The sequence below is a fragment of the Cognatishimia sp. 1_MG-2023 genome (assembly GCF_030548175.1).
GTDB lineage: Bacteria > Pseudomonadota > Alphaproteobacteria > Rhodobacterales > Rhodobacteraceae > Cognatishimia.
Map to the genome: position 1 here is coordinate 1 of NZ_JAUORX010000010.1, position 82,539 is coordinate 82,539.

General features: G+C 52.3%; 68 protein-coding genes, 1 tRNA gene and 1 pseudogene. 38 read left to right on the forward strand and 32 right to left on the reverse strand.

Going from position 1 to position 82,539, the window contains the following annotated elements:
- The 6 genes from Q4544_RS13990 to Q4544_RS14015 all read right to left on the reverse strand — a co-directional run.
- On the reverse strand, window positions 1-231 hold a 231-nt coding region (locus Q4544_RS13990), incomplete at its 3' end, for a hypothetical protein (RefSeq protein WP_303507285.1).
- Window positions 232-234: 3 nt separating this feature from the next.
- Complete coding sequence (locus Q4544_RS13995) at window positions 235-1,239, reverse strand: hypothetical protein (RefSeq protein WP_303507286.1); 1,005 nt, start codon at window positions 1,237-1,239, stop codon at window positions 235-237.
- Window positions 1,240-1,505: 266 nt separating this feature from the next.
- Window positions 1,506-2,927 carry a hypothetical protein gene (locus tag Q4544_RS14000; RefSeq protein ID WP_303507287.1) on the reverse strand — a complete coding sequence of 474 codons (1,422 nt, stop codon included), beginning with the start codon at window positions 2,925-2,927 and terminating at the stop codon, window positions 1,506-1,508.
- 36 nt (window positions 2,928-2,963) lie between these two features.
- Window positions 2,964-4,334, reverse strand: a complete 1,371-nt coding sequence (locus Q4544_RS14005; RefSeq protein ID WP_303507289.1) for an efflux transporter outer membrane subunit — start codon at window positions 4,332-4,334, stop codon at window positions 2,964-2,966.
- 157 nt (window positions 4,335-4,491) lie between these two features.
- Window positions 4,492-5,013 carry a hypothetical protein gene (locus tag Q4544_RS14010; RefSeq protein ID WP_303507290.1) on the reverse strand — a complete coding sequence of 174 codons (522 nt, stop codon included), beginning with the start codon at window positions 5,011-5,013 and terminating at the stop codon, window positions 4,492-4,494.
- A gap of 10 nt (window positions 5,014-5,023) precedes the next feature.
- Window positions 5,024-5,770 carry a response regulator transcription factor gene (locus tag Q4544_RS14015; RefSeq protein ID WP_303507292.1) on the reverse strand — a complete coding sequence of 249 codons (747 nt, stop codon included), beginning with the start codon at window positions 5,768-5,770 and terminating at the stop codon, window positions 5,024-5,026.
- A gap of 724 nt (window positions 5,771-6,494) precedes the next feature.
- Here Q4544_RS14015 and Q4544_RS14020 point away from each other — a divergent pair.
- The 11 genes from Q4544_RS14020 to Q4544_RS14070 all read left to right on the forward strand — a co-directional run bounded on the left by Q4544_RS14020 (window position 6,495) and on the right by Q4544_RS14070 (window position 22,033).
- Window positions 6,495-8,408 carry a hypothetical protein gene (locus Q4544_RS14020; RefSeq protein WP_303507294.1) on the forward strand — a complete coding sequence of 638 codons (1,914 nt, stop codon included), beginning with the start codon at window positions 6,495-6,497 and terminating at the stop codon, window positions 8,406-8,408.
- A gap of 109 nt (window positions 8,409-8,517) precedes the next feature.
- Window positions 8,518-10,482 (forward strand): hypothetical protein, encoded by a 1,965-nt coding sequence (locus Q4544_RS14025; RefSeq protein WP_303507297.1) that lies wholly within the window; start codon window positions 8,518-8,520, stop codon window positions 10,480-10,482.
- Between the two features lie 24 nt (window positions 10,483-10,506).
- Window positions 10,507-12,543: a type I secretion system permease/ATPase gene (locus tag Q4544_RS14030; RefSeq protein WP_303507299.1), complete on the forward strand. Its 2,037-nt coding sequence runs from the start codon at window positions 10,507-10,509 to the stop codon at window positions 12,541-12,543.
- Between the two features lie 12 nt (window positions 12,544-12,555).
- Window positions 12,556-13,902 (forward strand): HlyD family type I secretion periplasmic adaptor subunit, encoded by a 1,347-nt coding sequence (locus tag Q4544_RS14035; protein ID WP_303507301.1) that lies wholly within the window; start codon window positions 12,556-12,558, stop codon window positions 13,900-13,902.
- A 67-nt stretch (window positions 13,903-13,969) separates the two neighbouring features.
- The gene (locus Q4544_RS14040; protein ID WP_303507303.1) at window positions 13,970-15,700 is read left to right on the forward strand and encodes an ATP-binding protein; all 1,731 of its coding nucleotides are present in this window, start codon (window positions 13,970-13,972) and stop codon (window positions 15,698-15,700) included.
- Window positions 15,697-17,037 (forward strand): sigma-54 dependent transcriptional regulator, encoded by a 1,341-nt coding sequence (locus Q4544_RS14045; protein WP_303507305.1) that lies wholly within the window; start codon window positions 15,697-15,699, stop codon window positions 17,035-17,037. The genes Q4544_RS14040 and Q4544_RS14045 overlap by 4 nt, the downstream gene beginning before the upstream one ends.
- A 117-nt stretch (window positions 17,038-17,154) precedes the next feature.
- Complete coding sequence (locus Q4544_RS14050; RefSeq protein WP_303507307.1) at window positions 17,155-18,165, forward strand: C4-dicarboxylate TRAP transporter substrate-binding protein; 1,011 nt, start codon at window positions 17,155-17,157, stop codon at window positions 18,163-18,165.
- Between the two features lie 64 nt (window positions 18,166-18,229).
- Window positions 18,230-18,874, forward strand: coding sequence for a TRAP transporter small permease subunit (locus Q4544_RS14055; protein WP_303507309.1), 645 nt, complete (start codon window positions 18,230-18,232; stop codon window positions 18,872-18,874).
- A 9-nt stretch (window positions 18,875-18,883) separates the two neighbouring features.
- Entirely contained in the window at window positions 18,884-20,284 is a 1,401-nt protein-coding gene (locus tag Q4544_RS14060) for a TRAP transporter large permease (RefSeq protein ID WP_303507310.1), read from the forward strand.
- Window positions 20,285-20,508: 224 nt separating this feature from the next.
- Window positions 20,509-20,733, forward strand: coding sequence for a helix-turn-helix transcriptional regulator (locus Q4544_RS14065; protein WP_303507312.1), 225 nt, complete (start codon window positions 20,509-20,511; stop codon window positions 20,731-20,733).
- Between the two features lies 1 nt (window position 20,734).
- Complete coding sequence (locus Q4544_RS14070) at window positions 20,735-22,033, forward strand: type II toxin-antitoxin system HipA family toxin (protein ID WP_303507314.1); 1,299 nt, start codon at window positions 20,735-20,737, stop codon at window positions 22,031-22,033.
- Here the strand turns inward: Q4544_RS14070 and Q4544_RS14075 are convergent.
- Genes Q4544_RS14075 through Q4544_RS14090 form a run of 4 tightly spaced genes read right to left on the reverse strand, consistent with a single transcriptional unit; the run spans window position 22,030 to window position 25,996 of the window.
- The gene (locus Q4544_RS14075; RefSeq protein ID WP_303507315.1) at window positions 22,030-22,770 is read right to left on the reverse strand and encodes a proteasome-type protease; all 741 of its coding nucleotides are present in this window, start codon (window positions 22,768-22,770) and stop codon (window positions 22,030-22,032) included. The two genes, Q4544_RS14070 and Q4544_RS14075, sit on opposite strands and share 4 nt — an antisense overlap.
- Before the next feature lie 36 nt (window positions 22,771-22,806).
- Entirely contained in the window at window positions 22,807-23,625 is an 819-nt protein-coding gene (locus Q4544_RS14080) for a transglutaminase family protein (protein WP_303507317.1), read from the reverse strand.
- Window positions 23,618-24,559 (reverse strand): alpha-E domain-containing protein, encoded by a 942-nt coding sequence (locus Q4544_RS14085; RefSeq protein ID WP_303507320.1) that lies wholly within the window; start codon window positions 24,557-24,559, stop codon window positions 23,618-23,620. The genes Q4544_RS14080 and Q4544_RS14085 overlap by 8 nt, the downstream gene beginning before the upstream one ends.
- A 6-nt stretch (window positions 24,560-24,565) precedes the next feature.
- Entirely contained in the window at window positions 24,566-25,996 is a 1,431-nt protein-coding gene (locus Q4544_RS14090) for a circularly permuted type 2 ATP-grasp protein (protein WP_303507322.1), read from the reverse strand.
- A gap of 292 nt (window positions 25,997-26,288) precedes the next feature.
- Between Q4544_RS14090 and Q4544_RS14095 the strand changes: the two genes are divergently transcribed.
- On the forward strand, window positions 26,289-26,720 hold the full coding sequence (locus Q4544_RS14095; RefSeq protein ID WP_303507324.1) for an Lrp/AsnC family transcriptional regulator: 432 nt from the start codon (window positions 26,289-26,291) through the stop codon (window positions 26,718-26,720).
- 115 nt (window positions 26,721-26,835) lie between these two features.
- A complete protein-coding gene (locus Q4544_RS14100) occupies window positions 26,836-27,942 on the forward strand; it encodes a saccharopine dehydrogenase family protein (protein ID WP_303507326.1) in 1,107 nt (368 codons plus the stop codon).
- A 320-nt stretch (window positions 27,943-28,262) separates the two neighbouring features.
- Here Q4544_RS14100 and glpD read toward each other — a convergent pair whose 3' ends face one another.
- Together glpD and Q4544_RS14110 are read right to left on the reverse strand one after the other, a co-directional pair.
- A complete protein-coding gene (glpD, locus tag Q4544_RS14105) occupies window positions 28,263-29,840 on the reverse strand; it encodes a glycerol-3-phosphate dehydrogenase (protein ID WP_303507328.1) in 1,578 nt (525 codons plus the stop codon).
- Window positions 29,833-30,606 carry a DeoR/GlpR family DNA-binding transcription regulator gene (locus Q4544_RS14110; protein WP_303507331.1) on the reverse strand — a complete coding sequence of 258 codons (774 nt, stop codon included), beginning with the start codon at window positions 30,604-30,606 and terminating at the stop codon, window positions 29,833-29,835. The genes glpD and Q4544_RS14110 overlap by 8 nt, the downstream gene beginning before the upstream one ends.
- A gap of 264 nt (window positions 30,607-30,870) precedes the next feature.
- Between Q4544_RS14110 and Q4544_RS14115 the strand changes: the two genes are divergently transcribed.
- The 15 genes from Q4544_RS14115 (at window position 30,871) to Q4544_RS14185 (ending at window position 45,961) form a co-directional block, all read left to right on the forward strand.
- Window positions 30,871-31,575: an ABC transporter permease gene (locus tag Q4544_RS14115; protein ID WP_303507333.1), complete on the forward strand. Its 705-nt coding sequence runs from the start codon at window positions 30,871-30,873 to the stop codon at window positions 31,573-31,575.
- A complete protein-coding gene (locus tag Q4544_RS14120; protein ID WP_303507335.1) occupies window positions 31,569-32,285 on the forward strand; it encodes an ATP-binding cassette domain-containing protein in 717 nt (238 codons plus the stop codon). Before Q4544_RS14115 ends, Q4544_RS14120 begins: the two co-directional genes overlap by 7 nt.
- Entirely contained in the window at window positions 32,282-33,085 is an 804-nt protein-coding gene (locus Q4544_RS14125; RefSeq protein WP_303507338.1) for a substrate-binding domain-containing protein, read from the forward strand. The genes Q4544_RS14120 and Q4544_RS14125 overlap by 4 nt, the downstream gene beginning before the upstream one ends.
- A 64-nt stretch (window positions 33,086-33,149) precedes the next feature.
- The gene (locus Q4544_RS14130) at window positions 33,150-33,581 is read left to right on the forward strand and encodes an NUDIX hydrolase (protein ID WP_303507340.1); all 432 of its coding nucleotides are present in this window, start codon (window positions 33,150-33,152) and stop codon (window positions 33,579-33,581) included.
- Entirely contained in the window at window positions 33,578-34,684 is a 1,107-nt protein-coding gene (locus Q4544_RS14135; RefSeq protein ID WP_303507343.1) for a CaiB/BaiF CoA-transferase family protein, read from the forward strand. The genes Q4544_RS14130 and Q4544_RS14135 overlap by 4 nt, the downstream gene beginning before the upstream one ends.
- A 130-nt stretch (window positions 34,685-34,814) precedes the next feature.
- The gene (locus tag Q4544_RS14140) at window positions 34,815-36,065 is read left to right on the forward strand and encodes a glycerate kinase (RefSeq protein WP_303507346.1); all 1,251 of its coding nucleotides are present in this window, start codon (window positions 34,815-34,817) and stop codon (window positions 36,063-36,065) included.
- Between the two features lie 339 nt (window positions 36,066-36,404).
- Window positions 36,405-37,595, forward strand: a complete 1,191-nt coding sequence (gene repA / locus Q4544_RS14145; protein WP_303507349.1) for a plasmid partitioning protein RepA — start codon at window positions 36,405-36,407, stop codon at window positions 37,593-37,595.
- On the forward strand, window positions 37,585-38,550 hold the full coding sequence (repB, locus tag Q4544_RS14150; protein ID WP_303507351.1) for a plasmid partitioning protein RepB: 966 nt from the start codon (window positions 37,585-37,587) through the stop codon (window positions 38,548-38,550). The genes repA and repB overlap by 11 nt, the downstream gene beginning before the upstream one ends.
- Window positions 38,551-38,769: 219 nt before the next feature.
- The gene (gene repC, locus Q4544_RS14155; RefSeq protein WP_303507354.1) at window positions 38,770-39,957 is read left to right on the forward strand and encodes a plasmid replication protein RepC; all 1,188 of its coding nucleotides are present in this window, start codon (window positions 38,770-38,772) and stop codon (window positions 39,955-39,957) included.
- A gap of 137 nt (window positions 39,958-40,094) precedes the next feature.
- A tRNA-Thr gene (locus Q4544_RS14160) sits at window positions 40,095-40,170 on the forward strand.
- Between the two features lie 393 nt (window positions 40,171-40,563).
- Complete coding sequence (otnK, locus tag Q4544_RS14165) at window positions 40,564-41,826, forward strand: 3-oxo-tetronate kinase (protein ID WP_303507357.1); 1,263 nt, start codon at window positions 40,564-40,566, stop codon at window positions 41,824-41,826.
- A complete protein-coding gene (locus Q4544_RS14170; RefSeq protein WP_303507359.1) occupies window positions 41,823-42,473 on the forward strand; it encodes an aldolase in 651 nt (216 codons plus the stop codon). Before otnK ends, Q4544_RS14170 begins: the two co-directional genes overlap by 4 nt.
- Window positions 42,470-43,225: a hydroxypyruvate isomerase family protein gene (locus Q4544_RS14175; RefSeq protein WP_303507410.1), complete on the forward strand. Its 756-nt coding sequence runs from the start codon at window positions 42,470-42,472 to the stop codon at window positions 43,223-43,225. The genes Q4544_RS14170 and Q4544_RS14175 overlap by 4 nt, the downstream gene beginning before the upstream one ends.
- 38 nt (window positions 43,226-43,263) lie before the next feature.
- Window positions 43,264-44,271, forward strand: coding sequence for a class 1 fructose-bisphosphatase (locus Q4544_RS14180; protein ID WP_303507361.1), 1,008 nt, complete (start codon window positions 43,264-43,266; stop codon window positions 44,269-44,271).
- Window positions 44,272-44,332: 61 nt separating this feature from the next.
- The gene (locus Q4544_RS14185; RefSeq protein WP_303507364.1) at window positions 44,333-45,961 is read left to right on the forward strand and encodes an alpha-D-glucose phosphate-specific phosphoglucomutase; all 1,629 of its coding nucleotides are present in this window, start codon (window positions 44,333-44,335) and stop codon (window positions 45,959-45,961) included.
- Window positions 45,962-46,016: 55 nt separating this feature from the next.
- Here Q4544_RS14185 and acnA read toward each other — a convergent pair.
- A pseudogene (gene acnA / locus Q4544_RS14190) lies at window positions 46,017-48,599 on the reverse strand (aconitate hydratase AcnA); the annotation flags it as partial.
- 86 nt (window positions 48,600-48,685) lie between these two features.
- Here acnA and Q4544_RS14195 point away from each other — a divergent pair.
- Both Q4544_RS14195 and Q4544_RS14200 read left to right on the forward strand, forming a co-directional pair.
- The gene (locus Q4544_RS14195; protein ID WP_303507367.1) at window positions 48,686-49,351 is read left to right on the forward strand and encodes an IclR family transcriptional regulator; all 666 of its coding nucleotides are present in this window, start codon (window positions 48,686-48,688) and stop codon (window positions 49,349-49,351) included.
- A 94-nt stretch (window positions 49,352-49,445) separates the two neighbouring features.
- Window positions 49,446-50,321, forward strand: coding sequence for an oxaloacetate decarboxylase (locus tag Q4544_RS14200; RefSeq protein WP_303507369.1), 876 nt, complete (start codon window positions 49,446-49,448; stop codon window positions 50,319-50,321).
- A gap of 230 nt (window positions 50,322-50,551) precedes the next feature.
- On the opposite strand, the gene Q4544_RS14205 is transcribed toward Q4544_RS14200, so the two are convergent.
- The gene (locus Q4544_RS14205) at window positions 50,552-51,373 is read right to left on the reverse strand and encodes an ABC transporter permease (RefSeq protein WP_303507370.1); all 822 of its coding nucleotides are present in this window, start codon (window positions 51,371-51,373) and stop codon (window positions 50,552-50,554) included.
- A gap of 61 nt (window positions 51,374-51,434) precedes the next feature.
- Between Q4544_RS14205 and Q4544_RS14210 the strand changes: the two genes are divergently transcribed.
- Together Q4544_RS14210 and Q4544_RS14215 are read left to right on the forward strand one after the other, a co-directional pair.
- Window positions 51,435-52,616: a sugar transporter gene (locus Q4544_RS14210; protein WP_303507372.1), complete on the forward strand. Its 1,182-nt coding sequence runs from the start codon at window positions 51,435-51,437 to the stop codon at window positions 52,614-52,616.
- Window positions 52,613-53,275: an ABC transporter ATP-binding protein gene (locus Q4544_RS14215; RefSeq protein ID WP_303507374.1), complete on the forward strand. Its 663-nt coding sequence runs from the start codon at window positions 52,613-52,615 to the stop codon at window positions 53,273-53,275. Before Q4544_RS14210 ends, Q4544_RS14215 begins: the two co-directional genes overlap by 4 nt.
- A gap of 6 nt (window positions 53,276-53,281) precedes the next feature.
- On the opposite strand, the gene Q4544_RS14220 is transcribed toward Q4544_RS14215, so the two are convergent.
- From Q4544_RS14220 to Q4544_RS14235, 4 genes are all read right to left on the reverse strand, one after another.
- A complete protein-coding gene (locus Q4544_RS14220) occupies window positions 53,282-55,561 on the reverse strand; it encodes a M10 family metallopeptidase C-terminal domain-containing protein (RefSeq protein ID WP_303507376.1) in 2,280 nt (759 codons plus the stop codon).
- A gap of 133 nt (window positions 55,562-55,694) precedes the next feature.
- Window positions 55,695-56,642, reverse strand: a complete 948-nt coding sequence (locus Q4544_RS14225) for a glycosyltransferase (protein ID WP_303507378.1) — start codon at window positions 56,640-56,642, stop codon at window positions 55,695-55,697.
- Between the two features lie 149 nt (window positions 56,643-56,791).
- Window positions 56,792-58,048, reverse strand: a complete 1,257-nt coding sequence (locus Q4544_RS14230; RefSeq protein ID WP_303507379.1) for a glycosyltransferase — start codon at window positions 58,046-58,048, stop codon at window positions 56,792-56,794.
- Window positions 58,045-59,358 (reverse strand): hypothetical protein, encoded by a 1,314-nt coding sequence (locus Q4544_RS14235; protein ID WP_303507381.1) that lies wholly within the window; start codon window positions 59,356-59,358, stop codon window positions 58,045-58,047. The genes Q4544_RS14230 and Q4544_RS14235 overlap by 4 nt, the downstream gene beginning before the upstream one ends.
- A 594-nt stretch (window positions 59,359-59,952) precedes the next feature.
- Between Q4544_RS14235 and Q4544_RS14240 the strand changes: the two genes are divergently transcribed.
- Window positions 59,953-62,292: a calcium-binding protein gene (locus tag Q4544_RS14240; protein WP_303507383.1), complete on the forward strand. Its 2,340-nt coding sequence runs from the start codon at window positions 59,953-59,955 to the stop codon at window positions 62,290-62,292.
- A gap of 2 nt (window positions 62,293-62,294) precedes the next feature.
- Here the strand turns inward: Q4544_RS14240 and Q4544_RS14245 are convergent, their stop codons facing one another.
- Complete coding sequence (locus Q4544_RS14245) at window positions 62,295-63,146, reverse strand: FkbM family methyltransferase (RefSeq protein WP_303507385.1); 852 nt, start codon at window positions 63,144-63,146, stop codon at window positions 62,295-62,297.
- A 79-nt stretch (window positions 63,147-63,225) separates the two neighbouring features.
- Here Q4544_RS14245 and Q4544_RS14250 point away from each other — a divergent pair, with 79 nt between their 5' ends.
- Window positions 63,226-64,089 (forward strand): sulfotransferase domain-containing protein, encoded by an 864-nt coding sequence (locus Q4544_RS14250; protein WP_303507387.1) that lies wholly within the window; start codon window positions 63,226-63,228, stop codon window positions 64,087-64,089.
- Between the two features lie 126 nt (window positions 64,090-64,215).
- On the opposite strand, the gene Q4544_RS14255 is transcribed toward Q4544_RS14250, so the two are convergent.
- From Q4544_RS14255 to Q4544_RS14310, 12 genes are all read right to left on the reverse strand, one after another.
- Entirely contained in the window at window positions 64,216-65,274 is a 1,059-nt protein-coding gene (locus Q4544_RS14255) for a DUF2793 domain-containing protein (RefSeq protein ID WP_303507389.1), read from the reverse strand.
- A 107-nt stretch (window positions 65,275-65,381) separates the two neighbouring features.
- Window positions 65,382-66,227: a 3-deoxy-8-phosphooctulonate synthase gene (kdsA, locus tag Q4544_RS14260; RefSeq protein WP_303507390.1), complete on the reverse strand. Its 846-nt coding sequence runs from the start codon at window positions 66,225-66,227 to the stop codon at window positions 65,382-65,384.
- The gene (locus Q4544_RS14265) at window positions 66,227-67,018 is read right to left on the reverse strand and encodes a 3-deoxy-manno-octulosonate cytidylyltransferase (RefSeq protein WP_303507392.1); all 792 of its coding nucleotides are present in this window, start codon (window positions 67,016-67,018) and stop codon (window positions 66,227-66,229) included. Before Q4544_RS14265 ends, kdsA begins: the two co-directional genes overlap by 1 nt.
- Complete coding sequence (locus tag Q4544_RS14270) at window positions 67,015-68,004, reverse strand: SIS domain-containing protein (RefSeq protein WP_303507394.1); 990 nt, start codon at window positions 68,002-68,004, stop codon at window positions 67,015-67,017. Before Q4544_RS14270 ends, Q4544_RS14265 begins: the two co-directional genes overlap by 4 nt.
- A gap of 126 nt (window positions 68,005-68,130) precedes the next feature.
- Window positions 68,131-69,045: a LysR family transcriptional regulator gene (locus Q4544_RS14275; protein ID WP_303507395.1), complete on the reverse strand. Its 915-nt coding sequence runs from the start codon at window positions 69,043-69,045 to the stop codon at window positions 68,131-68,133.
- A gap of 22 nt (window positions 69,046-69,067) precedes the next feature.
- Entirely contained in the window at window positions 69,068-70,105 is a 1,038-nt protein-coding gene (locus Q4544_RS14280; protein ID WP_407063050.1) for an ABC transporter ATP-binding protein, read from the reverse strand.
- On the reverse strand, window positions 70,102-71,097 hold the full coding sequence (locus Q4544_RS14285) for an ABC transporter ATP-binding protein (protein WP_303507396.1): 996 nt from the start codon (window positions 71,095-71,097) through the stop codon (window positions 70,102-70,104). The genes Q4544_RS14280 and Q4544_RS14285 overlap by 4 nt, the downstream gene beginning before the upstream one ends.
- Window positions 71,098-71,101: 4 nt before the next feature.
- A complete protein-coding gene (locus Q4544_RS14290) occupies window positions 71,102-72,037 on the reverse strand; it encodes an ABC transporter permease (protein WP_407063051.1) in 936 nt (311 codons plus the stop codon).
- 23 nt (window positions 72,038-72,060) lie between these two features.
- Window positions 72,061-73,041, reverse strand: a complete 981-nt coding sequence (locus Q4544_RS14295; RefSeq protein ID WP_303507398.1) for an ABC transporter permease — start codon at window positions 73,039-73,041, stop codon at window positions 72,061-72,063.
- 128 nt (window positions 73,042-73,169) lie between these two features.
- Window positions 73,170-74,729: an ABC transporter substrate-binding protein gene (locus tag Q4544_RS14300; RefSeq protein WP_303507399.1), complete on the reverse strand. Its 1,560-nt coding sequence runs from the start codon at window positions 74,727-74,729 to the stop codon at window positions 73,170-73,172.
- Window positions 74,730-74,891: 162 nt separating this feature from the next.
- Entirely contained in the window at window positions 74,892-75,533 is a 642-nt protein-coding gene (locus Q4544_RS14305; RefSeq protein ID WP_303507400.1) for a class I SAM-dependent methyltransferase, read from the reverse strand.
- 29 nt (window positions 75,534-75,562) lie between these two features.
- Window positions 75,563-76,972 carry a hypothetical protein gene (locus tag Q4544_RS14310; RefSeq protein ID WP_303507401.1) on the reverse strand — a complete coding sequence of 470 codons (1,410 nt, stop codon included), beginning with the start codon at window positions 76,970-76,972 and terminating at the stop codon, window positions 75,563-75,565.
- 33 nt (window positions 76,973-77,005) lie between these two features.
- Here Q4544_RS14310 and Q4544_RS14315 point away from each other — a divergent pair, with 33 nt between their 5' ends.
- The 4 genes from Q4544_RS14315 to Q4544_RS14330 all read left to right on the forward strand — a co-directional run bounded on the left by Q4544_RS14315 (window position 77,006) and on the right by Q4544_RS14330 (window position 82,145).
- Complete coding sequence (locus Q4544_RS14315) at window positions 77,006-79,339, forward strand: glycosyltransferase (protein ID WP_303507402.1); 2,334 nt, start codon at window positions 77,006-77,008, stop codon at window positions 79,337-79,339.
- Window positions 79,339-81,096, forward strand: a complete 1,758-nt coding sequence (locus tag Q4544_RS14320; RefSeq protein ID WP_303507404.1) for a hypothetical protein — start codon at window positions 79,339-79,341, stop codon at window positions 81,094-81,096. Before Q4544_RS14315 ends, Q4544_RS14320 begins: the two co-directional genes overlap by 1 nt.
- Window position 81,097: 1 nt before the next feature.
- Entirely contained in the window at window positions 81,098-81,703 is a 606-nt protein-coding gene (locus Q4544_RS14325) for a hypothetical protein (RefSeq protein WP_303507406.1), read from the forward strand.
- A 145-nt stretch (window positions 81,704-81,848) separates the two neighbouring features.
- Window positions 81,849-82,145, forward strand: coding sequence for a hypothetical protein (locus Q4544_RS14330; RefSeq protein WP_303507407.1), 297 nt, complete (start codon window positions 81,849-81,851; stop codon window positions 82,143-82,145).
- 59 nt (window positions 82,146-82,204) lie between these two features.
- Here the strand turns inward: Q4544_RS14330 and Q4544_RS14335 are convergent.
- A partial coding sequence (locus Q4544_RS14335) for a hypothetical protein (RefSeq protein WP_303507409.1) occupies window positions 82,205-82,539 on the reverse strand: 335 nt, incomplete at its 5' end.

Genomic DNA, 82,539 nt, shown 5'->3' on the forward strand with positions numbered 1-82,539 from the left:
TTGCTCTAAATCCGTCAGATTTAGAATATCAATCAACTCATCACGTAGTGGCAATTGTCCCTGCCCGCTGTCCAATTCGTTTTTTAGCTTTTCCCAATTGGCTGTGAATGCATCTATGCCGTCTGGTGCGGGTGGCGCCATAACAGCAGTTGCCCGTGTGACTGCGATAGACCCAATTATCAGCCCTTTGAAGAATGTGGACACCAGCTTGAGGTTTGATTTGATTTTCATGGCTCAACCCTCCTGAGTGGCTAAGATGATACCGGCCACCGAAAAGTCGTTGCTGGCATCAAATGGTGCAAAGAAGTTAAGGCCATCAATCCCGGTTGCATTTAGCAATTCCGCGCCAACCTCCCCGTTGGACATTTGGATTGATGTTCGTTTGCGTTCGGCGACCAATCGAAGATTGTTTAACTCGGCTTCGTTCGCGGCAATGCGCTCGATCAGATCAAAGTTGTTTGTACCGACAGCAAATAGATTGGTACCGTGAAATTCTGTCAAAATGCCCGCTAGGTCGATTTCGAAGGTTTCGGTGCCTTCGAAAATCGCGCGCTTGTCTTTGTCAATTGTCCCAACCGGATTCTGAAGCAATAGATCTTCGCGATCAGAGGTTCCGCTAGGTGCTAGGACTGTGACAATTTCATTCTGAATAATCACCCGGCGCCGTAGATCACCATTTTCTTGGAAGCGGACCGATACCTCTTGGTTAAAGGAGGCCCATGGCAGGCGATCTGTTGCTGAAAACGTCTCTGTGCCAAATTCTTGACCCGCTGCTACCAAGGTCATGCCAGCAATTTCGGCATCTTCTGGTTCGTTCTGAACACGATCTGTCGCGAAGGAACCGTAGCGGCGATCTTCTGTATGGAAGAGATCGCTGTACCAAACTTTGGCAACTGTTTGAGGTTGGGCGAAACGAATTTCTAACCGTTCGTCGAAATCAATTTCATCATTTTGCGCACCGTCTTGTACGCCAATGCCGTCGATAGGATCCCAATAGAGCGTTGCCTGCCCCCAAGTTTCGTTGTCATCCCTTAAGCGCATGGCGCGTAATGAAATATCCCCGACTGTGCATTCATGTTGCCCCAAACAGCTTCGGAACAGTAATGAACGAAAATCCAGATGCGAGCGAAGTTCGCTGTCAATCTGGGATAGGTTTTGTGTGTGCCCTACCGATGCTGTCACAACAAGAACTGGCGCTGCTAATGCAAAGACAAAGGTCTTACTCCTTAAATTTAGCATAGTTTCCTCCCCGCGCTCGCCAAAAGAGCTGCAAAAATGTGTCGCAGAGCCGTTGGTGAGAGTCTATTTTCTCTTTTAAAAATAACGGATTATAGGCAATTTGGGTGAAGTAATTGGATTATTAATCGTTTGGATGATGGGTTCATCCGCTGGTTGCTTTTCCAAATATGGCGGAAATGTGGCGTGGGCCACTAGATATAGTGGCAAAACCCCACTCGTGCCAAAATGACACGATTTCAAATATCTTTCTGAGCTAGGAATATCTTCTAGTTCTTACTCGCTTCGAGCATGCGAATCCGCTTCTCTTCACCGATGGCCTTGGAAATTAGGAGCGAACTTTCATAAGTCACTGGTCCATGTTTGCAGGTATCAAAGATGTTTTGGGCCTTACAATAAGCAAAGATCGCATTGATGGTAGAGCGTGTCATCTTACCTGAAATACTGCCGGAATAAGCGCCTAGATCGCGCATTTCACTTTGCAGCAAATAGACGTACGACGTCTTTTCGATGCCACGCAAACGCAATGCAGCTTTTGTATAGGCTTCACCCGAACTCGACTTCAGTATTTCAGTCATTTTTCGTGCCGACCGTGCATGATTCGCAAAGTCGTATTCTGCGCTAATGCGCTCGGCCATGCGTTGTGTTTTTGGTAGGTTGAAAAGATGTTCTTCAACCAACGTGGCGTGTTTTGCCCGTGCGTTTCTAATGAACGGGCGGAGTTTTAGATAGGCGCGTGCAAGCACTGATGTCGCCTTGCGATCACCTGACTGCATTTTCCCTTCAAGCGCCTGAACGATTTGCGAAACATTCGCGTCATTCATACGTGTAGAGCGGCGTTCGTGGTTGCGTAGCACGACGGATGCGGCCGATGTATCCCCGGAGTGTGCGAGTGCAATAACACCACTTCGACCTAGAGCTTTATCTGACCATGTCCCCAATTTTCCTTGAAAATGTGCCATAGCACGTTCGGCCTCGGCGTTTTTTACACCTTTGTCGACGGCTTGATCCAAGCTTTGCTTTGCACCTTCGAAGTCGCCCAATGTGATCTGCGCACGACTTAGTCCAATAAGTGCATAGTCAAAACCACCTTCGGCAGCGGCTTGAAATGCATTTGCTGATGCCATCGGATTGGCGTCAACGATTTTGCCATCCAGCAAGTATTGCCCAGTTCTCCACAAGGCGCGGGCGCTGCCATTTTTGCCCAAAGTTTTATATAATTCAAACGCTTGTTCCGGCGTGCCGCCATTTCCAGAGGCGTATAAATCAGCTAAAGCCATTTGCGCGCGGTCGGGCGTTTCACTTTGGGCCATGTCTTGCAACATACCTAGCCCAAGATCCCGATTAGAAAACGTATCGAATGCGCCAGTTGCATGGTTTTTTGCCAGTAGAAACCGAGCGAAACCACTCCCCGAATTGGCGGCGATTTCAAAAGCCGTTGCGGCTTTAGAATACTCACCTAACTCCAATTGAACTTGGGCGATACGTAACAGAGATTTCTTCTCTCCCTGTTCAAACAATTTCTGATGGATTTCCAATGAACGCCTTAGTTCGGCGTCACTTGATGCGGATTTTCGCAGCGTTTCTGCCGTCTGATAGGTTTCTTGAGTGGATTGGGTTCCTTGTGCCAAGGCTGACAGTGCAGCAACAGACACACCCAGTCCCAACGCAAAACAAAGTATAATACGCATTACAGATCCTCCCCTAGTGGCCAAAGTGGGCCAAGATCAATTGGTTGGCACAGCCGCAGGAGGTTGCGAGCTCCCCGCTCCGACGGCGATTTGTAGCGCTATGTAATTCAATGCGCGTTGGCGCCGGTTTTGTGCCAAGTTGGCTTCGGCTTGCAGCTTGTTGCGTTGCAAGCGCACGAAATCTAAAACGGAAATTTCTTGGGCATTGAGAAGTTGCCGCGAGAGGTTTACCGCTTCGGTGTTCAGTTTCACTGATTGACTTGAGGCTGCGACAGCGCTGCCAAGTTTTCGTTGGGCAATCAGCAACGTTTCGACCTCTTCGATGCCGACGAGAACACGCGATTTCCATTCCAAGAATGCTGACTTTGCACGGGCATCTCTAGCAGAGACTCGTGCTTTACCAGCGCCCTGATTGAAAATCGGTAGCGTTAAGCCCAAAATACCAATGCCTCCGCGCTGCGGACTTAGATCGGTCCGCGCTGTGATTAGGCCTGTTAACGTTAATTGCGGATACAGTTCTGCCTGCGCTACATTCATTTCCGCAATCGCCATTCGATAGGCGCTTTCAGCGGAACGTATGTCGGGCCGGTTGGTGAATAAATCAGTTGGGACGCCGGATGCTACGCGGAATCTTGGATATGGCTGACCGCGGTACTTCAAATTAATCGGATTTGTGCCAGCAGCTTTCCCAAGAAGCGTTGCGATACGATTTTTCTGCCGTTCAATATCAATGCTAAGAATCGCGATTTCTGATTGTGTCTCCGCGATTTCAGCGTTTGGCTGTAAAACATCAAGCCGCGTTGTTGCACCCTGTTGTTGAAGCAAGGCTAAGTCCTTGGCGGTTTGGTTCCAAGAATTGAGTTCCGAATATTTCAACGCGCGGCGCTTTTGTACGAACCGTAGGTCAACATAAGCAGAAGCCAAATTCGATAAGACGAGTAATCGTGCGGAATCCAATTCTGCCAACGAAATAAGAGCGCGCGCGCGCGCAGCCTCTTCTCTAAATCTCTGTGAACCAAACAAGGTCGCGGTGCCATTTAAACTACCGAGATTTCTATCACCTCCCAAATTGGTAGAGGCGACCTGGGCCTCAACGCGTCCTCCGATGTCAATCACAGGGCCGGCTGTTAGGACCAACGCATCGGATTCTTTGACACGTAACCGAGCCTGCGCAAGTTGGATGTTTTCCTTTAGCGCCATCGCCACCAATTGATCCAAAACTGGATCTTTAAAGCCCTTCCACCAAGCGGTGGTGACTGATGCTTTTTGTGCATTGGACGTTGATGCCGAAAACTTAGCTGGAACGGCTGTCTCAGGCTTTTTGTATTCCACCCCTACCGCACATCCGGCCAAGAGCGAAGATAACAGGATGGGCTTTAAAATTCCGATCGTTGCAGTGGTCCCCATTGCACGTCTCCCGTTGTTTCATCGTTAAAACAGGGGCTTACCGGTGTCGTTTCGGTAGCGCCTTGAATGCAGTCATGGCACGGGCAATACGCGCCCGAGTGACATTTCGACTGGAGGACCGCCTTCCCTCGTCTCCAGAAAATAATCTTTTTACTATTCAGAGCGGGAACGCGTATTTTCGCGCAAGTTCCCAAATTTCTATGTTCAACTTTTCCAACCGCATGATGCAGGCATTGATATTTTCTGCCTTTTCCGAGGTGACGGTTTCCGTTTTCCCAACTCGAATATCTTTGCGGCGGTCTTGAATGCGCATCATTATTGTCTGGATTTGCCCACCTTCTGGGTCAAATGAATAGATGCAATGGTTGTACTTGTTCCGCAGAGCGGCCTCGCGGGTTAGTCGTGACGTCAAAGCCAAAATATCGTCGCGCATTTGGCTTTTGACATGGGCCATTTTGGCCAACCTATCGACCATATCGACCCGCGCTCTTGTTGTATTAAGCGTCAGGAAAATGACGACAGCGATGTCTTTTTCTACTTTTGCCAGTCCAGCGATCAGATGGATCAGCAGGCTTTCTGTATTCGTCCAGGCATAATTCAGACGACCGACGCGACCTAGAATGTCGTCTAGCTCGACATCGCGCGCCTGAATATCCTGTGGGTTTAAGGCGCTATTCATCACAAACCTTTCAGGTGTGCATCACTTCCATGAACTTCATCGCCGCAGCGGTTCGGTTGCTTACCTTGAGTTTAGTAATGATGTGATGGATATGCAGTTTGATCGTATGCTCAGATACATCTAACTCCGCTGCAATTTGTTTATTCTGCAGGCCATTGGCTACATGCTCCATCACCGCCACTTCACGGCGCGTTAGTAGGTCCTGAACAACTTCATTCGTCGGAGCTTTCACCGTTTCAGGTGCTGCGGAAGACTCGTCATGTTCAACCTCCATGACCTCCGGTGGAAAATAGGATCCACCACTCAGCAACAAACGGAATACCGCTAGCCAAATATCAATGCTTTGATTCATTGGTAAGAAGCCCTGAAGTCCGCCTGATCCCCCAAGCGAGTCCAAAACAGCACGCGCGCAATTATCATGCCAGTAGGCCACGACCACGCCAGGAGGCTCGACCGCCTGAGATTGGTCGTTTTGAGCTTGAGTCATTTCTTGTAAGTCCGCGAGTGCAGTATCGTAAATAGCTGCATCGACAACGATGATACGCGCAGGAGTTTCCCCCGACCCTACGCTATCGCGATAGTCTGAAACGGTTTCAAAGCGTACGGGTTGTACGTCTTCAACTTCCTCTTCAACATTTCGCATGACAGTTTTTGTGAAACTTTTTTGCGGTCCAATAAAGACAGCAAATTCACAATTAAGGTTCAACATTTGGTGGGCTCCCAATGCCATAGGAGCCACAGTTTGAAAACTAGGCATTTATCCCTCCCACACAATCACTAACCAGGCCTATAAAAACCTGCGCTACACAGTCTGTGATGCGACAACCGTCCTGCAACGGTAGCTTCATCTATCCCCAACTGCTCGATTGAGTGTGAACGTCGTCTAGTTCACAAAATTCTTTGTTTAGAAATTCATTCCCGTGAATTCGGACCATCAGGTATAAGTTACACCTATAACGGTCGTCAATTAATCGAACGGTTAGTCGATTATCCACAGGTTATCCACACTTCACCAAAGTATTATGTCAATTTTATTGAGTCGTTTCAATTTGGAATCGGCAAAAAATGCAAGTTCAGCAGTATTCTTGCCACAGACATGATGACTTCACGAAATCGCGATCAGGTAAGTTGCTGAAACAACAAATAAAATCTCAAATCGATACTTTTTCATTGGGTGTAGTCCTAATCGCTAGCTTACGTGCACAGCAAATTTTGCAGACCCTGTAGGGCATCGCGGCATGTTTCGTCGCGACATTTTATTTTTGTCTGCATGCCCCCGGACTTCGGAAATTTTATCGACCGGGCAGACCTTCAACAGAGAGGGGGATCACGCCGAGCACAACTCAGAGACGCTGCAAGACCTTGTATTTAGTCAGGATATGCAGCGAGCGGACTACAACTTTCATCAATTAGAAAATCGTTCGACAATGGTCACGTTAGATAGACTGGTGACCGCTCGAACCCTTTAAGGGAGAAGACACATGCCAGGTAATCGGCACAATCATTTGTTCGGCCTTCAGGGCCAATTGCAGGGTCAAGGCCAACTTCAAGGTCAGGGCCAAGGTCAACACCAAGGTCAAGGACAGGGCCAGAACCAAGGTCAGGGTCAGCACCAAAGCAGCGACAACTTGAACCTTAATGGGAATGGTAACCTGAATGGTAACGGAAACCTAAATGGTAACGGCAACGGCAACCATAACGGCAACCACAACAGCAATACCAACAATACGAGCTCTGACTCATCCGGTACGGGCGCGGGCCTGGGTGCTGGTGCCGGTCTAGGTGTTGGCGCTGGGATTGCCGGAGCGGGTTCGCACTCAGACTCTGGTTCACATTCACATTCTGACGCTGGATCACATGCCGCCGCGAAAGCTGCGAACTACTCAAAAACTCACGTAACCAATAACTCGACGACTGATGTTGATGTCGACGTTAAAATCGACCTTGAAGGTTGGGAACCAACTGACGACGATTTTGCGGACTTCGATTTGGGCCAAGATGCCGAAATCGGTGACATCACAATGGCGAATGGCGATATGAACACCGATGTTGGTGGCGATACGCACATGGCCAAAGTTTTGCAAAATGCTCTTACTGGTGCAGGGAATGATGTTGGCACAGTCAACAACATGAACAACTCGTTGCAAGACAATGACATCATCGAAGAAGCCGAAGTTGAAAACGATGGTCATTACTTCTCTGGTCAAAAAGCCGAAGGCGGTCATGCCAAGGCTGAAGACGGCCTAACCAACGAAGCCGACGGCGGCGACGCTGGGTATGCAAAAACCAATGGTGGCGACGGTAAAGCCGGCGGCGCAGATGGTGGACATGCACTGTCTGTAGGTGGCAAACACTACGGTAACTCCGGTGGTAAATCCGAAGGCGACGACGGTGGCGACAGCGGGAACGCAGGCGCAATCGCAGTAGGCCTTGGTGGTCTAGGTGTTGGTGTAGGTGGTTCATCTAACGGTGGTACAACTGGCGCAGGTGGTGCTGGTGGTAACGGCGGTGCAGGTGGCAATGGCGGTAACGGCGGTAACGCTGGTAACGCAGGTGGTATCGGTGCTGGCGTAGGCGGAGACTCTGGTGCTCTTGCTGGTGGTGTTGGCGGTTCTTCCGGTGCGCTTGCTGGTGGTGTCGGTGGTGACTCTGGTGCGATTGGTGCAGGTGCTGGCGGCGACGCTGGTGCTGGTGCAGCCGGACTTGGCGGCGGCCTAGGCTTCATTCCTGTAAGCACAGGTATTGGTGCTGCAAATGCAGAAGGTGGCAATGGCGGTGGCCTAGCCGGATCTTCTGGTGGTGACGGTGCTGGCCTTGCTGGTTCAAGTGCAGGTCACGGTGCTGGTCTCGCAGGTTCTTCTGGCGGCGACGCTGGTGGTATCGGTCTAGGGTCTTCGCACAGTGGCGGCAACGACGCTGATGGTGGTGCCGGTGCAGCAGGTGCTGCAGGTGGAAACTCAGGCGCAGCTAACGGCGGAATGGCCGGCGGCATGGGCATGGGTATGGGCCAAGGTGGCGGTATCGCCGGTGCATCAACTGGTGACGGTGGTGCTGGTGGTTCTGGCGGCGACGCAAGCGCAGCCGGTGGCCAAGCTGGTGACGCATGGTCCGGTGGTGGTCATGCAGTTGTTTGGGGCGGTAACGGTGGTGCATCTGGCCACGCGTCTGCAGACGGCGGCATGGGTGGTCACACTGGTGGTGCATGGGGCTCCAACAACGGTGACGATGGTTTCGTAACCGGTTCCTCAGCAGCATCTGCGGATGCAGCATTGGACAACGCAGCGTTCAACCAAAACATCGTTCAAGGTGCAAACGTGCTGGGCAACACTGTTGATATGACAGTCGTTGGCGGCGGGTTTAACTCCACCTACATCGGTGACGATGACATGGCATAAGCCATTCAATTTAACACTGATCTGCGCGGCCTATGCCGCGCAGATCCACATATAAAAAACGATCGAGCAGCATTGGTGATTTAGAGCCCTAGTGGCACGGAACAAAACCATGCTTGACGACAAAACAGAGATTATTGCCCATTTTATCGGTTTGTTTGAACTAAACTCTGAGGCTGCGCGCCTAAAGATTGAATACCAAGAATTTCTCGCTCAGCTCGCGCAAAACCCTGATCTGCAACCGCTCCTGAATGTCACGGTAAACGTTACGAGTGGGTATGGATTAGGTGATTTCATTCCAAATTTATCATGGCCACTTAGCTTCGTCACAGTTCCTAATGCAAATTTCTCATTGGTTCTCCCGTTTGCAGCGGGCTATCTGCCATTCTTTGGACAGTCCTTTTTCCCGGCCGATATTTTTAATCCGGAAACTTGGGGCAACCCAGCCGCTTATGCAGAACCAAATTTTGTAATTCCCCCACCCTCTTCGATGGCGAACATCACGGTTCAGGCCAACTATCTGGAAGACCATGATAGATTTGGCAGCGATGAAGAGATTGATTTCGTTGATCCAACAGCTTTCGACGAAGGTCTGCAAGAACTGGTCGATGTTGCCAACACATTGCAAGTTATTCGCTCGCCTAATTTACCTCAAAATGAAGACGCGATTGAAGAAAGCGGTATAAACATCGTTTCGACCATCAATGATCTACAAGAAACGGGTGTAGCGCCGGGAACAGATGGCGCCGAAGTGCATGCCGCTTTTGATGGCGATGTCGTGGGTGTCACCGCTAACGGTGAAACCCATGAAGACATGCCTAAGATTTCAGATCACAGCCACCGTTTTGCAGAAAAAGAAGAAGAGGCTGAAGAGGATCCCGTTCAAGTTCTGACCGAAGATGACGAACCGCTGGATCATGAAGTGACAACCGGCGAAAATGTATTGCTGAACGAGGCTTCAATCACCACAAATTGGCTCGATGCGCCAATCATCAGCGTTATGGGCGAGGCAGTGTTTGCCAAAGCAATCAGTCAGGTCAACGTCTGGAACGATACTGATCTGATTAACGGCGAAGTCTTTGGATCAAACGGGTCCAGCACCTCTACCTTTAATGCGGCTAAGTTTAATTCAGAATCTAATCCGGGCGCGACCTATGCCGAAGGCGAAGACGTACCAGACGGCCCAAAACACGTGGCGGTTACAACAATTGACGGCAATCTGATCAATTATAATCACGTCTGCCAATACAATTTCGCGAATGACAACGATATTGCCAGCGTCGAATTTTCGGCAAGTGATAGCTACATTCAGATGGGTGGGAACACTCTGTTCAACACCAGCTCCGTGTTCGGGCTCGGCTTTCACTACGACATGATTATCGTAGGTGGCGACATGTTCGACATCACCTACCTCGCGCAAACCAACATTATGTTGGATGCGGATATGGTTCATCACCAAGAAGGCTTTGGCGGCGCGCTAGAGACTTCTAATAACGTCCTGTTCAATTGGGCTTCTATCTATGACTTCGGTGTCGATGCGACTGAAGACATGAACGAGGACGTCGCAAACGCATCTAACTCTGTTGCCAACGGCGGTAAGTCCATTGGTAGCGGCATCATGGGGGACGAGGTCTTTGCAGGCCATGACGTGTTTAGCGTTCTCTATATTACCGGCAGTTGGTTAGACGTTCAGATTGTTGAGCAAATCAACATTCTGGGTGACTCTGACCAAGTGGCTTTCGCATCCGCTACGATGCAAAGCGCGGAAGGTGCAAATGTTTCCGTAACCACCGGTAAAAACGAGTTGATCAATGTGGCGGCCGTGACGGACGCTGGCCTTGATTCAACAATCTACACGGCCGAAGGCGCATATTCTGATGCCTTCCTATATCAAGCGGATTTCGTTTCTGAGGACGATCCGTTGATGTTGCTGGACACCGATCCACTGGCCGGAGAAGCAGTCTTATTCCTAGCTGATGGCATGCTTGAACCTGATCAAGGTTCCGAGGATCCAGGGATTGCCGCTCCTCTTCCAACGGAGACATCCATCGACGTCATGCAATCAGTTCTAGCCTAATAAAATAGGCAGATTTCGGGGAGAATGACATTGAAAGACTATACGTCAAAAGATGTGCAAAAAGACGAACCGGCACCTTCGAAAAATGGGTTAGCGGCGAAGGACCCTCGCCTACAAACGACCCTAGAGTCGTCACCTAAGAAAACCGCAAAACCCGCGGCACGCGGGTTTGAGTTCCAGTCTCATCGTAAGGCCACAGCCAACGGCACAGGCAGCACAAACATTCAAAAACGTGACGAGGCACAGCCCCCCTCTCCTATCGGAGGGAAAGGTGGCGGCGGTGGCAATGGCGTCATGCACAAGCGGCTTGGACCAAATGACTTTGCCGGCGGTTTGCGCCGCGGGCTCTCGGCGATCCGTAAGAACTTGATGCTGGTGATCACATTCACCTGCGCGACCAACCTGCTGATCCTTGCGATCCCGATCTATCTCTTTCAGATTTCAGACCGCGTTTTAACGAGCCGATCCATGGACACTTTGGTCATGCTAACCGCCGTCATTATTGGCGCCGTCTTACTGCAGGCTATTCTAGATGCGATCCGCCGGTTTGTGTTGATGCGAACGGCCGTCGAAGTGGCTGCACAGCTGGGGTCCCCGATCCTGAGTGCTGCCGCGCGCGCCTCCCTCAACAGTAATGGACGCGAATATCAGACACTTGGCGATCTACAGCAGCTACGCTCCTTCTTAGTATCGGGCACATTGTTGTCCTTCTTGGATGTGCCGTTTGCACCGTTCTTTATCTTGGCAATCTATTTGGTTCACCCTCATTTGGGGACCATTGTTGTCTGTACCGCTTTGGTTCTGCTTGTGATCGCTTATGTGAACCAACGGATCACATCGCGCGGCTTTGCCGAAGCGAACATGCACCAATCCAAAGCCAATCTTCATTTGGACTCCATGGCACGAAACAGCCAGATCATTAACGCACTCGCGATGATCCCAGAAGCTGTTTCGATTTGGGGTCAAGACACAGCGAAATCCCTGCGGGCCCAAGTCAAAGCACAGGACCGCAATATCATCACTGCAGCTCTTTCGCGTGCCACTCGTTTGCTGACTCAGATCGGCATTTTGGGTTGGGGCGCGTATTTGGCCATCGACGGTCAAATCACAGGCGGCATGGTGATTGCAGCGTCGATCATCGCCGGACGCGCCCTGGCACCGGTCGAGGGTGCAATTGAGGGCTGGAATCATTTTCTCCTGTCCAAAGCCGCCTATGGGCGGATCGCATCTCTGCTGCGCAGCTCGCCTTTGAACAAAGACCGTTTGATATTGCCCAACCCCGAAGGGCGATTAGATGTTGAACGTTTGCTCTTTGTGCCCCAGGGAACCAAGCGCGTGGTTTTGAATGGGCTCAGCTTCATTCTCAATCCAGGTGACTCGCTTGCAATAATTGGCAACTCGGGTGCTGGGAAAACCACATTGGGGAAAATGTTGGTTGGTTCGATCTTGCCAACATCGGGCGCCGTTCGCCTCGATTTGATGGATTTGCGAAACTGGGATCAGCGACAGCTAGGCCAGAACATCGGCTACTTGCCACAGGATGTGCAGCTCTTTCCGGGAACAATCAAACAGAACATCGCGCGCATGCGCGAAGATGCGACGGATGATGACATCCACAAAGCCGCCATTTTGGCGGATGTGCATGAAATGATTGCGAGTTTCCCAGAAGGGTATGAAACCGTTGTCGCCTCGGATGGCACGCCTTTGTCAGGCGGGCAAAAACAACGGATCGCGCTTGCCCGGGCTTTCTTTGGAGATCCACGTCTTGTGGTTCTGGATGAACCAAACTCCAATCTCGACACTGGCGGTGACCAAGCTTTGGCGCGTGCCATGGTGCATGCAAAGGCACAGGGCATGACAGTGATTGTGATTACGCAAAAACCATCTTTGCTAAGCTCAGTCGATAAAATCATGCTGATGGCCGACGGCAATATCAACATGTTTGGCCAACGCCAGCAGGTGCTTGAAGCCCTAGAACAACGCCGCAACCGCGCGGCCGGCATGAACCAAGTTCCCCCCAAACCATCTACGCCGAACCTCGGCCAACCAAAAAACGCGTGAGGAGGAGCAGTCATGACTTTAGTTAATCTTCCAGAAGAACATACTCACGAATGGTACTCTGAATTACCGCGTCAAATCTGGCGCATCGGCGTGTTTGGTTTGATCCTTATGATCGGCGCATTGGGGGGCTTTGGATATTGGGCCTTTAGCGCACCACTCGCCGCCGCCGTTGTTTCACAAGGCAGCTTCGTGGCGACTGGTCGAAACAAAATTGTTCAGCACTTCGAAGGCGGGATCATTCGCGCCATTCCGGTCAGCGAAGGCGATTACGTTCAGGCGGGCGATACGTTGATTGCTTTGGATACAACGTCGTCCGAAACCAAGCTAAAGGAGCTTTCCCTGCGCCGTTCACGCCTAGAGGCCATGGTGACCAGATTGCAGGCCCAATACGAGGACCGCAAAGCGCTTTCGTTTTCATCCGAGCTCTATCGGCAAGCCCAACAAGATTTCGACCTGAGCGAAATCTTGAAAAGCCAACGGATGAGCTTCGAGTTAACCCGCGATAAGATGTATAATGACCTTGAATTGCTAAAGACGAATATCTCAGCTCAAGAGCTGCGTATTTGGGGATACGAAGAACAGCAACAAGCGCTGCAACGCAAAGTCTCGTTGTTAGAAGAGGATTTTGAATCAAAGCAAACGCTTTTTGAAAGCGGGCTAACGCGCAAAACCGAACTGAATGCTCTGCGCCGTTCGTTGGTTGATGCCGAGGGTCAGATGGCGCGCTTGACTGCTGAAATCGGCGAAAGCAATTCGATGATTGCAAAGTATCATCAACAAGCCACGCAAACGCGCCATGCCTATAGCCAAGCGGCCTTAGATGAGTTGCAAGCTGCTCAAGCCGAGCTCGACAGTGTAAAGGAACAAATGCTGCAAGCTGGCGACGTTCTAAAGCGTACCGATATAGTTGCACCTGTGTCTGGTACCGTCATTCGGATGCATTACCACACGGCTGGCGGGGTTATTAAAGGCGGGCAAGAGGTTGCAGAAATCCTACCGTTAGACGCCCCGCTGATTATCGAAACACTGATCCCACGGACAGAGATCGATAGCGTTCAGCTTGGACAACATGCGTTTATTCGCCTAATTGCGTTGAACCAACGCACCACCCCGGTTTTAGATGGCGAAGTGTTCTACGTTTCTGCGGATTCAATCCACAACGCGGCAGATAAAAACAACCCAGAGGTCTATATCGCAAGAATCAATCTGTCGCCGCAAAGCGTCACGCAGGTGCCGGGTTTTGTACCAACACCCGGGATGCCCGCGGAAATTTTGATCACCACCCAAGAACGCACATTCTTTCAATATCTAACCAAACCGATCGTAGATTCTATGTCGCGCGCTTTCCGCGAAGATTAAACTCTACCGTCTTTTACAAATCCGCGTATAGTCAGGCGTCCTATGCCCCTGAACGCGGATTTGCTCTATGCGAAAGCGACATCTCCTATTGGCTTTTGTCTCTGTCTTGGCCACTGCCGTAGGCATTTTTTGGCTGTCGTTGCAGTATTTTCAGTCGCAGGAACAATCCAAAGCCAGTGCCCGCTTATCCCTATATCGCAGTACGGTTGTTGCTGAACTAGAGCGGTTCTCGCACCTCACCTATGTGTTGGCGCGTGATCAAAAAGTTATTTCAACAGCCGAAGGCGGATCGACCAAAGCGTTAGATAGCCGTCTGTTTGCCTTTGCGGATCAGGCAGGCTTGGACGCCATCTATTTGATGCAACCCAACGGCCAAACGATTTCTGCATCAAACGCCAATAGCCCAGAAAGTTTTGTTGGACAGAATTACTCCTTTCGTCCCTATTTCCGGTTGGCGGCTCAAGGTGAACAAGGACGGTTTTACGGCATTGGCGCGACCACCGGTCTACCCGGTTATTTCATTGCTGACGCAGTGCAAAGTTCAAGCGGGGATCTGATTGGTGTTATCGCGATTAAGCTTGGATTATCCAAGCTAGAGGCAAGTTGGAGAGACGCGGGTGAGCAAGTTTTACTGACTAACGATGATGGCGTAGTGCTTTTGGCATCTGATCCAAATTGGCGCTACAGAGTCTTAGCCCCGCTCAGCGTCGAGCAACGCGCGCGGATCGAAGAGTCGCGACAGTTTACGGGACAAGCACTTAGCGAATTGGACTGGACCCTGTTCCAAAACAACGCCGCACAGCTGCAAGGCGAGCATCGCATTTATCTGAATTCAACGGCCCTGCCCCACGATTGGCAATTGCACTATTTCGCCGATGACTCGCAGGCGCGCACACGGAGCTGGTTGGTGACGGGTCTGTTAACGATTTTGGCGTCAACAGCACTCATCCTGACCCAATTCCGCCATTCCCGTAGAATTGGCGCCGCTCTGCGCAGGTCAGAAGCTGAAGAGGTTCAATTGCGCCAAGCCAATGAACGGCTCGCTGTCGAAATCGAAGAACGCAAAACCGCAGAGCGGCGACTACAGCGCACCAAAGACGAGCTAGAACGCGCAAGCCGGTTAGCGGCTTTGGGTCAATTGTCCGCCTCCGTTACTCATGAATTGGGCCAACCGATTGCCGCAATGCGCAATCATCTGGCTGCTGCGGAATTCAATCCCCGTGAACCAGAACGGATCTTTCCAAAGCTCGGAGGGTTAGTCGACCGGATGGAAGGCATCACGCGGCAACTAAAGTTCTTTGCGCGTACGGAAGGTGAGGCGTTTAAGCAGGTCGATCTGGCGCAGGCCATGCGTGCGGCTTTGACTTTAGTTGACGCAAACCTGCAAGCCTCTGACATCGACCTAACGTTTGAATGCCCTCAACCCGTTTTCGTTTGGGGTAATCAATTGCGATTAGAGCAAGTTATGACAAACCTGCTGCGCAATGCCGTGGATTCTATGGAAGACAGCGATGATCGCCAACTTACAATTTCACTTGGCCAAACTGCGGACCGAGGTTGGTTTTCAGTCTCTGACACAGGCCATGGGTTGGGTGATGCGACTTTGGCCGACCTACAAGAACCGTTCATGACCACGCGCGAAAGTGGGCGCGGAATGGGGCTTGGTCTTGCGATTTCATCCAATATTGTCACCGAACACAACGGCCAAATAGCCGCTGAAAATACCTCTCAAGGCGGGGCAATCTTCCGCGTTGATTTACCACTTTATCACGCCGACCAAGGAGAGACCGCCGCATGAGCGAGCTAAAGACATATAGCATTCTGCTGGTGGAAGATGATCGCGCGATGCGGGCATCTTTGGTCGATTTACTCGAAGCCGCTGGATGGCGGGTTGAAGCGTTGTCGCGTGCTGAGAAAGCAGAAGCCCGGTTGGCTGAATTTCAGCCGGATGTCATCTTATCAGATGTGCGCATGCCGGGCATGTCGGGGTTAGAACTGCTGGCGTCGCTTCAAGGAAACATGGTCCCGCCACTGGTACTGATATCAGCCCATGGCGATATTCCAATGGCAGTGCAGGCGATCCGCGATGGGGCCTATAGTTTTGTTGAAAAGCCCTATGAACCCAGACGCTTACTAAACATTCTAACGCATGCTGCTGAACAGCATCGCATGGCTCGCACGACAGAACGATTGAAAGACAGGCTACTTCGCCTCTCAGGCCTAGATCGCGTGTTGTTAGGAGAAAGCGATCTCATCAAAGAGCTTCGCGAAGATATATTGGACTTAGCTGAAATCGACGCGCCTGTTTTGTTGCAGGGTGAAACTGGCACAGGCAAAGAATTGGTCGCGCGAGCGCTGCATGATCTGGGGCCAAAGCCAGATGGTGTCTTCCTTGCGCTAAACTGTGCGGCGCTGTCACCTGACAGTTTTGAGGCCGAGATGTTCGGAACGCAGGGCGGTCAAACTGGACGTTTGCTGGCAGTGGACGGCGGTACCTTGTTTCTGGATGAGATCAGCGCATGCCCCTTGCCGGTTCAGGCGCAATTGCTGCGTGTGATCGAGGAAAAACAGATACTCCCACTTGGCGCAACAGCTCCAGTGCCAGTCGAATTCCGATTGATATCCGCCACAAATGAAGACCCACAAACAGCTGTAAAAAATGGTCATCTTCGGTCTGATCTATTGTTCCGATTGAATACCATCACCCGCACCCTGCCGACTTTGCGCGAGCGGCGTGATGATTTGATGTTACTGGCGATGCATTTTCTCGCCGAGTTTTCAAACCTCTATGAGATATCGCCACCAAATATGGGCGCCGAAGATATCGCGGGATTATTGGCTCACGAATGGCCGGGAAATGTACGTGAATTGCGTAATGTCGCGGAACGCCGGGTGTTAGCCGCCCGGCGCGGTGGGGGTTCAATGGTGCAGGCTTTGCAAACTGATCAATTACGGGACGACGTGCCCGTCACCCTTCGCGAAGCCGTGGCCGCCTTTGAACGTGAATTGATTGCAAAAGCCATTCGCGCGCACGAAGGGCGGATGGATGCCGTGGCCGAAGCACTTGGCATTGGACGTCGGACTTTGAACGAAAAAATCGTTAAACTTGATCTGGATAAAGACGCCCTTTTGTAGCCTTGCGGAATTCCGCAAGGCTTCTGCAGGGACCACGCGCAGTTTTCCTCATAGGCAGTTAACCCAAAATCGATCATGCTATTGCAATCTTTAGGCATGACTACTGGGAGGTGTCACATGCGCAAGCTACTTGGAAAAACAGCTGTTGCGGCTCTGGCGATTTCATTCGCCGGCGAAGCTATGGCGACAGAATGGAACGTTTCTTTGTGGGGCAAACGCCGCGCCTTTACAGAACACGTTGAAAAACTAGCTGAACTGGTTAGCGAAAAAACCAACGGCGACTTTACACTGAACATCAGCTACGGCGGCCTGTCCAAAAACCGTGAGAACCTTGATGGTATCTCTATCGGCGCATTTGAGATGGCTCAGTTCTGTGCAGGTTACCACCGCGATAAAAACCCATCGATCACCGTTATGGAACTGCCATTCCTAGGTGTGTCTTCGCTGGATCAAGAACGCGAAATCTCAATGGAAGTGTATAAGCACCCAGCCGTTCAAGCGGACCTAGGTCGTTGGAATGCAACACTTTTGATGCCATCTCCACTGCCACAATACAACTTGGTTGGTGTGGGCGATGCGCCAGCAACTTTGGCTGATTTTGCAGGTCTGAGCGTTCGCGCAACTGGTGGTATCGGTGCAGCAATGGAAACCGTTGGCGCAGTTCCAACATCCATGTCCGCTACCGAAGTCCGTCAGGCAATGGACAGCGGTGTTGTCAAAGCGGTTAGCTTTGCACCACACGCACACATGTCATTTGGCACGATCGAAAACGGCAAATGGTGGACCACGAACCTGAACCCAGGCACAGTAAACTGCCCAGTTGTCGCAAACACAGACGCGTTAGCGGATTTGTCTGACGAGCACCGTGAGGCGCTGTTGGGTTCCATCGACGAAGCGCTGGATCACTACATCGACACATATAACAACAAGACGATGGCAGCTTGGGGCCCAGCTTTGCAAGAGCGTGGCATCACCGAAGTGACTTTTGCTGACAGCGAAATCGCAGCCTTCAAAGAGGCAGCAGCAGCACCTGCGGCGGCAGCTTGGATCGAAGAAAACAATGCGCGTGGTCTACCAGCACAAGAGCTGTATGACCTTGTGACAGGTTTGGTTGCAAAAGGCATGTAATCTGAAATTGGCCTCTGGCGGCATGCTGCCAGAGGTCTCCCCTTTCCATTGAAAGGAGCACAGCATGGCTGGCGCATCTTTGGTTCTGACGGACGGAAGCACTCTGTCTCGTATCGATCAATCCCTTAATAAACTTGAAAAATTCCTAGCGCTGCTCAGCGGCTTGGCTGTGTTTTCACTGATGGTTCTTGCGGTGTTTTCCGTGAGTGGTCGGAATGCATTCAATCAGCCCCTACCCGGCTATGTCGATTGGATCGAACAAGCGATGCCTTTGATTGCCTTTATGGGCATCTCTTTCACACAGCGTGAAGGTGGGCATATTCGCATGGATATGTTGGTTGGCGCTTTGCGAGGGCGCATGCTGTATGTGGCTGAGTTTGTGACAACATTCGCTGTGCTCGTACTGATGGTTCTGCTTGTCTGGGGCACTTGGGCGCATTTCCAGCGAAGCTTTGATTTCGCCTCTCCGATGTGGAGCCGTGATAGCTCGATGGACATCGCTTTGCCAATTTGGCCTGCTAAACTATTGGCACCAGTTGCCTTTTTCGTTTTGTGTGTTCGTCTTGTTCTGCAGCTTTGGGGATATGTCCGGGCCTTTGTCGAAAATACGAACACGCCAATTGCGGTACCTTTGATTGCTGATGCTGCAACACAAGCCGCGCTTGAGGCCGAGCATGTCTCGGGCCTTGATGAAAATAAGAACGCATAGGGACAGAACATGGAACCGATTGAAATTGGTCTGATCGTCTCGGGCGGTCTGTTGGTGATGGTTGTGCTGGGGATGCGCGTTGCATTCGCGGCGGGTTTGGCCGGTATGGTTGGCCTTATTTGGATTTTCTGGTCGAAAAAAGGCTATGATCCAGAAGACTTTAGCTGGGCTTTGACTGTTGCGGTAAAAACCGCTGGTCAAGTTCCGCACTCAAAAATTTCTTCTCAGGCATTAAGCCTGATCCCTACTTTTATTCTGATTGGCTACTTGGCGTACTACGCGGGCCTAACCAAAGCGCTGTTTGAAGCAGCTAAGCGTTGGTTGGCTTGGGTACCCGGTGGTCTTGCTGTATCGACAGTCTTTGCAACAGCAGGTTTTGCTGCAGTTTCAGGGGCTTCGGTGGCGACGTCCGCGGTATTTGCGCGGATTGCGATCCCTGAAATGTTAAAGATTGGTTATGATAAGCGGTTTGCCGCAGGGGTCGTTGCTGCGGGGGGGACATTAGCATCCCTGATTCCCCCCTCAGCAATCTTGGTAATTTACGCCATTATTGTTGAGCAGGACGTCGGCAAGTTGTTGTTGGCCGGGTTTATTCCTGGTGCGTTTTCAGCGGTGGTTTATGGTCTTTTGATCATCGGTCTGGCGCTGTCGATCAAAGGGTTTGGCCCGCCTGTTTCTGGCTTTACCTGGCGCGAGCGCTTTGCGTCACTGCCACCGGCATTGCCGATCCTATTTGTTGTCGCGACGATTATTCTGTTTGTTTACAATCCCTTCGGCGGTGACGCTTGGGGGACTCCGACAGAGGGTGGCGCGATTGGGGCCTTTGTTGTCTTTGTGATGGCTGTCTATCAGGGTATGCGCTGGACGCAGTTGAAAGACGCGTTGCTGGAGACGGCGAAATTGGCTGTGATGATCTTTACAATCATCTGGGGCGTGTTGATTTATGTGCGGTTCTTGGGCTTTGCTCAGCTGCCAGCGGCGTTCTCGGATTGGATCACAAGCCTAACGATGTCCCCGATGCTGATCCTTGTCTGTATCCTTTTGGCCTATGCGGTTTTGGGTATGTTCATGGATGCTATTGGTATGCTTTTACTAACGTTACCAGTGGTTTACCCAGCCGTTATGGCGTTGAACGGTGGTGAATCTGTGGCGGCTATCGACAGTACATTCGGCATGAGTGGCCCGATGTGCGCGATCTGGTTTGGTATCCTTGTGGTGAAAATGGCCGAGTTCTGTTTGATCACGCCGCCTATTGGTTTGAACTGCTTTGTTGTGGCTGGTGTGCGCGACGATCTAAGCGTTCAGGACGTGTTTAAAGGCGTGACTCCGTTCTTTATCGCGGATGCGATCACCATCGCGTTGCTTGTTGCATTTCCGCAGATCGTGCTTTGGTTGCCATCGCTGGCTTAACGATCTGTAAATGTGGAAATTCGTACGTTTCACGGTCTGAAACGTACGATTCGAAAGGGCCCTCGATTTTGGGGCCCTTTTTTTTGGCCAATTATCAAAATATGAATGATCGTTTATATTTTTGAAAGACGCCTGCAAATCAGTGCAAATCTGAACGATCGTTGACAAAATTGGAGATTTACGACACATTATAGAAAATCTAAACGATCATTGAGAATGCAACCATGTCCGATCAAATCACCCAACTGGTCTCGACCGCCGCGGAATTAGGTCACGCGATCCGCAGCCGCCGCAAGGCGTTGAAGATGACGCAGGAAGAATTGGCGATGGCGACCGGCGTTTCGGCGGCGACAGTGATTGCGATTGAGAAGGGTAAAGAAACCGCGCAGGTGTCTTTGGTTTTGCAATTGTGCCGCGACCTTGGTTTGCGCCTGACGGTTGGGACATGACATGATCCAGTTGGATGTCTTTTTGGAAGGGTCGGACGCGCCGATTGGGCGCTTGTCTAAATTGGACTCTGGCGCGAGTGAGTTTCGTTACCTGACCGACGAGGTGGCGCATCCGATTTCATTGTCTCTGCCTGTACAAGAGGCGGGGTTTGATGATGTGGCGACGCGGGCTTTTTTTGACAACTTGTTGTTTGAGAACATGCAGCGTGATCAGGTCATGCAGCGGCACGGTTTGGACTTTAACGATACCGTTGGCTTGTTGGCGCATTTGGGACGGGACTGTCCGGGCGCGATTTCGGTGGTGCCGCAAGGCGACGGGCCTGCGAAGATGCCGGGTGATTTGACGACGGATTACGATCCAATTGATCCCAAAGAGCTGATCCGCATCATGACCTCCTTGCGGGATACGCGGCGGATGCCAAATGACGCGAGTGATCCTTCGCCTTTGGCAGGGGTACAAGGGAAATTGGCAGTGACGCGGTTGCCAGACGGACGGTTGGCCTTGCCCAAGCCGGGGCTGAATGTTCCGACGACGCATATCCTGAAAGTGCCGCGCCAAAGCGAAATGCGGTTGGTGGATCATGAACATCTGATGATGCAAATCGCGGCGACCGTCCAAGCGCACCCGGTGGCGACAACCGAGATTATCGGCGACGGAGATGTGCGTGGGTTGTTGATTACACGATTTGATCGTGTGGTAGACGGCACCACTGTGCGGCGGGTGCATCAGGAAGATTTTTGTCAGGCTTTGGGGTTGGGGCCGATGCTAAAGTATCAACGCAATGGCGATCCTGCGCGCCAGTTTTCGGCAGCGGCCATGGGGCGGTTGATGGATCAGACGGATCACCCGGCAAAGGCGCGGCAAGCTTTGTTGGAGGGGAGCTTGGTTAATCTGTTGTTGGGCAATACCGATAACCACGCCAAGAACCACGGATTGATTTACCATGGCGCGCGGCCAGAGTTTGCGCCGTTTTACGACATCGTTCCGGTGGTTCTAGACGAAGGCGTGACGCATCAATTGTCGTTTGATATTGGGGCGGCGCAGATGAGTGACGATATTGGCCCCGAAGATTTGGAGCAGTTTGTGCGGGATCTGGGATACCGGCGGGTGACCCCTGCCCTGCGGAAACGGTTGCAGACAATTGCACAGGATGTCGTCGCGCAAATTGATGATATGCGCGGGCCGATAAAGAAACGTGTGGGCGACGTGATCGCACATCAAGCGGCGGGATTGGAAACGGCTCTGGGTCTTGATCTGAACATCCCGGAGCGGGATTTGGTTGTGAGCGTGCGGCCTTAGGATTTTGGCAGTTTGAAATCCGGGAGCTGGCCGAATGCATCACGCAGCGCGACACCCCAGCCTTCGGAAATTTCCTGATAGTAGGGGTCGTCTTGGTTGACGCGGAAGCTGTTGGCCGGTTTTAGGCTATCAGTTTCATAGACACGGACATCTATCGGTAGATCAACGCCAAGGTTGGCTTTGATGGTGGAGTCAAACGAGACGAGCAGCAGTTTGATCGCTTCTTCGAATGTCATGTCCGCATCATAAGCGCGGACCAGAATGGGGCGGCCGTATTTGGTTTCGCCGATTTGCATGAAGGGCGTGTCTTCGCTGGCTTCGATAAAGTTGCCTTCGGGGTAGATCAGAAACAGGCGTGGCTCGCCGTCTGCGATTTGGCCGCCAACAAGGATTGTCGCGTTAAAGGCGCTGTCTGCGCGCTGGCCTTCTTCGGCGTGGGTGGAGATGACTTCTTTTAGCGTGTCGCCAACAAGGTTGGCCACTTGGAACATCGTTTCGGCCTGAAGGATGCTTGGATCGCGATCGCCGGTGGCTTTACTGCGTTCTTCGAGCAGGCTGATCACGGATTGCGTGGTCGCGAGGTTGCCGGCCGTCATGATTGTGATCGAGCGATCACCGGGCACGTCCCACGCAAACATTTTGCGAAACGTAGAGATGTTATCGACGCCCGCGTTTGTGCGGGTGTCTGACATGAACACCATGCCACGTTTCAGCATCATTCCAACGCAATAGGTCATGAATACCCCAAAATTAACTTCGCGCTTTCAAGCAGCCTATTGCTGAACTTGCAAGGCGACTTGCAAGTTTTCTGAGCCTTCGCCCTGACGAATGCCCAAAATTGGTGCAGAATCGCGATAGTCTCGACCAACTGCGACCCGGACATAACGCGCGTCCGGTGAAATGCCGTTAGAGACGTCAAAGCCGACCCAACCGAGGCCTTTCGTATAGACCTCGCACCACGCGTGGGTGGCCTCTTGGTCGATGCGATCATCCATAAAGAGATAGCCCGAGACATAACGTGCCGGGAAACCCAAAAGGCGGGCGGCGCTAATCATGATATGGGCGTGGTCTTGGCAGACCCCCTGCCCTGCGGTCAGTGATTGTTCTGCGGTTGTTGTGCTGTCGGTTTGACCGATTTCATAGGCAACAGCTTTGGAAACTTCGGCGGAGAGCGCGTGCAGGAGCGCGATGTCGTCCACGTCTTTTTGGTATTCGCCGACGGCCTTGGCGAGGGCTTTGATTTTTGGACCCGGCGCGGTTTGATCTGTTTGCTGTTCGAACAACCACAGTGGCGCGTAGCCGCGGTGTTGGCCGATTACGCCGGCGTTGTCTTCGACCTCGACCGTGCCTTCGGAAATGATCCGTACCTCTGTTGCGCCGGGGGCGACTTTGACCAGTTCGGTGTGGTTCAGGAATTGGTCGTCAAACGTGACCTGACTTTCACCGCCTTCGATGGTCAGGGACCAATCCAGAACGGATTGCCCTTGGCCATTGCGTGGCGTTAGGCGGAGTTGTTGCAGGGCGTAATGGACCGGCACGTCGTAGTTATAGGTTGTGACATGCCGGATATTCAGGCGCTTTGAATCAGCCATAGAAGCGATAATCCTCCTCGACGTGCTGAGCCAGTTTAGCATTATCTGCGACGAGGCTGCTTAGGAATTCATGCAGGCCTTCTTCGAAGATTGAATCAATCGAATGCGCGTTGATCTTGTGGCAGAAGGCTTCGGCTTGGATGCAGCTTTCGTGGCGGGTGCCATATTGCTTTTCGAGGTTGCCAAGGTGTTCGCCGATCTGTTTGACGCAGAAGGCCAAAGAGCGCGGCATACTGGCGTCGAGGATCAGGAATTCGGCGATGCCCATGGCGGTGCTTTCGCCGCCATTGATCCAGCGATAGCTGCGTTCGGCGCTGACGGATCGTAGAATGACCTCCCATTGCGCGTTGTCGATGGCTTTGCCGATATAGGCCGTGGATGGCAAAAGCACGTAGTATTTCACATCCAAGATGCGCGCGGTGTTGTCGGCGCGTTCGATGAACGTTCCAAGGCGCGAGAAGGAAAAGATGTCATTGCGCAGCATTGTGCCATGCAATGCGCCGCGCACAACCGAGGTGCGGAAGCGGATTTGCATCAACGTGTCGTGCAACGCGCGTTCGGTGACGGGTTTGGCGAGCAGGTCTTTGAGGACCATCCAACATTCGTTTGTCGCCTCCCACACTTCGGAGCTTAGGGCGGTGCGCACGAGGCGGGCGTTGTTGCGCGCGCTGGTGATGACTGACATGACAGAAGACGGGTTGTCCTTGTCACACAGCATGAAGTTAATCACGTAATTAGCATCAAATGAATCGTGTTTCGCAAGATAGGCTTTGTCCATGCCGGCCGTCGTCAGGATGGATTGCCATTCGTTTGATGAGCCACCCGAGCGGGTGAGCGCGATGTGCCAGCCGGCTTCGAGCAGGCGAGCGGTGTTTTCGGCGCGTTCAAGGTAGCGGAACATCCAGAACAGGCCGCCAGCGGTTTTTCCCAGCATCATGTTTTAGTCTCCCAATACCCAAGTGTCTTTTGTGCCGCCGCCCTGCGATGAGTTCACCACAAGCGAGCCTTTTTTCAGCGCGACGCGCGTGAGGCCACCGGGGGTGAGGTCAATGCGGTTGGGCGACATCAGCGCGAAGGGGCGCAGATCGACGTGGCGCGGGGCAAGGCCCGCCTTGGTCAGAATTGGCACTGTGGACAGGGCCAAAGTTGGCTGGGCAATGTAGTTGGAAGGATTGGCGCGCAGTTTCTTTTCGAACGCCGCGATTTCCTTTTTGCTGGCCGCGGGACCAACCAGCATGCCGTAACCGCCGGAGCCGTGGACTTCTTTGACGACCAGTTCTGGCAGGTGTTCGAGCACATATTGCAAGCTGTCGGATTCCGAGCAGCGGTAGGTTGGCACATTCTTTAGGATGGCCTGTTCACCGGTGTAGAATTCAACGATGTCGGGCATGTAGGAATAAAGTGCTTTGTCATCCGCGATGCCGGTGCCGGGGGCATTGGCGATGGTGATATTGCCGGCGCGGTAGACATCCATGATGCCAGGGACACCCAACATGGATTGCGGGTTGAACGTGAGCGGATCGAGGTATTCGTCGTCAACCCGACGATAGAGCACATCGATTGGCTGATACCCCTGTGTTGTGCGCATGGAGACATAGCCGTCTTCGACGCGAAGGTCGTGAGCCTCTACCAGTTCCACCCCCATTTGATCGGCGAGGAAGGCGTGTTCGAAATAGGCGGAGTTGTGGATTCCCGGCGTAAGGACGGCAACGATGGGTTTGTTGTTTGGCGAGTTCTGCGGCGCGCAGTCAGCGAGGGACCGGCGCAGAAGTTGCGGGTAGGCAGACACGGGGCGCACATTCAGCTTGGTGAACAGCTCGGGGAACATGTGCAGCATCGTCTCGCGATTTTCGAGCATGTAGCTGACGCCCGATGGTGTGCGCGCATTGTCTTCGAGGACGTAGAATTCATCCTGACCGGTGCGCACCAGATCGGTGCCAACAATATGGGTGTAAACACCCCCGGGAGGTTTGACGCCGACCATTTCTGGTAGGAAGGCTTCGTTGCCAGCGATGATCTCTTTTGGGATGCGGCCGGCGCGCAGAATTTCCTGGCGGTGGTAAATATCATGAAGGAATGCGTTGATGGCGCGAACACGTTGTTCGATGCCGCGTTCCAAGGTGCGCCATTCTTTTGCGGCGATAATCCGGGGAACGATGTCAAATGGGATCAAGCGCTCGTCAGCTTCGTCTTGACCGTACACATTAAAGGTAATGCCTATTCGCCTAAAAAATGTTTCGGCTTCGCTGGATTTACGCCTGAGCGCTTTTATATCCTCGCGATTGAACCAATCATAATAAGCCTCGTACGGTTGCCGAGGGCCATCTGCACTCGCCAACATCTCATCAAATAATTTTTTCTCTTCCGACATGACATAACGCTGTCACAGAGAAATCCGAGTGCAACCAATTGGCAGGTTTTTTGTTAAAAAACTCGCGAAATTATTGAAATGAAAAAAGATCAACAGTGAAAGAAAATTAAATCTGCTTAAACTTTAGGCAAAACAACTTGTATGCATTTGTATGCTAAAATGTTTCGGAAGTGTCAGTGTTACAAGGGGTTGCGGCGATTCTGGATTCATCGTTCAAATTTTTGTTCCGAAATACCTTTGCCTTGGTTGCCGATCCGATAGACAAAGAAGACAGACCATAGAGTGAGCCATTGTGACCGACGCTTTAGATCGAAAAATCATCACTGCATTGCAGGCGAATGCACGGCAATCAACGGCGGCGATTGCGGCCAGCTTGGGCGTGGCGCGGACCACGGTGCATGAACGGATTTCCCGGATGGAAGAGCGTGGTCTGATCAAAGGGTATTCTGTCGTTTTGGGTCAGATGGATGACGCGCCTATGGTACAGGTGATTGTCATGCTGTCTGTGCAGCAACCGGAAACGGCGCGGATCATCAAACGGCTTGAGGCCTACCCAGAGGTTAAGCTGTGTTTGTCCGTAAATGGTGAGTTCGATTTGATGCTATCTGCAGAAGCGCCTCGGATTGAAGATCTGGACATATTGACCGACGAATTCGCGGAAATTCCCGGTGTGATCCGAACTAAGACGCATGTTGTCTTTGGCCGTCGGATTGATCGTAGCTGACACATTGACGGAAATTTCGACGTACTGATGGAAATAGCTGTCGTTTCGTCACTATGTCCCCTGCCCTCTGAACAGTGACCGCGGCATCCTTATCTAAAAGATAAGGGAGGCTAAGATGCGCTGGACTATATGTGTCGTTGGGGCGGGCAAGATCGGGCAGATGATTGCGACGCTTTTGAAAGGATCACCGCATTACTCGGTGACTGTGGCTGATCGGGATTTGGCCGCTTTGGCCAGCGTTCGGGCGATGGATGTTGCGACACAGCAGATTGATGCAAGTGATCCGGATGGGCTGGCCGCTGCGTTAACCGGTTTTGATGCGGTGATTTCGGCGGCTCCGTTTTTCCTGACGCCCAAGATTGCGGCGGCGGCAAAAGCAGCCGGCGCGCATTACTTTGATTTGACCGAAGATGTGGCGGCGACGGAGGCTGTGCGCGCATTGGCAGATGGCAGTGCGACAGCGTTCATGCCGCAATGTGGTTTGGCACCGGGGTTTGTGGGCATTGCGGGTGCTGCGTTGGCGCAAGAGTTTGACGCGCTGGACAGTTTGCACATGCGGGTTGGGGCTTTGCCGTTGTTTCCAACGAATGCGCTAAAATATAACCTGACATGGTCAACGGATGGCTTGATCAATGAATACTGCAATCCCTGCGATGCGATTGTGGATGGGGAATTGATAAAGACGCGGCCTTTGGAGGACTACGAAGTCTTGGGTCATGACGGTGTGGAGTACGAATGCTTCAACACGTCAGGCGGTTTGGGGACGTTGCCTGAAACACTGGCTGGCAAGGCCCGTGCGGTCTCGTATCGTTCTATCCGTTATCCCGGGCATTGCGATATTCTGAAACTGTTGCTGCATGATCTGGGGCTGGAGCGCCGCCGGGATTTGTTAAAGGACATCTTTGAAACCGCCCTGCCCCGTACGGATCAGGATGTGGTTTTGGTTTTCTGCACGGCGACGGGTTCAAAGAACGGGTCGCTGCGCGAAAAGAGCTACATTAATAAGTCGTTCTCTCGGGTGATCGGTGGGAATGTTTGGAGCGCCATTCAGATCACCACTGCTGCGGGCGTTCTGGGCGTGGTGGATTTGATGCGGCAGGATAAATTGCCAAGCCACGGGTTTGTGCGCCAAGAAGACGTTCGACTAAGTGATTTCTTGGCGACAGAATTCGGACGTCTTTATCAAGCCGGGGATGTTAGCGCAGCTCATCAAGCGGCTTAGAGAATGTGAATGTGCGCCCAAGTTAGCGAGGCAATTGACTTTTTTCCTGCAAATCGCGACGCTGGTTTCAACTTGAGAGATCAAAGAGATTCCGGCGCATCAGGGATTTGGAGGATGACGTCGGGATATGGATGGCCGCGCAGCAATGCGCGGCCTCTTTTGATTTCGAAATGCCTTTAAATTCAGCAGTTTGAATATTGCTAAATCTTTGGGCGTCCGCTTTGGCGGTGCAGCGCGGATGTGCCGAAACTGCGTGAAACCACCAATTCGAATCAAAATCGCGCGAAAGTGATTCGCGCGATTGATTCGAATTCGCGCTATTAAGCGGCTTCGTTTACTTTCATCAGGTGGTCCTGAATGCGGGCACGCTCTGCCTCGGTCAGGCGCAGACCCAGTTTTGTGCGGCGCCATAGGTAATCTTCGGCGGTGCGGACCCATTCTTTTTTCTGTGCCCAATCGAGTTCTGCGGCTGTGATGCCCGCGCCGAAGTCCTCGCCCAAATCAGCGGCGCTGGTGGCATCGCCCAGAACTTCGAAGGTGTCGGTGCCGTAGGTGCGGACCAAACGTTTGGCTTGGCCGGCCTCAAGGAAGCTGTAGCGCGATTGCACTTTGGCGATCAGGTCGTCCACGCCGTCTGTTGGGAAATCCCCACCCGGCATTGAAACGCCTGCGGTCCATTTGGCTGGCAGGTCTGGGAAGAACTTTGCGACCTCTTCCATCGCGCTTTCGGCGAGACGGCGGTAGGTTGTGATCTTGCCACCAAAGACGTTGAGGATTGGCGCGCCGCCGTCGGTGTTTACGCGCAGCACGTAGTCGCGGGTTGCAGCGGTCGCAGAGGAAGCACCGTCATTATAAAGGGGCCGTACGCCGGAATATGTCCAGACGACGTCATCCTTGGTGAGGTCTTGTTTGAAATACCCGTTGGCGAAGTTGATCAGGTAATCGCGTTCTTCTGGGGTGCAGGTCGGTTTTTCGCTGGCGTCAGAATGGTCAGCGTCTGTGGTTCCGATCAGGGTGTAGTCATTTTCGTATGGGATTGAGAAAATGATGCGACCATCTTCGCCTTGGAAGAAATAGCATTTGTCGTGGTCATAAAGGCGTTTGGTGACGATGTGGCTGCCGCGCACAAGGCGGACGCCCTCGGTGGAGTTGATGCCAGCCACGCCATTGATAACATCCATGACCCACGGGCCGCCGGCATTGATCAGCATGCGGGATTTGAATTCACGGGTTTCGCCGGTTTCGGTGTCTTGGGTGGTGATGACCCAAATGTCGCCTTCGCGGCGGGCATTGGTGACCTTGGTGCGGGTCATGATGTTTGCACCGCGCGCTTCGGCATCGCGAGCGTTGAGGACAACCAGACGGCTGTCTTGAATCCAGCAATCGGAATATTCGTAGGCTTTCTGGAACCGGTCGTCGATTGGCAGGCCTTCGGGGGCCATGGTTAGATCAACGGTTTTTGTGCCGGGCAAGATTTTGCGGCCACCGAGGTTGTCGTACATGAACAGACCGAGGCGGATCAGCCAGGCTGGGCGACGGCCCTTCATCCACGGCATAAAGGTGGTTAGCAGTTTGGAGGTAGGCGTTTCGGAATCAAAACGCATGTCTTTGTGATAGGGCAGCACAAACCGCATGGGCCAAGAAATATGTGGCATGGCGCGTAGAAGCGTTTCGCGTTCTATCAGAGCTTCTTTGACCAGACGGAATTCGAAGAACTCGAGGTAGCGCAGACCGCCATGGAAGAGCTTGGTTGATGCCGAAGAGGTCGCCCAAGCGAGGTCGTTCATTTCGGCCAATGTGACGGTCAGGCCGCGGCCGACTGCGTCGCGTGCAATGCCGCAGCCGTTGATGCCGCCGCCGATGACGAAGAGGTCTTGGATGTCGTTTGTGTCAGACATGGGTGTCTTCCAGATTGATGAGTTTCGTTCCCCCGGCCTCTGCTGCCTTGATGAAAGACAGGGGTGGGCGTTTGTCTGTGATCACGTAGTCCAAATCGGCCACGTCGCAGATGCGAACAGGTGCAGCGCGGTCGAATTTGGAGATGTCAGTGACCAGAATTTTGGTTCGGGCGTTTTTTAGGATGGCGCGGGCCACGGCGACTTCGCGTTCGTCGAAATCAAGGATTGCGCCGTCTTCGTCCATGGAAGAGGTGCCGATGATGGCGAAGTCCGTTTTGTAGCGGTTGATGAATTCAACGGCTTCTGCACCGACAACAGCGCCATCGCTTTGGCGCACTGATCCGCCGGCAATCACCAGCGAGTTCAGCCGCGCGCCGCGCAGGATGTGGATGACGTTCACGTTGTTGGTGACGACGGTCAGATCCTCGTGGGTGGCGAGGGCTGCGGCGACTTGTTCGGTGGTGGTGCCGATGTTGAGCAGCAGCGAGCTGCCGTTTGGGATCAGGCGTGCGGCGCGTTGGGCGATGCCCTCTTTTTCGCCAGATTGGCGGAGGCGGCGCTCTTCGTATCCGAAGGAGGATGCGGATACTAGATTGCGCGCGCCCCCATGTGTGCGCGTGGCGAGGCCACGTTCACAAAGCTCTGTCAGATCACGGCGCACTGTCTGTGTGGTGACGGCGAACCGATTAGAGAGGTCTTCGACCTCTACCCTGCCCTCTTCGCGGAGCAGATTAAGAATGTTTTCCTGACGGTCATTCAGAGGCATATGGGCACCAAAGCGCTAAATATTCAAATTATGTTCGAAATAACGCAAATGAACATATATGTCTAGGAGATTCTCTTTTGAAGGCGCTGTCCCGCAGGCATGAGATTTATTAAATGTTCATGTGAACCTAATTGGCCGGCCATTCTGTTGAAAGGCATTCACAATCGGAGCCTTTGGCAAAAATGGGGCGCGTTCTGTCGCTTTCGTGTGGCTTTGTATTAGCCCCAGACCCTAAGGTACGGTTGAACAAATGAAAAAGACCCAATGGACGAGATTTCCCAAGGACTGCTGGCCGCATTTCGGCTGATCCTGACGCTGGACGCGGATCTGATAGAGATCTCGCTGCGGTCACTTTATGTGACCTGCACAGCTGTGGTGATTTCGTCGGTGATCGGTTTGCCGCTAGGGTGCTGGTTGGCCCTGCGCCGGTTTCGGTTTCGTCGTGCGGTGATTGCGGTGCTGAATGCGCTGATGGGATTGCCGCCGGTTGTGGTTGGGCTAATTGTATATCTGCTGTTGTCACGATCCGGGCCGTTTGGCGTGTTTGGATTGCTGTTCACCCCGGCTGCGATGATTATTGCGCAGGTGATTATTCTGACGCCCCTCATCGCCTCGATCGCGCATCAGGCCATTCGGGATTTGTGGGCGGATTATCATGACTTGCTGATTTCGCTAAACACCACGCGTGGGCAACGTATGCGTACCCTGTTGTGGGATGGTCGGCGGGCGTTGTTGACAGCGGCCTTGGCGGGTTTTGGGCGCGGGATTGGTGAGGTCGGCGCGATTATGATCGTTGGTGGCAATATCGATCATGTGACTCGTGTGTTGACGACGGCGATTGCGCTGGAAACCGGCAAGGGTGATTTTGCTTTGGCGCTGGGGTTGGGGTTTGTCCTGATCTTGATTGCGATTGTGGTGAATCTGGTGATCCACCGGCTGTCTGGCACGGAGGTGCGTGGCCGATGGTAGAGACGATCTTGCCCCTAAAGGTGAGTGATATTACCGTGCGCAAGCGCGGGGTCCACTTGTTGGGGCCGGTTTCTATCGAGATGGCCAGAAAAGGGTTCACCATTGTGATGGGGCCGAATGGCGCGGGGAAGTCTACGCTGTTAAAGGCGCTTCATGGGATGGAGCGATTGGTCGGTGGGACCGTTGAATGGGCCCTGCCCCAAAAGGCCGCGCAAGAGCGGCAAAGCTTTGTGTTTCAAACGCCAACGTTGATGCGGCGGTCTGTGGTGGAAAACGTGGCCTATCCGCTGTTGGTGCAGGGGATGCGGCGGGCCGAGGCGATGGATGTGGCGATGAGCTGGCTGGCGCGGGTTGGATTGGCCGATATGGCGCAGAACCGCGCGAGCTATCTGTCTGGTGGGGAGCGGCAAAAGATGGCCTTGGTTCGGGCTTTGGTGCGTGATCCTGAGGTGTTGTTTCTGGATGAGCCTTGCGCAAACTTAGACGGGCGTGCGACGCGCGACATTGAGGGTTTGTTGCAAGAGGTTCATGCGGCAGGCACGCGGGTTGTCATGGCGACCCATGATTTCGGGCAGGCGCGGCGGCTGGCCAGCGAAGTATGGTTTATGCATCGCGGGAAGGTGTTAGAGGCCACGCCGGCAGAGGCGTTTTTTGATCAGCCTAAGACGCCGCAGGCACAAGCGTTTTTGAATGGAGAGATTGTCGAATGATCCTGCGCGGATTGAGTGTTTTGCTGGTTTGTCTTTGGGCAGCGGCGGCGATGGCGGATGAGATGAAGCTGGCGGTTACGACCTCTTTTCATAATTCGGGTCTGTCGGATGTTTTGCTGCCGGCGATCAAGGATGATCTGGGGCTGGATGTGCATTTGCTGGTGGTCGGCACCGGGCAAGCGTTGCGTTTGGGGCAAGCTGGGGATGTGGATGCGATATTGGTGCATTCCAAGCCTGCGGAAGAGGCGTTTGTGGCGGATGGCTTTGGCACGCGGCGGACAGAGGTCATGTATAATGACTTTGTGGTTGTCGGGCCGGCTGGTGATCCGGCGAGTATTGCAAGACTGGATGGTGCGGTTGACGCATTGCGCGCAATTGAGAGCAGCGGCGTGCTGTTTGTCTCGCGCGGGGATGACAGTGGGACGCATAAGAAAGAGCAAACCCTGTGGGCGGCTGCGGGTCTGGATGCTGAGACGTTTGAGGCGACGTGGTATCGGTCTGTTGGTGCCGGCATGGGGGCTGCTTTGAACGCGGCCTCTGGCATGAACGCCTATGTGTTGAGTGATCGGGCGAGCTGGCTGACGTTTGGCAATAAGGGTGATTTGGCGCTGCTTTATGCGGGTGATCCGGTGCTGTTTAACCAATATGCCTATTTGCCGGTGAATGCAGCGATGCATTCGCATGTGAACACTGTGTCGGCGATGCAGCTGGAAAATTGGTTGGTCAGCGATCGGGCAAAGGCATTGATCAATGGATACCAGTTGAACGGCGAGACGTTGTTTACGTTTAATGCGCAGTGAGAGTGACTTGTCATTTGTGAGTGACCCGCGCAGGGTGGCGCTGAATTAAGCAATAGGTGCCCGCATGCAAACCCCCTCCCCTGCTCCGAAACTTGGGGCCATTGCCGTTGTGTATCACGGCGGGCAATTTCTGTTGGTGCAACGCGGCAAAGACCCGGGTCGTGGGCTTTGGGGGTTTCCAGGTGGTCACGTTGAGCTGGGCGAGACGGGATTAGAGGCCGCTGTGCGCGAATTGCAGGAAGAGACCGGCGTGATCGCTGATGCACCGCGCTATTTGACCAATGTGGATGTGATTGCGCACGCCGAAGATGGTACTGTGGCCTATCAATATCTGATTGCTGCTGTGGCGTGTCATTATGTCAGCGGTGATCCCGTGGCCGCGGATGATGCGGCGGCGGCGGAATGGGTTGATGCGGCCGAGGTTTTGGCGGGCACGCGCGAAATGAGCGCGGATGTGGTGCGCGTTGCACAGATGATGGTGGAGCAATCAGCATGACGCCTTTGGACGGCCTAAAAGTTGTAGAATTGGCGCGGGTTTTGGCCGGCCCTTGGATTGGGCAATCTTTGGCAGATTTGGGCGCCGAGGTGATCAAGGTTGAGTCACCAAGCGGGGATGACACGCGGCATTGGGGCCCTCCGTTCATAGAGCGGGACGGCGATAAGACAGCGGCTTATTTTTATGCCACCAATCGGGGGAAGTCCTCTGTTGTGGCGGATTTTGCGACCGAAGACGGGCAAGCCACTGTGCGAAAGCTGGTGGCGGATGCGGATATTCTGATTGAGAATTTCAAAGTGGGTGGGCTGGCCAAATATGGGTTGGATTACGCCAGCCTGTCAGAGCTGAACCCGCGGTTGATCTACTGTTCGGTGACAGGATTTGGCCAAACCGGCCCCTATGCGCATCGGGCGGGCTATGATTTTCTGATGCAGGGCATGTCTGGGCTGATGTCTATTACCGGCGAGGCAGATGGCGCGCCACAAAAGCACGGGGTGGCGATTACGGATATTGTGACCGGTCTATATGGTACCGTTGGGATATTGGCCGCCGTTGAACAACGACACCGGACAGGTCGCGGGCAACATATTGATATGTCCTTGCTGGATTGCGCGACGGCGATGTTGGCCAATCAGGGGATGAACCAACTGGCGACGGGCGAAAGCCCGATGCGGTGTGGGAATGACCATCCGAATATCTCGCCCTTTCAAGTTTTGCCCTGCAAAGATGGGCATTTCATTCTAGCCGTGGGGAATGATGGGCAGTTTGCCCGGTTTTGCGCTGTGGTGCGACGGTCTGATCTGGCGCATGATGAACGGTTTGCCACCAACCCGGCGCGTGTTGCGCATCGGGACGTATTGACCGGTATCCTTGAAGAGGTTTTGGCGGATTGGATGGCTGCCGAGATTATCGCAGCGCTGGAAGCCGCAAGCGTTCCGGCGGGACCTATTCATTCGGTGGGTGATGCACTGCAAAATCCGCAGGTGTTGGCGCGGGAAATGGTCATATCACCAGAAGGTGTACCGGGTATTCGCGGCCCGTGGAAATTTTCTGATGCAGAGCTGTCTTTGGTTCGTTCGGCACCGGTTTTTCCGAAAGGGTAAAGGGGCTTTGCCCCTCTGGACTTTTAGTCCATTCACCCCAAGGTATTTTGATCAAGAAAAAGCCGAAGGGCTTGCTAAAATGACGCGCTGTGGTAGCGCTAACTGAAATGGTTCTTGGGGGAGATTAACCATGGCTGAATTACATCAAATTGCGATGGATTTATTCCAAGCAGCGGTGGGTCGCGCAGATCCGGCGAGGGCGTTGCGACGGGCGTTGGCCGATGATCCGTTGCCCAAGATGGATGGCGGACGCGTTTTTGTCGTGGCGATTGGAAAGGCCGCGGCCCCTATGATGCGTGAGGCCTTGGCCTTGATCCCAGATGTGCATCAGGCTTTGGTTGTGACGAACCCTGAAAACCTATGTGAGATAGAGGGTGCCCGTGTGTTGGCTGGATCGCATCCGGTGCCGGATGAGGCATCTGAATTGGCCGGGCGTGCCGTTTTGGAGATGCTGGCCGAGACCCGTGAGGGGGATCGCGTGATTGCTTTGATCTCTGGCGGTGGGTCTGCCTTGATGGTGGCCCCTGCCCCGGGTTTGACCTTGGCGGATAAGGCTAAGGTGAACGAGCTGCTTTTGGCCAGCGGGCTTGAGATCAACGATATGAATTTGGTGCGTCAGCAACTGTCTGCGACGAAGGGTGGTGGATTGTTGCGACATGCGGCACCTGCCGAGGTTTTTGGATTTCTGTTAAGCGATGTGATTGGTGACGATTTGCGCGCTATTGCGTCGGGTCCGACGGTTTCGCCATTGGGTACCCGAGCTGATGCCAAGGCAATGTTAGTGCGTGCCGGGATTTGGGATGTGGTGCCGGAATCGGTGCAGGCGCATTTGTCGTCGGTGGATGTTGCTGAGGCTGCGTTGTTTGCAGACAACCGATTGATTGGGTCAAACGGTCAAAGCTTGCGGGCGATGTTGGATGCTGTTCCGGTACCGTTTGATGCGCGGATCGTGAGCGAAGCGTTGGTGGGAGACGTGAAAGACGCGGCCGAAGAGGTGTTCCGCGCCGTTGAAGGCGCGACAGGTCCTGTGGCGTTGATCTTTGGCGGGGAAACCACGGTGCAGCTAAATGGTGACGGACGCGGTGGGCGCAACCAAGAGCTGGCGTTGCGTGTTGCTGTGGGTGCCGAGGATCGTTTGGCGCCCGGCTGGGTGTTTTTATCTGGTGGCACGGATGGCCGGGATGGGCCGACAGATTCGGCAGGTGGTTTGGTGGATTCGGACACGATTGCGCGAATTACGCAGGCCGGTGGTGATTTTGCCGCGTTGCTGGAGAACAACGATAGTTATGCGGCATTGAAGCTGGCAAATGACTTGTTGTTGACTGGTGGAACCGGAACCAACGTCGCCGATGTGCAGGTTTTCTTGCGTGGGGCGCTTTAGGCCGATTTTTGGATTTTCGCTTTTTTAGCTATAAATCAGAGGGTTGCTATTGTTGACAGCTGTCAACGGTTTGGTTGCCGTTTGGGTTGCGGCATCCTGTTGAAATTGATCGATTTTAGCTAAGTTAGAGCCTATATTTGGCGAAGGCTCTGCGTGCGCCCACGGCTTGGAAAAAGTTATCCACATGGGGCTGTAGAAAACTCTTGCCAGAATCTGATTGCTTGGTCCATTACTTACGGTAATAAGTGAATAAAACGGGTTTCTCCGTAACAACGGCGGCATCCCCCAAATGATGATCACCAAAATGGTGGCGCGAGCGGTATGAAAATTGAGAGCACTATGAAACCAGTGCAAGAGCGCATCGACCAACTTGTTGGCGAGCATGCCTTGAAACTGTCAGAGCGTCTACAGGCGCATCGTGAACAATTGTTTCCCCCGAATGCCAGCAAAGAGCTGCGCAAGTTCACCTCTGGTGAGGCGGCGGAGCTATTGGGCGTAAAGGATGCCTATCTGCGTAAGCTGCATTTGGATGGTAAGGGGCCGGAACCCGAGATCCGTGCGGGTGGTCGCCGGTATTATTCGCCAGAAGATGTGCAAGCCTTGCGTGAATATTTGGAAGCGGGTGCAAAGGTGCCCGGTACCTACCTGCCCGGTCGCCGCGAGGGTAACCATTTGCAGGTCATTACGGTTATTAACTTTAAGGGCGGGTCTGGGAAAACCACGACATCCGCCCATTTGGCGCAAAAGATGGCGCTGGATGGCTACAAAGTGCTTGCCGTGGACCTTGATCCGCAGGCCAGCCTGAGTGCGCTACACGGGTTTCAGCCGGAATTTGATCTGTTGGACGGCGGGACGCTGTATGATGCGATCCGCTATGATGATCCGGTGCCGGTGCGTGATATTATTCAGAAGACCTATTTCACCAACTTAGACATCATTCCTGGCAACCTGGATCTAATGGAGTTTGAACACGAGACCCCTCGGGCGATTGCCGATCGAAGTGGCAACCTGTTCTTTACCCGTGTCGGCGATGTTTTGGCTGAAATAGAGTCTGATTATGACGTTGTGGTCATGGATTGCCCGCCTCAGCTGGGCTTTTTGACCATGAGTGCGCTTTCGGCGGCGACAGCCGTCTTGGTTACCGTGCATCCACAGATGTTGGATGTGATGTCGATGTGTCAGTTCTTATTGATGACGTCCAATTTGTTGGGAGTCGTTGCCGAAGCTGGTGGTGACATGACCTATGACTGGATGCGCTATGTGGTGACCCGATACGAACCGGGTGATGGGCCGCAGAACCAGATGGTGTCGTTTATGCGATCCTTGTTTGGAGAGCATGTGCTGAATCACACGGTGCTCAAATCGACAGCGATTTCGGATGCGGGGATTACCAAGCAGACTTTGTATGAAGTTGAGAAATCTCAATTCACACGGGCGACCTATGATCGGGCGATTGAATCACTGAATTCGGTCAACGGAGAGATCGAGGCGCTGGTGCAGCAAGCATGGGGGCGGATGAATGGCGCGTAAGAACCTTCTTAAAGGCCTGATGGAGGCGGCGGAAAACCCGGTGCCCTCCCCTGCCCCAGCGGAACGACCCAAGCCCGCGACACCGCGGTACAAAAAAGGTGCGATTGGGGCCGTTAGCCAGTCTTTGGCTGATCTGAAAAGCCGTTCGGTCAGTGAGATTGACGTATCTTTGATTGATATGGCCGGCAATGTGGACCGGCTAGAGCACAATGACGCGGATCATGAGGCGCTGATGCGCTCTATTTCCGAATATGGTCAGCAGGTGCCGGTGCTTTTGCGACATCATCCTGAAAATCCAGATCGGTTTCAGGTGGTTTATGGGCGGCGACGTCTGCGGGCGCTGAAGGATTTGGGATTGGCGGCGAAGGCATTGATCCGTGATCTGGATGATCGGGAATTAATCATTGCCCAGGGTCAGGAAAATACCGCACGCAAGGATTTGACGTTTATCGAACGCGCGAATTTTGCACGGCAGATGTTGGACGCTGGATATGATCGCAAAGTTATCGGCGATGCGCTGCATGTCGATAAAACGGTGATCTCGCGCATGCTGACGGTGGCGGATTTGATCCCTGTTGAGCTGATCGAAGCGATTGGCCCTGCCCCATCCGTTGGACGTGATCGTTGGTTAGCGCTTTCGAACCTGTTGAAGACCTCGCAAACCTCACCGGAAGATGCGGTTGCGATGGTTCGGCCCGGTGAAGGTTCAGATCAGCGGTTTAAATCGTTGCTGGAACAGATTGAGGCGAAGGCCCATGCGAAAGCTCCGAAGAAAAAGAAAACACCAACAGCCCATCCACTGAAGGCCGCAAACGGCGACGAATTTGGTCGCGTCACGTGGTCTGGCGGCAAGATGGTGGTGACAATTGCAGAGGATGCAGACGGCTTTGATGAGTGGCTGCTGCAACACCTGACCGAGATTCACCGGGATTGGAAATCCGAAACCGGCGAATAAACCGGAGCCTGGAATACTGGGCCCAAACGTAAACGAGCAGTCTAAGGAGGCACAAACGACAGAGTAAAAAATAAAGCCCCCCAAGTGATCTTTGGCGAGATCATCCCGAGAGGCCCTAAATTCGCGTATTTGCACTTCCGAATCTAATGGGTTGCGTTGACAGCTGTCAACAGGCGTCGGACTCCGGCGGGCGGAATTTCTTTGTCTCGTGGCAAAATAATGGAAGTTTTAACAACGACGCCTTTCGGGCGGCGACCGGTTACGGCTGGTCTGATTGAACGTGCACAAGCAGCGCGGGCTGAGGCTGTGCTGCCTGCAGTCAACAAATGGGAAATCTTACGTGCGTTGACCGAGGCGAAGAAAGCCTTTGGTTTATCCGCTGGCTCATTGACGGTGATGAATGCCCTGCTGAGTTTTCATCGTGGCGATACGCTAACCGATGACGGGTTGGTTGTGTTTCCGTCAAACCGTACGTTGGCGAGCCGTGCCCATGGCATGCCGGAAAGCACGTTGCGGCGGCACTTGGGGCATCTGGTTTCGGTTGGTTTGATTGCACGTCACGATAGCCCGAATGGCAAACGCTATGCTGTGCGCCGTGATGGTGAAATCGCGCGGGCCTTTGGGTTTGACTTGCGGCCCTTATTGTTGCGCGGTCACGAGATCTTTGAAGCGGCTCAAGACGCCAAGGATATGGCAGACCGGATCAAGCGTGCGCGTGAACATGCAGCATTGATGAAGCGCGATTGCTGGAAGCTACTGGAGTACGTCCGCGAAAAAGGGCTGTCCGGCCCCTGGGATACACTGCAGGACGCCCTAGAGGCCGCGCAGAAGCGGTTACGGCGTGTTCTGGACCTGTGTCAGGTGGAAGCGCTTTGTGACGCACTGTCCGAGGCTCTGCTGCGGTTTGAAGCTATGTTGACGCCCAAGACCAAAGAAGCACCTGTTGATACAAACGAAATGAGCGGCTGTGACAGTCAAAATGAGCGGCACATACAGAATTCAAATAAAGATACCTTTGATTCTGAAAGAGGCACAGAAGAAACCAATGTAGAACCCGACGTGATAAAACCGCAAACGGCTGTTCCTGTAGAACTTGTGATGCAAGCTTGTCCTGATGTGGCGCCGTATGCCCAACAGACAATTCAACAAAGTCATCAATTGGTTGAGACTGCGCATTTCCTACATCGCATGATGGGGATTTCACCAGATGTCTGGCAAAACGCTATGCGGGCGATGGGGCCTGAGGTGGCATCGGTTACCTTGGCTTGTATTCTGCAGAAAATTGATACGATCAGAAACCCTGGAGGTTATTTACGTGTGCTCACGAAAAAGGCCGAAGCTGGTGCGTTCAGTGCGTGGCCGATGGTGCGAGCGTTGCTAGGGCAGGGGGCACATGCTGCGAGTTGACGGCTGTCAACAATCACTAAAAGCGCTGATCAGGCGTTGCGGTTGACAGCTGTCAATTCGAAGGAAAACTTTTTTGAAATTTTCTTAAAAAGACCTCTTGCGTCCTGCATTAGCTTGGTCTAAATCGACCGCACAGTGCCCCTATAGCTCAGCTGGTAGAGCAACTGATTTGTAATCAGTAGGTCCGCGGTTCGAGTCCGTGTGGGGGCACCACTTCTTCCTTAAATCTCAATAGCTTGTAACTGGCTTGGTTAATCCGTTGTGTGCGGTTTATGGGTTTCTTTGCCTGCCTTAGTGGCCGTGCAAAATCGGTAGGCTTTCGTGTTCGTTTTGGGGCTTGTCTGTGGATTTAGGCATGCAGAATAACACGCATTTCCGATCATGCTCATAGCAGCACTTCTGGAAACGGCTGATGGCTTTCGCCTATCTGCAGCATTGATTCACTTTTGTAGCTGGCGAACTGTTTTCCTAAAGATGCCGGATTCCGTTTTGAATTGTTTACTCTATTGCAGTCATAAATAACGTATACATTGACGTATGCGTTGATTGTTCGTATTGGAAGATACCACTCTGCGCGAAGCAGAAATTTTCGATGGGGGAACGGGCATGCGCACATTATTCGGGGCCATTGCAGATGATTTTACAGGTGCTACCGATTTGGCGGGATTGCTGGCGCGTAGTGGCGTGCGTGTTTCCTTGAGGATCGGCGTTCCCGCGGAACCACCAACCGATACCGCGGCCTTTGAAGTGATTGCGTTGAAATCACGGACAGCTCCTGTGGCAGACGCTTTGCAGGAAACACGTGCTGCGTTGGGCTGGTTGCAGGCTGCAGGAGCGCAGCGGTTCTTTTGGAAATATTGCTCGACCTTTGATAGTACGCCAGAGGGGAATATTGGTCCGGTTGCAGAAATGCTGATGGATGCCTTGGGAGTTGATCAAACTATCTATTGCCCGGCTTTCCCTGAAAATGGTCGCTCGATCTTTATGGGGAACCTGTTTGTGGGGCAGCAGCCATTGGCAGAGAGCCCAATGAAAGATCATCCGCTGACCCCGATGCGTGACAGTAACCTAATGCGGTTGCTGGAACCGCAGGTCACGAGGCCTGTGGGGTTGGCTGACCGATTGACCGTTGCAAAGGGGGCAGAGGCGCTGCGTGCACGGTTGGGGGCATTGAAAGAGCAGGGCGTTGCGCATGTTGTAGTGGATGCCGTTGCGAATAACGATCTGTTTGAAATTGCCGATGCCTGCCGGGATATGGTGCTTTTGACCGGTGGGTCAGCTGTCGCCATGCCATTGCCGAAAGCCTATTTGCGTGATGGTACATTAGAAGCAGATGCCGCGCGGTTTGATGTTCCGGCGTTGGATTCACAGGCCGTCGTTTTGTCGGGCAGTTGTTCTGCGATGACGAATAAACAGGTCGCAGCTTATCGTTTGTTGGGGCGGCCAAGCTATCAACTTGATCCACTTGCGTTGGCGCAAAAGGGGGCAGGGGATGCGTTAGATTGGTTGGCTGGCCAAGACTTGTCTAAATCCCCGTTGATCTATGCGACGGCAAAACCAGACTCTGTAAAGGCTGCACAAGAGATGTTGGGGGTGGCTGAAGCTGGGAAGATTATTGAACAGGCTCTTGCGGATTGTGCGGTCGCTGCGCGGGACGCGGGGGCGCGGCGGTTTGTTGTGGCTGGTGGTGAGACATCTGGTGCAGTGACAAAGGCGCTGGCGGCGGATCAATTGGACGTGGGGCCAGAGATTGCGCCTGGGGTGCCGTGGTGCTTCTGTCAGTCGGCAGGTCAACAGATTGCGTTGACGTTGAAATCGGGCAACTTTGGCGATGAGATGTTTTTCACCGAAGCGTTGGATAAACTATGAGCGAAGAAACCCGTCTGAGAGAGCAAATTTGTTTGCTGGCAAAGTCTATGTTTGATCGCGGGCTGACGGGCGGATCGACGGGCAATATCTCTGCCAGAACTGCGGATGGTGGTTTGTTGGTGTCACCGACTGGAACGTCGTTTGGGCGGCTTGATCCAGGGCGGTTGAGCCGGTTTGATGCGCAGGGTGTTTTGATTGATGGGGATCAGCCAACAAAGGAAATGCCGCTGCATACTGCGTTTTATGACACGCGCAGCACGGCTGGTGCGGTGGTGCATTTGCATTCGTGCCATTCGGTGGCTTTGTCGATGATGCCGGATGCGGATGAAGATAACTTTTTGCCACCGTTGACGCCCTATGGGATCATGAAGTTGGGCAAGGTGAAGCTATTGCCGTTCTTTATGCCAGGTGATCCCGCGATGGGGGAGGCCGTGCGGGGGCTCGCCGGTAAGCGGTCTGCTGTGATGTTGGCGAACCATGGGCCCGTAGTCGCGGGGAAGGACATTGAAGCGGCTTGTAACGCTATCGAAGAGCTTGAAGATACCGCGCGTTTGGCGATGATGACGCGGGGGATGAACCCCAAAGCGTTGAGCGACGAAGATGTTCAGCGGCTGGTCACCAAATTTGACGTGGAATGGGACGTTTGAAATTTTCAGCGAACTTAGGGTTTCTTTGGTCTGATCTGCCTTTGCCAGAGGCGATCCGCGCGGCAAAGGTGGCTGGGTTTGACGCGGTGGAATGTCATTGGCCGTATGGATATGCAGCGCAAGATGTGAAAACGGCCTTATTAGAGACCGGTTTGCCAATGCTTGGGCTGAATACTAGCCGGGGTGATGCCGATGGTATGGGGCTTAGCGCGCTACCGGATCGGGTGCCCGAAGCACGGGCTGCGGTTGATCAAGCGATTGCCTATGCCGCTGAGATTGGTGCAGCGAATGTGCATGTTATGGCCGGATTTGCGGAGGGAGATGCGGCGCGGGAGTGTTTTGTCCAGAACCTGTCTTATGCCTGTGCTGAGGCTTTTAGGCATAACATTACAGTACTGATTGAACCTATTAATAGGTACGATGCGCCGGGGTATTTCTTGCAAACGACGGATCAGGCCATTTCTGTGATGGATGAGGTTGGCGCGGCGAACCTGAAGCTGATGTTTGATTGCTATCATGTTCAGCGGATGGAGGGCGCGGTGACCCAGCGATTGGAAAGGCTTTTGCCGCGCATTGGGCACATCCAATTTGCAAGCGTGCCGGACCGTGGCCCGCCCGATCAGGGCGAGTTAAACTACGACTATATTTTCAGCCATATTGCGGATCTGGGCTACAAAGCACCGCTTGGAGCGGAATATAAGCCCATTGGTCATACGGATGATACGCTTAGGTGGTTGGTTCGGGCGCGCTGATCGCATAGACAGGGCGCAACTGGGCAAAGGAATTAACGATGACCACCGAAGACCATTTGACGTTTCGTCAATTTATGCTGCGTGAACACCGCCGTGTTGGCGTTCCGAAAGATTTGATTTTCTTACTCGAAGATATTGCGACGGCGTGCCGTACGATTTCCCATAAAATCCGTAGCGGAGCCTTTGCCGGAACGCTGGGCGCGACTGACGACACCAATGTTCAGGGTGAAACGCAGAAAGAATTGGACGTTATTGCCAACGATCAATTCATGATGCATTGCGCGAACACCAGCCGTGTTGCTGCGTTGGTTTCTGAAGAGTTGGACAATGTTGTTTGGCTGAAGGACAAGGCCGAAGCGGGCGATTATATCGTGTATTTCGATCCGCTGGATGGGTCTTCGAACCTAGAACTGAACATCTCTGTCGGCTCGATCTTTTCAATCGTAGAGCTGAAAGAAGCACTGCCAGAACTGACGGATGAAGCGGTTCTGATTGCTGGTTCTGAGCAGATTTGCGCGGGTTATTCTTTGTATGGCCCATCAACATCTTTGGTGATTACAACTGGGCATGGCGTGAATGGGTTTACACACCTGAACGGGTCTGGCGAGTTCTTGTTGACGTTCCCTGACATGACAGTGCCTGCGACGACGCAGGAGTATGCGATCAATGCAAGCCGTCAGAAGTATTGGGAAGCGCCGGTTGCGCGTTATGTGGATGAATGCTTGCAAGGCAAAGACGGTCCACGTGGTAAGAAATTCAACATGCGTTGGGTGGCCTCTATGGTGGCCGAAGTGCACCGCATTTTGACGCGTGGTGGCGTGTTCTTATACCCGCGCGATTCTGATAATGCGGCGATGGGTGGTCGTTTGCGGTTGCTTTATGAAGCCAGCCCAATGGCGTTTATTATTGAGCAAGCGGGCGGTAAGGCCTCTGTTGGTGGCGCGCGTATTATGGACGTCGCACCAACCGAACTGCACCAGCGTGTGCCTGTGATCTTGGGGTCTGCTGAAGAAGTTGATCTGTTGGATCAATACCACTCCGAATAATGAATTTAAGCGCGACGCGGGGACTTCTTCGCGTCGTGATTTCAATTTTACGGAGCGCGATATGACCGTTCAAATTATTCAAACCAATCCGATTGAAGGGCAAAAGCCCGGCACCTCTGGTCTGCGCAAGAAGACGCGGGTGTTCATGCAAGAGCATTACCTAGAGAACTTTGTGCAATCCGTTTTTGACGCGATTGATGGCGCAAAGGGAAAACGATTTGTTGTTGGTGGCGATGGCCGTTATTTCAACGCCCAAGCGATCCAGACGATTTTAAAGATGGCTGCCGCCAATGGTGCGGCTGAAGTGATTGTGGGGCAGGGGGGCTTGTTGTCGACCCCGGCGGCGTCTCATTTGATCCGGCTGAATGGCACCGATGGTGGCTTGATCCTTTCGGCCAGCCATAATCCTGGCGGCATCGACGAAGATTTCGGCGTGAAATACAACATTGGCAATGGTGGTCCTGCGCCTGAAGGTGTGACCGCTAAGATGTTGGCACGCACCCTGGAGATTACGGAATACAAGGTTTCTGATGCGGCGGACGTTGATTTGGGTCTGATCGGAGAACAGACGCTTGATGGCATGGTCGTGCGCGTTGTTGATCCGGTTGCTGACTATAAGGCGCTGATGGAAACGCTGTTCGACTTTGGCAAAATTCGTGCGCTGTTTGCTGGCGGGTTTCGGATGCGGTTTGACGCGATGCATGCGGTGACCGGGCCATATGCGACGGCGATCCTTGAGGGGACGCTGGGTGCCCCGGCTGGGACGGTTATCAATGGTGTGCCGTCCGAGGATTTCGGCGGTGGGCATCCTGATCCGAACCCGGTTTGGGCCAAGACCTTGATGGACGAAATGTTTGGCGATGACGCGCCAGATTTCGGGGCGGCCTCGGATGGGGATGGCGACCGGAATATGGTGGTTGGCAAGCAGTTGTATGTGACCCCGTCTGATAGTTTGGCGGTGTTGGCAGCGAATGCACATCTTGCCCCGGGCTATGCGCGCGGGTTGGCGGGTGTTGCACGTTCTATGCCGACTTCTGCGGCGAGTGATCGTGTGGCGGCTAAGCTGGATATAGGCAGCTTTGAGACGCCGACGGGCTGGAAGTTCTTTGGTACATTGTTGGACGCGGGCAAGGCGACGATTTGCGGCGAAGAAAGTGCAGGCACCGGTTCGGATCACGTGCGTGAAAAAGACGGGCTGTGGGCGGTTTTGCTGTGGTTGAACGTTTTGGCCGAGCGCGGGCAGGGTGTGTCTGAGATCATGGCAGATCACTGGAAAACCTTTGGGCGCGATTATTATTCGCGGCACGATTACGAGGCGCTGCCCGTTGATGTGGCCAATGACATTATGGATGACTTGCGCGAACAGCTGGATGTTTTGCGAGGTCAGAATGTTGGTGAAATGGCAGTCTTAGCTGCGGATGAGTTTTCATACGTTGATCCCGTGGATGGATCAGAGAGCCATAAGCAGGGCATTCGCATTTTCTTTGAAGGCGGGTCGCGGGCTGTATTCCGGTTGAGCGGCACAGGCACCGAAGGCGCGACGTTGCGTGTGTATTTGCAGAGCTATGTCGATGGGGCAGGGGACTTGTTTGTTGAAACCCAAGCCGCGTTAGAAGACGTGCGTTATGCTGCTGCCGAGATTTCAGGTTTGGCACGTACTGGGCGTGATGCGCCGGACGTGATGACCTAACGCCAATTCGTTGGGAATTTGAAAAGCGCCGCAAGAGATTGCGGCGCTTTTGCTTTTAGGCCGCTAGGAATTCGCGGAAGGCGCGCGGGAGGAGCCCGCCCTGTGCAAAGGTCGCGCGCTCTGCGTCATTGTATAGACGTAGATCAAGCGGTGTTGTTTCTGTGGTTCCGTCGGCTCTGTTTATGGTTAGGCTTGCAGATTTCAAGTCATCTGAAATGGCAATGTCGTAGGTTTCGGAACCATCCAGCCCAAGTGTTTCACGGGTGACGCCGTCAGGGAAACACAGCGGGGCGATGCCCATGTTCACAAGGTTAGAACGGTGAATACGTTCAAAGCTTTCGGTGATGACAGCGCGGATGCCTGCAAGCCAAGGGGCCTTGGCTGCTGTGTCGCGAGATGAACCGCAGCCGTATTCTTTGCCGCCGATGACAACCAGTTGCTGATCGCGCTCTAGGTAGGTCTCAATCGCTTTGAAGATTGTAGTGACTTTGCCTTCAGGCATGACTTTGGTCCACGATCCTTCGTGATCCGGGGTCATTTCGTTGCGCAGACGGTAGTTTGCAAAGGTGGAGCGGATGACCACATCTGAACAGCCACGTCGGGTGCCGAAGGAGTTGAAATCTTCGAATTTCACGCCTTTGGTCAGTAGGAACTCACCCGCTTCGGAGTCGCGTGTGATGATGCCTGACGGAGAGATGTGATCGGTTGTGACGCTATCGCCGAGGATCACCAATGGGCGCAGACCTTTGATCGTTAGCGGCTGTGTGTTGTCTGGTGTGATCTGCTTCACGAATGGTGGGAAAGACACGTATGTTGACGGCACCCAATCATAGGCACCTGTTCCTGTTTCAAGGTCGTTCCACTGAGCGTTGACGTTTTGGATTTCGTCGTAGTTTTTGCGGAAGGCTTCTGGGGTGACATGGGCTTCGATGATCGCGTTTACCTCTTCGGCAGTTGGCCAGAGGTCGTTTAGCATGACTGGATTGCCGTCTTGGTCATGGCCCAGCGGTTCGGTTGCGATGTCTTTTAGGATCGTCCCAAGCAGGGCGTAGGCCACAACCAAAGGCGGTGATGCGATCATGTTGCGGCTGGCGAGCGGGTGGATGCGGCCCGCGAAGTTGCGGTTGCCAGATAGAACGGCGACGCCTTTGATGTCGTGTTCTTTGATGGTGGCCTCGTGTTCTGGCGAAAGCGGGCCAGACATGCCGTTGCACGTGGAGCAGCTAAAGGCCGCAACTTGGAAACCAAGGGCGCTGAGGCTGTCCTGAAGGCCGCTTTCAGAAAGGTATTTGGCTACGACGCGTGAACCGGGAGCGAGAGAGGTTTTGACATGTGGTTTAACTGTCAGCCCTTTGGCAACGGCGTTTCGGGCGACGAGACCTGCCAGCACCATGTTGCGCGGGTTTGCTGTGTTGGTGCAAGAGGTGACCGCCGCGATGATGACGTCGCCATCCCCGATGTCGTGATCCTTGCCTTGAACTTGTACGCGCTTTTCGGCCTCTAGCTCTTTTTCTGGAGCGAGTGTTTTGGTGGCGAACCCAAGGTCGATGCGCTGTTCCGGGCGGGATGGGCCAGAAACAGAACGGCCAATTGATGATAGGTCGAGCTGAATGGTTTCTTCGTATTCGATACGTGCGTCTACGCCATCAACCCACATGTTTTGCGCGCGGCAGTACGCTTCGGTCCGGGCGGTGTTTGCGCCGCGGCCTGTGGCGTTGAGGTAACCGATTGTGTTGGCATCTACTGGGCAGAACACGACTGTTGAGCCGTATTCCGGCGCCATGTTTGCGATGGTGGCGCGATCTGCGACCGAAAGGTGGTGATAGCTTGGACCGAAGATTTCGACAAATTTATCAACGACGCCATGAGCACGGAGTTTTTCGGCGACCACTAGGGCGACATCAGTTGCTGTGATGTCGTGGGATGGCGTGCCTGTGACCTCTAGGCCGATCACTTTTGGGGTGTTGATTGGGGAGGTTTCGCCAAACAACAGCGCCTCGGCCTCTAGTCCGCCGATGCCCCAACCAAGGATGCCAAGGCTGTTGATCATAGTGGTGTGGCTGTCGGTGCCAAGGCTGGAATCTGGGATCAGGAGTGTTGGATCATTTACGTCTGGCAACACGGTTTGGCCGAGGAACTCGAGGTTCACCTGGTGACAAATTCCGCCACCCGGAGGCACAACACGCAAGTTTGGAAAGCGTGTTTCACAGGCCTTAAGGAAGGCAAAGCGTTCGCGGTTGATTTCAAATTCGCGGTCCATGTTGTTTTGGAGTGCGAATTTGTCGGCCCAGTGGTTGATCGACATGGCATGGTCGATGATCAGATCAACGGGTAAGGACATGTCGACCTTGGCAGGGTCGCCACCGTTTTCTTCGATGACGTTGCGCATTGCCATGATGTCTACCAGCGCAGGAATGCCGAGCATATCGTGCAGCAAAAGGCGGGCAGGGCGGAATGGGATGGCAGCACCATTGCGGGCAGCGACATCGTGCGCGGCTTGGCCGCCCTCGGAATGACGGGCGGCAATTTCGGCAAGGGCGCGTAGAGAATAGGGCAGTGAATTGAGCTTATTGCCCAGAAGGCTGCCGTAGTCTGCGGCTTTGAATTCGGTGTTAGCGATGGCTTTGAATTGCATGGTGTGCTCCGTCTGTTGTGCTTTGGCTAGACAATCTTAGGCATAGGGCGCAAGTTGGCTTGAACCTGATTTCACCAGAGAGAACTTTCATGGGTGCCAAAAGAACCGAAAGCGTTGAGCGCGCCTTATCAATTTTGACGGCGTTTTCCGCGCAGAAGCCGACAATGAGTTTGGCTGAGCTTGCGGATGAAACCGGATTGCATAAGAGCACGATCCTAAGGTTGACCACGTCGATGGCGATCTATGGTTTTATTCAGCGTGATACAAAGGGGGTTTATAGCGTTGGGCCGTCTGTTTGGCGGCTGGGTTTGATCTTTCGGCGAGACTTTGCAACCCGCGAGGCTGTTGCGCCTACATTGCGCGAGTTGGTTGATTTTTCAGGAGAAACTGCTTCTTTTTATGTGCGTGCTGGAAATGATCGGGTGTGTTTGTATCGGGAAAATTCGCCAAACCTTTTGCGATTTCACGTCGAAGAAGGCATGCGGTTGAACTTGAAGACTGGGGCGTCAGGTATGGTCTTGCGACATTTCACCGGCGAGACATTGGACGATTTGAGCGCGTTCAATAAGAACGGCACAGTGAGTGCGATTGGACAGACAAACCCGAATATTTCCTCTGTTGCCACCCCCGTGTTTTCCAAAGCTGGTGAGCTGTTGGGCGCATTGACTGTTTCGGGACTGGTCAGTCGCTTTGACGATGACGCGCGAGACAAGGTGATACCTTTGCTTGAAAAACTAGCCCGGGATTTGGGTTAGGCGTTCTCTTCTGTGAAATTTGGCTAGGGATCGCTTGTGCTTTGGGCTGTGACGCTTCTAACAGGGGATAAGCCGCAAAGAGTAGGATCTCCCCATGTCACAAGAAATCAACAAAGCTTTTAAGTCTCGATTGTCGCAAGGCGGTGCCGTTTTGATGCCCGGTGCAGCGAATGCCTTGGCGGCGCGTGTTATTGATGGGTTGGGCTTTGAGGCCATGTATATCTCTGGCGCGGGTGTGACGAACACTTACTACGGCATGCCTGATCATGGGTTCATTGCGTTGCCTGATCTGGTGCAGCATGTCAGTGCCATTCGGAACGTGACCGACTTGCCGCTTGTTGTTGATGCCGATACCGGGTTTGGCAATGCTGTGAATGTGCATCACACGGTACGGATGTTGGAAACAGCAGGGGCGAGTGCCATTCAGTTGGAAGACCAAGTGAACCCTAAGAAATGCGGGCATTTTGCGGGTAAGGACGTGGTGGATCTGGACGAAGCGCGTAGCCGGATTAAGGCAGCTGTTGATGCGCGGCGTGATGAGAATTTCTTGATTGTGGCGCGGACAGATGCGCGCGCAACACGTGGATTTAACGAGGCGATTGATCGTGCCGCAGCGTTTATCGAGGATGGCGCGGATATTACCTTTGTTGAAGCACCGCAATCTGTGGAAGAAATGAAAGACATTCCAGCACGTTTGACCGGAGCACCGCAGCTGGTGAATTTGGTTGTAGGTGGTAAGACACCAATTTTGGACTTTGCAGAATTGGACGAGGCCGGATTTGGTTTGGTTCTTTACGCCAACGTTGCGTTGCAAGGGGCATTGTTGGGTATGCAAAACGCGTTGTCACAATTGAAAGACAACGGCCGGATGGATTTGGACGGCCCATTGGCAAGCTTTGAACTGCGCCAGTCGAGCGTTAACAAAGGCCACTATGATGCATTGGAAAAGCTTTATAGTTCCAAAGGCTAATCTAGGTTGTAAACGATGCGAAATCCAGCAGGTGTGCTGGAGCTATTTGGTGTGTTACCGGTACGTGCAGCGATGCGGTATCGGTAGCAATAACTGATATGTCAGAAGAATGATCCGCCTTTGACCGCAAACGCGTGTTTTACGCAATTTTAGAAGGTGCTCATGATTCCATAGAATTGTTGAGTTCTTTCATTGATCTGCCGTTCGTGTAATTTACTTTATGTTAATTATCATGAGTGCAAATCTGTGCGATAATATCTACGCAACGATAGCAAGCCCAAACCAAAACACGCCCCGGCAATTCCGTAAACATATAAGTACGAAATGTATTCGCCTTCATAGGTCACATATACTCCGCGGCGCATTTCGCCGACCAGATGTATGAGTGGATTAGCCCAAAGATAGTCTGCATAGGGCTGTGGGATGCTTTCGAATGTAAAGAAAACCCCGGACAAAAAGAACAGCGGGCGATTTACGATCCCCCAAATACGTTCCCAAAATGGAAAACGTACAAATAAATAACAGTTTAATGTGCCTAGCCCAATTGCCAATGTCATCGCCATAAAGAAGGCAGATGCGATGCGGTATGCATTCAAGGTTATGTCCACACCGAAACCGAAAATAATTCCGCTAAAAACAATCGCCATAACTAACGCCTGCGTTAACCCATTCAAAAGGGTTCGGGCCAATATTGGGTCAAGAACTGTAATTGCGGGAAAGGCGAGTAAAGGACGGGAGAATCGCAAGGACTGTGCCACTTTTCCAGACATATCAAGATACGCCAAAAACGGCAGCAACCCCGAGGCATAAAAGAGTGGAAAATTTGTTCCTAATGGAGGGGACTTAAGCGCGAGGGAAAAAATCAAGGTTAGCAGTAAAATCCCAGCGGCAGGCTCAGCAATGGCCCAAATATAACCAAAGGCTGATTTGCCATGCGTCGTGGAAATTTCACGCAGCATCAAAGCCGAAATGGTTCGAAGGGTACGGAATCGACGGGGCTTAAACGGAAGGAATTGTGTGCTCTGCAATGTCATCACTTTCAATTTAAACAAACCTGGATACCCATGGTTTCGTCAAAATTAGTAAACAACTAACCGTAACAAGAGGGTTAAAATGGCCCCAAATATTCAACCCATCCGAAAAATTAGTGACGCGAGTGCGTCAACAAATACGGTATTGCCGCTCGCTTCTAAAGCAACAGTTAAGCGGCGGCACATCTGGCTGATGGCAAGCTTTGTGATGTGGGTTCTTGGGCCATTGGTGGCTGCAACGATTTACCTGTTTACGGTCGCGCAGGATCAATATGCATCATACGTTGGCTTTGCCGTCCGAACCGAAGAAACCAGTTCTGCCATTGAATTATTAGGTGGGTTAACGGAGTTTGCGGGTTCCAGCTCGTCCGATACGGACATCTTATTCCGTTTCATCAAAAGCCGTGAAATGGTCCGAAATGTTAACGTATCTTTGGATTTAGAGCGTATTTTTCAAAACCCGGATGATCCTATTTTCGGTTTACGTCCAGCCGCCTCTTCGGAGGTGATTGAGCGGTACTGGAGGCGCATGGTCAAAGTGTTCTATGACCGAAACACCGGCTTGATGGAGTTGCGGGTGAATGCATTTCATCCTCAAGATGCGCAACGTGTCGCGCAGGCGATTGTAAACGAAAGTACGCAATTGATTAACGAAATGTCGTCGATTGCCCGCACAGACACCACTCGACATGCGCGAGAAGAATTGGCGCTTTCGGTTGAGCGGTTAAAGCGTGCACGGAAAGCGATGATGCAATTCCGATCAAGGACGCAAATTGTTGACCCGCGCGCCGATGCTGCGGGGCGCACGGAGCTTTTGAATAACTTACAGGCCCAACTGGCAAATGCTTTGATCGAACTAGATTTATTGCGTCAGTCGGCGCACCCAACGAGTTCGCGGATCACCCAAGAAGAACGTCGCGTCGCCGTGATAAAGGATCGAATTGCGGAAGAGCGTGAAGCACTTGGGAGTGCGTCTGATCCTGAACAAGATGCATATTCGAAACTTGTGGGTGAATATGAAGCTTTGGCTGTGGATCAAGAGTTTGCCGAGAAAAGCTATTTATCGGCGCAGGCAAATTATGATTCAGCCTTGTCTGAGGCCCAGCGTCAATCGCGTTATTTGGCAACTTATATCCCGCCCACATTGGCCGAAGATGCGGAATATCCGCGGCGATTTATTTTGTGCCTTTTGCTGGCGGGTGGTCTTTTCTTTAGTTGGGCGATTGCGACATTGATCTATTATTCCATTAGGGACCGCCGATGATCCGGTTGATCGACCTATGCAAATTCTATGTTTTAAATGGGCAGCGCAAACCTGTCGCCGATCACATTTCGGCAACGTTTCCCTCTAAAACGACAGTGGCGTTATTGGGTCGAAATGGTGCTGGGAAATCCAGTTTGTTGCGCATGATTGCCGGGACCATGAAGCCAGACAGTGGAAAGATATTGTCTACCGGATCCATTTCATGGCCGGTTGGCTTTGCCGGTAGTTTTCATCCTGATTTGACAGGGTTGCAAAATGTGCGGTTCATCGCGCGTATTTATGGTGTTGATACAGACGGGTTGGTTGATGCGGTTCGCGGATTTGCAGGACTTGGTTTGCAATTTAATCAACCGTTGCGCAGCTATTCATCCGGGATGCGGTCGCGCCTGGCATTTGGAGTATCTATGGCAATTGATTTTGACACATATCTTGTGGATGAAGTCATGTCTGTTGGCGACGCAGCGTTCAAAGAAAACAGTCTGAGAGTTTTAAGAGACCGCATGACCAGACGCGCCGCGATTGTCGTGTCTCACTCGATTCCGATGATTAAAGAAATGTGTGAGCATGGAGCGGTCATTGAGAATGGAAAGATGACTTATTTCAAAGATATAGATGAAGCCATTCGCTACCATTTAGAGACCGTGAATTCACAGGCGTAAATGGATTCATAGTAAGAAATCTGTGGCATCCAAATCTGCAATATCAGTATTTGGCAGGGTAATGGAGCTGCCGCTTCCGGTTTCAATAATCACATCACTGCCTTCTTGCCGCAGATGATTGTCCACCAGATCGGTTAATCCAGTGATTTCTGAAATGCCGCTGAGGTCGATTTTTTCAAACCTATTGGTTGCGGCAAAATCTGTGATCACGTCGTCTCCATGATCGTCTGCAAAGACAAAGCGATCAGCGTTGAAGTCACCCTGGAGAATGTCGTTTCCAGCACCCCCGGTTAGTGTATCAAAGCCAGCGCCACCATTGAGCGTATCGTTGCCATGATCCCCTTGAAGTCGATCATTGCCGGGGCCTCCAAAAAATCGATCATTCCCGGCGTTTCCGATCAGTGTGTCATTACCCTGCTCACCAAAAAGCCCATCATTTCCGGCACCGCCAAATCCAACGTCATCATCCGCCCCGCCAAAAAGTCGGTCAAGCCCGTCTCCGCCAACCAAAGTATCATCGCCCGCGCGGCCATAAAGATTGTCGGCCTGATGCCCGCCATCCAGGTGATCGGCGCCCGCACCGCCGTCTAGAAAATCAAACCCGCCCTCACCGTAGAGCCGGTCATCGCCCGCCTCGCCCCAAAGCCCGTCCACGGTCATTCCTAAATTAGAACCTGCGCGCAGAACATCGTTCCCTGCGCCACCGGTCAAACGATCAGCCGTTGCGCCGCCTAGCAGGGTATCGTGCCCTGTGCCGCCATTCAGGTGGTCAAATCCTGAACCACCCAACAACAGGTCATTCCCGGAGCCGCCATCAATGCTATCTGCATGGCTCCCGCCATCAAGGGTATCGCGCCCGTTGCCGCCCTGAAGGGTATCAAATCCACCATTTCCTATTAAGTGGTTTGCGGCGTCATTTCCGATGAGCAAGTCATTTCCCGAACCTGTTGAAAGATGTTCTATCTGGGTCCCAATCCCAATAATCAGATTTCCAACATGTCCCGCCACATCGCTAATAGCGCCCTCGCGCAAATCGACGTTTTGGTCTTCGCTACGTGTTGAGACATCAATTAAATCAGACCCGCCACCATCATAAATTGTTAGCCCAACCGCACCGCCGCGATAGATTGAGCGATCAATGGTGTCTCCGTCATATAAATATCCAAACAAGGTTCCCAGATAACCTCCGACATTTGATGAGGCCCCCCAAACCGTATCACCGACATGGGAATTGGGGTTGCCATACAGAGATTGAATCGCGTGAATATCCGCGATCATTGGCGTAACTGGGCGGTAATCGGTTGCTTCGACAAAGGAGTTATCGCCGATGTCAAAATACGACATGATCGTCATTTGATGGCTATCGTTTAGAAAATGATTATCGCGGCCGTAGCTTGCCGAACCATTGTAGTTGCCACTGTGCATTAAGCCCAATGCGTGACCTATTTCGTGTAAGTAGGTTAGAAATGAATAGCTGTCTAACGTTGTCCCGTAATAGTCGAGCCAGGCGCGGCTGATATTCACGGAGGCCTGCAGAATCTCGCCCGTTGCGGTGACGTATCGGTTGGGTCCGCCAAATGCGCCGGATTGGGAGTCGTCTATGACTAAGTCAGCGCCGCTTGACGATGTTTGATCGAAAACAAGGCCGCTTACCGATGTCCATGCCTCTAGCGCCCAAAGGGCTAGTTTTTGTCCGGCTGATGTTAAACCCGTCAAATTGACAGTCATCCGGTCGCCTGCGCGCTCATCATGCTGAAGTGTCGTTTCAATACCCCAGCCGAATTTGGTCATTTGGTTAGAAACTTGCTGAACGGAAAATACGTTTGTGGCCGCTTGAACGGTGTAGTTTCCCGTGGCTCGATGTTCGCCCGACGCTGCGATGTAATATGTTCCGCTTGAGTTGGCGGTGAAGCTGATTTGGGAGAAGTTGTTGGCCTCGGTTATGTCGCCATTGGTGGCAACGGTACGGCCCGTCGAATTATGCAGGGATAGATATGTATCTGATAATCCTGCCAAAGAACCGCCCCTGCCCCATATAGAAAAAACGTAAGATTCACCCGCGGTCAGATCAACGGCTATCCAGTCGCTATCGCTTGATCCACTAATGGTGCCATCGAACGTATCGCCGACGGACATCGTGGCGCTGGTCGACCTAGAGCCGGCCGCATCGGTGCTTTCAACTATTTCTGCTCGAGGTTTGCGTGGTGTCGCGACCGTACCAGGAATATGAATGCCGTTTAGAAGAGTATTCACGGCTGTTACTAGGTTTAATGTATTGGTACGCATAACCAGACTCTCAAATATGACATTGAAATGGGTTCCTGAACGGACCCCTCTCTGATGTTCAATTTAGAAGTTAGGGTATTGGTGATGTCCTAACGGATGCGCCGGAATGCTATTTTTGTAAGTAGGTTTTGCCCTACAATTTATTCAATACTGCTGACAAAAAGATACAAGCGGTTCCAAGCCGTGTTTGGCGATAAATCCCTAGACGGCGCGTTGCGCTTATACGTGCAGTTAGATGACCTGCATGTGCGCGTACAAATAGCGTAAGTCGCTTGCGGTTTTCTGGGGTCAACCGGGATGCAAGGGTTAGTAGCGTATGGATATTTGTTGTGTTCCAACGTCTTAGCTGGCCTTTTAAAAGCGCGATGAGGCGACTCATCTGAGCTATAGGACCAAGATTAGCACCAACGACGTTATGGTCATGTTGGCGATACAAAACGCTTGGCGTGTCATCATGTAAGATAACACCGCCTACTCCAGAAATGACCTGATAGGCCCACCAATCGTGGCTAACAAATTGGTCGATTTCTTGGGCGCAATCACACAATAATTTGGCTGCTGCGGCATTTACTAAGATTGTATTTCCGCCGCCAATGCTTTGGACCAATGCGTTACGAAATCCCGGCCGACGTCGCCGTGGCGCGGACAGGCGACGGTCGCCCAACTTGTTATCAACAACCCACGTCCTGCTGCAATATAGCGCGGGCTTGTCGTCAGGAAGCGCATTCAATGCAGCTACTCCGCGCGACAATCGTTCAGGTAGCCAAACATCATCTTGGTCAGAGAATGCAAACCACCCGCCGGCAGGCATATAGGTCGGCGCACGTTTCAAAAGTGAAAGAAAGTTTGCGAAACATCCATTGCATGGCCCCTCAAGGTAAACGCCCGAATTCTGAGTAAGAAACGTTGTAAGCAATTGTTGGGTTCCGTCCTTGGAACCATCGTCGCTGGCGATCAATTGCCAATTTTTGTGCTTTTGATCTTGAAAACTCGCCAACTGTTCTGGCAGCCAAGCTGCACCGTTAAAAGTGGCCATCAGGATAGAAATATGAGGATCGGGATTTTGTGGTGTAGAGACCATTCATGACTCCTCAGCTGGCCAAGTAATGTGTTGACCGCAATCGAACGTTTGTTTTCGGACAGGTTTATTCAAACACCGAACACCCTAAATAAGTCTGAAGACGCAAAGCCCTTTCAGAATGAATGTGCTTATCGCTCTGAGGCGGCACATCAATATGAGAGTTTTCTCAGTTGTGGATTTTCAAGAAAGGGCGCGTTGAGATGGCGCGCATTCCATTCTGCCAAAACCGCTGCCTGATCAGCAAAGCTTTCGACAAGTAATGGTGTTGGATGATCATCTCGGCCTTTTATCATGCGTTCTAATTCGACCAACAATCGGTCCGGTCCATCCCCAATCTTTGGCATATGAGTCTTGTTAGCACGGGCATGTTCTGTTGTGCCGCCGCTATCGGTTTGGATAATCCGAATGCCTCGCGCTAGGGCTTCTCTGATGGTTAGTCCAAACGTTTCGCGCCACTGAGACATAAACAGCAGCACATCAATTTTTGTGTAGAAACTGTCCATCTTATCTTGTGAAAACCGAGGGACAACCGACCAATTTCCAGCGAGACCCTCAAAAGAAATATCGGGCCACCACGAGCCATCTAAACTGCCGTCTACGACAAAGACATCAATCTCTTGGTCCGTTTTGAGCATTTCGAATGCCTGCTGAATAATCGGCCACCCTTTGATTTGTGACGGACCGCCCACAAAACCAAACGCTAACCGATCGCTTGAATTACGACGTTTTGTTTGCTGTTCGAAGAACCCGGATTTTGGCAAATGAACCCCGTTGGTCCACACTATGTTTTCCTTTGCGACAAGTCCTGACCGGGTGCATAGATCATGGGCAAACTTGCTTGGAAAGGTTAGCAAATCGGCCTGTGCCGCTGCTTGCTTAAGCACATTTTGGCGCTCGCGCGCCTTTGCGACGCTATCAACACATCCCGCGCAACGCGTCACATCAATTGGATCTTGTTGGCAATAAGTTCCATCCATTCGGATCATGAATTGGCGTTCACAGAGCCACCAGAAATCATGTGTTGATAGGATAACGCGCCGCCCTTGGTTTTTGGCGGCGCTGATCACACCGACCCCAAGGTCCTGCACGCAATGCACGTGTACCAAATCTGGGTCGAGTTGTTGCATCAGCTCAGCCATCAATTGTGTTACTTTCGGATTCGAATATCCGAGTGCATAACTGCGCCCAAACGGCAGATTGATCAGATAGTTTACGATGCCATCGACCTCGGTTTTCAAGATCGAATAGGGTGCCAAGTCTGCGCGGCTCATGGCCGAGATAGCTGTGACACGATAACCGTGATCGCGGTGTAACGCTTTGCCTACCTGTTCAGCGACGATTGTCGCTCCGCCGTAGGTGAATGGGGCAAAATAGACGTTTACGATAAGGATATGCGGCCTGCTCATGCGTGCACCCAGTCGAGTATTTCAGGATCAATAATCCGCGGGTTTGATCCGGCGGCCCAATTGTTTTCCAGCGCCTTGCGCGCTGCTCGTCCCATGGCACGCAATCCCGCGCGATCTGACGCAAGGGCTTCTAAATTGCCAAGCCAGCTGTCCCCTGCCCCAAGTACCTTACCGGTCTCATGATCATTCACCAGGGCCGCCATATCGGAAATATTGCCTACAAGGCTTGGCACACCCACCGAAGCGGCATCAATCACGCGCACGCCACTTTTGCATCTGTTAAACGCGTCATCAGCCAGTGGCATCACCGCGACATTCGCTGCGGCTAAGGTTCCAAGGTAGCTTCGATAGGAGGAAAACGGGTGCACTTCGATCTGATCGCCCAAACCAGATGGCAGCAATTTGTTGTCAAAATGCCCAAGGATCATCAACTTGCGGGTGCGGTCTTTTGCGAGAAACGCAAACACGTCCTTTTGAATCTGGGCAAAGTCTACTTCGTGCCCGTGTGAGCCACTCGCAAAACATAGACGAAACACATCGTCCCTTTGCACCTGCCCCATTGCTCGTGCCCCTGCCTTAAGCGACGTTCGGTCTGCAAAATTGCGCCGTAGGTGGACTGGTCTAGGTGTCAGTTTTTTCGTGTGCTCAATTAGGCTCGGTGTCGAAACAGAGACTATATCAGCTGAATTTATCACGTCTAAATAGCGCGGTGCTTCGTTTACAAATCGAGATCGCTGGGACAACGGCAAAGCGTTCATATTTTGGTAGGTTCCATATGCGGACACTGAAAACAGCGGGTCATCCAGATCGTAGAGTATTGGCAGCCGCAGCCGTCGTGCTTCGTAGGCCAACATTGATGTCACTGGCGTAGACCGTAGCCTGTAAAATATGACATGTGTCGCGTCCTGCAACAGCGCGACTGAGCGACGAACGTCCTCGTAATGCGAGAAGCCATATTCCACGCCTTCAAGCGCCCATAATTCAGCCAATTGTTCTGCACGATATTTTCGGCATTGCGGCAAATTTAAATCGCCAATCAGTACGATCTTACGCCGTTTTTGTAAGAGTGCCGGGGCGGTCGAGATATGAAACGCTTGCTTTTCAGCCAGTTCTAACCAAACGCGATTCATATATTCAGAGGATAAAATCGGCCCGCTGCCGTTTTGGTGTAAACTGCTTAGCCCGTGTCCCTGCAAGCGCGCACTTAGGTAGCGCCACGTTTTCTTTAATCCGCTCAGCAACCCCTCTTGCCGGACTGTCAGGACAAAGCGTTGGAATTTATCGCGACGTAGAATTTCAAAAAGCATCATACCCGATAAATCCCCAAGAGGCGGCGCGCTGCGCCTAACTGTGATGCGTAACAGTCCCATTGAAAAATTAAGAAAACTTGTACGGAAACGTCGGTAAAACGCCATAAAGGCGTACCTCTTTGGTCCTGTAGCCCACCCAATATTGGTGTTCCTAGAAACGATTGCGGCGAGGTGGGCGTGGCATATTTTAGCATCGAAAGTGTTTTGAGGGGCGGAGCATTCAGCCAACCCTGCACAACAGCCAAAATGACCTATGATTCAAATCAAAACCGGTTTGTTTTGTCAGATTACGGACAAGACTCCAGTTATGAATTCTTAGTCAATGGAAGCGGGCGAATTCAATTAAGCGAGACAACTGACCATTCATCTCAACGGATAAACTTGCCTGAAGGGGGCGTTTCAGGTTCCATCTTACCGGCTGATATTGCTCATATTCTTGCGTCGTCAAATGCGGGAGCGCAGTCGGGACAGGCCATCTATTTGTCACCAGACGCCTGGGCTGGCAGCGCGGCCCGTGCCTTGGCCACAGATTTGGGCAGCACGACTTTTCTTTATATGGCTCAGCCTAATAATACGGGATTTTCTGTATTTAGAATGCAGGGGAATACCCCGCGGTTTGTTACACAAATTGAGGGACCTTCAGATGGATATGGCGCGGCCCTCGCTGGGCTTGCGACAATGGACATAGGCGATTCAACCTATCTTTTCACAGGATCCAGTACCCAGAATGGGATTGACGCATATCGCTTAAATTCAAATGGTACGCCACAGGTAATCCAATCGGTTGGCGTGCAAGAGCTGCTACCAATTCAATCCGTTTCGGTAATCACTCCGGTTAACCTAAATGGTGACCCCTTTTTGTTGGTGGCGGCTGCAGGTAGTTCAAGCCTGTCTGTCCTTTCCATCGCGAACAACGGGCAATTGGACGCTACCGATCATGTGGTCGACACTCAAGACACGCGTTTTTCCGGGGTGACCCACCTAGAAACCTTTGACGTTTCAGGGCGAATTTTTGTGCTTGCTGCTGGCTCAGATGACGGTCTAAGTCTGCTAGAGCTTTTGCCCGGCGGGCAATTGGTCCACCATGACAGTATCGAAGATACAACAAATGCGTCTTTGGCAAATGTATCTGCATTTAGTGTGCAAGTTATTGAGGGCACAGCCCATATTCTCGTCACCTCTGCTCAAGAAGGCGGTGTGACTCAAATCACGCTCGATATTTCCGGTATTACCGCATTGCGTAGCCAAGGCAGCGGCACGTTAAATGGGACAGGTGGCGATGATCTTTTGATCCACACAGGAAGCGGCGCAATAAACGGGCAAGGTGGCGATGATGTCCTGCGTGACGGTAATGGCAGCAACCAAATGACAGGTGGCGGCGGCGCGGACATTTTTGTGCTAACAGCCGACGACCAACATGACTCCATTACCGATTTTCAAGTGGGCGTCGATCAGCTTGACCTCTCGATGTGGGGTGATTTTCATAGCGATCAACAACTCAGCATCCGGCGTAGTGACGGGGAGACAACCCTGACTTATGGGCAAGAAACGCTCGCCATTCGAACCACAACGGGCGCTTATCTCACCGATACGGAAATAACCGCAATTACCGCGCCAACCCTAACCCGTGTCCTGGTTGAACTTGGCAGTGCCCCACCCGTACCCGGCGGCCAAATAAACGGTACGAACGGCAATGATACGCTCGAAGGTAGTGTGGGCAATGACACTATTAATGGGCTCGCAGGCACTGACACACTGGTCATCGACCTTGACCGCGACACGGTGCTAGCGACCGCGCTTAGCAATAATCAAATTCGATTAACGTCGACGTTAGGCACTGATATTGTTGAAAACATAGAAATTTTTCAGTTCAGAGATCAAATTGTTGATCTTGATACATTGCTAGGCATTGCCCCGCCGGTAGATACGGTGCTGACCGGTACAGATAGCCACGACACCCTAGAGGCTGGTGGGGGCAACGACACCTTAACCGGCTTACAGGGCAACGACCGGCTGCTGGGTAACGGAGGCGACGACAACCTGTCAGGCGGTGTTGGCTTTGACACGTTGCTAGGCGGCACCGGGAACGACACTCTAAATGGAGGAGAGCACGCTGACCTGTTAGAGGGCGGCGCAGGGCATGATTTCTTGATTGGTGAAAGCGGCTATGACGTTCTGCATGGCAACGAGGGTAACGATACCTTGTTAAGTGGTGCCACACCGGACAGGTTGTATGGTGGCGACGGAAACGATGTCCTTCGTGCCGGTTCTAATTTCAGCCTAACCGTCGACGGGCTTTGGGGCGAAGCAGGTGATGATCGCCTTTTCGGCGAAGGCGGCTTTGATTTTCTGGATGGTGGTGAGGGCAACGATCACATGGATGGGGGCCATCAGGCTGACAACCTATATGGTCGCACAGGAAATGATACGTTGATTGGAAACGACGGGTTAGATCGCCTGTTTGGGGGCGCTGATGACGATCTTGGTCTAGGAGGAGATGGCAACGACGGTTTGTTTGGCGGCCAAGGGAACGACACCCTTCGCGGCGGTACTGGGAATGATCGGTTCTTTGGTGGTCCGGGCAACGATCAATTGCAGGGTGATGAAGGCAATGACACAATTTATGCCGGAGCCGGTTTTGACACTTTGGTAGGGGGTGTGGGTGACGACGTACTGCAGGGCGATTTCAACGCAGATCGGTTCATCTTTGCGGACGGACATGGCGACGACACGATCACTGATTTTGCGGCGACCAATATTTACGAGAAAATCGACCTAAGCACTGTGTCGGCAATCACAAGCTTGTCTGACCTTATGGCAAATCACGTTACACAAGACGGAACAAACGTGATCGTTGATACGGGCGCTGGAAACTCGATCACGCTAAATGCAGTTACGCTATCCGATTTGGATTCAACCGATTTTATCTTCTAGCCTCATGGGCGCGGCGTGGCCGAATAATTATTCACGCCGCATTCCACAGCCTCAAATCGCTGCACTTCGTAGCCGTAGGCATCCAGTAAGGCCAATACGTGAAAACGCGTGTGCTCCCAGACTTCTACCAACATCTTAGGTTTGGAGCGCGCAATGGTTTGCTCAAGCCCCTGTAAACAGGCCAGTTCATGGCCCTCCACGTCAATTTTTACAACTGTCGGGCAGATGCCCGGTAAGAACGTATCAAGCGCAACAGTTTGTATCTGTTTCGTGCCAAAGGTCTGTTTTCCCTCTTTGCAATAAATCGAACTACCGGTGCCAAGAAAGTTCTCATCGCGATACAGCGTTATCTCCGCATGCCCGTTGTGATCAGACGCGGCTACAGCGTGACGGAACACACGTTGAGTTAGGCCGTTCAATTTCACATTCACATTGGCGCGTTCGATGACACGCTCTAGCGGTTCAAACAAATGTACTTCGTTTTTGGGATGTGCCTTGGCAGCGAGCAGTGACATCAATCCGCTATAAGCCCCAATATCCAGAACACAGCCGGGCGAGGTACGGCACCAATTCACCCAAGTTTGCACCACCTTCGTTTCGTATCCATCAACGCCGTTCCAAATATATTCCCAAGCCACCACATCATCGTGCGCATGTAACATCAAAATCTCGAGGCCCGCAGCAGATACGGGAAGAATGCCAAAGTATGGATGCTTTTGTTTTAATTTCGGAATGTCACTGCGTTGTGCAATGCCAGCTTGAAGCCTTTGGCGAAACGCGTTTGCTTCGGTCAGCGTATCTTGGTTTTGCTGCTCAATTCGGTCGAGCGGAGAATTAAATGCAATTTTGTTCACGATCTTCACCGTTCATAAATCCAACCCTGATGTGATGCACAGAACGAAGTTAAGAATTCTAAAATTTTAGAGGCGCTCAATGACGCAACCCAAAATGTTCGGAAATCTATTTCTAAGCGTTGGCGCAATGAAAGCTGGTACGACATGGCTTTATGCAATGCTCGAACGGAACCCGGCGCTTCACTTCACGCCGGAAAAAGAAATTCATTACTTTTACCATAAGTATGTGAACGGCAATCATCTGTCGGAGCAAAACCGGCTTCGAAATGCACGCGACCGTTACTTAATGAATTTCGACCCTAACACAGCTAATATAGATCGTATTCGCCTAAATCTGCATTGGGTTAACGCCTATTTAGATCGTGTCGTAGACGACCATTGGTATCGAAATTTATTCCAAATGCGTGACAAAGAGGTCTTTGCTTGCGACTTTTCGAATCTTAACACTCACCTTCCTTCAGAAGCTTGGCCGCAGATTGAGGCGAGTTGTGACTCGCTGCGAGTCCTTTATACCCTACGTGATCCGATCAAGCGGTTATGGAGCCACACGAAATTCCACTTGGAGATCACTGGCCAATCACAAGCGCTGGACACGTGGGAGCCTGAGCAGTTTTTCAACTTCGTAAAGAAACCATTCATGTGGCCAAACGCTGAGTATGGGCAGGCTTTACAACGACTGGAAACCGGGATTTCAAAAGAAAATCTCATGGTTCTATTCTACGAAGAGCTGCACGCTGATCAACGTGGCAAATTGAGAGAGATTGAGAATTTTCTTGGCGTCAAAAATGTCCACTATCCGGATGCTCATCTTGAAAGGCGCTTTACAGAATCTGCCAATCGTCCGATGCCGGAATTTTTCCCAACGCTTTTTGAAAAAGACATTGCGCGAATAAAGTCTGAAATCACAAATCTTGGATACCAAATACCAAAGAGTTGGATCTAGCGTATTAATCAGTTAGCCCTTTCAGTACCCAGCTTTAAATATATGGAACGGAACGGATTTCGCGCCATCACAAAAAAGCGGCTCCGTTACAATTTGAAGTTACTCGAGCCGCTTTTGTTTTTTCTTTTATAACCAACGTCCTACAGCGCAAAGCTGGACCAAGTCGTTTGGTCGTGACTGGTGAGAAAACGCTGAAAAAATCCATTGGGTGGCACTGCCGGCGCGTCCGTTGACCCATGCGTTTACGGTGTTTGCCATAGCGCCGCTACCCGTCGGAGTTTGAGAGAATGCAGCTGGGAAATCATGAGATATGGCACCGGTCCAAAACAATGTAGAGGCTGTTTGCGTGATTGATACGGGTACTTCGGCTGTACAAATTTGAGTGCCATCTGCAAATTTAACGAATTCGCCATTTGAATTTGAACCACGTTCGATAACGGCCCCAGTGGGAATACCTGCGGATTCAGTGACGGAACCAATGAGATTGCCGGGTGAATAGGCGAAATCAGCGCGCGCTAGCCGACCGGGCGTGATATCCGTGGCCGTGGATTGTACTGCTGCACCTGTTGCTTGTCCGGTGGTCGCGTTGAGTGTCAGAGCCTCTGTCCAGCTGCTGCCATCAGGGGATGTTTTGATGTGGAAATTGTTGTCACCGGTAAGCCCTATTTCAGCGTGACCTGCCCAATTAGATTGATACAGCAGCGCAGCAGTTTCCCCTTCCCCGGCTTTGTTCAGTTTCAGCTGATGACCTGCTCCGGCATGGGTGAGTAAAGTCGCAGCGCTGGCCACGGACAGGCGATTTGTTGGATCGGCATGTGTTGCAATCCCCAACGCGGCTAGGTTTTGCAACAAGGGCGACCAGTTGCCCGAGGTGTGCGTGACAACTTGGTTTGCGGGCATGTCCCAGGCCAGCCATCCCTCTTGGGGGGCTATGAAAATCCACTGACCATTTTGCCACTGCGCTAACGCACCGGCTTGGTTCTGCCATGCGCCCGTTGGTGATTGGCCGAGTGCGTGTAGTTCACCTTGGCTTGGCGAGGCTGGCGGTGTCTCGCTGTTCATTCCGTTCAGCACCAGCTGGGTGATGCTGTCGAGGATTTGCAGGGCTTCGTTGTGGGTTACGTGTTTTTGCGCTTGTGCGGCGGCCATAATTGGCAGGCCGAGACGTGCGGTTGTGTCGGGCATATGTTGTTCCTTCACTGATGACTGACGCTTCGGTCGTAACAACCGAAGTGTCAGCAATGTGTGAAGGGTGCGTACTTTACCCTTTGTTTACCAATTGGCCGCGCAGCTTAGCTAAGTGCGATTTTTGGCTGGGATTTGGTCAGATCATCAATAGCCCGCAATTGGCCGATAACAGCTGCCATTTTGTCGACGGGAATCATGTTTGGCCCGTCGGATGGGGCGTTGTCTGGATCTTCGTGAGTTTCGATGAAGAGCGCAGAGACACCGACGGCGCAAGCGGCGCGCGCCAAAACCGGTGCAAATTCGCGCTGGCCGCCCGATGTTGTCCCTTGGCCGCCGGGTTGTTGCACGGAATGCGTGGCATCAAAGACAACGGGGTATCCGGTTGCTGCCATTGTGGGCAGGCCGCGGAAATCGCTGACCAAAGTGTTGTAACCAAAGGACGTCCCGCGGTCGCACAACATGATACGTTCGTTGCCCGTGGAAGCGATCTTTTCAGCGACATTGCCCATGTCCCAAGGCGCTAAGAACTGACCCTTTTTGACATTGATAGCAGCGCCGGTTTGACCAGCAGCAAGCAACAGATCGGTTTGGCGGCATAGGAAGGCTGGAATTTGGATGACATCGCATACTTCGGCAGCGGCAGCACATTGGTCAGCAGCATGGACATCTGTCAGGATTGGGCAGCCAAATTCGGATTTGATTTGGTCGAGGATTTTCAAACCTTCGTCCATGCCGAGGCCCCGCATTGTCGTGATGGACGAGCGGTTGGCTTTGTCATAGCTGGCTTTGAAGATGAATCGCGTACCCGTTGGCGCGCATGCCTCGGCAATCTTTTCGGCCATCATACGAGCATGGTCCAAGCTTTCGAGTTGGCACGGACCTGTGATCAAAGCAAACGGATTGCTGCCGCCGATGTTGATTTCACCGACTTTTACGATTTTCTGTTCCATCACAGATCCTTTAATACGCTTTCAATCCGAGGCACGTCCTCGGGGTTGTTCAATTCCCAGAATACACGGCCTTTGCCTTGGACAATGACACAACGCACCTTGGTGTCATTCACCAGAAAGCGCAGCTGTTCGAGACCTTCGAGGGTCTCCAGTTCGCTGACCGGCCAGTTTGTGTAAGCGGCCAATGCGCCTGGGCGATAGGCGTAGACGCCGACGTGATGATACACGGGAATGTTGTTGTCTGGCACTTTGTCAGCGTCGATATAGGGCAGCACTTCTTTAGAGAAGTAGAGCGCATGACCCTTGGCGTTAAAGACTGCTGTGGTTCCGCCCACGCGGCCGGCTTTGCGGTCTTCGGTGAAATGGCTGTAGGTCAGTGAGTCACATTGCAGGACCGGTGTCGCGACTTGTGCTTCTGGATCGGCTTTCATTGCGGCGATCAGATCTTCGACAAACCAAGCAGGGGTTAGTGGGGCGTCGCCTTGCAAGTTGACGATCAAGTCGGCATCGATGTTGGCCCTGGCCAATGCGTCGGCACAACGGGCGGTGCCGTTTTCACAGGATTCCGATGTCATGATGACCTTTGCACCAAAAGCTTCGGCCGCTTCACGAATACGGTCGTCATCGGTGGCGACGTAAACGCCATCCACGCCTTTGACCTGCTTGGCCGCTTCCCAGCTCATACGGATGAGGCTTTTGCGGCTACCGTCGGGCAGTGTTAACTCGGCCAATGGTTTGCCTGGATAGCGGGTCGATGCGTATCGTGCTGGGATTAGAATGACGGTTTTCATACAACACCTGCTCGGAGAAGATCGTGAATATGGATAATACCAACGGGAACGCCGTCGTCATCTGTTACAGCTAAAGAACTGATTTTACGTTCATTTAGGATAGCCAATGCTTGGACCGCTAATAGATCCGGTTGAATAGTGACGGGATCGGTACTTGCGATCTCGCCTGCTGTTTTACCCATGAGGTCAGACATATTGCGACGCAAATCGCCATCTGAAATCAGACCTTTAAGCTTGCCACCTTCGACGACCATCGCCACACCAAATCCCTTGGATGTCATGGTCAGGAGAACCTCGGACATATCGTCGTTCGCCGCAACGATGGGCAGGCTGTCAACACCGTGCATCAACTGATGCACTTGGCTCATTTGACTGCCCAGCTTGCCACCCGGATGGAAGGTTTGGAACTGATCCGCGTTAAAGCCGCGTTGCTCCATAACGGCCACAGCCAAGGCATCACCGAGCGCGAGTGTCAACGTGGTTGACGTCGTTGGTGCTTTGCCGATTGAGCACACTTCGGGCACGGGTGGTAAGTTTAGCTTGTGATCTGCCGCTTGCATCAAGGTGCTGTTTATCTTGGACGAAATAGCAATCAGCGGGATGTTAAAGCGTCGGGTGTAGAGCGTGATGTCGCGCAACTCTGCTGTTTCGCCAGAATTAGAAATAAGGATGCAGACATCATCAGGTGTGACCATGCCAAGATCACCATGGCTGGCTTCGGCTCCATGAACAAAGTAACTTGGCGTGCCGGTGCTGGCCATGGTTGCCGCGATTTTGCGACCAATGTGTCCCGATTTTCCGACGCCGGAAATCACAACGCGGCCTTTCACATTCAAGATAGCTTCGACTGCAGATACGAAGTCAGCGGGAAGCTCTTTAGCCATCGTGGCAAGGGCAGCGGATTCTTTTTGCAGAACGTCCTGAGCGACGGTGATCGCATCGCGCATCGTGCTTTGGTCAGACGTTGGCGTGGTTTTTGCTGTCATATGCTTCGTACTTAGGCCCAAAGGTGAATTGAAACCGGACTAGCAGGAGTAATCCCACAGTCCTTATTAGGGTTGTTGCATATAGGGATCGGGAAACAGTGGCAAAGGCTTTTGTCTTGTTGACGCTTATACGGCGACGTCTTGTAGCGCAGTCCACAATGCTTGAAGGGGTGGTTTGTCATTTTCACGTCGGCGGTAAACTCGGACGTCGACCGAAGAGGCAAGTGAGTTGCCGCCCACGCGGGCAAGTTGACCGCTTTCAAGTTCTGTCGCGCAGAGACGGTAGGGAAGCCAACCGAGGCCAAAGCCCTCGAGTATTAAAGCTTTGACCGAGTTGGCAAGAGAGTTTTGACTAACCACAAGGGTTTTGGGGCTGCTCAATTGAGCCCGTAGAATATCGTCGACGATTGGTCTGAACGCCGAAGCTGCACTGTAAGTCAGCAGCGGTATGCGCTGCTTTTCTTTGGGGTTTAGCGTAAATATCGGATCGCCATTCGCATCTGCTTTGGCTACCGGAATGAACGCGTCTTTGTAGAGCGTAAGATAGTCAAATTGAATGGTCTCAAGCGGCGAGAGGTATGTCATTGACGGGTGCCAATAGTTCAAAATGACATCGCAATGCGCTTGTTGCAGCGCGCTGACGAATTTGTCGGCGGGCCATGAGGCAGAGTTGAGGTCAATGGACAGGCTGCCTTCGGGAACAAGTGGGGCAATTCGGGTTTTGTAGTACGTGGTATACAGCGATTGTGAGGCGGAAAACCGAACAACATTTTCACCTGCCGCATCAACGGATTGGCAACGCTCGACTGTTTCGTCAAGCATTTGCAGCATCATCCGTGCCTGCGATGCAAAGACATCGCCGGCCGGGGTGAGCGACAAAGGTAGCGTTTCGCGGTTGATCAGTTGCACGCCAACTGCGTTTTCAAGTGCCCGTATCCGGCGGGAAAACGCAGGTTGGCTGACGTGACGCTCTTCGGCCGCGCGGGAAAAGTTCCTGCACGCTGCGAGGGTCTCAAAGTCTTTCAGCCAATTAAATTCCAAACGTGTATTCCGATTCCTGGGCCTAAACCTGGGGTGTGATCCGGTCTTCTTCGACGGCGTGACAGGCTACCAGACTACCATCGGGTTGCCGGATTGCTTTAGGTTTTTCTTCGTCACATCTAGAATTGGCGAAGGCACAGCGGGATTTAAAGGGACAACCCTGCGGCAGGTTTATCGGTGTTGGGATCTCTCCCTTCAATCGAATATGATTTGGGCGGTCGTCCTTTAATTGCGGCACAGCTGATAAAAGTGCGCGCGTGTAGGGATGTTTTGGACTGCTAAAGAGGGTTCGCGTATCGGCCACTTCGCAGATTGAACCGAGGTACAAAACGACGACGCGGGTGCCAAAATGTTCAACGACGCTTAGGTCGTGAGTGATGAACAGATAGGTCAGGCCACGGTTTTCTTTTGCCTCTAGCATCAGGTTTAGCACCTGCGCCTGAATAGACACGTCTAGCGCGCTGATAGGTTCGTCCGCCACGATGAATTCAGGATCAACGGTTAAAGCGCGCGCGATGGCTATTCGTTGGCGTTGACCGCCGGAGAATTCGTGTGGATAGCGTTTTGCCCAGGCAGGATCGACACCAACGGATTTCATCACCTCGGCCACACGGTCACGCACATCGGAACCGCTGAATTCGGGGTTGTGATGGCGCACGGGTTCTTCAAGCGCTTCTAGGATTGTCATCCGAGGATTCAGCGACGCATAGGGATTCTGAAAGATCATCTGGATCTTTTTGCGCAGGGGCCGCATGGCATGGCGCGATAAATTATCGATACGTTGTCCGTCGTAGTGAATTTCACCTTTGGTAGGCGTCAAAAGACCAGCCACCAAACGAGCGACCGTCGATTTACCACAGCCCGACTCGCCGACAACGCAAAGAGCTTCGCCGCGGTGTACATCCAGAGAGACGTTATTCACAGCGTGAACAGCGCGGGTTTCGCGGGTGATTTTACCACCGCGCAGCTTTAGCGTTTCAAGAAAGCCTCGATCCAGATCGAATTTCTTCTCAAGCCCTTTGATTTCAAGCAAGGGCTCGGCATTGGTCATGTCTTTCATGCCTTTTCCTCTTCGCGGGCTTGTTCTGATTGCAAGCGCTGGACCTCATGGCAGGCCACCTCGACCTCGCCATAGTGGCTGATCTGTGGGATTTGGCTGCGGCAGGTGTCGGTTGCAAAAGTGCAGCGCGGATTGAAGGCGCAGCCATTGGGTACTTGCGCCAAGGTCGGCATATTGCCGGGAATTTGACGCAGTTGTTCGCCGGGTAATGTTTGCTGTGGCAACGCATTGATCAAGCCCTGTGTATAGGGATGCTGCGGATCATTGATGATCGAGCGCGTACGCCCACTTTCGATGATACGACCAGCATACATGACTAACGTGCGTTCTGTCATTTGGCTCACAACGCCAAGATCATGGGTGATCAAAATCAAGCCAACTTGGTTGGATTGGCAAAGTTCTAGCAGTAGCTCCATGATGTCGGCCTGAATGGTCACATCAAGAGCCGTGGTTGGTTCATCGGCGATGATTAATTGTGGGTCCAGCAAAAGCGCAATCGCGATGATGATCCGCTGTCGCATCCCGCCCGATAACTCGTGGGGGTATTGGTCAAGCCGTTCTTCAGGCGAGTTAATGTAGACTTCGCGTAGCTTCACAACCGCAATCTGGCGCGCTTCTTCAACGCTGAGTTTGCGGTGCGCGCGCAGGGTTTCAACCATTTGCTGGCCGATGGTTAGAACCGGGTTCAACGTGACCATTGGATCCTGGAAGATCATGGCCATGCGATTGCCGCGCACTTTGCGAAGTTGTTGGTCGTTCATCTTCACGACATCTTCGCCATCGAACAAAATTTGTCCGTTGTCGATATAGCCCGGACGGCTGAGCAAGTTCAAAAGCGAGAAGCCAGTGATTGACTTCCCTGCCCCGGATTCCCCAACGATGCCGAGGCGTTCGCCTTTGGCTAGGTCGAAGGAGATTCCGTTTAGGGCTGTTACCGTTTGATCGCGCATTGCGAATTTAACGGTTAAATCTCGGACGGATAACAAAGACATGACGTCACCCTTTGTAAAGTTTCGGGTTGAGCACATCACGTACCCAATCGCCCAAGAGGTTGATAACAAGCACAAGCACCACAAGAACGATGCCTGGGATCACAGTGATCCACCAGCTGCCGGAATAGATATAGTCAAAGCCTGCCGAAATCAGTGAGCCAAGTGAGGGCTGACTGGGTGGCATGCCAAGGCCAAGGAAGGACAACGAGGCCTCTGAAATGATGGCGTTGGCGACTTGAACGGTCGAGATGACAAATATCGGTGACATCGAGTTTGGCAGGATATGGCGCAACATGATGCGCATGGGGCCAAAGCCCAAGACACGGGCGCTGTCGATGTATTCTTTCTTTTTCTCAGCCAGAACGGTGGCACGGACCGTACGTGCGTATTGCGGCCATTCAGCGACGCCAATAACCGCGATCAAAAAGAATACAGCATAGCGGTTGAACGTTTCTGATCCAAAGAGGGCCTGAGTTACAGCTAAGAAGATGATGGCAACCATCAATGTGGAAAAAGACAATTGAATGTCCGCCATGCGCATCAAAAGACTATCTGTTCGACCGCCCACATAGCCCGCGACAAGGCCGATAGAAATCCCAAGAAACGCTTGCAGGGCAACGGCGCAGAGGCCGATGATGATGGAAAGCCGTGTGCCGTATAGGATGGTGGACAGCAGGTCTCGACCTTGATCATCGGTACCAAGGACAAATTCCGGCAAAGCACCATTAATCCAAACAGGTGGATACTCTGAGTTCATCAGGTCGATTTGTGCCGGATCGTAGGGGTTATAGGGCGCAATTAGGGGCGCTAAAAATGAAAGAACGGCGATAGCTGCGAAGACACCGAAGCTAAACAACGCCACTGGATTTCGGCGAAAGCTGTAGAGCATGTCTGAATCCATGATCTTTGCCAACCGCGATGGCTCTGCCTGATGTGGCATCTGCGTGTCCAAACCTTGCTCGCTCATGCGCCCATCCTCGCTAGGTTTACGGTTGGGTTGACCAAGCCATAGATCAAATCAACGATTGTGTTTGTCACAACAAAGATGAAGCCAACCACAATCAGATAAGCAACGATCAATGGTGTATCGACACGGTTCACGGCCTCTAGGAACATGAAACCCATGCCGGGCCATTGAAAGACAGTTTCGGTCAAAATGGTGTAGGCCACCATGGTACCGATCTGCACACCACCCACGGTGATGACGGGAAGCAATGTGTTCTTGAGAGCATGTACAAAGTAGATACGCCAGGGGTTGATGCCTTTGGCCGTAGCATATCGGACGTATTCCGATTGCAAAACTTCCATCATTTCTGCCCGGATCAAGCGTACGAATAGCGGCAGCATGATGGAGGCCAAGGCAATAGATGGCATGACAATGTGAAGCCAGCCATCTACGGTGGCAAAGTTGGTGTCCCAGTAACCCCAGACATGCACGATGTCACCGCGGCCAAAGCTGGGGAGCCAGCCGAATTCAACGGAAAAGACAAAGATCATCAGGATCGCAGTTAGGAATACCGGAACTGAAATTCCTACGATTGAAAGCCCCATGATCACTTTGGACAAAATCGCGTTAGGTTTAATCGCGGTGTAAACGCCAAGCGGAACAGAGAGTCCGATAATGATCAATGTCGCGCCAAAAACGAGTTCTAGTGTCGCTGGCAGTTTCTTTAAGATCACATCAAGCGCAGGTTCTTTGAAGAAATAGGATGTACCAAGGTCACCTTGCAAGGCGTTGCCCGCAAAACGCAGATATTGTTGCACAAAACTGTCGTTGAGACCCAATTCGTCACGCAGTTGTTGGCGCACTTCTTCAGAGACCGATTGCCCGACTAGCTCGCGCAGTGGATCGCCTAGGTTGCCTTGTATGGCGAATGCGATCAACGAGATGACAAACATCACCGCAATCGCCTGAAAGACTCGTTTCACGAGATAGGCAAACATATTCCTCACCCAATATTCGAAATGATCCCTGCCGTTGCGAGGCAACGGTGCTCTGCTTGATTACAGGCTTATAGCTTAGGGGAAATTGCCCGGGCTAGCTTTATATCGCCAGCCCGGGCTCTTAGGGATTACTCGCTAACAACAAGGTCGCCGAAATACGGGAAGTTCAGCGCGTTGACGATTTCGCCAGCGTTCATGTTGTCTTTTGCACCCCACGCAAGGTTCTGCCAATGCAAAGGAATGAAGGCGGATTCTGCGTACAGCATACCTTCGAGTTTTTGCAGCGCTTCCGCACGTTTCGCAATGTCAGTTTCCGTGTTGGACGCGTCCATCAAGGCATCTGCTTCAGGAGAGCAGAACGCGCCGGAGTTGTACTGACCGTTGCCGCTATCTGCATCTTGGCAAGCAGATAGGAACTGGTGGAAGTTTGCAGAGTCTTCGGTGTCAGCATGCCAGCCGATCATCATCATATCAGCCGCGCGCTCGTCGAACTTTGGCCAGTATTGCGCTTTTGGCATTGTTTGCAGATCAACTGTGATACCGATTTGAGACAGCATAGAGGCCACAGCCTGTGCAATCCGGTCATCGTTAACATAGCGGTTGTTTGGGGCCATCATTGTGATGGATAGGCCATCTGCGTATCCTGCTTCGGCCATAAGTGCCTTGGCTTTTTCCACGTCATAACGAGGTGTTAGTGAAGGATCATGCCCCAAATAACCCGCTGGGGACGCCTGAGCGGCTACGGTGCCAAAGCCACGCATGATACGATCAACGATGCCTGCGTTGTTGACTGCATAGTCGATTGCTTGACGCACGCGTGCATCTTTGAACGCGTCAACACGATCTTGGTTCATTTGGAAGGTGATGATCCGAGTGCCAGGCATGGTGATCAGATTGACGCCATCTGCGCCTTCAACGCGGGCCAAATCGGTTGGCGGAACCGGAGCAATGAAGTCAACATCGCCAGAAAGAAGCGCGGCAACACGTGTTGGGTCTTCTTTAATTGGGGTCAGGATGATTTCATCCACGTTGCCCTTTGAGGCTGTGTCCCAGTAGCTATCGTTGCGATCGAACACAACTTTGACGCCCTGCTCACGTTCTGTGACTGTGAACGGACCGGTGCCAGACATGTTGCGAGATGCGAAGCTGTCGCCATGCTTGACGATCTCGGCTTTGTTTTTGCCGTCATCGGTTGTGCCAGTGTAGAAGGCGGAGTCCATCGCGAACAGGTATGTTGCAGTATGCAGTACCAATGGGAACGGTTCAGCGGTTTTCAGATCAATTGTGTAATCATCAACAACTTCGACATCGGTAAACGGTGAAAATATACCTTTGAAATCGTCGCTTTCTTTGATGCGATCAAAAGTCCAGTCGATGTCTTTTGCGGTAAAGTCATTGCCACTGTGGAATTTGACGCCCTTGCGCAGCGTGAAACGCATAGTAGTTGCGTCGATTTGCTCCCAGCTTTCTGCTAGACGGGCTTCGAATTGCAAGTCTTGTGTCCAGCGCACAAGCGGGTCGAACACCATGTGGTTGAGCTGCAGCGTGCCACCAGACAGTTGTTCGTAAGGATCCATAGAAACGGGGTCCGCATCATAGGCAACACGAACAGTGTTATCGGCGTAAGCAGCGCTTGATAACGAGGCGATAAGTGCGGCAGCAGCTACACCCATTGTAAATTTAGACATAATTATACTCCCTCTGATTTTATTGACGCCAGTATCCCCGGTGAAAATGAATCTTCAAATGCCGGTTTTGCATAGGGTTATGCATGCGGCGAATAGCGCTTCAAAAGCCTAAGAATAGTTGAGTGTTTTAGAATGAAGACTGGCGTATAAGCTATTTATAAATTAGAACTTTTTGCGAGCGAGCCCATATTGGTATTCAGGGTACTCGCGCACATGTTCGTATCCTAAATGCGGTAGAATACTATCCCAAACTAAGCGCACAGATTGCGAGGCGGCCTCGTCAGGGTCATAGCGGTTGGCCAGTTTTGGGTTGTTTTCGTAATAACGGGATGTTCCGATGGCCCAATCCATATCATCCAAAAGCAACAGGCCTCCTGGGCGCAGAAGCATATCAACCAGCAGAGCGCCAAAACCTGTACTATCCCAAGTGTGACCGCCGTCAAAATAACAGAGGTCAAATTGAGGGCGCGGATTGGCGTTGATGAGGCGCTGCAATTCCCACGTGTATGACCGTTTTGCAAAGAATGGGGTAACCCGATGGCTTAGGCCAGATTGGTCTAGGATGTCTTCGATATTGGGGCTGTGTTTTCGTGCAGTGGCTAGATCTATAGTTGAGAGATGCCCGGCATTCTGATCCTCTAGGATAGAACCAATATAAGCGCTGCTTTTTCCCTGATAAAAACCAATTTCAATGACATCATGCACATTGTTTTCTGTGATGATGTCACGCAGGATTTCGGCCCTTTGTCGATCCATGTAGGGAACGTCGCCAAACTTCGCGTCGATTAAATCTGCTTTTGACATTGGGTTCCCACTTTCCGGTGTAGCTTTAGTTAGCTTCGCTCCTTCCACGCTGCAGCATGGATGGAGCGAATAACGTGAATTCTGGTGTCTTGGATGGCGATGACATCTGTTTCAGGTGGCAAGAGCGGTAACAGCAAATTCAAAGTCGACTGAAACGTGTCTTGGCCAGGGGCCATATCCCGAAGAATTGCGATACTGACTGTGCTGACTTCGTCGGGCAAATCGTCTTGCGAGATATGGCGAATGGATGGAAATGAGGAGCATAAGTCGTGTAAAGCGTCTTGGGTCTCTACGCCAAGATAACTTTGGGCGCCGCACATAATGTGGGCCAGTCCTGAAAGTGCCAAATTTGGGCCTATTTCTAGAATGTGCGCCCCAATCAACGCGTCGCCAAGCCTAGAAGCGGCTTTAAGCGCACCACTTGAAAAGCAGTTTTCGAACAACGGTAAATCAATTGCGGTGGCAGACCAATCGTGCCGAGAGTGATGCATCCAGAACGAACGTATGGCCCAGATTAAGCTGGTATCAGCTGATTTAGCGAGGCGCGGAAATCGTTCAGCATTTTGAAAGCACAAAAGATCTGAAAAGACTGCAAGTTGTGGCTGTGCTTCTTTTGGTGAGTCGAGGGTTGCTTCGACTGTGTCCCACGCGGACAAATACGCTGTGTCTTGTGGTAACTTAGCGAGGGTAGAATAAGCTGCTGGCCAGTCTTGAATAAAGACTAAGTAAGCGAGGCGAGCCATTTGAAAAAGCGGACCATTCCAGGGATCAGTGTTTGGTGTGCGCAAATCGACATTGGCGAAGATGTCGGGTGTGAATTCTATATCCTTCAGCATGGCAATGTGTTCACCGGGTTGAAGGACCGCGATGTTACACCACTTGGGCTGTCCTGTTGGGACCAACGCCAAGATGTTGCGTCGTAGCAAAAGATCAATCAAACACATCATTTCAAGCTGTGCAGGATTTAGCCCGTGTTTCACGAGGATGTAACCCTGTGGCGACATCGCCATTCCTATTGATTTCAGGCAATGCAGTAGTCCGTGGCCATCTCGTGGCGCGTCAATCAGGCAAAAATCAAGCGTGCCGTGGCTCCATTCGAACTGTTCATAAAGCGTTTCATGTATTGTTGCCTTGAAGTTTCGGTCGGCCAGGTTCGCTTCAAAGACGGGTCGAAAACTCTCACCGACTTGTAGTACATTTGGATGGTTCTCAGCATTCTGTGCTGTCCAGACAAAGCGATCGACCACGTGTAATTCACCATATTTGGCGAACAACGCACTAACCCCACCCAGCCATGGACCAAACTCAATCAGCCGCGCGTTTTCTGGTAGTTTTTCAAGAATATTGCTTATCAGCGCAACATCCGTCTCCCCCATCATTCGGGGCAGGTCGGGCAAATTTTCTAAGGATTGCTTGTCAACCAAAGGTGACAGTTGCATACTGATTTTGCCTTGTAATTAGACGGGATACGTATGGATCAGGGTAGTTTACTGGAGCAATTCGCGCAAGTTCGTCGCCAGCTGATGACCCTTTGCGCAAAAGACCGGTATTCTGCTGCCCATATGTTTCTTGTTGGATCAGGCATGACACCGAGCGCGGCCCCAGGTCTTTGGGAATATGTCGCCCGTCGCGCCAATGAGGCTGGGCATCACCCGATTGCGCATGAATTACGAAAGACGCTTTGGAAGTCTGACATTCGGAATGACGACATCGCCCTACAAGAAGCGCAGTATTTTCTAGGTCGCAAAGACTACGAAAACTGTTGCTTTGTAATAGAGGCGCAGTTTGGATCGGTACCAGACTATCCCATGGCACTGGCCCTTCTGACGCGAGCTTATATGTTGATGGCTCGATCCCAAACCGGTCTCTCACGGCTGCGCACAAATCGCGAGATCGCGCTGCGTTTAACGCGGGCCGTAATTTTCGCGACGGCTGATCACGCTGCCGCTGCAATTGATCTATTGCGTTTCAGTGGTGAAATTGATCGTGCCATTGCTCTGACGCAACAGGCGCGAAACGAGTTTCCCGACGACATTCGCTTTCAGATGCGCGAGGCGCGTATTGAAGAGCAAAAGGGGCAGTTCGACCGTGCTATTGCCCTGTGGAGTAATGTCGCTGATACTTCGGATCGTTATCGCCTTGAGGCTCTGTTCAAGTTGTACGGATTATATAATCGGCTAGAGCAAGAGACTGCCGGACAGAAGATTGCAGCGCGTCTGCTTTTAATGGAATTACCCATAGATCGCCGAATTCAATTAGCGCTTTTGATGGGGCAGCCAAAAGTACTGCATGCGCTGGTAAAGCTAGCGGCTTTGGGCGGGGCGAGCGATGCGCCGTTACACTTTGAACAAGGTCTGGCAATTGGCGATCTGTTGTTGGATCACGGATATATTGGGCTTGTCCTTTGGCTGAGGCGGCAGCGGATGCCGCTTAGTGACAGGGTCAAGGCAACTTTGGATGCTTGCCAGTTTGGTGACCGGCCGGATCGCGCTATGCCGGATAGCTTTGAAGAGGCAGTAAGCTTGCGTAGTCCAGATTTTATGCTGCCTTTAGACAGGTTCGCGCCAAGAACCCCTAAACCGCCAGGCTGGCCAGGCAGTCGAAGTGATCCAGGGCGAATTCTATTGGTGAATTCATCGCTGAAAGCCGGTGGGGCAGAGCGGCAATTTGTAGCCTTGGTTCGAGCGCTGTGCGAGGCTGGAGTTGATCGGGAGAATATTCATGTCGGATTGTTCAATTTGGATGAAGACAGACGCATGGACCACTTTTTGCCTGACTTACGAGCGTTGGGTGTGAAAATACATGATTTGGCACGCCGACAAGTAAGCAATCCGCAATTACCCCATGACGTTGGGCATATGGTTAATGCCCTGCCAAGCCAATTGAAATATGACCTACGGCCGCTCTGGTATTTGGTACAAGAGTTACGACCAAATGTAATTCATGGGTGGCAGGACCGGTCCGCCGCAGTCTGTGGATTGGTTGCGCATTTGGCTGAAACCGAGCGTGTCGTTCTAAGTATGCGAAATATGACACCGCAAACGCGTTATGATCGTAACTTAATGGCTCTAAAGCCGCTATTGTCGTCGTATTTGGAAAAACCGAACTTCGTTTTGACTGCGAACTCGAAATTAGGGGCCACAGATTACGCCGAATGGCTCAATGTCCGCCAAGTAGATGTCGGGGTCATGACCAATGCTGTAGATATTGCGCCTTTTGCAAGGGTCGCGGAGTTAAAGAAAGCAACTCGGCTAAATGATGCGCCGCTCCGTGTGGGCGGCGTTTTTCGTTTTGCGTTGAATAAGCGACCATTGCTTTGGCTTGAAACCGTTGCGGCGCTGCGCAATCACTTGGACATTGACGTTGAACCGCGACTTTATGGCGAAGGTCCTATGGAGGCCGAAATGCAGCGGTACGCTGATGACTTAGGGCTGGGGTCATTGCGTTTGGTTTCTGGTGAGGCCGATCCAGCGAAGCTGTATTCTGATATGGACGTGTTGTTGCTGATGTCACGTGTCGAAGGCGTGCCCAATGTTCTGTTAGAGGCGCAGGCCTGTGGTTTGCCAGTTGCGGCATGTCGTGTTGGGGGCGTTGAGGAGGCCGTTCAAAATCGCGGAGATTCTGCGGCTTTGGTGATGGAGCCTGATGTCAGTGCGGCTATAGCGGCAAAGTCTATTGCCGAATGGTTACCAAATGCGCTTGCCGCCGAACACTTTCCTCGCGTTGGCTTTGTTCGCACGCATTTTAGCCCAGAGGTCTTAGCAAAACAGGCGTTGCGCTACTATTGCGGACAGGGGGATGTCTAGTGCAGGCCCAAGACTCTAGCAAAATTTGGCGTGTCGGTGTTTTGGGGGATTTGTATGACCCGGTTGGTCAACTGTTGGAAGATATTCCAGCTCGGGCGACGCACCTTTTTGTTCCCATCGAAGACCCTGCAAAAGACGCAGAATATGTGGATGAAATCATTGTCCTGTCGCAGTCATATGCGTTGGCGCACCTCCCAGGATTGTTAAAATGCGATCTCCCTTTCAGCATCGTATTGCGACGACTTGATACTGAGGTGCATCCACGTGACTGGCGCAGAGAGTCAGAGATTCTGAAACGGTGTATCGCGGACGCAGAAGACGCCAATATCCAACTTGCGGCATTGACTGAAGCTGCCGCTTCTGAATTTCGTATGGAGTTTGGATTTAGAGTCAAAGCATTAGACGCCCTTGTTCCGGTAGCCGATGGATTGCCTCCTTTTGCAATTGATCGCCAACAGCGCGAAGTGACGTTTGCACTATCTGGGCAAAACAAACCGCGAGAAAGCCGCCGGGTTGAAACAGATGCGCTACATTGGGCACGTTTGCGACGTCTGTCTGTACTGCATGGGTCCGACCATACAGATCTAGACCTGCAGGATATGGTGTCTTGGGCGAACTCCAGCCGAGGTCTGCGAATGGCAAATGATAAGCCGCAAAAACTGCGTTGGTTGGCCGTTGTCCCCAACGGTGTTGGGCTTGGGCACATTACGCGTATGATGGCATTGGCCAAAGCCGTGCAGGCTCATCATGACGCAGAGGTTATCTTTTGGTGTTTCTCAAGGGCTGCGGAAATTTTGCAAGCGGCGGGTTTCCAGATCGTGTTGCGCCAAAATGCGGGGCACCTAAAAGCACACCCACCTGCATGGCGCGATTGGGAAACCCAAGAATTCTCTATTGCCTTACAGCACCTCCGGCCAGATATTGTTTCCTATGATGGCGCGGTCATTGATCCGTTTATCTTCAGGGCTTTACGCATGCCAGGTTGCGGCAAAAGTGCGTTTCTATGGGTGCGGCGCGGTATGTTGCGATACGACTCAGATCCGCAGTTTCTTGAGAATGAGCAGTTTTGCGACTTAATCCTAGAACCAGGTGATTTAGCTGTAGCTGTCGACAAAGGCCCAACCAAAACAAGACAAGCGCGGCTGCGGGGATTTTCAGAAACCTATGTAACGAAGCCAGTGGCCCTTGCGAAAATGATTGCACCTTATTCTCGTCGAGAAGCTAAGCGACGGATGAAACTCGGATGGGGCAAACACTGTCTTGTGTCATTGGGAGGGGCGTTTGGAGATTGGGATGCAATCGAGGCAGAGATTGTCGCGCAGGCCAAAGCCAAAGGCGTCACATTGATCTGGGCTCAGTCGCCATTGGCGCCCCCGCCACAATCTCAAGAGACGCTTATTCGCAGGTTATTTCCGCTCAGTCGATATTTGCCGGGGATCGACGGAGTCATTACAGCAACGGGATACAACAGTTTTCATGAATTGATGTTGGGGTATTCGGGGCCGGTGATGTTTGCCCCAACAAATTTCGTACGTATGGATGATCAAGTAGCGCGTGCCAGCTATGCAGCCGAACAAGGTTGGTCTTCGGTTGTGTTTTCCGATCAGCCTGATGGCATGAAGGACCGTATTGGGGACTTCATGCAGCAAGTCAAAGATGGGGCGACCTTCCGGAACCGGCCAACAGATAACCTTGACGGAAGGGCCTTCGCCGACCGGCTACGCAATATCTGTCAACGTTATAGACGGGAGATTTGAAATGGGAGAATCCGCTGATCCAAATTTAGGCTCCGCCGCCCTGTTGCGCCGACTGGCACGCGACAATCAAACGATGGGCCCTCGATTGGCACAGCTAGAGTTTCAGCAAATGATGCGTGAGCTCGCGAACCCGACGTTGTTTGACCTTGTGATAGATTTTCCTGAGCAGGAGAAAGTACGGCCATTGGTGCTCCCGACGATGGCAGAACATCCAATGGCCAACCGTGCACCGGTGTTAAACGTTACGCTTGGCAGGACAGCTTGGATTGAAAACCCTGATAGCTTACCCGTTGTCGGGATCTTCATTTCTGATCATCAGCACCCCGCAACACGTCCTGCACTTGCCGCGTTGATGCGGCAACACCATGCAGCACCATTTGCAAGGTTCGTTTTTCTATGTGCATCCATGCGACCTATTCCGTTTCTAGGACGATATGAATTCACATATGAGTATGTCAGCGCGCAGGACCCAGTGGTACTCGCTCGTCGGTTAAGGCTTCGGTATGGGATGGAGCAGATACGGGATTTGGGCAGCGGGCGCCCGATATGGCGTGGAAAGCGCGCTATGAACACGTCGAACGGCGAAAATCCGGGTGAAACTGGCTGAATTTCGCCTGCCTCAATTATAACATAATTTTTTGGTGACCTCGGTAGAAACGTTTCTTAAATCGGGTTCAGGCATGATTGAGCAAGCGCTGCAAAACGCAGGGCACCTTTATCAGGTCAAAAATGCGGAAGTTGAGGGCTAGAGTATGAAGAAGACGGTTCTTGGGGCCATAATTGCGGGCATCTCATTGGCAGCAGCAGGACACGTTTCGGCGGCAACCTGTGCTGATCGTGACCACGTTATGGCTAAACTAGCGGAGCAGTTTGGCGAAGCGCCTGTTGCAAATACAGTCAGTCACAGCAAACGGGTTCTTGAGGTATTTGCCTCCCCGAATGCAGAGACATGGTCCATCGTCGTGACTTTGCCGGAACGCAATCTCGCGTGTCTTGCAGCAACAGGCAAAGGCCAAGTCAGACTCACATCGACCTTGCAGTCACTGTAATAACTGCAAGGCCGTAAATGTTTGGATAACCTGCGGTGTTCAGGGTGTTGGTCTATGGGCTACCATTTGCCGCCACCACCTCCGCCGCCTCCATCGCAGTCACCACCACCACCGGATGCGTTCCAAAGCCACCAATCGAGGTAGTTACTCTCTCCGTTTGGTGTTTGAACCTGCATGGTCGTGCGAAGCGCAAGGTACTGCGACATTTGTTGCGAACTACCGCGCGAAATAAACGTGTCTACCCAGTGGGAATCCAACGCTGTTACTTCTTCGGGGGTGGCTATCGCGTAAGACGTGCGAACCGCGAATTCGAGATCTTGCTCTAAATCCGTCAGATTTAGAATATCAATCAACTCATCACGTAGTGGCAATTGTCCCTGCCCGCTGTCCAATT

Bases quoted from the DNA above. Each gene is read 5' to 3' on its own strand.
- Q4544_RS13995 (WP_303507286.1), bottom strand. From the start codon at position 1,239: ATGCTAAATTTAAGGAGTAAGACCTTTGTCTTTGCATTAGCAGCGCCA.
- Q4544_RS14000 (WP_303507287.1), bottom strand. From the start codon at position 2,927: ATGCGTATTATACTTTGTTTTGCGTTGGGACTGGGTGTGTCTGTTGCT.
- Q4544_RS14005 (WP_303507289.1), bottom strand. From the start codon at position 4,334: ATGGGGACCACTGCAACGATCGGAATTTTAAAGCCCATCCTGTTATCT.
- Q4544_RS14010 (WP_303507290.1), bottom strand. From the start codon at position 5,013: ATGAATAGCGCCTTAAACCCACAGGATATTCAGGCGCGCGATGTCGAG.
- Q4544_RS14015 (WP_303507292.1), bottom strand. From the start codon at position 5,770: ATGCCTAGTTTTCAAACTGTGGCTCCTATGGCATTGGGAGCCCACCAA.
- Q4544_RS14020 (WP_303507294.1), top strand. From the start codon at position 6,495: ATGCCAGGTAATCGGCACAATCATTTGTTCGGCCTTCAGGGCCAATTG.
- Q4544_RS14025 (WP_303507297.1), top strand. From the start codon at position 8,518: ATGCTTGACGACAAAACAGAGATTATTGCCCATTTTATCGGTTTGTTT.
- Q4544_RS14030 (WP_303507299.1), top strand. From the start codon at position 10,507: ATGACATTGAAAGACTATACGTCAAAAGATGTGCAAAAAGACGAACCG.
- Q4544_RS14035 (WP_303507301.1), top strand. From the start codon at position 12,556: ATGACTTTAGTTAATCTTCCAGAAGAACATACTCACGAATGGTACTCT.
- Q4544_RS14040 (WP_303507303.1), top strand. From the start codon at position 13,970: ATGCGAAAGCGACATCTCCTATTGGCTTTTGTCTCTGTCTTGGCCACT.
- Q4544_RS14045 (WP_303507305.1), top strand. From the start codon at position 15,697: ATGAGCGAGCTAAAGACATATAGCATTCTGCTGGTGGAAGATGATCGC.
- Q4544_RS14050 (WP_303507307.1), top strand. From the start codon at position 17,155: ATGCGCAAGCTACTTGGAAAAACAGCTGTTGCGGCTCTGGCGATTTCA.
- Q4544_RS14055 (WP_303507309.1), top strand. From the start codon at position 18,230: ATGGCTGGCGCATCTTTGGTTCTGACGGACGGAAGCACTCTGTCTCGT.
- Q4544_RS14060 (WP_303507310.1), top strand. From the start codon at position 18,884: ATGGAACCGATTGAAATTGGTCTGATCGTCTCGGGCGGTCTGTTGGTG.
- Q4544_RS14065 (WP_303507312.1), top strand. From the start codon at position 20,509: ATGTCCGATCAAATCACCCAACTGGTCTCGACCGCCGCGGAATTAGGT.
- Q4544_RS14070 (WP_303507314.1), top strand. From the start codon at position 20,735: ATGATCCAGTTGGATGTCTTTTTGGAAGGGTCGGACGCGCCGATTGGG.
- Q4544_RS14075 (WP_303507315.1), bottom strand. From the start codon at position 22,770: ATGACCTATTGCGTTGGAATGATGCTGAAACGTGGCATGGTGTTCATG.
- Q4544_RS14080 (WP_303507317.1), bottom strand. From the start codon at position 23,625: ATGGCTGATTCAAAGCGCCTGAATATCCGGCATGTCACAACCTATAAC.
- Q4544_RS14085 (WP_303507320.1), bottom strand. From the start codon at position 24,559: ATGCTGGGAAAAACCGCTGGCGGCCTGTTCTGGATGTTCCGCTACCTT.
- Q4544_RS14090 (WP_303507322.1), bottom strand. From the start codon at position 25,996: ATGTCGGAAGAGAAAAAATTATTTGATGAGATGTTGGCGAGTGCAGAT.
- Q4544_RS14100 (WP_303507326.1), top strand. From the start codon at position 26,836: ATGCGCTGGACTATATGTGTCGTTGGGGCGGGCAAGATCGGGCAGATG.
- glpD (WP_303507328.1), bottom strand. From the start codon at position 29,840: ATGTCTGACACAAACGACATCCAAGACCTCTTCGTCATCGGCGGCGGC.
- Q4544_RS14110 (WP_303507331.1), bottom strand. From the start codon at position 30,606: ATGCCTCTGAATGACCGTCAGGAAAACATTCTTAATCTGCTCCGCGAA.
- Q4544_RS14115 (WP_303507333.1), top strand. From the start codon at position 30,871: ATGGACGAGATTTCCCAAGGACTGCTGGCCGCATTTCGGCTGATCCTG.
- Q4544_RS14120 (WP_303507335.1), top strand. From the start codon at position 31,569: ATGGTAGAGACGATCTTGCCCCTAAAGGTGAGTGATATTACCGTGCGC.
- Q4544_RS14125 (WP_303507338.1), top strand. From the start codon at position 32,282: ATGATCCTGCGCGGATTGAGTGTTTTGCTGGTTTGTCTTTGGGCAGCG.
- Q4544_RS14130 (WP_303507340.1), top strand. From the start codon at position 33,150: ATGCAAACCCCCTCCCCTGCTCCGAAACTTGGGGCCATTGCCGTTGTG.
- Q4544_RS14135 (WP_303507343.1), top strand. From the start codon at position 33,578: ATGACGCCTTTGGACGGCCTAAAAGTTGTAGAATTGGCGCGGGTTTTG.
- Q4544_RS14140 (WP_303507346.1), top strand. From the start codon at position 34,815: ATGGCTGAATTACATCAAATTGCGATGGATTTATTCCAAGCAGCGGTG.
- repA (WP_303507349.1), top strand. From the start codon at position 36,405: ATGAAACCAGTGCAAGAGCGCATCGACCAACTTGTTGGCGAGCATGCC.
- repB (WP_303507351.1), top strand. From the start codon at position 37,585: ATGGCGCGTAAGAACCTTCTTAAAGGCCTGATGGAGGCGGCGGAAAAC.
- repC (WP_303507354.1), top strand. From the start codon at position 38,770: ATGGAAGTTTTAACAACGACGCCTTTCGGGCGGCGACCGGTTACGGCT.
- otnK (WP_303507357.1), top strand. From the start codon at position 40,564: ATGCGCACATTATTCGGGGCCATTGCAGATGATTTTACAGGTGCTACC.
- Q4544_RS14170 (WP_303507359.1), top strand. From the start codon at position 41,823: ATGAGCGAAGAAACCCGTCTGAGAGAGCAAATTTGTTTGCTGGCAAAG.
- Q4544_RS14180 (WP_303507361.1), top strand. From the start codon at position 43,264: ATGACCACCGAAGACCATTTGACGTTTCGTCAATTTATGCTGCGTGAA.
- Q4544_RS14185 (WP_303507364.1), top strand. From the start codon at position 44,333: ATGACCGTTCAAATTATTCAAACCAATCCGATTGAAGGGCAAAAGCCC.
- Q4544_RS14195 (WP_303507367.1), top strand. From the start codon at position 48,686: ATGGGTGCCAAAAGAACCGAAAGCGTTGAGCGCGCCTTATCAATTTTG.
- Q4544_RS14200 (WP_303507369.1), top strand. From the start codon at position 49,446: ATGTCACAAGAAATCAACAAAGCTTTTAAGTCTCGATTGTCGCAAGGC.
- Q4544_RS14210 (WP_303507372.1), top strand. From the start codon at position 51,435: ATGGCCCCAAATATTCAACCCATCCGAAAAATTAGTGACGCGAGTGCG.
- Q4544_RS14215 (WP_303507374.1), top strand. From the start codon at position 52,613: ATGATCCGGTTGATCGACCTATGCAAATTCTATGTTTTAAATGGGCAG.
- Q4544_RS14220 (WP_303507376.1), bottom strand. From the start codon at position 55,561: ATGCGTACCAATACATTAAACCTAGTAACAGCCGTGAATACTCTTCTA.
- Q4544_RS14225 (WP_303507378.1), bottom strand. From the start codon at position 56,642: ATGGTCTCTACACCACAAAATCCCGATCCTCATATTTCTATCCTGATG.
- Q4544_RS14230 (WP_303507379.1), bottom strand. From the start codon at position 58,048: ATGAGCAGGCCGCATATCCTTATCGTAAACGTCTATTTTGCCCCATTC.
- Q4544_RS14235 (WP_303507381.1), bottom strand. From the start codon at position 59,358: ATGATGCTTTTTGAAATTCTACGTCGCGATAAATTCCAACGCTTTGTC.
- Q4544_RS14240 (WP_303507383.1), top strand. From the start codon at position 59,953: ATGCAGGGGAATACCCCGCGGTTTGTTACACAAATTGAGGGACCTTCA.
- Q4544_RS14250 (WP_303507387.1), top strand. From the start codon at position 63,226: ATGACGCAACCCAAAATGTTCGGAAATCTATTTCTAAGCGTTGGCGCA.
- Q4544_RS14255 (WP_303507389.1), bottom strand. From the start codon at position 65,274: ATGCCCGACACAACCGCACGTCTCGGCCTGCCAATTATGGCCGCCGCA.
- kdsA (WP_303507390.1), bottom strand. From the start codon at position 66,227: ATGGAACAGAAAATCGTAAAAGTCGGTGAAATCAACATCGGCGGCAGC.
- Q4544_RS14265 (WP_303507392.1), bottom strand. From the start codon at position 67,018: ATGAAAACCGTCATTCTAATCCCAGCACGATACGCATCGACCCGCTAT.
- Q4544_RS14270 (WP_303507394.1), bottom strand. From the start codon at position 68,004: ATGACAGCAAAAACCACGCCAACGTCTGACCAAAGCACGATGCGCGAT.
- Q4544_RS14280 (WP_407063050.1), bottom strand. From the start codon at position 70,105: ATGAAAGACATGACCAATGCCGAGCCCTTGCTTGAAATCAAAGGGCTT.
- Q4544_RS14285 (WP_303507396.1), bottom strand. From the start codon at position 71,097: ATGTCTTTGTTATCCGTCCGAGATTTAACCGTTAAATTCGCAATGCGC.
- Q4544_RS14290 (WP_407063051.1), bottom strand. From the start codon at position 72,037: ATGCCACATCAGGCAGAGCCATCGCGGTTGGCAAAGATCATGGATTCA.
- Q4544_RS14295 (WP_303507398.1), bottom strand. From the start codon at position 73,041: ATGTTTGCCTATCTCGTGAAACGAGTCTTTCAGGCGATTGCGGTGATG.
- Q4544_RS14300 (WP_303507399.1), bottom strand. From the start codon at position 74,729: ATGTCTAAATTTACAATGGGTGTAGCTGCTGCCGCACTTATCGCCTCG.
- Q4544_RS14305 (WP_303507400.1), bottom strand. From the start codon at position 75,533: ATGTCAAAAGCAGATTTAATCGACGCGAAGTTTGGCGACGTTCCCTAC.
- Q4544_RS14310 (WP_303507401.1), bottom strand. From the start codon at position 76,972: ATGCAACTGTCACCTTTGGTTGACAAGCAATCCTTAGAAAATTTGCCC.
- Q4544_RS14315 (WP_303507402.1), top strand. From the start codon at position 77,006: ATGGATCAGGGTAGTTTACTGGAGCAATTCGCGCAAGTTCGTCGCCAG.
- Q4544_RS14325 (WP_303507406.1), top strand. From the start codon at position 81,098: ATGGGAGAATCCGCTGATCCAAATTTAGGCTCCGCCGCCCTGTTGCGC.
- Q4544_RS14330 (WP_303507407.1), top strand. From the start codon at position 81,849: ATGAAGAAGACGGTTCTTGGGGCCATAATTGCGGGCATCTCATTGGCA.